General features: G+C 64.1%; 92 protein-coding genes and 4 pseudogenes (2 of these 96 only partly in view). 49 read left to right on the forward strand and 47 right to left on the reverse strand.

What is annotated here, in order from left to right; genetic code table 11:
• Positions 1-1,036 carry the 3' portion of a prolyl oligopeptidase family serine peptidase gene (locus IVA93_RS35455; protein ID WP_026233064.1) on the forward strand. Its footprint begins 1,031 nt before the window's first position, so the window shows 1,036 of its 2,067 coding nt (coding positions 1,032-2,067); its start codon lies beyond the left edge, outside the window; its stop codon occupies positions 1,034-1,036.
• A gap of 116 nt (positions 1,037-1,152) precedes the next feature.
• Here IVA93_RS35455 and IVA93_RS35460 read toward each other — a convergent pair whose 3' ends face one another.
• The gene (locus IVA93_RS35460; RefSeq protein WP_018455989.1) at positions 1,153-1,824 is read right to left on the reverse strand and encodes a DUF938 domain-containing protein; all 672 of its coding nucleotides are present in this window, start codon (positions 1,822-1,824) and stop codon (positions 1,153-1,155) included.
• A 258-nt stretch (positions 1,825-2,082) separates the two neighbouring features.
• On the opposite strand from IVA93_RS35460, the gene soxX reads away from it, so the two are divergent.
• From soxX to IVA93_RS35510, 10 genes are all read left to right on the forward strand, one after another.
• A complete protein-coding gene (gene soxX / locus IVA93_RS35465; RefSeq protein ID WP_018455988.1) occupies positions 2,083-2,436 on the forward strand; it encodes a sulfur oxidation c-type cytochrome SoxX in 354 nt (117 codons plus the stop codon).
• Positions 2,437-2,474: 38 nt separating this feature from the next.
• Entirely contained in the window at positions 2,475-2,966 is a 492-nt protein-coding gene (soxY, locus tag IVA93_RS35470; RefSeq protein ID WP_018455987.1) for a thiosulfate oxidation carrier protein SoxY, read from the forward strand.
• Positions 2,967-2,981: 15 nt separating this feature from the next.
• Entirely contained in the window at positions 2,982-3,293 is a 312-nt protein-coding gene (soxZ, locus tag IVA93_RS35475) for a thiosulfate oxidation carrier complex protein SoxZ (RefSeq protein ID WP_018455986.1), read from the forward strand.
• Complete coding sequence (gene soxA, locus IVA93_RS35480; protein WP_018455985.1) at positions 3,293-4,156, forward strand: sulfur oxidation c-type cytochrome SoxA; 864 nt, start codon at positions 3,293-3,295, stop codon at positions 4,154-4,156. The genes soxZ and soxA overlap by 1 nt, the downstream gene beginning before the upstream one ends.
• Positions 4,153-4,470, forward strand: a complete 318-nt coding sequence (locus IVA93_RS35485) for a hypothetical protein (protein WP_018455984.1) — start codon at positions 4,153-4,155, stop codon at positions 4,468-4,470. The genes soxA and IVA93_RS35485 overlap by 4 nt, the downstream gene beginning before the upstream one ends.
• Before the next feature lie 55 nt (positions 4,471-4,525).
• Positions 4,526-6,277 carry a thiosulfohydrolase SoxB gene (gene soxB, locus IVA93_RS35490; protein WP_018455983.1) on the forward strand — a complete coding sequence of 584 codons (1,752 nt, stop codon included), beginning with the start codon at positions 4,526-4,528 and terminating at the stop codon, positions 6,275-6,277.
• Entirely contained in the window at positions 6,274-6,732 is a 459-nt protein-coding gene (locus IVA93_RS35495; RefSeq protein WP_018455982.1) for a DsrE family protein, read from the forward strand. The genes soxB and IVA93_RS35495 overlap by 4 nt, the downstream gene beginning before the upstream one ends.
• 270 nt (positions 6,733-7,002) lie before the next feature.
• The gene (locus IVA93_RS35500; RefSeq protein ID WP_018455981.1) at positions 7,003-8,040 is read left to right on the forward strand and encodes an MBL fold metallo-hydrolase; all 1,038 of its coding nucleotides are present in this window, start codon (positions 7,003-7,005) and stop codon (positions 8,038-8,040) included.
• Positions 8,041-8,116: 76 nt separating this feature from the next.
• Positions 8,117-8,290, forward strand: coding sequence for a hypothetical protein (locus tag IVA93_RS35505; RefSeq protein ID WP_018455980.1), 174 nt, complete (start codon positions 8,117-8,119; stop codon positions 8,288-8,290).
• 131 nt (positions 8,291-8,421) lie between these two features.
• Positions 8,422-9,630: an MFS transporter gene (locus IVA93_RS35510; RefSeq protein ID WP_018455979.1), complete on the forward strand. Its 1,209-nt coding sequence runs from the start codon at positions 8,422-8,424 to the stop codon at positions 9,628-9,630.
• A 187-nt stretch (positions 9,631-9,817) separates the two neighbouring features.
• Here the strand turns inward: IVA93_RS35510 and IVA93_RS35515 are convergent, their stop codons facing one another.
• Positions 9,818-11,188, reverse strand: coding sequence for an MFS transporter (locus IVA93_RS35515; RefSeq protein ID WP_018455978.1), 1,371 nt, complete (start codon positions 11,186-11,188; stop codon positions 9,818-9,820).
• A 145-nt stretch (positions 11,189-11,333) separates the two neighbouring features.
• Here IVA93_RS35515 and IVA93_RS35520 point away from each other — a divergent pair, with 145 nt between their 5' ends.
• From IVA93_RS35520 to IVA93_RS35535, 4 genes are read left to right on the forward strand one after another with little or no spacing between them, the layout of a single operon-like run.
• Positions 11,334-11,987 (forward strand): ABC transporter ATP-binding protein, encoded by a 654-nt coding sequence (locus tag IVA93_RS35520; protein WP_018455977.1) that lies wholly within the window; start codon positions 11,334-11,336, stop codon positions 11,985-11,987.
• On the forward strand, positions 11,984-14,446 hold the full coding sequence (locus IVA93_RS35525) for an ABC transporter permease (protein ID WP_018455976.1): 2,463 nt from the start codon (positions 11,984-11,986) through the stop codon (positions 14,444-14,446). Before IVA93_RS35520 ends, IVA93_RS35525 begins: the two co-directional genes overlap by 4 nt.
• Positions 14,436-15,518, forward strand: coding sequence for a lipocalin-like domain-containing protein (locus IVA93_RS35530; RefSeq protein WP_018455975.1), 1,083 nt, complete (start codon positions 14,436-14,438; stop codon positions 15,516-15,518). The genes IVA93_RS35525 and IVA93_RS35530 overlap by 11 nt, the downstream gene beginning before the upstream one ends.
• 27 nt (positions 15,519-15,545) lie before the next feature.
• The gene (locus IVA93_RS35535) at positions 15,546-15,932 is read left to right on the forward strand and encodes an MAPEG family protein (protein WP_018455974.1); all 387 of its coding nucleotides are present in this window, start codon (positions 15,546-15,548) and stop codon (positions 15,930-15,932) included.
• A gap of 161 nt (positions 15,933-16,093) precedes the next feature.
• Here the strand turns inward: IVA93_RS35535 and IVA93_RS35540 are convergent, their stop codons facing one another.
• The 3 genes from IVA93_RS35540 to IVA93_RS35550 all read right to left on the reverse strand — a co-directional run bounded on the left by IVA93_RS35540 (position 16,094) and on the right by IVA93_RS35550 (position 21,960).
• Entirely contained in the window at positions 16,094-17,287 is a 1,194-nt protein-coding gene (locus tag IVA93_RS35540; protein ID WP_026233063.1) for an ABC transporter substrate-binding protein, read from the reverse strand.
• Positions 17,288-17,593: 306 nt separating this feature from the next.
• Positions 17,594-20,758, reverse strand: coding sequence for an efflux RND transporter permease subunit (locus IVA93_RS35545; RefSeq protein WP_018455972.1), 3,165 nt, complete (start codon positions 20,756-20,758; stop codon positions 17,594-17,596).
• Positions 20,755-21,960 carry an efflux RND transporter periplasmic adaptor subunit gene (locus tag IVA93_RS35550; RefSeq protein ID WP_018455971.1) on the reverse strand — a complete coding sequence of 402 codons (1,206 nt, stop codon included), beginning with the start codon at positions 21,958-21,960 and terminating at the stop codon, positions 20,755-20,757. The genes IVA93_RS35545 and IVA93_RS35550 overlap by 4 nt, the downstream gene beginning before the upstream one ends.
• Positions 21,961-22,239: 279 nt before the next feature.
• On the opposite strand from IVA93_RS35550, the gene IVA93_RS35555 reads away from it, so the two are divergent.
• From IVA93_RS35555 to IVA93_RS35585, 7 genes and pseudogenes are all read left to right on the forward strand, one after another.
• Positions 22,240-23,394, forward strand: coding sequence for an iron-containing alcohol dehydrogenase (locus IVA93_RS35555; protein WP_018455970.1), 1,155 nt, complete (start codon positions 22,240-22,242; stop codon positions 23,392-23,394).
• Between the two features lie 18 nt (positions 23,395-23,412).
• A pseudogene (locus IVA93_RS35560) lies at positions 23,413-24,964 on the forward strand (AMP-binding protein).
• Positions 24,965-25,135: 171 nt separating this feature from the next.
• The gene (locus IVA93_RS35565) at positions 25,136-26,734 is read left to right on the forward strand and encodes an ABC transporter substrate-binding protein (RefSeq protein WP_085361917.1); all 1,599 of its coding nucleotides are present in this window, start codon (positions 25,136-25,138) and stop codon (positions 26,732-26,734) included.
• Positions 26,735-26,769: 35 nt separating this feature from the next.
• Complete coding sequence (locus IVA93_RS35570) at positions 26,770-27,717, forward strand: ABC transporter permease (protein WP_018455967.1); 948 nt, start codon at positions 26,770-26,772, stop codon at positions 27,715-27,717.
• Positions 27,718-27,726: 9 nt separating this feature from the next.
• Positions 27,727-28,620, forward strand: a complete 894-nt coding sequence (locus IVA93_RS35575; protein ID WP_018455966.1) for an ABC transporter permease — start codon at positions 27,727-27,729, stop codon at positions 28,618-28,620.
• Positions 28,620-29,627 carry an ABC transporter ATP-binding protein gene (locus IVA93_RS35580; RefSeq protein WP_018455965.1) on the forward strand — a complete coding sequence of 336 codons (1,008 nt, stop codon included), beginning with the start codon at positions 28,620-28,622 and terminating at the stop codon, positions 29,625-29,627. The genes IVA93_RS35575 and IVA93_RS35580 overlap by 1 nt, the downstream gene beginning before the upstream one ends.
• Positions 29,624-30,610 (forward strand): ABC transporter ATP-binding protein, encoded by a 987-nt coding sequence (locus IVA93_RS35585; protein ID WP_018455964.1) that lies wholly within the window; start codon positions 29,624-29,626, stop codon positions 30,608-30,610. Before IVA93_RS35580 ends, IVA93_RS35585 begins: the two co-directional genes overlap by 4 nt.
• A 50-nt stretch (positions 30,611-30,660) precedes the next feature.
• Here the strand turns inward: IVA93_RS35585 and IVA93_RS35590 are convergent, their stop codons facing one another.
• The 7 genes from IVA93_RS35590 to IVA93_RS35620 all read right to left on the reverse strand — a co-directional run bounded on the left by IVA93_RS35590 (position 30,661) and on the right by IVA93_RS35620 (position 39,430).
• On the reverse strand, positions 30,661-32,634 hold the full coding sequence (locus IVA93_RS35590) for an acetyl-CoA carboxylase biotin carboxylase subunit (RefSeq protein ID WP_018455963.1): 1,974 nt from the start codon (positions 32,632-32,634) through the stop codon (positions 30,661-30,663).
• A complete protein-coding gene (locus IVA93_RS35595; RefSeq protein WP_247454541.1) occupies positions 32,631-34,247 on the reverse strand; it encodes an acyl-CoA carboxylase subunit beta in 1,617 nt (538 codons plus the stop codon). The genes IVA93_RS35590 and IVA93_RS35595 overlap by 4 nt, the downstream gene beginning before the upstream one ends.
• 113 nt (positions 34,248-34,360) lie before the next feature.
• Entirely contained in the window at positions 34,361-35,227 is an 867-nt protein-coding gene (locus tag IVA93_RS35600; RefSeq protein WP_018455961.1) for a beta-keto acid cleavage family enzyme, read from the reverse strand.
• Between the two features lie 199 nt (positions 35,228-35,426).
• A complete protein-coding gene (locus tag IVA93_RS35605) occupies positions 35,427-36,227 on the reverse strand; it encodes a helix-turn-helix domain-containing protein (RefSeq protein WP_018455960.1) in 801 nt (266 codons plus the stop codon).
• Positions 36,228-36,397: 170 nt separating this feature from the next.
• Positions 36,398-37,054 (reverse strand): glutathione S-transferase family protein, encoded by a 657-nt coding sequence (locus tag IVA93_RS35610; RefSeq protein WP_018455959.1) that lies wholly within the window; start codon positions 37,052-37,054, stop codon positions 36,398-36,400.
• Positions 37,054-38,217 carry an acyl-CoA dehydrogenase family protein gene (locus tag IVA93_RS35615; protein WP_247295935.1) on the reverse strand — a complete coding sequence of 388 codons (1,164 nt, stop codon included), beginning with the start codon at positions 38,215-38,217 and terminating at the stop codon, positions 37,054-37,056. Before IVA93_RS35615 ends, IVA93_RS35610 begins: the two co-directional genes overlap by 1 nt.
• A gap of 76 nt (positions 38,218-38,293) precedes the next feature.
• Positions 38,294-39,430, reverse strand: coding sequence for an acyl-CoA dehydrogenase family protein (locus tag IVA93_RS35620; protein ID WP_018455957.1), 1,137 nt, complete (start codon positions 39,428-39,430; stop codon positions 38,294-38,296).
• A 262-nt stretch (positions 39,431-39,692) separates the two neighbouring features.
• On the opposite strand from IVA93_RS35620, the gene IVA93_RS35625 reads away from it, so the two are divergent.
• Both IVA93_RS35625 and IVA93_RS35630 read left to right on the forward strand, forming a co-directional pair.
• Positions 39,693-41,243 (forward strand): acyl-CoA synthetase, encoded by a 1,551-nt coding sequence (locus IVA93_RS35625; protein WP_247789571.1) that lies wholly within the window; start codon positions 39,693-39,695, stop codon positions 41,241-41,243.
• Positions 41,244-41,316: 73 nt separating this feature from the next.
• Positions 41,317-42,538 (forward strand): annotated as a pseudogene (locus IVA93_RS35630) (ABC transporter substrate-binding protein).
• Positions 42,539-42,588: 50 nt separating this feature from the next.
• On the opposite strand, the gene IVA93_RS35635 reads toward IVA93_RS35630, so the two are convergent.
• Together IVA93_RS35635 and IVA93_RS35640 are read right to left on the reverse strand one after the other, a co-directional pair.
• Entirely contained in the window at positions 42,589-44,100 is a 1,512-nt protein-coding gene (locus IVA93_RS35635) for a glycosyltransferase family 2 protein (protein WP_018455954.1), read from the reverse strand.
• Positions 44,101-44,147: 47 nt separating this feature from the next.
• Positions 44,148-44,918 (reverse strand): helix-turn-helix domain-containing protein, encoded by a 771-nt coding sequence (locus IVA93_RS35640; RefSeq protein WP_018455953.1) that lies wholly within the window; start codon positions 44,916-44,918, stop codon positions 44,148-44,150.
• A gap of 183 nt (positions 44,919-45,101) precedes the next feature.
• Here IVA93_RS35640 and IVA93_RS35645 point away from each other — a divergent pair.
• The 5 genes and pseudogenes from IVA93_RS35645 (at position 45,102) to IVA93_RS35665 (ending at position 52,621) form a co-directional block, all read left to right on the forward strand.
• Positions 45,102-47,362 (forward strand): annotated as a pseudogene (locus tag IVA93_RS35645) (marine proteobacterial sortase target protein).
• A gap of 189 nt (positions 47,363-47,551) precedes the next feature.
• On the forward strand, positions 47,552-48,121 hold the full coding sequence (locus IVA93_RS35650; RefSeq protein ID WP_085361925.1) for a class GN sortase: 570 nt from the start codon (positions 47,552-47,554) through the stop codon (positions 48,119-48,121).
• 151 nt (positions 48,122-48,272) lie between these two features.
• A complete protein-coding gene (locus tag IVA93_RS35655; RefSeq protein ID WP_085361926.1) occupies positions 48,273-49,253 on the forward strand; it encodes a glycosyltransferase family 2 protein in 981 nt (326 codons plus the stop codon).
• Positions 49,254-49,412: 159 nt separating this feature from the next.
• Positions 49,413-51,632 carry an acetate--CoA ligase family protein gene (locus IVA93_RS35660; protein ID WP_247789573.1) on the forward strand — a complete coding sequence of 740 codons (2,220 nt, stop codon included), beginning with the start codon at positions 49,413-49,415 and terminating at the stop codon, positions 51,630-51,632.
• Positions 51,633-51,790: 158 nt separating this feature from the next.
• Entirely contained in the window at positions 51,791-52,621 is an 831-nt protein-coding gene (locus IVA93_RS35665) for an MlaD family protein (protein ID WP_018455949.1), read from the forward strand.
• A gap of 3 nt (positions 52,622-52,624) precedes the next feature.
• On the opposite strand, the gene IVA93_RS35670 is transcribed toward IVA93_RS35665, so the two are convergent.
• The 9 genes from IVA93_RS35670 to urtA all read right to left on the reverse strand — a co-directional run bounded on the left by IVA93_RS35670 (position 52,625) and on the right by urtA (position 63,917).
• A complete protein-coding gene (locus tag IVA93_RS35670; protein WP_247789575.1) occupies positions 52,625-55,678 on the reverse strand; it encodes an autotransporter outer membrane beta-barrel domain-containing protein in 3,054 nt (1,017 codons plus the stop codon).
• A 369-nt stretch (positions 55,679-56,047) separates the two neighbouring features.
• Positions 56,048-57,088, reverse strand: a complete 1,041-nt coding sequence (locus tag IVA93_RS35675) for an aliphatic amidase (RefSeq protein WP_247789577.1) — start codon at positions 57,086-57,088, stop codon at positions 56,048-56,050.
• Positions 57,089-57,128: 40 nt separating this feature from the next.
• Positions 57,129-57,503: an FmdB family zinc ribbon protein gene (locus IVA93_RS35680; protein WP_018455946.1), complete on the reverse strand. Its 375-nt coding sequence runs from the start codon at positions 57,501-57,503 to the stop codon at positions 57,129-57,131.
• 90 nt (positions 57,504-57,593) lie between these two features.
• Positions 57,594-58,823, reverse strand: coding sequence for a formamidase (gene fmdA / locus IVA93_RS35685; protein WP_007598072.1), 1,230 nt, complete (start codon positions 58,821-58,823; stop codon positions 57,594-57,596).
• A 27-nt stretch (positions 58,824-58,850) separates the two neighbouring features.
• On the reverse strand, positions 58,851-59,540 hold the full coding sequence (urtE, locus tag IVA93_RS35690; RefSeq protein ID WP_018455945.1) for an urea ABC transporter ATP-binding subunit UrtE: 690 nt from the start codon (positions 59,538-59,540) through the stop codon (positions 58,851-58,853).
• Positions 59,541-59,551: 11 nt separating this feature from the next.
• Positions 59,552-60,307, reverse strand: a complete 756-nt coding sequence (gene urtD / locus IVA93_RS35695) for an urea ABC transporter ATP-binding protein UrtD (protein WP_018455944.1) — start codon at positions 60,305-60,307, stop codon at positions 59,552-59,554.
• Positions 60,308-60,425: 118 nt separating this feature from the next.
• Positions 60,426-61,565, reverse strand: coding sequence for an urea ABC transporter permease subunit UrtC (gene urtC / locus IVA93_RS35700; protein WP_018455943.1), 1,140 nt, complete (start codon positions 61,563-61,565; stop codon positions 60,426-60,428).
• A gap of 17 nt (positions 61,566-61,582) precedes the next feature.
• A complete protein-coding gene (gene urtB, locus IVA93_RS35705; protein WP_018455942.1) occupies positions 61,583-62,509 on the reverse strand; it encodes an urea ABC transporter permease subunit UrtB in 927 nt (308 codons plus the stop codon).
• A gap of 148 nt (positions 62,510-62,657) precedes the next feature.
• Positions 62,658-63,917 (reverse strand): urea ABC transporter substrate-binding protein, encoded by a 1,260-nt coding sequence (gene urtA, locus IVA93_RS35710; protein WP_018455941.1) that lies wholly within the window; start codon positions 63,915-63,917, stop codon positions 62,658-62,660.
• A 175-nt stretch (positions 63,918-64,092) separates the two neighbouring features.
• Between urtA and IVA93_RS35715 the strand changes: the two genes are divergently transcribed.
• Together IVA93_RS35715 and IVA93_RS35720 are read left to right on the forward strand one after the other, a co-directional pair.
• Positions 64,093-67,464, forward strand: coding sequence for a hybrid sensor histidine kinase/response regulator (locus IVA93_RS35715; RefSeq protein WP_018455940.1), 3,372 nt, complete (start codon positions 64,093-64,095; stop codon positions 67,462-67,464).
• On the forward strand, positions 67,448-68,377 hold the full coding sequence (locus IVA93_RS35720; protein WP_007598081.1) for a response regulator: 930 nt from the start codon (positions 67,448-67,450) through the stop codon (positions 68,375-68,377). The genes IVA93_RS35715 and IVA93_RS35720 overlap by 17 nt, the downstream gene beginning before the upstream one ends.
• A 213-nt stretch (positions 68,378-68,590) precedes the next feature.
• Here IVA93_RS35720 and IVA93_RS35725 read toward each other — a convergent pair whose 3' ends face one another.
• Positions 68,591-70,093 (reverse strand): flavin-containing monooxygenase, encoded by a 1,503-nt coding sequence (locus tag IVA93_RS35725; protein ID WP_204513110.1) that lies wholly within the window; start codon positions 70,091-70,093, stop codon positions 68,591-68,593.
• Between the two features lie 125 nt (positions 70,094-70,218).
• A complete protein-coding gene (locus IVA93_RS35730) occupies positions 70,219-70,977 on the reverse strand; it encodes a S1 family peptidase (protein WP_018455937.1) in 759 nt (252 codons plus the stop codon).
• 111 nt (positions 70,978-71,088) lie between these two features.
• On the opposite strand from IVA93_RS35730, the gene IVA93_RS35735 reads away from it, so the two are divergent.
• Positions 71,089-71,724 carry an HAD-IA family hydrolase gene (locus IVA93_RS35735; RefSeq protein ID WP_018455936.1) on the forward strand — a complete coding sequence of 212 codons (636 nt, stop codon included), beginning with the start codon at positions 71,089-71,091 and terminating at the stop codon, positions 71,722-71,724.
• A gap of 41 nt (positions 71,725-71,765) precedes the next feature.
• Here the strand turns inward: IVA93_RS35735 and mtnA are convergent, their stop codons facing one another.
• From mtnA to IVA93_RS35750, 3 genes are all read right to left on the reverse strand, one after another.
• Positions 71,766-72,875, reverse strand: coding sequence for an S-methyl-5-thioribose-1-phosphate isomerase (mtnA, locus tag IVA93_RS35740; RefSeq protein WP_018455935.1), 1,110 nt, complete (start codon positions 72,873-72,875; stop codon positions 71,766-71,768).
• A gap of 18 nt (positions 72,876-72,893) precedes the next feature.
• On the reverse strand, positions 72,894-73,769 hold the full coding sequence (locus IVA93_RS35745) for an S-methyl-5'-thioadenosine phosphorylase (RefSeq protein ID WP_018455934.1): 876 nt from the start codon (positions 73,767-73,769) through the stop codon (positions 72,894-72,896).
• A 124-nt stretch (positions 73,770-73,893) separates the two neighbouring features.
• A complete protein-coding gene (locus IVA93_RS35750) occupies positions 73,894-74,166 on the reverse strand; it encodes a phosphopantetheine-binding protein (protein ID WP_018455933.1) in 273 nt (90 codons plus the stop codon).
• Positions 74,167-74,522: 356 nt separating this feature from the next.
• Here IVA93_RS35750 and IVA93_RS35755 point away from each other — a divergent pair, with 356 nt between their 5' ends.
• The 7 genes from IVA93_RS35755 to IVA93_RS35785 all read left to right on the forward strand — a co-directional run bounded on the left by IVA93_RS35755 (position 74,523) and on the right by IVA93_RS35785 (position 84,110).
• Complete coding sequence (locus IVA93_RS35755; protein ID WP_026233057.1) at positions 74,523-75,740, forward strand: acyl-CoA dehydrogenase family protein; 1,218 nt, start codon at positions 74,523-74,525, stop codon at positions 75,738-75,740.
• A gap of 64 nt (positions 75,741-75,804) precedes the next feature.
• Entirely contained in the window at positions 75,805-76,785 is a 981-nt protein-coding gene (locus tag IVA93_RS35760) for an amino acid--[acyl-carrier-protein] ligase (RefSeq protein ID WP_018455931.1), read from the forward strand.
• 37 nt (positions 76,786-76,822) lie between these two features.
• The gene (locus tag IVA93_RS35765) at positions 76,823-77,698 is read left to right on the forward strand and encodes a hypothetical protein (RefSeq protein WP_026233056.1); all 876 of its coding nucleotides are present in this window, start codon (positions 76,823-76,825) and stop codon (positions 77,696-77,698) included.
• A gap of 341 nt (positions 77,699-78,039) precedes the next feature.
• Entirely contained in the window at positions 78,040-80,787 is a 2,748-nt protein-coding gene (locus IVA93_RS35770) for a PAS-domain containing protein (RefSeq protein ID WP_247789578.1), read from the forward strand.
• 192 nt (positions 80,788-80,979) lie between these two features.
• Complete coding sequence (locus tag IVA93_RS35775) at positions 80,980-81,957, forward strand: tripartite tricarboxylate transporter substrate binding protein (protein WP_018455928.1); 978 nt, start codon at positions 80,980-80,982, stop codon at positions 81,955-81,957.
• 154 nt (positions 81,958-82,111) lie between these two features.
• The gene (locus IVA93_RS35780) at positions 82,112-82,597 is read left to right on the forward strand and encodes a tripartite tricarboxylate transporter TctB family protein (RefSeq protein WP_085349786.1); all 486 of its coding nucleotides are present in this window, start codon (positions 82,112-82,114) and stop codon (positions 82,595-82,597) included.
• Positions 82,598-82,601: 4 nt separating this feature from the next.
• A complete protein-coding gene (locus IVA93_RS35785) occupies positions 82,602-84,110 on the forward strand; it encodes a tripartite tricarboxylate transporter permease (protein WP_018455927.1) in 1,509 nt (502 codons plus the stop codon).
• Between the two features lie 16 nt (positions 84,111-84,126).
• Here the strand turns inward: IVA93_RS35785 and IVA93_RS35790 are convergent, their stop codons facing one another.
• A complete protein-coding gene (locus IVA93_RS35790) occupies positions 84,127-85,821 on the reverse strand; it encodes a bifunctional diguanylate cyclase/phosphodiesterase (RefSeq protein WP_026233055.1) in 1,695 nt (564 codons plus the stop codon).
• Positions 85,822-86,041: 220 nt separating this feature from the next.
• Here IVA93_RS35790 and IVA93_RS35795 point away from each other — a divergent pair, with 220 nt between their 5' ends.
• Complete coding sequence (locus IVA93_RS35795) at positions 86,042-86,302, forward strand: hypothetical protein (RefSeq protein WP_026233054.1); 261 nt, start codon at positions 86,042-86,044, stop codon at positions 86,300-86,302.
• Between the two features lies 1 nt (position 86,303).
• On the opposite strand, the gene IVA93_RS35800 is transcribed toward IVA93_RS35795, so the two are convergent.
• From IVA93_RS35800 to mtgA, 3 genes are all read right to left on the reverse strand, one after another.
• Positions 86,304-86,945 (reverse strand): hypothetical protein, encoded by a 642-nt coding sequence (locus IVA93_RS35800; protein ID WP_026233053.1) that lies wholly within the window; start codon positions 86,943-86,945, stop codon positions 86,304-86,306.
• A 143-nt stretch (positions 86,946-87,088) separates the two neighbouring features.
• Positions 87,089-87,271, reverse strand: coding sequence for a 50S ribosomal protein L32 (rpmF, locus tag IVA93_RS35805; protein ID WP_007598106.1), 183 nt, complete (start codon positions 87,269-87,271; stop codon positions 87,089-87,091).
• 168 nt (positions 87,272-87,439) lie between these two features.
• The gene (mtgA, locus tag IVA93_RS35810; RefSeq protein ID WP_018455922.1) at positions 87,440-88,114 is read right to left on the reverse strand and encodes a monofunctional biosynthetic peptidoglycan transglycosylase; all 675 of its coding nucleotides are present in this window, start codon (positions 88,112-88,114) and stop codon (positions 87,440-87,442) included.
• 160 nt (positions 88,115-88,274) lie between these two features.
• Here mtgA and IVA93_RS35815 point away from each other — a divergent pair, with 160 nt between their 5' ends.
• Positions 88,275-89,198: a polyprenyl synthetase family protein gene (locus IVA93_RS35815; protein ID WP_085361935.1), complete on the forward strand. Its 924-nt coding sequence runs from the start codon at positions 88,275-88,277 to the stop codon at positions 89,196-89,198.
• A 7-nt stretch (positions 89,199-89,205) separates the two neighbouring features.
• On the forward strand, positions 89,206-89,898 hold the full coding sequence (locus tag IVA93_RS35820) for a DUF1345 domain-containing protein (protein ID WP_018455920.1): 693 nt from the start codon (positions 89,206-89,208) through the stop codon (positions 89,896-89,898).
• A gap of 16 nt (positions 89,899-89,914) precedes the next feature.
• Here IVA93_RS35820 and IVA93_RS35825 read toward each other — a convergent pair whose 3' ends face one another.
• The gene (locus IVA93_RS35825) at positions 89,915-91,741 is read right to left on the reverse strand and encodes a caspase family protein (RefSeq protein WP_247295918.1); all 1,827 of its coding nucleotides are present in this window, start codon (positions 91,739-91,741) and stop codon (positions 89,915-89,917) included.
• 178 nt (positions 91,742-91,919) lie between these two features.
• Positions 91,920-92,348: a GFA family protein gene (locus IVA93_RS35830; RefSeq protein WP_018455918.1), complete on the reverse strand. Its 429-nt coding sequence runs from the start codon at positions 92,346-92,348 to the stop codon at positions 91,920-91,922.
• A 91-nt stretch (positions 92,349-92,439) separates the two neighbouring features.
• On the opposite strand from IVA93_RS35830, the gene IVA93_RS35835 reads away from it, so the two are divergent.
• The 3 genes from IVA93_RS35835 to IVA93_RS35845 all read left to right on the forward strand — a co-directional run bounded on the left by IVA93_RS35835 (position 92,440) and on the right by IVA93_RS35845 (position 95,532).
• Positions 92,440-92,814 (forward strand): nuclear transport factor 2 family protein, encoded by a 375-nt coding sequence (locus tag IVA93_RS35835; protein WP_007598116.1) that lies wholly within the window; start codon positions 92,440-92,442, stop codon positions 92,812-92,814.
• A 191-nt stretch (positions 92,815-93,005) separates the two neighbouring features.
• On the forward strand, positions 93,006-93,875 hold the full coding sequence (gene bla / locus IVA93_RS35840; protein ID WP_026233052.1) for a class A beta-lactamase: 870 nt from the start codon (positions 93,006-93,008) through the stop codon (positions 93,873-93,875).
• A 49-nt stretch (positions 93,876-93,924) separates the two neighbouring features.
• Positions 93,925-95,532, forward strand: coding sequence for a Na+/H+ antiporter (locus IVA93_RS35845; protein WP_018455916.1), 1,608 nt, complete (start codon positions 93,925-93,927; stop codon positions 95,530-95,532).
• Between the two features lie 26 nt (positions 95,533-95,558).
• Here the strand turns inward: IVA93_RS35845 and IVA93_RS35850 are convergent, their stop codons facing one another.
• The 6 genes from IVA93_RS35850 to IVA93_RS35875 all read right to left on the reverse strand — a co-directional run bounded on the left by IVA93_RS35850 (position 95,559) and on the right by IVA93_RS35875 (position 101,631).
• Entirely contained in the window at positions 95,559-96,380 is an 822-nt protein-coding gene (locus tag IVA93_RS35850; RefSeq protein WP_018455915.1) for an N-acetylmuramoyl-L-alanine amidase, read from the reverse strand.
• Between the two features lie 3 nt (positions 96,381-96,383).
• Positions 96,384-97,721 carry a Rieske 2Fe-2S domain-containing protein gene (locus IVA93_RS35855; RefSeq protein WP_018455914.1) on the reverse strand — a complete coding sequence of 446 codons (1,338 nt, stop codon included), beginning with the start codon at positions 97,719-97,721 and terminating at the stop codon, positions 96,384-96,386.
• Between the two features lie 86 nt (positions 97,722-97,807).
• Positions 97,808-98,704 carry a TauD/TfdA dioxygenase family protein gene (locus IVA93_RS35860; RefSeq protein ID WP_018455913.1) on the reverse strand — a complete coding sequence of 299 codons (897 nt, stop codon included), beginning with the start codon at positions 98,702-98,704 and terminating at the stop codon, positions 97,808-97,810.
• A 147-nt stretch (positions 98,705-98,851) separates the two neighbouring features.
• Positions 98,852-100,135 (reverse strand): flavodoxin-dependent (E)-4-hydroxy-3-methylbut-2-enyl-diphosphate synthase, encoded by a 1,284-nt coding sequence (ispG, locus tag IVA93_RS35865; protein ID WP_018455912.1) that lies wholly within the window; start codon positions 100,133-100,135, stop codon positions 98,852-98,854.
• Between the two features lie 12 nt (positions 100,136-100,147).
• Complete coding sequence (locus IVA93_RS35870) at positions 100,148-101,101, reverse strand: DMT family transporter (RefSeq protein WP_026233051.1); 954 nt, start codon at positions 101,099-101,101, stop codon at positions 100,148-100,150.
• Positions 101,102-101,136: 35 nt separating this feature from the next.
• Positions 101,137-101,631 (reverse strand): Fur family transcriptional regulator, encoded by a 495-nt coding sequence (locus IVA93_RS35875; RefSeq protein ID WP_018455910.1) that lies wholly within the window; start codon positions 101,629-101,631, stop codon positions 101,137-101,139.
• Between the two features lie 157 nt (positions 101,632-101,788).
• Between IVA93_RS35875 and IVA93_RS35880 the strand changes: the two genes are divergently transcribed.
• Genes IVA93_RS35880 through IVA93_RS35890 form a run of 3 tightly spaced genes read left to right on the forward strand, consistent with a single transcriptional unit; the run spans position 101,789 to position 105,000 of the window.
• Positions 101,789-102,271, forward strand: coding sequence for a MarR family winged helix-turn-helix transcriptional regulator (locus IVA93_RS35880; protein ID WP_026233050.1), 483 nt, complete (start codon positions 101,789-101,791; stop codon positions 102,269-102,271).
• Positions 102,264-103,439, forward strand: coding sequence for an HlyD family secretion protein (locus tag IVA93_RS35885; RefSeq protein ID WP_018455908.1), 1,176 nt, complete (start codon positions 102,264-102,266; stop codon positions 103,437-103,439). The genes IVA93_RS35880 and IVA93_RS35885 overlap by 8 nt, the downstream gene beginning before the upstream one ends.
• A 4-nt stretch (positions 103,440-103,443) precedes the next feature.
• Positions 103,444-105,000 carry an MDR family MFS transporter gene (locus IVA93_RS35890; protein ID WP_018455907.1) on the forward strand — a complete coding sequence of 519 codons (1,557 nt, stop codon included), beginning with the start codon at positions 103,444-103,446 and terminating at the stop codon, positions 104,998-105,000.
• Positions 105,001-105,038: 38 nt separating this feature from the next.
• Here the strand turns inward: IVA93_RS35890 and IVA93_RS35895 are convergent.
• The 6 genes and pseudogenes from IVA93_RS35895 to pcaF form a co-directional block, all read right to left on the reverse strand.
• Positions 105,039-106,132: pseudogene (locus IVA93_RS35895) on the reverse strand (phosphotransferase).
• A gap of 48 nt (positions 106,133-106,180) precedes the next feature.
• Complete coding sequence (locus IVA93_RS35900; protein ID WP_018455905.1) at positions 106,181-107,872, reverse strand: methyl-accepting chemotaxis protein; 1,692 nt, start codon at positions 107,870-107,872, stop codon at positions 106,181-106,183.
• Between the two features lie 208 nt (positions 107,873-108,080).
• A complete protein-coding gene (pcaG, locus tag IVA93_RS35905) occupies positions 108,081-108,671 on the reverse strand; it encodes a protocatechuate 3,4-dioxygenase subunit alpha (RefSeq protein ID WP_018455904.1) in 591 nt (196 codons plus the stop codon).
• Positions 108,672-109,373: a protocatechuate 3,4-dioxygenase subunit beta gene (gene pcaH, locus IVA93_RS35910; RefSeq protein WP_018455903.1), complete on the reverse strand. Its 702-nt coding sequence runs from the start codon at positions 109,371-109,373 to the stop codon at positions 108,672-108,674.
• A 91-nt stretch (positions 109,374-109,464) separates the two neighbouring features.
• Positions 109,465-110,358 carry a dioxygenase family protein gene (locus IVA93_RS35915; RefSeq protein ID WP_018455902.1) on the reverse strand — a complete coding sequence of 298 codons (894 nt, stop codon included), beginning with the start codon at positions 110,356-110,358 and terminating at the stop codon, positions 109,465-109,467.
• Positions 110,359-110,550: 192 nt separating this feature from the next.
• Positions 110,551-111,759: a 3-oxoadipyl-CoA thiolase gene (gene pcaF / locus IVA93_RS35920; protein WP_018455901.1), complete on the reverse strand. Its 1,209-nt coding sequence runs from the start codon at positions 111,757-111,759 to the stop codon at positions 110,551-110,553.
• A 216-nt stretch (positions 111,760-111,975) separates the two neighbouring features.
• On the opposite strand from pcaF, the gene mutS reads away from it, so the two are divergent.
• Positions 111,976-114,714 (forward strand): DNA mismatch repair protein MutS, encoded by a 2,739-nt coding sequence (mutS, locus tag IVA93_RS35925; RefSeq protein WP_247789580.1) that lies wholly within the window; start codon positions 111,976-111,978, stop codon positions 114,712-114,714.
• Positions 114,715-114,817: 103 nt separating this feature from the next.
• Here the strand turns inward: mutS and IVA93_RS35930 are convergent, their stop codons facing one another.
• Positions 114,818-115,343: the final stretch of a methyl-accepting chemotaxis protein gene (locus tag IVA93_RS35930; protein WP_204514044.1), read on the reverse strand. It continues 1,151 nt past the right edge of the window; only the last 526 of its 1,677 coding nucleotides appear in the window; its start codon lies off the right edge, out of view — the gene reads right to left on this strand; it ends in the stop codon at positions 114,818-114,820.

Consider the following 115,343-nt stretch of genomic DNA (forward strand, 5'->3'; position numbering starts at 1 on the left):
CCAGCCGCAATTCGAGATCTGCACGCCGTCGGCCACAGGCTGGAGCCGCGCGTCGCTCGGCGGCCTGCCGCAGATCGGCGTCGTCGACATCTGGCCGCTGGATCGCCATCCCTCCGAGAGCAATGGCGACCTGCTTGCCAATGTGCAGGATCCGCTGACGCCGCCGTCGTTGCTGCTGATCGAGCGCGGCGTCGCGAGCCCGACCGTGTTGAAGCAGGCGCCGAAAACATTCAACGCCGACGGCCTCGTGGTGACCCAGCACGAAGCGATCTCGACCGACGGCGAACGCATCCCCTATGTACAGACCGGCCCCGCCGGCGAGACCGGCGATGCACCGGTCTATATGAGCGCCTATGGCGGCTTCGCCCATTCGGTGAAGCCGTATTACAACCCGTCGCTCGGCAAGCTGTGGCTGGAGCGTGGCGGCACCACGGTGCAGGCGAATTTGCGCGGCGGCGGCGAATTCGGCACGCGCTGGCACGATGCCGGCCGGCTCGCCGGCAAGAAACTGTCGCACGACGATTTCGCCGCCGTTGCCGCCGATCTCGTCCGCCGCGGTGTGACGACGGCAAAGCGCATCGCCGCGCAGGGCGGATCGAACGGCGGCATCCTCATCACCAACATGCTGGTGCGATACCCCGAACGTTTCGGCGCGCTGTTCTGCACCATCCCGCTGATCGATATGCGCCGCTACACGAAGCTGCTCGCCGGCGCGAGCTGGATCGCGGAATATGGCGATCCCGACAAGCCCGAGGAGTGGGACTGGCTCAAGTCCTACTCCGCCTATCACAACGTCAAGGCCGGCCAGCCGTATCCGCCGATCCTGATCGCCACCACGCGACGCGACGACCGTGTCCATCCCGGGCATGCGCGCAAGATGGCGGCAAAGCTCCAGGCCATGGGCTACGAGGCCTGGTTCTACGAGCCTGAAGCCGGTGGCCACGGCTACGGCAAGGACAACAAGGAGCGCGCCGGGTTCGAGGTGATTGGCTTTCGGTTCTTAAAGGACAAGATCGGGTGGAAGGACGAGGGCTAGCGTTTGCGGCGCTGACATCTCCGCACGGTCATGGCCGGGCTTGACCGGGCCATCCACGCCTTAGCTGGTGCACGAAGAACGTGGATGCCCGGGACAAGCCCGGGCATGACGACCTCCTATCGCGCGAATACCAAGGTCAGATTGTTCGCGGGCATGTCCATCGTATCGACAAGGCGAAGACCAACGCCGCGGGCAAGCGCCTCGACATCGGCGATGTCACGCACGCCCCAGTCGGGATTGCCTTCACGCAGGGAGGTGTCGAACACCGCATTGCTGAGCGCGATGTGCTTGCCGCCGCGCTTGAACGGGCCGTAGAGGAACAGCTTGCCGTCGGCCCGCAAATAGCGGCCGGCGCCGGCGAACAGACCCTCGGCGACGCTCCATGGCGCGATGTGGATGACATTGGCGCAGAACAATGCGGCAAGACTCGACGGCCCCTGCCCGCTTTTCATCTCCGGGCACCAGTCCGGATCGGTGAGATCGATCCGCAGCGGCGAGCGGATGTTTTTGAGACCTGAATGAACGCGCCAGGCCTCGATGCTCTTGAGGTGGCGCTGGTTGAGATCGCTGGGCCACCAGATCAGGCCGGGCGTGTGACGGGCGAAGTAGACCACGTGCTGGCCGGTTCCGCTGCCGAGCTCGACCACGTTGCCGGTGCAGCCGGCGAGATGCCGTTCCAGTGCCGCCCAGAGCGGCTCGTGATTGCGATGAAATGCCGGCGCATCGAGCCGCCCATCCGACTCGACCCGACCGCCATCCCTGCCGAATTCGACGACATATTCAGCCAAGTGAGGTCCCCTTGAAAAAACGAGAACGCGATGAAAACAGGTTGAGCGCCCAAACGCTCAGGAAACAGCCGGCCCGCGCCACGGTCCCTAACTCTCGGACCAAGCCGGCTGAACAAATAATCTCTTTAGTTGCAATCGGGAAGATATTAACTCCATTTTGTCGCGTGGATAGTCTTGATTGTCAGGCGGCGCCCTTTGTGCTTTGGAACGCTTCTATTTCGTAATCGAGACCATCGCATAACGCCTCGGAATAACGCCTTGACCGCCTTTTCCCGGACGCCCGTTCTGTTCATCTTGCTGGCCATTGCAGCCGGCCTCGCCACCCCGGCGTGGGCGCAGTCCGCTGTGGCCGACGGCCAGAAACTCGCTTTCGACCGCGGCAAGGGCAATTGCCTGACCTGCCATGTCATCAGGGGTGGCGACCTGCCGGGAACGATCGGGCCGGAACTGAAGGACCTCAAGGCCAAGTACCCCGATCGCAACGAACTGACCGCGATCATCTTCGACGAGACCAAGCGCAATCCGCAGACCATGATGCCGCCGTTCGGCCGGAACCGGATTTTGACCGAACAGGAGATCAGCGCGATCGTTGATTTCCTGCAGACCCTGTGACTTCAGGCATGCCACGAGATTTGGTTGGGAGACCAGAGATGACCACACTCACCGGCCCAAGCGCGACGCGGCGCCTGATCCTTCAGGGCGCAGCCTCGGTCGCGTTGCTCGGCCTCGGCAATCTGCCGTTCGGCGCCGCGCCCGCGCGCGCCGCGGCCAACGACAAATATCCGGAAGAGGCGTTCAAGCAAAAGAGCGAGGCTGACGCCATCAAGGCGCTCTACGGCAAAACCGCCGAGCCGTCCGACAAGGTCAAGCTGGACGCCCCCGAGATCGCCGAGAACGGCGGTGTGGTGCCGATCTCGGTGACGACGACACTCGACAAGGTCACCTCGATTTCATTCTTCGTGGCCGAGAATCCCAGCGCGCTGGCCGCCAGCTACAGGATTCCCGAAGGCACGATCCCTGCTGTCGCCAACCGGCTGAAGATGGCCAAGACCACCAACGTGGTCGCGATCGTGGAGGCCGACGGCAAGCTCTACAGCGCGACCAAAGAGGTCAAGGTCACCGTCGGCGGCTGCGGCGGCTAAGCGAGGAAGATCGAGATGGCATCCAGCATTCGCGTCCGCGCCACCACCAACGGCGACATCACCGAGGTGCAGGCGCTGATCCAGCACCCGATGGATACCGGCTTCGTCAAGGACGCCAAAGGCGAACTGATCCCGGCGCATTACATCCAGCAGCTGAAATTCGAATGTAACGGCAAGGACGTCTTCGTTGCCGATTGGGGCACCGCGGTCTCGAAGGACCCCTACGTCAAGTTCAGCTTCAAGGGAGCCAAGAAGGGCGACGATCTCAAGGTCTCCTGGACCGATAACAAGGGTGCGTCGGACACGACCACTGCGAAGATCTCGTGATGAAGGCCCGCACCACCATCCTGCTTGGTTCGTTGAGCGCCGCGCTCGTCGCGTTGGCCCTCACCTCTCCACGCGTGGTGGCGGCCGACAAGGTCGATCCCATTGCCGATGCCAAGGCGTTCCAGAACTTCTTCTTCCAGAAATTCCCTGATGTGAAGCACGAGGATTTCGTCAACGGTCCTTATTCCATGAACGAGGACATGAAGCGGCAGTGGCAGGAGAAGGAGGAATTCCCGCCCTACGAGTTTGCGCTCGACGCCGGCAAGGAGATGTTCGCCACCCCGTTCAAGAACGGCAAGACCTATGCGGACTGCTTCCCGAACGGCGGCATCGGCATCCGCCAGAACTATCCTTATTTCGACGAGAAGGAAGGCAAGGTCGTCACGCTGGAGCTGGCGCTCAACCGCTGCCGCGAGGCCAATGGCGAGGCGCCCTATTCTTACGTCAAGGACGAGATGGCCTCGCTCACGGCGTACATGGCCTTCACCTCGCGCGGCAAGCCGATGGACATCAAGATCCCCGACGATCCTCGCGCGCTCGCGGCATTCGAGAACGGCAAGCGCTATTTCTACACCCGCCGCGGCCAATTGAATTTCTCCTGCGCGAGCTGCCATGTGCAGAGCCCGGGTGAGCGCATCCGCGCCGAGATCCTGGCGCCGGCGCTTGGCATTCTGAACGCGATGCCGATCTACCGCTCCGAATGGAGCGGCATGGGCACCACCAGCCGCCGCTTCGTCACCTGCAACAGCCAGACCCGCGCGGTTCCGCTGGAGCCGCAGGCGGATGAATATCGCGACGTCGAATATTTCCTGTCCTACGTCGCCAACGGCCTGCCGATATCGGGACCGGGAGCGCGGCCATGAAGCTGTCACTCCCTTTCGTCCGGCTGCTTGCCTTGCTGCTTACCCTCGGGCTCGCGCCGGCGGCGCGCGCGGCAGATGAGGCAGACTACAAGGCGGCCTTTGCCGCCGCCGAGGCCGCCTCCAAGGAGGCCGCCGGCATGCGCAACCAATGGACCGTGACCGTCTCGACGCTGGCCGCCGCAAAGAAGGCGGCCGATGGCGGCGATTTCGACCGCGCCGTGGCCGCAGCCAGGGAGGCCGAGGCGCTGGCGAAGGCGTCGATCTTCCAGGCGATTTCCGAAAAAGAAGCCTGGAAGGCGATGGAAATCCGTTAGACTGTTCGCTTGTGCAACAGCCTTGCGACCGTGAGAGGGCGCGGAGAATTTCTGGATGGCGATCCGCCGCCGCGATTTCCTGAAGAATGCAGGCCTTGCTGCCGCATCGCTGAGCCTGCCGCGGCTTGCGCTCGGTGCTGAGGCTGCGAGCATTTACGACCTCGAACGGTTCGGCAATGCGCGCATCCTTCACCTCACCGACACGCATGCGCAACTCAATCCAGTCTATTTTCGCGAGCCCAGCGTCAATATCGGGATCGGCGAGATGGCGGGACGGCCGCCGCATCTGGTCGGCCGCGCCTTTCTCGACCGTTTCGGCATCAGGCCCGACAGCGCGGATGCCTATGCCTTCAGCTGCTTCGAGTTCGAGAAGTCCGCAGGCCGCTTCGGCAAGCTCGGCGGCTTCGCCCATCTGAAGACGCTGATCGACCGCTTGCGTGGCGATGTCGGCGAAAAACGCTCCGTGCTCGTTGACGGCGGCGACCTCTGGCAAGGCTCGGGACTTGCCAACATCATGCAGGGCCGCGACATGGTCGAGGCCGCAAACCTGCTCGGTGTCGAGGCGATGACCGGGCATTGGGAATTCACCTATGGCGAGCAGGCGCTGCGCGACAATCTCGCGCGCTTCAGGGGCGAGTTTCTGGCGCAGAACGTTTTTCTCACCGAGGAAGCCGCATTCAATGATGCCCCGGCCTTCGACAAGGCGACGGGACGCGTGTTCAAGCCCTCCGTGATCAAGGAGCTCGGCGGCCATCGCGTCGCGATCGTCGGCCAAGCCTTCCCTTACGTGCCGATCGCGCATCCCAAACGGTTCACGCCGGACTGGTCCTTCGGCATCCGCGAGGAAGAGCTCCAGAAGCATGTCGACGGCCTGCGCGGCACCGACAAGGTCGATGCGGTCATCCTGCTGTCGCATAACGGCATGGACGTCGATCTCAAGCTCGCAAGCCGCGTCACCGGTATCGACGTCATCCTCGGCGGCCATACCCATGATGCGATCCCGCAGCCCATCGCCGTGAAGAATGCGAGCGGCACGACGCTCGTCACCAATGCCGGCTCCAACGGAAAATTTCTGGCCGTGCTCGATCTCGCGCTCGACAAGGGCAAGGTCGGCGACGTCAAATATCATCTGCTGCCGGTCTATTCCGAGCTGTTGAAACCCGATCCCGGGATGGCCGAACTGATCGGCCGGTTGCGGGCACCCTTCGTCACCGACTGGTTGGAGAAGATCGCGACGCCCGATCGCCTGCTGTATCGACGCGACAATTTCGCCGGCCCGGTCGACGAGCTGATCTGCAGCGCGCTGCGCACCGAGTTCGACGCCGAGATCGCGCTGTCGCCGGGCTTCCGCTGGGGCGTCACCGGACTGTCCGGCCAGGCACTGACGATGGAGGATTTGCTCGCGGAAACCGCGATCAGCTATCCCGAGACCTATGTGCAGGAGATGACCGGCGCGGAGATCAAGGACGTGCTGGAAGACGTCTGCGACAACCTCTTCAATACCGATCCCTATTACCAGCAGGGCGGCGACATGGTGCGCGCCGGTGGGCTCAGCTACACCTGCACGCCGACGGCGACGATCGGCAGCCGGATCTCGGAGCTGAAGCTCAATGGCGGCAAGGCGCTCAGTGCCAGCCACCGCTACAAGGTCGCGGGCTGGGCCTCGGTCAACGGCCAGCAAGGCGCGCCGGTGTGGGATGTGGTGGCAAAATATCTGCGCTCGGGCCGGATGTTTCAGGAGCGGCTCGGCTCCGGCGTCACGCTAAAGGGCGTCGAGGGTAATCCGGGCATCGCAGGACAGGGATGATGCGGTCGCAAACCCTATCCGCGATGCTGCTGGCGCTGTTCGCCTGGGCGGCGATGCCACCGGCTTTCGCGCAGCAGGTGCCGCTCCAGGACAAGCCGTTCGCCGAGCACAAGATCGTGCTGCAGCTCTCCGATGGCGATGCCAGGAAGCAAGCTCTGGTGCTCAGCGTCGCCAACAATTTGCTGAAGGCCTACGACCCCGACAAGGTCGCAATCGAGGTGGTGGCGTTCGGTCCCGGCATCGACCTCCTGTTCACCGGCAGCGAGCGCCGCAAGCAGGTCGAGAGCCTGATCGCGCAAGGCGTACGCTTCGACATCTGCCTCAACACTGTCGACACGATCGAGCGGGAGACCGGCAAGCGGCCGGAGTTCATCCCTGCCGCTACGCCGGTGCAGGTCGGGGTCGGGCAGATCCTGTTCCTCAGCGAGAACGGATACACGGTGGTGAGGCCCTGAGCCTTTTGTCGGGGCGAAGCGTCGCGGCATACTCGGTGTCATCGCCGGCGAAGGCGGGCGATCCAGTACTCCGAGACCGCGAGGGGTACGGGAGGGCGCGGCGTACTGGATTCCCCGCCTTCGCGGGAATGGCAGCCGTGGCTAGGTGACGCCCACCCGCCCGTCACAGGAATAAAAATCTTCCAAATTTTCTTGCTTACACAGTGAATTGCTTCTCTTGTAAGCCCGAAATGTAATAGAATCTCGGGGTAGTTCACGCCGGGTCTTGCCATGATCTTCCGCCAGCTCTTCGACAGTGTTTCGGGCACCTACAGCTATCTCCTGGCGAGCCGCGCCGGCGGCGAGGCGCTGATCCTCGATCCCGTGCTGGAGAAGGTCGACCGCTACTGCCAGCTCCTGCGCGAGCTCGATCTCAAGCTGGTCAAGGCCGTGGACACCCATCTGCACGCCGACCACGTCACCGGCCTCGGCGAGCTGCGCGACCGCACCCATTGCATGACCGTGATGGGCGACCAGACCAAGGCCGACGTGGTGGCGATGCGGGTTGCCGACGGCGACAAGGTGACGATCGAGGGCCTGTCGCTCGACGTGATGTACACGCCCGGCCACACCGACGACTCCTACTCCTACTTGATGGGCGACCGCGTCTTCACCGGCGACACGCTGCTGATCCGCGGCACCGGCCGCACCGATTTCCAGAACGGTTCGTCGCGCGCGCAGTACGATTCGATCTTCAACCGCCTGCTCAAGCTGCCCGACGAGACCATGGTGTTCCCGGCGCATGACTACAAGGGCGACACCGTCTCCACCATCGGCGAGGAGAAACGCTACAATCCGCGGCTCCAGGTGCGCTCGGTCGACGACTATATCGAGCTGATGGCCAATCTGAAGCTGCCCAATCCGAAGATGATGGACGTCGCGGTGCCCGCCAACATGCATGTCGGCCTGCACCAGGAGGAGCTGGAGAAAGAGGGCCGCGTGCTCCGCGCCGTCGAGGCGATCCGCAGCCTCGGCCGTCCCGATATCCTGCTGGTCGATTTGCGCGAGACCAATGAGCGGATGAAGCACGGCATGCTCGAAGGCGCGCTGCATACACCCTATCCGTCCGTTGAGGACAGCCTCAAGCCCGGCGGCATGCTGCGCGAGGTCGCGGCCGCCACCGGTCGCCGCGTCGTGTTCTTCTGCGCCTTCGGCGAACGCTCTGCGATGGCTGTCGCCGCCGCCAAGGAGGCCGGGCTCACCAACACCGCCCACATCGCCGGCGGCATCGATGCCTGGAAGAAGGCCGGCGGGCCGGTGGTGCACTGACCGCCTTGAGATAAGTCAGGAACTGCACATATCTTCCGGATAGGTTTGGGCGCAGCATCACTGTCCGGGACCAGCCATGGCCAAGATCGGCAAGCCGAGCGCGCCGCCCAAAATTGCGGACGACGCGCCAGCAAAAGACAAGGCGAAGAAGCCTCAGCCTCCGCGCGACACCGAAGACGATGATTACGAAGACGGCGACATCGCGACACCAAAGCGCGACCGCTACGGGCCGGACGACGAGCCGTTTTGAGGGGCTCGTCTCTTGCCACGCTCTCAACTGTCGTCCTGCCCCGCGCTACTGCCATGCGCCTGCGTTCATGGACAAATAACCGCTCTGCCCGATAGTTTGCGCGTCTCCAAAGGACGTGAAACGGAACTGCAATGGTCGACGTTCTCGCCGCACCGCAGCAAGGCAAGGCGGACAGCGCGCTACGCACGCTGACGGGAATTTCGATCGCGCATTGGGTCAGCCATTTTCATCTGCTGGTCCTGCCGATGCTGTTTCCCTTCCTCAAAAATCAACTCGGCGTCGGCTACGTCGAGCTCGGCTTCGCGCTGACCGTGTCGGCCGTGGTGTCGGGGCTGACGCAGGCGCCGACCGGCTATCTCGTCGACCATTTTGGCGCGCGAAAGATTTTGCTGGGCGGCCTCACCCTCGGCGGCCTCGCGCTGATCCTGCTTGGCCTGCATCTCAGCTACACCTCGCTGATCGCCTGCGCCGTGCTGCTCGGGCTCGCCAACAGCGTCTACCATCCCGCCGATTACGCCATCCTCGCCGAGCACATGGACGAAGCGCGGATGGGCCGCGCCTTCTCGATCCATACCTTTGCCGGCTATTTCGGCGGCGCGGTGGCGCCGGCGATCGTCGCCGCGATGGTCATCGTGTCAGGCGGTGTCGGTGCGCTGATCGCATCGGGCGTGATCGGCGTTCTGGTCGCGGTGTTGCTGGTGACCATGAACATTCCCGATGCCGGCGCGCACAAGACCAAGCCAGGCACCGAGAACGCACCCAAACAGGCCGTGATCACGCCGGCGCTGATCACGCTGACGGCACTGTTCATGCTGCTCAGCCTGTCGGTCGCCGGCATCAACAATTTCGGCGTGGTGGCGCTGATGAGTGGCTATGGCGTGACCTATTCCGCGGCCAATGTCGCGCTCACCGCCTTCCTCGGTGCAAGCGCCGCCGGCGTGCTCGCGGGCGGCTTTCTTGCCGACCACACCGAGCGCCACGGCTATGTCGCCGCCGCCTGCTTCGCCGCGAACGCGGCGATCGTGCTGCTGATCGCGCTGGTCACGCTGCCGGGCTGGGCGCTGACCGCCACGATGGCGGCCGCGGGATTCCTCTCCGGCGTGATCGCGCCTTCGCGCGACATGCTGGTGCGCAATGCAGCACCTCCCGGCGCGGCGGGGCGCGCCTTCGGCATCGTCTCCACCGGCTTCAATCTCGGCGGCATCGTCAGCCCGCTGTTGTTCGGCTGGATTATGGACCAGAGCGCGCCGCATTGGGTGTTCGGCGCATCCGTGATCTTCATGGTCGCGACGGTGGTGCTGTCGCCGTTCACGGAGCGGAAGCGGCAAATCGCGGCTTGAGCAACAAACTCAATTGTCGTCCCGGCCTAGTGCGCAATTGCGCATAGGGGCCGGGGGTCCATAACCACGAATCGGAGTTGTGGCGCAAAGCTGCCAACTCCAAGTCTTCGCCAAACTAAAAATCGTGGTTATGGATCCCGGCCTTCGCCGGGATGACAGTTGTGATTGGGTTGGCTGAAGTGGCCCCTTACGTCGGCGACACCGCGCTCTTCAGCGGCGCTGCCTGCGGAGCAGCTCCACCGGTCAGCCTGGCCTTTTCCGTGTTGGGCCAGAGCAGGAGCAGCCCGAGCGCACCGGAGCCGACCATGATCGCGGCGTTGATGGTGAAGCCGGTCATGTAGCCGTCGAGCATGCTGCCGGCGCGCTGGATTACGCTGCCCATCACGAGCGGCGCGATGATGCCGGAAAGCGTATAGAGCGCACCGTAGATCGCGAGAACCGCGCCGCGCTGCGACGTCGGCGTGAACTCGCCGAGCATGGGCGGGCAGACGACGTAGATCGCGCCGCACAGGCCGGAGCCGACCACGAGCAGGGCGATCTGGAGGCCGGCACCTTGGACGTGCGGCATCATCGCGAGGATCAGGCCGCCGACGATCAGCGGCACAGAGCCGAGCACGCCGCGGGAGATCCGCGACGTGTAGCCGCGTGCCAGCATCACCTGCGAGATCCAGCCCGTGAGAATGACGATGGTCGCCCCGAACACCCAGGGCAGGATCGAGACGAAGCCCGCCTGAGACTGCGAGAAGCCGAGGCCCTTGACGATGAAGGGCGTGAACCAGGTGAGCCCGAGCGACAGCGCCCAATAGGCGCCGAAGGTCGCGGTCACACAGCCGATGAAAGTGCGCGATGTCAGAAGCTGGAGATAGGGTATTTTCGGTTCGATCACGGCCGATGCGTGGGTGTCCAGCGGGCCTTCCTTGCCGAGTGCGAGCCAGGCGGCGACCCAGATCAGGCCGACGATTCCAAGCGCACCGAACGCATAGTGCCAGGAATGATTGACGATGATCCAGTTCAGCGCCGGGACCGCCAGGATCACGCCAAAGGCCGAACCTTGCGACAGGATTGCGGTCGGCATCGTGCGCTTCTCGTCGGGGAACCATTTGTAGACTGCGTGCATCGCCACCGAGGCCGCCGGGCCTTCGCCGGCGCCGAGCACGATGCGGCAGATCAGGAGTGTGGTGAAAGAGACGGTGCCGACCATCGGAAACTGCGTCAGCGCCCAGATCACCGCGAGCGTCAACAGCACCCAGCGGGTCGGTACCTTGTTGACGATGAAGCCCACCACGATCGCCGAGATCGAGAACAGGAAGAAGAACGACGAGCCGAGCAAACCGAACTGCTCGGGCTCGAGCTTCAGCTCGGTCATGATCGGAACGCCCGCGAGACCGACGACGATCTTGTCGGCGAAGTTCACCAGCATGAAAAGAAACAGGAGAAATGTAACGGTCCAGGCGCCCTTTGGCGTTTGCTTTTGCGTTTGCTTTTGCGTTTCCTTCGACGTTTCCTTGGACATCCCCGTCATCTTGCCCGCCGCGGGCTGCGTTGCCTGAGCGCTCATCGTTCTCCCCGTCGTCCCTTTTTGGCACTTTTTTGATGTGGTCCTCTTAGGAGCTAACAACGGCTTCAATACCAACGCAACCCGGCATTTCCGCAGCAAGTGTGCTACGCAGCAATTCCGCTAATTCCGTCCGGCGCCATTCATCGTGCTGAGCATCCGAAACCTCTCCAAGACGTTCTCTTCGGCCGGTGAGCCGGTCCATGTCCTGCGCGGCGTCGATCTCGATCTCAAGGCCGGCGAACGCGTCGCACTGACCGGCGAGTCCGGCAGCGGCAAGAGCACACTGCTGCACCTGATCGCAGGGCTCGATGCCGCCGATGGCGGCACGATCCGACTGGAAGACACGGAGGTCACCAAATTGTCCGATGCGGGACGCGCGGGCCTGCGGCGCGACCGGATCGGCCTGGTGTTTCAACAATACAATCTGATCCCGAGTCTGTCGGTCGGGGATAATCTGGTGTTTCAGGCACGGATCGCCGGCCGGTACGACGAGGCTTGGTACAAGGAGCTGATCGAGCGTCTCGGGCTTGGCGGCCTGCTCAAGCGTTATCCAGAACAATTGTCGGGCGGACAGCAGCAACGGGTCGCGATTGGCCGGGCCCTGGCGACGAAGCCGTCGTTGCTGCTGGCGGACGAGCCGACCGGCAATCTCGACGAGGCCACCGCCGAGGACGTGCTGGCCTTGACGCGCGACCTCGTCACGCGCACCGGCTGCGGCTTTCTGATGGTGACGCACAGCCTGCATCTGGCCGCCGCACTCGATCGCCACGTCAACCTGCATGCCGGGCGGATCGCATGAGGCGCGCGCTCTGGGTCCTCGCCGTGCTGCTCAGCCATTGGCGGCGCCACAAGATGCAGTTCGCGACGCTCCTGATCGGGCTGATCGCGGCGACTGCGCTGTGGAGCGGCGTGCAGGCGATCAACCAGCAGGCCCGCAGCGCCTATGACCGCGCCGCGGCAACCTTCGGCGGCGCGCGCACGCCGATGCTGGTCGCGCCTGATGCCGCGACTTTTCCGCAGGAGCTGTTCGTCAAGCTGCGCCGCGCCGGCTGGCCGGTCTCGCCGATGCTGGAGGGACGGGTCCAGGTCAACGGGCGCTCGGTCCGGCTGCTCGGCATCGAGCCGGTGACGCTACCGGTCGATGTCGGCAACGCACCGCGCCTCGGCGCCGCCGATCTGAGCAGCTTCGTGGCGCCGCCGGGCCAGACGCTGGTGGCAAAGGAAACGTTGACCGACTTGCAGGAGCGGGAAGGCGCAGCGCCGCCGATCAGCAACGGCGCAATACTGCCGCCGCTGCGCGTGCTGCCGCAGCTCGTGCCCGACGTGCTCGTGGTCGATATCGGCGTGGCGCAGCGGCTGCTGAACAAGCCGGACCAGATCTCGCGGCTTCTGATCGGCAAGCCCAAGGGCAAGCCCGCGCCCTTAGCGAGCGTCGTCGGCGACCGCTTACAGCGGGTTGAGCCGGATGCGGAGACCGAGCTGGAGCGTCTCACCGACAGCTTTCACCTCAACCTCACCGCGTTCGGCCTGCTGTCGTTCTTCGTCGGTCTTTTCATCGTCAATTCAGCCGTCGGCCTCGCCTTCGAGCAGCGGCTGCCGATGCTGCGCACGCTGCGGGCCTGCGGTGCCTCGGCACGACTGGTCAACACCGTGCTGGTGGTCGAGCTCGTGGCGCTGTCGCTGGTCGCAGGCCTGATCGGGCTCGCCTGCGGCTATTTCATTGCAGCCGCGCTCTTGCCCGACGTCGCAGCATCCCTGCGAGGGCTCTACGGCGCGCAAATCCCGGGGCAGCTCAGCTTGCGTCCCGAATGGTGGCTCGCCGGGATCGGCATCAGCATTGTGGGCGCGCTTGTTGCCGCGGCGACCAGCCTGATCAAGGCTGTCAGGATGCCGGTGCTGGCGACCGCGCAGCCGCGCGCCTGGCAACAGAGGCAGAGCCGTTGGCTGATCCTGCAGAGCGGGGCTGCCTGCGCCGTGTTCGCCGTCGCGCTGTTGCTGCTCCAGTACGGGCAATCGCTGATCGCGGGCTTTGGCGTGCTGGCAGCGCTGATGCTCGGCGCGGCGTTGATCTTGCCGGCCTTCCTCGACATCATCCTGCAAACCGGGCAGCGTTTCGCGCGAAAACCGCTCGCGCTGTGGTTCTGGGCGGACAGCCGGCAGCAGCTCTCGGGATTGTCGCTGGCGCTGATGGCGCTGCTGCTCGCGCTCGCCGTCAATGTCGGGGTGTCCACCATGGTGGAAACGTTCAGCCGCACCTTCATCGGCTGGCTCAACGGGCGGCTCGCAGCCGACGTCTACATCAGCGCCTCCGACAATGCGAAAGGCGTCGCGATCCGCAACTGGCTGAAGGAGCGCAGCGATGTCCAGGCGATCCTGTCGGGCGGACGTGCCGAGGCGCAGGTGCAGGGCCAGCCGGTGGAACTGCTCGGCCTGCCCGATCACGCGCTCTATCGCGAGCGCTGGCCGCTGCTCGAAGCCGCACCCGGTGCCTGGACACAACTCATACCCGGCAATGCCGCTTTCATCAGCGAGCAGCTGAGCCGCCGCCTCAACGTCCGCGTCGGTGACGTCGTTGACGTCCCGGCGCCGGGCGGGACCTGGGAGCTCGACATCGTCGGCATCTATGCCGACTACGGCAACCCCAAGGGACAGCTGGCGGTGAATGTCGCGGCGCTGATCCGGCATTTTCCGCAGACGCCGCAGACGCGCATCGGTCTCATCGTCGCGAAGGAGAATATCCCCGGTCTGATCGCGGCGCTGCAGAAGCAGTTTGCGCTGGACGACCGCAGCGTCGCCGACCAGGCGACGGTGAAGGCGGAATCGATCCGCATCTTCAACCGGACCTTTGCGGTGACCTCGGCGCTGAACGCCTTCACCCTCGGCGTCGCCGGGATCGCGCTTCTGACCAGCCTTCTCACACTGGCGAACTCGCGCCTGCCGCAGCTTGCGCCGCTCTGGGCGATCGGTATCACGCGGCCACGCCTTGCCGCGATCGAATTGACCAAGACGCTGTCGGTCGCGCTGTTCACGTCTCTGCTGGCGGTGCCGCTCGGGCTGCTGGTGGCGTGGTGCCTGATCGCGATCGTCAATGTGAAAGCGTTCGGCTGGCGGCTGCCGTTCCATGTATTTCCGTTGCAACTGGTCGAGCTGGTGGCAGTCGCGCTGTTCGCCTCGTTGCTTGCCACCCTGCCGCCGATGATCCGACTTGCCCGGATGCAGCCGGCGAGCCTCGTCAAGGTGTTTGCCAATGAGCGCTGATGGGATTTCGCGGCGCACCTTCGCCGGCGGCATCGCCGCGCTCGCGGCAGTCCGCCGCGCAGGCGCGCAAGGCTATGCCGGGCTCGGCGAGACAGCCGACGGCTTTGCCAAGGTCACGCCGGGGAAGACGTTCGCCTTTCCGGACGATCACGGGCCGCATCCGGAGTTTCGCATCGAATGGTGGTATCTCACGGCGAACCTCGTCGATGCCAGCGGCGCGGCTTGCAGCCTGCAATGGACGCTGTTCCGACAGGCGACGCAGCCGGGGCCGCAGGGCGAAGGCTGGGCCAATCAACAGGTGTGGATGGCGCATGCCGCGGTAACGCGCGCCGACACCCACCGCTTCAACGAGCTGTTTTCCCGCGGTGGTGTGGGACAGGCCGGAGTCACGGCGAAACCGTTCTCGGCCTGGATCGACGATTGGGAGATGAACGGATCCGAGCGCACCGAAGATCGCGCTTTAGCGCCGCTGACGCTGAAGGCCTCGGGCGCCGACTTCAGTTACGTGCTGACGCTCGAGGCCGATCGTCCGGTGATGTTGCAGGGCGCCGGCGGCTACAGCCGTAAATCGGAGCGCGGTCAGGCCTCCTATTATTACAGCCAGCCGTTCTATCGCGCCCGCGGCACGCTCACCATCGACGATAGGACGGTCGATGTTTCCGGCCAGGCCTGGATGGACCGCGAATGGAGCAGCCAGCCACTCGATGCCGACCAGACCGGCTGGGACTGGCTGTCGCTGCACCTGTCATCCGGTGACAAGCTGATGCTGTACCGGCTCCGGCAGAAGGACGGCAAAGATTATCCGTTCGGCAACTGGATCAGCGCGATGGGCGAGACGCAGATGATCGCGGGCGACGACATCCAGATGATGCCGAAAGCGACGGCTGAGGTCGCGGGACACAAGCTCCCGGTGGAATGGCAGATCGCGATCCCCTCGCGGTCGTTCTCGATCCAGTGCAAGCCGCTCAATCCACAGGCGTGGATGGGGACCGGTTTTTCCTATTGGGAAGGGCCGATCAGCTTTGCCGGTACGCATGACGGCGTTGGCTATCTCGAGCTGACCGGGTATTGAACCGGGACCTCTTCGAAGGGACTAGCGATGCATCACCTCACCGCCCTCGTCACGCTGCTGGCGATCCTGTTCTACTTCTTCACCTCCATCAACGTGTCGCGCTCGCGCACCAAAACCGGCGTCAAGGTGCCGGCAATGTCGGGCCATCCGGATTTCGAGCGCGCGTTCCGGATCCAGATGAACACGCTGGAATGGATGCCGATCTTCCTGCCGTCGCTCTGGCTTTTCGCGATTTACATCAGCGATTCCGGCGCAGCGGCGATCGGCGCGGTCTGGATCGTCGGCCGCATCGTTTACTTCATCGGCTATTCGAAGGCCGCCGCAAAACGCGGCCCGGGATTTTTTATTCAGGGTATCGCGGCCATTGCGCTGTGGGCGGGGGCGCTGGGGGCGGCGGTGCTGCGACTGGTGTGAGGCAGCCGACATACGGCCACTTGCCCCGCCGTCGTCCTGGCGGAGGCCTGGACCCATAACCACAGGACACGGTTATGGGCACGATGGCGGCGACAGCTTGTTTCAACAAGCGGCTGTCGGGGTAATGGGTCCTGGCTTTCGCCAGGACGACATAGAGATCCTCACTTCGTCAGCGGGCAGCCGCTCTCCTTGGCAGTGAAGAACGCCTTCTCGCCGGGAACGACCGCGAGCTGCTTGTAATAGTCCCAGGGCTTCTTCGATTCCGCGGGCTTCTTGACCTCGAACAGATACATGTCGTGGACCATGCGGCCGTTCTCGAGCACCTTGCCGCCTTGCGCGAAGTCGTCGTCGACCGGCAGCTCCTTCAGCTTCTTGGCGACCGCATCCGGATCCTTGGACCCGGCGGCCTTGACCGCCTTGAGATAGCTCAGCGTCGCCGAATAGGTGCCGGCCTGGATCATGTTCGGCATCCGGCCGGTGCGCTTGAGAAAGCGTTCGCCGAGATGGCGCGTGCGGTCGTTGATGTCCCAGTAATAGCCCTCGGTCAGCACCAGGCCTTGCGCGGCCTGCAAGCCGAGGCCGTTCACTTCGGCGAGCGTCATCAAGAGGCCCGCGAGCTTCTGGCCACCGGAGACGATGCCGAACTCGGACGCCTGCTTGATCGAATTGGTGGTGTCGAGGCCGGCATTGGCAAGGCCGACGATCTTCGCCTTCGAGCTCTGCGCCTGGAGCAGGAAGGAGGAGAAGTCCGAGGAGTTGAGCGGCACGCGCACCGAACCGAGCACCTTGCCGCCATTGGCGGTGACGATCTCGCTGGTGTCCTTCTCCAGCGCGTAGCCGAAGGCGTAGTCCGCGGTGAGGAAGAACCAGCTGTCGCCGCCGGCCTTGGTCAGCGAGCCGCCGGTGCCGACACCGAGCGCGCGGGTGTCATAAGCCCAGTGGAAGCCATAGGGCTGGCAGGCATCGCCGGTGAGGCGCGAGGTCGCAGCGCCGACGACGATGTCGATCTTCTTCTTTTCCTTGGAAAGCTCGTGGATCGCGAGCGCGACCGATGAGGTCGTCAGCTCCGTGATCATGTCGACGTTCTCGACATCGTACCAGCGGCGCGCGATCGAGGTCGCGAGATCCGGCTTGTTCTGGTGGTCGGCGGTGACGAGCTCCACCTTCTGGCCCAGCACCTCGCCGCCGAAATCCTCGATCGCCATCCGGGCGGCCTCGACCGACCATTTGCCGCCGTAATCGGCGTAGACGCCGGACTGGTCGTTGAGGATGCCGATCTTGACGCCTTGCGCAGAGGCCGGCGCGGCCAGCAGCAAAGCCGAAATTGCGACAGCGGCCAAAAGTGCTGATTTCATCTGTTAGCTCCCAGCAGTTTTCTGTTTTGAAATCGCGCGGATACTAGTGAAGAACCCCGGCGGTGCCCATCCATTGCATGTTGGTCGTTAGTATGAAGGGCGTGCCAAGCAAACGGCGTCGTCCCGGCCTAGTACGCAATTGCGCACGGGGGCCGGGACCCATACCGCGGAATCCCTCGGTTGCGGTCGGTAGGAGTACCGAACGACGAATCTTCACTAAACCACGTTCGAGGGTTATGGGTCCCGGCCTTCGCCGGGACGACAGCGTGAATATTGAAGGGTCGGTGGCGCGCCATTTGATACTTATCAGCCCACCGCCTTCGGCTTCCCCTCGTTCTTCCCCTCGGCCAGGTTCCGCACCACCACATAGAAGATCGGCGTGAACAGAAGCCCAAACAGGGTGACACCGATCATGCCGAAGAACACGGCGACGCCGACGGCTTGCCGCATCTCCGAGCCCGAGCCGGACGAGATCACCAGCGGCAAGACGCCGAGGATGAAGGCGAAGGACGTCATCAGGATCGGCCGCAGGCGCAGGCGGCAGGCGTCGATCACGGCCTCCAGCCGCGGCTTGCCTTCTTTCTCGATGTCGCGCGCGAACTCGACGATCAGGATCGCGTTCTTTGCCGCCAGCCCCACCAGCACGACGAAACCGATCTGGGTGAGGATGTTGACGTCCTGCCCCATGATGCGCACGCCGATGGTGGCCGCCAACAGGCACATCGGCACGATCAGGATCACCGCGAACGGCAGGGTCCAGCTGCCGTATTGCGCGGCAAGCACCAGATAGACGAACAGCACGCAGATCGGGAATACGTAGAGACCCGCATTGCCGCCCGTGATCTGCTGGTAGGACAGATCGGTCCACTCGAAGCTGAAGCCACTCGGGAGGGTGTCGTCGGCGAGCTTCTTGATCGCGTTGAGCGCGGTGGTCGAGCTGGTGCCCGGCGCCGGCTCGCCCTGCAGCTCGGAGGCCGCGTAGAGATTGTAGCGCGCGACGCGGTCAGGGCCGGAAACGTCCTTGAACTCGACCACGCTGCCGAGCATCACCATGTCGCCGGAGGCGTTGCGCGTGCGCAACCGCGAGAGATCGCTCGGCTCTTTCCGGAACGGGAAGTCGGCCTGCGCGGTGACGTGGTAGGTGCGGCCGAACAGGTTGAAGTCGTTGACATAAGTCGATCCGAAATAGGTCTGGATCGTGTCGTTGATGCCGGCGATGGGAACGCCGAGCTTCTGCGCCTTGGTGCGGTCGATGTCGACGAAGAGCTGCGGCGTATTGGCCGAGAACGGCGAGAACACGGAGGGAGCGAGCAGCGAGGGCGATTTGCGCGCCGCGGCGACAAGCTCGTCAGTAGCCGCGGCGAGCATCTCCGGCCCACGGCCCTGGCGGTCCTGGATGCGGATGGTGAAGCCGCCACCGGTGCCGATGCCGGGCACGGCCGGCGGCGGAATCACGATGATGAAGGCACCCTGAATCGCGGCCAAGCGTTTGCGCAGCTCGACCGTGATGGCGTTCGCAGACAATCCTTTCTTGATCCGCGCCTCGGGCTCGTCGAACACTGGGAAGAGCGCCGCCGCGTTGCCGGCCTGCGTCCGCGTCGCGCCGGAGAAGCCGGCGAAAGCGGCCACGCGGATGATACCCGGCGTATCCAGCGCGATCCGCTCGATCTCGCGCACGACCTCGGTGGTGCGCGCCAGCGAAGCGGCGCCCGGCAATTGCACGGAGATGATGACGTAGCCGCGGTCCTGCGCCGGAATAAAGCCTTGCGACGTGGTGGCGATCAGCCAGCCGGCGCTGCCGATCAGCACGACGTAGATCAGGATCATCACCGCCGAATGCCGGATCACGAAATTGGCGAGGCCGGCGTAGCCATGCGCGAGACGGTCGAACACGCGGTTAAACACGCCAGTGAAAGCGTTCCAGCCGCGTGCAACAAGATTCCAGCGCGCGGGCGGCCGTTTCTCCTCGTGGGGGACGAGGAGAAGCGAGGCCAGCGCCGGCGATAGCGTCAACGAGCAGAAGCAGGAGATTGCGGTCGCGACCGCAATGGTGACGGCGAATTGCTGGAAGAACTGACCCGAAATTCCGCCCAGAAATGCGGTCGGGACGAACACCGCGCACAGCACCAGCGCGATCGACACCAATGCGCCGCCGACCTCCTCCATGGTCTTCAGCGCGGCATCGCGCCGGCTCATGCCATGCTCGAGATGCCGCTCGACATTCTCGACCACCACGATGGCGTCGTCGACCACGATACCGACGGCGAGAACGAGCCCGAACAGCGTGAGATTGTTGATCGAGAAGCCGAGCGCCGCCATCACCGCGAAGGTGCCGACCAGCGAAACCGGAATCGCGATGATCGGAATGATCGCGGGACGCCATCCCTGCAGGAACACCAGCACGACGACGACCACGAGCAACATGGCCTCGTAGATGGTCTTGATCAGCTCGTGGACGGACTGCGCGATGAACTCGGTCGGGTTGTAGCCGATATTGAAGTCGAGGCCTTTCGGAAAGGTCTCCTTCAGCTTCGTCATGGTGTCCGAAATGTTCTTCGCGGTCGCGAGCGCGTTCGATCCCGGCCGCTGCGTCACCAGCATGGCGACCGCCGATTTGCGCAGCAGGAAGCTGTTGGTGGAGTAGGCGAGAGCACCAAGCTCGATACGGGCGACGTCGCGCAGGCGCACCGTGCGGCCGTCGGAGCCGGCCTTGATCAGGATGTCCTCGAACTGCTTCTGGTCTTTCAATCGCCCGGTGAAGGTGAGGTTCGGCTGGAAGGCGCGGTCGGCGATCGGCGGTTCGGCGATCTGGCCGCCCGCGATCTGCACGTTCTGCGCGCGGATCGCGGCGAGCACCTCGGTTGCGGTCAGGCCGAGATTGGCGATCCGGTCAGGATCGAGCCATAGCCGCATCGAATAATCGCGCGCGCCGAAGATCTGGATGTCGCCGACGCCGTCGATCCGCAGCAGCTGATCGCGGACCTGGAGCAGCGCATAGTTGGAGATGTAGAGCTGGTCGAACGTGTCGTCGGGCGACAGCATGAACACGACCATCAGGATGTCGGGCGAGTTCTTGCGCGTGGTGACGCCGTTGCGCTGAACCTCTTCAGGCAAACGCGGCTGCGCGATCGCAACGCGGTTCTGCACCAGCACCTGGGCTTTGTCGAGATCGGTGCCGAGCTTGAAAGTGACGGTGATGGTGAGCTGGCCGTTCGAGGTCGCCTGGCTGTAGAGATACAGCATGTCCTCGACGCCGTTGATCTCCTGCTCGATGGGTGCGGCAACCGTGTCGGACACGGTCTGCGCGGAGGCGCCGGGATATTGCGTGGTGACGACGACGGTCGGCGGCACCACTTGCGGATATTCGGAGACCGGCAGCGTGGTATAGGCCAGCGCGCCGACGATCAGCAGCACGATCGACAGCACCATCGCCAGGATGGGCTGGTTGATGGAGAGACGGCCAAGATTCATGATTTGCCACCGGCGGGCGCTGGTGCCGTCTGCGGTGCGACCTTGGCACCGACGCGGGCGCGCTGGATGCCGTTGACGATGACGCGGTCGTCCGCCTTCAATCCCTCGCGGATCACGCGCAGGCCCTCGTCGAGCGGTCCGAGCGTCACGGGACGCGCCTCGACGGTGTCGTCCGGCTTGACCACGAACACGATCTTGCGGGACTGGTCAGTTGCGACCGCAACGTCGGGGATCAGCAGCGCTTCATAGGGCGCGCTGCCGATCAGTCTGATACGCCCGAACTGACCGGGCAGGATCGAAAGATCGGTGTTCTTGACCACGGCGCGGCTGCGCAGCGTGCCGGTGGAGACATCGAGGCGGTTGTCGAGGAAATTGATGCTGCCTTCACGGGATGGTTTCGTCTCGCCGGCGAGCGTCACCTGCACCGGGTTCGCCGTATCGCGCGAACTCGGGCGGCGGCCTTCGAACCACAGCTTGCTGTATTTGATGAAGGTCGCCTCATCCATGTCGAAATAGATATAGATCGGGTCGAGCGTCACGATCGAGGTGAGCAGCGTCGACGTTCCGGTATCGCTGCCCTGCACGAGATTGCCAGGGCTGACAAGGTGGCGGCTGACGCGGCCGGTCAGCGGCGCCGTCACATGCGTGAATTCGATATTGAGCTTGGCGACTTTGAGCGCACCCTCGGCCTGTGTTTCGGCAGCGTGCGCAGCCTGCAAGGCCTGACGGCGCTGATCGACCACCTGCTCGGAGACGGCGCTGGTCTGCACCAGGCTCAAACCGCGATCGAGCTCCCGCTTTGCAAGCTCCACCTTGGCACGGGCATCGGAAAGCTGCCCCTCGGCCTGCGTGGCCACCGCCTCGAACGGACGTGGGTCGATGACGTAGAGCAGATCGCCCTGACGCACGATGGCGCCATCCTGGAATTCGACAGAGTTGACGAACCCGCCGACGCGCGGGCGGACCTGCACCTCCTCCATCGCCTCGAAGCGGCCGGTGAACTCGTCCCAATCGGTGACGGTGCGCTTGACCGGTTGGGCGACGGTTACCGGCGCCGGCGGGGGAGCGCTCGCTTGCGAGGCCGGCTGGCCGCAACCGGTGAGCACGAACGCCGCGGCGAGAAGGCCGACGATGGCGTAAGGCCGAGGCGAAACGAAATCGTGCGTTTTGACAAATTGCTCGCTTCCGTCCGGTCCAGTCATCCCAGGTCCTCGCATCAAAGCCGCGGAAAAAGCAGGGTACGCCTGTACCCGCGGGCGCCACAAGATGGGTGGCAATGATGAACTCTTCAAGACCAAAGCGCAGGCAATGCTCGGAGGAATGCCCTGGCCGGATGACGGGTTGACAGGGCTTGTTGGCCTCTCCCCGTAAGCCGGGAGAGCAAGCGGAGAGTGCGTTAGCGTCTTCGCACATGACGGGCGGAGCCGGCTCGGCTAGATTGCTCCTCATAAAACAAGACGAATTGTCCGGGGAGGACAGGCGTGCACCAGGGACGTGTCGTTTACGGCGCGATCGAGGAAGTCGTGTTCGGCCACCCCGCGGCCGAGGCCGTGGTCGCCCAGATGGACCGGCTGGGGACGCGCCGCGCCTTCCTGATGGTCTCGGGCACGCTCAACCGGCAGACCGACGAAATCGCCAAGATCAAACAAGCCCTGGGCACAAATTGCGCGGGCGTCTTCGATGCCATGCCGGCGCACACCCCGCGCGAGGCGGTGATCGCCGCCACCAATGCGGCGCGCGAAGCGGGCGCCGACCTGATCGTCACCGTGGGCGGCGGCTCGATCACCGACGGCGCCAAGGCGGTGCAGCTCTGCCTCGCCAACGGCATCGACGATGTCGACGGCATCGAGCGTATCCGCGTGCACAAGGGCGTCGCGCCCGAGATGACGGCGCCGACCGTGCGTCAGATCAGCGTGCCGACCACGATCGCCGGCGGCGAGTTCAGCTCGATCGCAGGCGTCACCGACCGCACCGCCCATGTGAAACAGATGCTACGGCATCCGCTCAGCGTTCCGCGCGCGACCATCCTCGATCCCGCCATCACCGTGCACACGCCGGAATGGCTATTCCTCTCGACCGGCATCCGCGCCATCGATCATTGCGTCGAGGCGATCTGCTCGCGCGAGACGCACCCCTATGCCGACGCGCAATCGGTGAAGGGCCTCGCCATGCTCGCCGACGCGCTGCCACGGGTGAAGGCTGACCCTGCTGACCTCGACGCGCGAATGGATGCGCAGATCGGCACCTGGCTGTCGATGGGCGCGCTCGCCGCTGGCGTGCCGATGGGCGCGAGCCACGGCATCGGTTACGTGCTGGGCGCAGCCTTCGACGTACCGCATGGCTACACCTCCTGCGTCATGCTGCCGGCCGTGATGCGCTGGAATGCGCGCGACAATGCCGAGCGCCAGATGATCGTCGCGGCCGCAATGGGTTTTCCCGGCCACGCGGCAGCCGATGTGCTCGATGCCTTCATCCGCTCGCTCGGCATGCCGCGCAGCCTCGCCGATGTGCGCGTCTCGCCGGAGCATTTCGACGCCATCGCGGACGCTGCGATGCGCACGAACTGGATCCCGCGCAACCCGCGCAAGATCGACAGCCCCGCTCAAGTGCGCGAAATCCTGCTTCTTGCCGCATGATCCAAAGCCGGAGGACTGATGTACCCAGGTCAGCATGCCCGCCTGCGCCCACTCCAGCCCGCCTTCATCATGGCGACGACCGGCGAGGCCGTCACCTATCGCGAGCTCGATGCGCGCAGCAATCGGCTGGCGCACCTGTTCCGCAAGTATGGCCTGAAGCGGCTCGACCACTACTCGATCTTCATGGAGAACAATTCCCGCTACCTCGAAGCCTGCGGCGCGGGCGAGCGCTCCGGCCTCTACTACACCTGCATCAACTCGTTCCTGACGCCGGGCGAGTTCGCCTATCTCCTGGTCAACAGCCAGTCGAAAATCCTGATCACGTCGGTTGCGAAGCTCGATATCGCCCGCGAGGCGATCAAGGTCTGCCCCGACATCAAGCTGTGCATCGTCGCCGACGGCCCGGGCGAGAGCGAGCGCATCGTCGGCCTCACTGAGGTAACCGCCGACCTGCCGAAGACGCCGATCCCGGATGAATGGCTCGGCACCGCCATGCTGTATTCATCGGGCACGACGGGACGGCCAAAAGGGATTCTGCGGCCGCTTCCGGAGGAGCCGCCGAAACACAATCTGCCGTTGTTCGATTTCCTGACAAAGCTTTGGCACTACCGCGAGGGCATGATCTACCTGTCGCCGGCGCCGCTCTATCATTCGGCGCCGCAGGCCGCCGTGAACCTCACGATCCGCATGGGCGGCACCGCGATCATCATGGAGAATTTCGATCCCGAGCGTTACCTCCAGCTCGTCGAGCGGTGGGGTATCACTCACACCCAGTTGGTGCCGACGATGTTCTCGCGCATGCTCAAGCTGCCGGAGGAGGTGCGCACGCGCTACGACCTGTCGTCGCTCGAGATCGCGATCCATGCCGCCGCGCCCTGCCCCGCCCTGGTCAAGGACGACATGATCAAATGGTGGGGACCGATCATCCACGAGTACTACGGCGCGACCGAAGGCCTTGGCTTCACCGCCTGCGACAGCGCGGAATGGCTCGCCCATCGCGGCACCGTCGGCAAGGTCCTGCTCGGCGATCTCCACATTCTCGACGAAAACATGAAGCCATGCCCGACCGGCACGCCGGGTCAGGTCTGGTTCAAGACGGCCTCGCCATTCGAATATTTCAACGACCCGGAGAAGACCAGGGAAGCGCGCTCGGCCGACGGCAGCATGAGCACGGTCGGCGACGTCGGCTATGTCGACGAGGATCGTTTCCTTTATCTAACGGACCGCGCGACCTTCATGATCATCTCCGGCGGCGTGAACATTTATCCGCAGGAGTGCGAGAATCTGTTGATCACCCATCCGAAGGTTGCGGACGCCGCGGTGTTCGGCGTGCCCAATTCCGATCTCGGCGAAGAGGTGAAGGCGGTGGTGCAGCCGATGCCCCGGGGCCGTGCCGGGCGAGGCGCTCGCCGAGGAGCTGATCGCGTTCTGCGGGGCGTCGCTGTCGCGGCAAAAGGTGCCGCGCTCGGTCGATTTCGAGAAGGAGTTGCCGCGGCTGCCGACGGGGAAGCTGTACAAGCGGCTGCTGCGGGACCGGTATTGGGGGAACAAGGCGTCAAGGATTGTGTGAAGGGCCGCTGTCGCCGGAGAAACTTCCCTCTCATCGTGAGAGACACCCCTGCGGCCTTCCGTCGTCCGAATTGCCGAGAGAGTAGCGGACCTTGACGGTTGCCTCACCGCGCACGCGCCGCTATCGTCGGGACAAACAGGCCGCAAAAGGCGATGTCCAGGGAGGACGAGGATGCGGAGCGTACGGGCGCTCGCCGCGACGGCGGCGCTATCTTTGCTTGCGTTTTCGAGCGTTGCACTCGCCAGCGAGCCCAAGCAGGGCGGCATTTTGCGGATGTACCACCGCGACAGTCCCGGCAATGCCTCGATCCACGAAGGCGCGACCTACTCGCTCAACGTTCCCTTCATGCCGGTGTTCAACAACCTCGTCATCTACAAGCAGGACGTGGCGCAGAACAGCATGGACACCATCGTGCCCGAGCTCGCCGAGAGCTGGGCCTGGGTCAACGACAACAAGACGCTGACCTTCAAGCTACGCCAGGGCGTGAAGTGGCACGACGGCAAGCCGTTCACCTCGGCGGACGTCAAATGCACCTTCGACATGCTGATGGGCAAGTCGCAGCAGAAGTTCCGGCAGAACCCGCGCAAGAGCTGGTACGAACAGGTCAACGACGTCTCCACCAACGGCGATCTCGAGGTCTCCTTCAATCTGAAGCGGCCACAGCCTTCGCTGCTGGCGCTGCTCGCCTCGGGCTACACGCCGGTCTATCCCTGCCACGTCTCGCCCGGCGACATGCGCACGCACCCGATCGGCACCGGGCCGTTCAAGTTCGTCGAGTTCAAGGCCAATGAATCGATCAAGCTGACCCGCAATCCCGACTATTGGCGCAAGGGCCGGCCCTATCTCGACGGCATCGAGTTCACCATCATCCCGAACCGCTCCACCGCGATCCTCGCGTTCGTCGCCGGCAAGTTCGACATGACCTTCCCGACCGAGGTGAGCATCCCGCTGCTCAAGGACGTCAAATCGCAGGCGCCGAACGCGGTCTGCGTGGTCGAGCCCAACAATGTCGCCACCAACATCATCGTCAATTCGTCCGCGCCGCCGTTCGACAATATCGACATCCGTCGCGCCATGGCGCTGTCGCTCGACCGAAAGGCCTTCATCTCGATCTTGTTCGAGGGCCAGGGTGACATCGGCGGCACCCTGCTGCCGCCGCCGAATGGGCTGTGGGGGATGCCGAAGGAGATGCTCGAGACCATTCCGGGCTACGGCCCCGACATCAACGCCAACCGTGAGGAAGCGAAAAAGCTGATGCAGAAGGCCGGCTATGGGCCGGATAAGCATCTCGCCGTCAAGGTCTCGACCCGCAACATTCCGGTCTACCGCGATCCTGCGGTGATTCTGATCGATCAGCTCAAGAGTATCTATATCGACGGCGAGCTCGACGTGGTCGAGACCGCAAACTGGTTCCCGAAGATCGCGCGGAAGGATTACATGCTCGGGCTCAATTTGACCGGCAATGCCGTCGACGACCCCGACCAGTCCTTCTACGAGAACTATTCCTGCGGCTCCGAGCGCAACTACACCAATTACTGCAACAAGGAGATCGAAAAGCTGTTCGACGTGCAGTCCCAGGAGACCGACATTAACAAGCGCAAGAAGCTGGTGTGGGACATCGACAAGAAGCTGCAGGAGGACGTCGCCCGCCCGATCATCTTCCACGCACGTACCGGCAGCTGCTGGCAACCTTACGTCAAGGGCGTGACGGTGATGTCGAACAGCTCCTACAATGGCTATCGCTACGAGGACGTCTGGATGGACAAGTAGCGCGGGCGGCTGACGGGTTCGACGGGAGGCGATGCATGTTTGCCTATCTGGTGCGGCGCCTGTTGCTGATGCTCCTGACCCTGTTCGGGATCTCGATCGTCATCTTCTTCCTGCTGCGCATCGTCCCCGGGAATATCGTCGACATCCTGTTCGCCGCCGCGGGCTATGTGGACCCCGCCGACAAGGCCAATCTGGAGAAGGAGCTCGGCATCGACCAGCCGCTGGTGGTGCAATATTGGCACTGGATCAGCGGCTTCCTGCGCGGCGATTTTGGCTACTCCTACGTCTCCGAGAAGCCGGCGCTCCAGGAGATCCTGCCACGGATCCCGATCACCGCACGGCTCGCGGGCCTGGCGCTGTTGTTCTCGACCTCGATCGGCATCCCCCTTGGCGTGATCAGCGCGGTGAAGCAGGGAACGAGGCTCGACTACGCATTGCGTGTGGTGAGCCTCAGCGGATTGTCGCTGCCTTCGTTCTGGCTTGGCCTGCTCATCCTCACCGCCTCGGTGGCGATGTTCAACCAGATGCCGATCTTCAACCCGAATCCAGCGACTTGGCTGGAAGCGTTTGCGACCTATGCCGTGCCCGCCGCAGCCGTCGGCTTCCGCAGCGCGGCACTGACCATGCGCATCACGCGATCCTCGATGCTGGAGGTGCTGCGGCAGGACTATATCCGCACCGCGCGTGCCAAGGGCGCATCGGACGCCGCTGTGAACTATCAGCATGCGCTGAAGAATGCGATTCTGCCCGTCATCACCGTGATTGGCATCGAAGCGGCGTTCCTGATCGGCGGCCTCATCGTGACGGAGACGGTGTTCAACATCCCCGGCGTCGCGCGCTTCCTGGTCGAGGCGATTCGCTGGCGCGATTATCCGATCGTGCAGAACCTGGTGATGCTGATTGCCATCGTCGTGGTGAGCGCGAATTTCATCGTGGACATGCTGTACGCGGTGTTCGACCCGCGTATCCGGTACACGGATTAGGAGAACCTGTTGGCTGCGATCGACTATGACGTTGAACTGAGGCGCGCCGGGGCGCACGCGACCGTCGGCTGGCGGCGCGTGCTGTTTTTGGCGCAGCGGCATGTGCTGGGCGCGGCCGGGCTCGTCATCATGACCCTGTTCGTGTTCACCGCGATCTTCGCCGACTTCATCGCGCGTTACGATCCGCTGACGATCGATGCCGCTCGGGCACTGGCGCGTCCAAGCCTGGCACACTGGATGGGCACGGATTCCTTCGGCCGCGATGTCTTCAGCCGCATCATTCATGGCGCGCGGATCTCGCTCGCGGTCGGCATCGGCTCGACGGCGCTCGGCGGCAGCATCGGCGTGATCGTCGGCCTCACCTCCGGCTATCTCTCCGGCTGGGTCGATCTCGTGTTCCAGCGCGTCTCCGATGTCCTCCAGGCGCTGCCGCTGCTGGTGCTGGCCCTGATCATGACCGCGGCGCTTGGGCCGTCCTTGCCGAACGTCATCATTGCGATCGCCATTCCGCTGATCCCGACCGTCTCGCGCGTCATCCGCGCCAACACGCTGGCGCTGCGCGAGCTGCCATTCATCGAGGCCGCCAAGTCGATCGGCATGAGCGAGGTACGCATTGCGCTCCGTCACGTGCTGCCGAATACGCTGGCGCCGCTGATCGTGCTTGCGACGGCCCAGCTCGGCTCGACTATCCTCACGGAAGCCTCGCTCTCCTTCCTCGGCCTCGGCATTCCCGAGCCGTACCCGTCGTGGGGGCGCATGCTCTCTGAATCCGCCGCCGAATATGTCCGCACGGCGCCATGGCTGGTGATCTTCCCGGGCATCGCCATCAGCCTCGCGGTGTTCGGCGCCAATCTGTTCGGTGACGCCTTGCGCGACATCCTCGATCCCCGGCAGCGCGGCTGATGGCTGAGAACTCCGATCTCGTGATCGAGGTGAAGAACCTGAAGACGGTGTTCTTCACCAACTCCGGTCTGTTCAAGGCCGTCGATGATGTTTCCTTCACGGTGAAGCGCGGCGAGACGCTGGCGATCGTCGGCGAATCCGGCTGCGGCAAGAGCGTCACTGCACTATCGCTGATGCGGCTGGTGCCGGATCCACCCGGCCGCATCGTCGGCGGCTCCGTCACGCTCGAAGGCACCGACCTTCTGACGCTGGACGAAGCAGAGATGCGTGCCGTCAGGGGCAACCGCATCTCGATGATCTTCCAGGAGCCGATGACCTCGCTCAATCCGGTGATGCGGATCGGCGACCAGATCGTCGAGACCGTGCGGCTGCACCGGAACATGTCGAGCAAAGAGGCCCGGGGCATCGCAATCGAGATGCTGCGCCTGGTGCGCATCCCCGAGCCGGCTCGGCGCGCGCGGGAATATCCGCATCAGCTGTCCGGCGGCATGCGCCAGCGCGCCATGATCGCGATGGCGCTGGCGTGCCGGCCGGTGCTGCTGATCGCGGACGAGCCCACGACCGCGCTCGACGTCACCATCCAGGCGCAGATTCTGGCGCTGATCCTAGACCTTCAGAAAGAGCTCGGCACCGGGCTCGTGCTGATCACGCATGATCTCGGCGTCGTCGCGCAGACCGCGCAACGCGTCATCGTGATGTATGCGGGACGCAAGGTCGAGGAAGCGAGCGTCGAGGCGCTGTTCGCCGCGCCAAAGCACCCCTACACGCGCGGATTGATGGCATCGATCCCGGCGGTGCCGGCGCCCGGCGTTGCCGCGCCGGCACGGTTGAACGAAATTCCCGGCACCGTGCCGTCGCTGGTGGGGCTGCCCAAAGGTTGCGCGTTCGCGCCACGCTGCAAGCTCGCGATCAAGCGCTGCGAGGCCGAATATCCGCCGCTCATCGATTGGGGCGGCGGCCATCTCGCGGCCTGCTGGCGCGCAGCCGAAGTGGCGGAGGTGGCATGACCGACGCACTGCTCGAAGTCACCGAACTCAAGAAGCACTATCCGGTGCGCGCCGGCGTGTTGCGCCGACAAATCGGCACAGTGCATGCGGTCGACGGCGTCTCGTTTTCGGTTGGGGTCGGGGAGACGCTGGGCCTTGTCGGCGAATCCGGCTGCGGCAAGTCGACGGTGGCGCGCAGCGTGCTGCGGCTGGTCGAGCCGACCTCGGGCCAGATTCGCCTCGAAGGCGAGGACATCACGCATCTCTCCAAGTCCGCGCTGCGGCCACACCGTCGTTCGATGCAGATCGTATTCCAGGATCCTTTCGCCTCGCTCAACCCGCGCATGACTGCCGGAGACATCGTGGGCGAGCCGCTGTTCGTGCACGGGCTCGCGACCGGCAAAGCGCTGGAGGCACGTACCGCACAGCTGTTCGAGCAGGTTGGCTTGCGGCCCGACCAGATGCGCAACTTCCCGCATCAATTCTCCGGCGGCCAGCGCCAGCGCATCTGCATCGCCCGCGCGCTGGCGCTCGGGCCCCGCCTGATCGTCTGCGACGAGCCGGTCTCCGCGCTCGATGTCTCGATCCAGGCGCAGGTGATCAATCTCCTGATCGATCTGCAACGGCAGCACGGCTTCTCCTACCTCTTCATCGCGCATGACCTCGCCGTGGTCGCCCATATCAGTCACCGCGTCGCCGTGATGTATCTCGGCCGCATCGTCGAGATCGCGGACAAGGACGAGCTGTTCCGCAATCCGCGCCATCCCTACACGCAGGCCCTGCTCGCCTCGGTACCGGTCGCCAACCCGCTCGCCAAAAAGCTCGTGCCGCTGGTCGACGGCGACGTGCCAAGCCCGGTCAATCCGCCGCCGGGCTGTGCGTTTCACACCCGCTGCCGGTATGCGATGGAGCGATGCAGGACGGAACGACCGGCGTTGGTGGACGCGGGGGACGGGCACCAGGTGGCGTGCTTGCTCAATGGCGGAACGGGGCGGAGCCAGTAGCTCCGCTGTCGTCCCGGCCTTCGCCGGGGCGACGAGTTGAGCTTGCCGCCCTACTCAGCCCCGATCTCCGCCACGATCCGGCCCGTTGTCACCTGCTCGCCCTCGGCGACGTCGATCGCGGCGACGACGCCGTCGATGCCGGCCTTGTGGACATGCTCCATCTTCATCGCTTCCAGCGTCATCACCGGCTGGCCGGCAGTGACGCGGTCGCCCGGCTTGACCAGGACGGCAACGACGCGGCCGTTCATGGCAGCGCGAACCTTGCCGTCTCCGTTGCTTGCGGCCGCCTTCGGCGCGGCGAGGGTGAGATCGGTCGCCGCGAGCGGGATGCCGCGGCGCTGGAGGTGGAGCCGGTCGCCGTCGCGCAGGAATTTGGCACTGTCCATCACGCCGTCATGGCGGAAGCGAATCACGTCGAGATCGAGTTGGTCGATCTCGAACTTGTCTTGCCGGCCGTCCCTGGCAACAATGTAGCTGCCATCGCGCTCGCGCCAGACTTCTAGCTCAAGCGCCTGGCCTGCGATCTCGATTTTCGCCGGCAGCGGGAACGTTGCCGCGAGGCTCCGTCCGCGGCGCCACGACGGTGCCTGGGGGTTCGTGACGTAGAGCAGCAGGCCGGCCAAGGCCATGTCGAATGCGGCGTCCGCGCGCGGCGCCAGCAGCTCGTCGCGATGGGCACCAATGAACGCCGTGGTCGCCTCGCCTTTGGCGAAGCCGGGATGACGCAGGCATGACATCAGGAAAGTCTGATTGGTAGTCACACCAAATCCGGTCAGTTGCTCCAGGCCGACGATCAGCCGCCCCCTCGCCTCCTCGCGGGTCGCGCCATGGCCGATCACCTTCGCGATCATGGAATCGTAGAACGGCGGAATCTCGGAGCCCGATTGCAGCGCATGTTCGACGCGGATGCCATCCGGCACCTGCCAGCGCGCCATGCGCCCGGACTGCGGCATGAAATCCTGCGCGGCGTCCTCCGAGCACAGCCGCACCTCGATGGCGTGGCCTGTGAAGCGAATGTCCTGCTGCTTGAGCGGCAGCGACTCGCCGCGCGCGACGCGCAGCTGCAATTCGACGAGATCGAGCCCGGTGATGGCCTCGGTGACGGGATGCTCGACCTGGAGACGCGTATTCATCTCCATGAAGTAGAATCCGCCGCTCGCATCGAGCAGAAATTCGAGCGTGCCGGCGCCCTCGTAACGCAACGCCTTCACCGCGGCGACCGCGACCTCGCCCATCTTCGCACGCAGGTCGGGCGTGACTGCGGTCGACGGCGCCTCCTCGATTAGTTTCTGGTGCCGCCGCTGCACCGAGCAGTCGCGCTCGCCAAGATGGATGGCGTTGCCATGGCTGTCGCCGAACACCTGAATTTCGATGTGACGGGGATTCTGGATGGCGCGTTCGAGGATCACCGTGGGATCGCCAAACGCCGCCTTCGCCTCGGACCGCGCGCTACGCAGTGCCTCGGGGAACGAATTGGCATCCGCAACGAGCCGCATCCCGCGTCCACCGCCGCCGGCGACCGCCTTGATCATCACGGGAAAGCCGATCTCTCTCGCCTCCGCGAGCATGACTTCATCGCCCTGATCGGCGCCCTGATAGCCGGGCACGACGGGCACGCCGGCCTTTTTCATGATCTCCTTGGCACCGGCCTTGTTGCCCATTGTCTCGATCGCCTGCGGCGACGGGCCGATGAAGACGAGGCCGGCATCCTTGCAGGCTTGCGCAAACTCCTCGTTCTCGGCGAGGAAGCCATAGCCGGGATGAACGGCATCCGCGCCGCTTGCCTTTGCGGCCGCTATGATCGCGGCGATGTTGAGATAGGACTGCGCCGGCAGCGCTTCGCCGACTCGCACGGCCTGGTCGGCCTGTTGCACATGAAGCGCATCCCTATCCGCATCCGAATAGACCGCGACGACGCCGAGGCCGAGCTTCCGCGCGCTGCGCATCACCCGCAGTGCGATCTCGCCGCGATTGGCGATCAGGACCTTGAAGAACGGCCGGTGCTGCACTGATCCGTTCCTCATGGGCGGGCCACCGAGAATTGCATGCGCTGTGGGCTCCGCGCGTCACCTTCACGACAGATCGCGAGCACTTCGGACAGCACCGCGCGGGTGTCGCGCGGATCGATCACGCCGTCGTCGAGCACGCGCGCGCTGGTCGAGAACACGTCCATCTGGCCGTCGAACACGCCGACGATCTGCGCCTTCATGCCATCGACCTTTTCTTTTTCGACCGGCTTGCCGCGACGCGCGGCTGCGGCTTCGGTGACGATCGCCATGGTCTCGGCGGCCTGCTCACCGCCCATCACGGCAGTCTTGGCGTTGGGCCAGGAGAAGCAGAAGCGCGGATGGAAGCCGCGCCCGCACATGCCGTAATTGCCGGCGCCGAACGAGGCGCCGCAATAGATGGTGATCTGCGGCACTGTCGCCGACGTCACCGCCTGGATCATCTTGGAGCCATGCTTGATCATGCCGGCTTCTTCGTAAGCTTTGCCGACCATGTAGCCGGTGGTGTTGTTCAGATAGAGCAGCGGCGTTCGGGTTTGGCAGCACGCCTGGATGAAATGCGTCGCCTTGTTGGCACCGGCCGGATCGAGCGGACCGTTGTTGGTGATGATGCCGATGGTCTGGCCCTCGATGCGGGCATGGCCGCAGACGGTGGCCGGGCCGTAGTTCGGCGCCATCTCGGTGAAGTCGGAATCATCGACGATACGTGCGATCACCTGCTTCATGTCCACGGAGCGCTTGTGGTCCATCGGCATAATGCCGAGCAGTTCGTCTTGATCGTAGCGCGGCGGCTTATATTCCGCGCTCGCCCTGCCCGGCCGTTCCCATTCCAGCGCCGCCATGATCTCGCGCGCGATGCGCAGGGCGTCGCGGTCATCCTCGGCGAGGTAGTCGCCAAGTCCCGACACCTGCGTGTGCATCTCGGCGCCGCCAAGCTCCTCTTCGGTCGCGATCTCGCCGGTGGCGGCCTTCAGCAGCGGCGGCCCGGCGAGGAAGGCGCGGGTGCGGCCACGGACCATGACGATGTAGTCGGACAGGCCGGTCTGATAGGCGCCGCCGGCGGTCGAGGAGCCATGGGTTACGGTCACGACGGGCAGGCCCGCTGCGGAGAGTCGCGCGAGATTGCGGAAGATGTTGCCGCCGCGGACAAAGTCTTCGACGCGGTAGCGCAGGAGATTGGCGCCGGCGCTTTCGACCAGCTGGACGTAAGGCAGCTTGTTCTCCAGCGCGAGCTCCTGCACGCGTATCGTCTTGTCGAGGCCGTAGGGCTGAAGCGCGCCGGCATCGATGCCGGAATCGTTGGCGCTGACCATGCAACGGATGCCCGAGACGAAACCGATGCCGGCGATGACGCCGCCGCCGGGGACGCTCTTGTCCGGATCAGATACGTCGAACATGTAGCCGGCGAGCGTGGACAGCTCGATGAAGGGCGCGCCGGGATCGAGCACCAGCGCGACGCGCTCGCGCGGCAACAGCTGGCCGCGCTTGTGGAAGCGGTCTTTCGCCGCGGCTGATGCCGCACGCGTGCGCTCTTCCAGCGCGCGCATGCGGTCGATCAGGCCAAGCATGCCGTCGCGGTTGGCGCGATAGGCGGCACTGCCGGGAGAAATCGTGTTTTCGAGAATGGACATAACTCAATCCTGCTCGTCATTGCGAGGAGCAAAGCGACGAAGCAATCCAGGCGCATCCATGGAAAGATTCTGGATTGCTTCGCTTCGCTCGCAATGACGGTTGAGGCGATAATTTACCTATTCGTCCCAAAAATCTTTCGCGCTTCCGCCGGGCTCGCGATCTCGCGGCCGGCACGGCGGGCGCAGGCGGCGATGGCGTCGATCAGCTGGCCGTTCGACGTTACCTTCTTGCCGTCGGCGAGATAGAAGGCATCTTCGAGACCGGTGCGCAGATGACCGCCGAGCTCCGCACAGCGCTGGTGCAGCGGCCAGATTTCTTCGCGGCCTATCGCGGTGACCTGAAATTGCGCCTCGGGACGCTTCAGCTTGATCAGGATCGGCAGCAGATCGGGATCCGACGGCATGCCGGAGGCGACGCCCATCACAAAGTTATACTCGAGCGGGCCCTTGTACATGCCGACCTGGCGGTACATGCCGACGCAGCGGACGATGCCGACGTCAAAACATTCGAATTCGGGGATGGTACCGACCGCGTTCATGACGTCGAGATAGTCCTTCACCTTCTCGACCGCATTGTCGAACATCATCGGCGGCCAGGCCCAGCTGTTGTCGGCCTTCACCTTCAGGTAATTTAGCGAGCCGGCATTGCAGGCCGCGATCTCCGGCCTGGTCTCGCGGATACAATCCAGCGCACCGTTGTAGTTCGGCCCGGAGACGCCGGAGGTGTGATTGATGATCACGCCAGGGCAGGCTTCGCGAATCGCCTGCTGGATCTCCTTGCTGACGCTGACCTCCCAGGACGGCAGATGCCCCTTGTCCGGCGCCTGCTGACGCAGATGGATGTGCATGATGGACGCGCCGGCATCGAACGCAGCCTTGGCCTCGCGCGCCATCTGCTCGGGCGTGACAGGCACGTTGTGCTGCTTCGGGTCGGTGAGCACGCCGTTCAGCGCGCAGGTGATGACGGCCTTGTCGCTCATGCCTTGAATGTCTCGCACGTTGATAATTCAACGTTTGCGATCATGTGATGGGCGGCAGGCGGCTTCTTGCGCGGAGAAGCTGGAAAAAGGCGATAAACCGTAGGGTGGGCAAAGGCGCTCTTGCGCCCTTCCCACCATCTCTCAATACCTCGCGAAGATGGTGGGCACGCTTTCGCTTTGCCCACCCTACGAGACGACGCTAGCTCGCCTCCGCCAGCCTCACGGTCTCGCTGCTGCGATAGATCGCGAGATCGCGCGAGCCGACGAAGATCGCGCGCGGCTTCAGGCCGTAGAAGCGGCGGATCGAGTGGCTGAAATGGGTGGAGTCGGGATAGCCGATGTCCTGCGCGAGATGGGCGAGGTTGAGGTCCTGGTTGGCGAAGTGCAGCAGGTGACGCGCCCGCTTCCAGGCGCGGAAGGAGCGGAACGAGATGCCGGTCTCTTCCTTGAACAGATGCAGGAAGCGCGAAGCGGAAAGTCCGGCCTCCGCCGCGCATGTGTCCGCCGTCACGGGTTCGCCCGTGAAGCGGCCGATACGGGCGACCGCACGCGTCACGCGGGGGTCGAGCACGCGGCGCGGCAGCGCCTCGCCAAAACACATCTGGTCGAATTCGGCGGTGGTGATGTCGCCGTAGCGACGCTGGCGCAGCAGCGTGTAGGCGGCGAGGATCTTGCGGGCATAGACGGCCCTGTCGGGTCCGGTGAGCCGCTCGGCCAGGACCTCGATCACGCCATCGGGCATGCTCTCCGGCTCCAGCGTCACGCTGATCGCGGTGCGGTAGTCGCTCGCAATGGAATGCCGCTGGTTCGGTAGGGTAACGAACAGCTCGCCGGTGGCGAGCGCATCATCGATCGTCAGATGCAGACTGCCCTTCACCGCGACATAGACATGGCAGCAGCCGGGCGTCCGCTTGCGGGGGCGGCCGAGCAGGCCGGCATAGAATACCCGCTCCGGCGTGATCAGCATCAAATGGTCGGATTCGCGACCGTTATCTTCCATTGGGATCCTCCTCGCGCGGCTCTTTGGCCGCTGCGGACGGAGGTCACCTTAGCGGAAATCTGGGCGCTGTCACGGCGGGATAGCGCTATCATGAAGCGCAAAACAGCGGCAGTCCCGACGACCCGGAACTCCCGGCAACATGGCCGTCCCGGCTTTCGCCAGAACGACAATCAGGCCCTCACCCTTGGCGCCACGTTCTGCTCGACGCCGGCCTGTTGCTCCGCAGCAACCGCGCGCTTGAAACCATCCCGTTGCTGCAAGCGTGCCCAATAGGCTGCGACATTTGGCCCAAAATCCTTGGCAAGCCCGATAGTATCGGCGAGGCGGAGCGCGTAACCGATCACGATGTCGGCGGCAGTGAAGCGGCCCGCGCACAAGGCCTCGGTATTTGCGGTGGCTGCCTCGACGGCGCGCAGGCGGCCCAAAAACCATTTGGCATAGTCGCCGGCGACCTGCGGATTGCGGCGCTCTTCCGGCTCGAGCTGGGTGTATCGGAGCACCAGCGTCTGCGGGAAGGTTAACGTGGCGTCGCTGAAATACATCCAGTTCACGAACGCGCCATAGGCGGGATCTTCGGGTCCGACCATCAGTGGCGTCGGTCCATGCTTGATGCCGAGATAGTGGCAGATGCCGGAGGACTCGGTCATTTTCGTCTCGCCGTCGACCATGAAGGGAATCGTGCCCAGCGGATTGAGCGCGAGATACTCCTTGGCGAAGACCCGCGGCGGGAACGGCAGCATCTTGAGCTCGTAGGGCAGCCCCATCTCCTCCAGCATCCAGAGCGGACGGAATGAGCGCGCGGCGTCGCAGTGATAGAGCGTGATCATCAGGAACTTCCTTTGCTGCCGGGCAGCGTCCCCATCATCTTGCACAGGACCATCAGCATGACCTCGTCGGCGCCGCCGCCGATCGATGTCAGACGGCTGTCGCGATAGGCACGGCTGACCGGCGTCTCGTTGGTAAAGCCCATTCCACCCCAATATTGCAAGCAGGCGTCGGTAAGCTCGCGGCCGAGTCGCCCGGCCTTCAGCTTGGCCATGGTCGCAAGTTTCGTGACATCCTCGCCCGCCACAAGCGCCTCTCCGGCACGGTAGATCAGCGCGCGCAACAGCTCGACCTCGGTCTGCATCTCCGCGAGCTTGAAATGAACGACCTGGTTGTCGAGGATCGACTTCCCAAAGGCCTTGCGATTGCGGGTGTATTCGATGGTCTCGTTGATAATGTATTCATGCGCCTTCAGGCAGGCGGCCGCACCCCAGAGCCGCTCCTCCTGGAACTGGATCATCTGGTAGGTAAAGCCCTTGCCCTCCTCGCCGATCCGGTTGCGCTTGGGCACGCGGACATTGTCGAAGAAGATCTGCGCGGTGTCGGAGGAACGCATGCCCATCTTGTCGAGCTTGCGCGCGACCGTGACGCCCTTGGTCTTCATGGGCACACAGATCAGCGATTTGTTGCGGTGAACGGACCCGTCGCCCGTATTGGCGAGCAGACAGATCCAGTCGGCCTGGGTGCCGTTGGTGATCCACATCTTGCCACCATCGATGACGTAATCGTCGCCGTCCCCGCGCGCATTGGTCTTGATCGAGGCCACGTCAGAACCCGCGCCGGGCTCCGAGACGCCAATGCAGGCCACATAGTCGCCAGAGATCGAGGGCGCCAGGAATTCGCGCCGCACTTCATCGGAGCCGAACCGCGCCAGCGCAGGAGTCGCCATGTCGGTCTGCACCCCGATCGCCATCGGCACGCCGCCGCAATTGATCGCGCCGAGTTCCTCCGCCATCATCAGCGCATAGGAATAGTCGAGGCCGGAGCCGCCGAATTCGACCGGCTTGTTCAGCCCGAGAAAGCCGAGCCTGCCCATCTTCCTGAACAGCTCGTGCGCCGGGAAGATGTCGGCCTTCTCCCATTCATCGACATGCGGATTGATCTCGTTGGCAATGAATTTTTGCAAGGAACGGCGGATCTCGTCGTGGTCGGCGGTGAACAGCATCTTGTTAGCCCAGTTCTTGGTATCTCTGAGGTGCTCGTCATGGCCGGGCTCGTCCCGGCCATGACGGAGAAAGAGGTCACAACCCCATCTGCCGCGACGCGAGATCCTTCATGATCTCCTCGGTGCCGCCGCCGATCGCGTTGACCTTGACCTCACGGTAGATGCGCTCGGCCTTGATGCCGCGCATGAAGCCGGCGCCGCCAAAAATCTGCACCGCTTCCGAGGCGCAGAACGCCATGGTCTGGGTCGCCTGGTTCTTCATCATGCAGATTTCGGCGACCGGGCTTTCGCCCTGCTCCAGCCGCCAGGCCAGCATCTCCAGCATCGCTTGCGATGCGGCGACCTTCTGCGCCATGTCGACGATCTTGTGGCGGATCACCTGGTGCTGCGCGAGCGGCTTGCCGAAGGTCTTGCGCTCCTTGGCGTAGGCAATGGCCTCGTCGAGGCAGACGCGCGCGAACGCGGTGCAGCCCGCCGCCATGCCCATGCGCTCGCTGTTGAAATTCCGCATGATGATCTTGAACCCCTGGCCTTCCTCGCCGATCAGGTTTTCCGCCGGTACGCGGCACTCGTCGAAATGCAGGGTCGCGGTGTCGGAGGCCCACCAGCCCATCTTCTTCAGCTTTGTCCGGGACAGGCCGGGCGTATCCCCCTCGATCAGGAGCAGGCTGACGCCGCCGGCGCCCTCGCCGCCGGTGCGCACCGCAACGGTCAGATAGTCGGCACGCATCCCGGATGTGATGAAGGTCTTCTCGCCGCTCACGACGTAGTGATCTCCGTCGCGCCGCGCCTTGGTGCGGAGGCCCGCGACATCAGAGCCGCCGCCCGGCTCGGTGATCGCGAGCGCGGAGATTTTCTCACCCGCGAGCACCTGAGGCAGCACGCGCGCCTTCACCTCGGGGCGCGCGGCCCGCGCGACCGGCGGCGAACCGATCGTATGGCTCATCAAGCTGGCGCTGACACCGCCGGCGCCAGCCCGCGCCAACTCCTGGCTGGCGACGATCCTCATGAACTGGTCGGCGGCGATCCCGCCATATTCCTCGGGGAAACCGAGTCCCAAGAGCCCGATCTCGGCCGCCTTGCGATAGAGCGCGCGGGGGAATTCACCGGCCTCATCCCACTCGTGGGCGAAGGGCGCAATCTCCTTGTCGACGAAGCGGCGCATCACCTCGCGAAAGGCGTCATGCTCGGCGGTATAGAACGGGCTCATCATCGCACTCTCGCCTTGCTGGCGGATTCGTCTCGTCCACCATGGCCGGAACCTTGGCGGCTCACTTGCGCGGAGTGGCTGGCCGAGCCCCGCTCCAAGCAAGCTCGCTCTAGCAACTCAACGCAAGACGATTTTCATCGCTCGCGCGCCAACTCCGGATCAAAAAAAGGATGGTGCACAAACTCCGGCTGGCCCTTGGGCCATGCCGGGCATGGTGCATGGCAATAGGGACGCGGGCGGCACAAGTCCGCCGAGGGAGGAATTCTTGGCCGTTCGTTACTACGACTGGATCGCCCACCATGGCCGCCGCACACCGAACAAGATTGCGGTGATAGACCTCGCGAGCGAGCGCCGCTTTACCTATGCGCAGCTCGACGCGCGCATCTCGCGTCTCGCGTCATTTCTGCGCCATGCGCTGAAAGTCTCGCGCGGCGAGCGGGTCGCGGTGCTGGCGCTGAACACGACCGATACGCTGGAGGTGCAATTCGCCTGCGGGCGGTTAGGTGCGATCTTCGTGCCGCTGAACACCCGCCTCACCGTTCCCGAACTCCAGTTCATCACCGCAGATTGCGCGCCGAAGGTGATGATCCACGACACCGATCTCGCCGAAACGGCGCTGGCCGTGGCAAGGCTCTGCGGCATTGCGACGAGCCTGCTGCTTGGCCCCAGCGGGACTTATGAGGCCGGCATCGCCGCCGCAAAGCCACTCGAGAAAATCGAGGAGGTGACCCTCGATGACGTCTCGACCATCATGTACACCTCGGGCACAACGGGTCATCCCAAGGGCGCCACCATCACCCATGGCATGACCTTCTGGAATTGCGTCAATCTCGGCGGCCCCGCCTGCATCGGGCCGTCCTCGGTGCTGCTCACCGTGCTGCCGCTGTTCCACACCGGCGGCCTGAATTGCTACACCAATCCGGTGCTGCACGCCGGCGGCACCGTGATGATCATGCGCGCCTTCGATCCCGGCACGGCGCTCGGCCTGATCAACGATCCCGCACAGGGCATCAACGTGTTCTTCGGCGTGCCCGCGATCTACCAGTTCATGGCCCAGCATCCGGCGTTCGCGACCACCGACCTCGGCCGGTTGATCGTGGGAGGTGTCGGCGGCGCACCAATGCCGGTGCCGCTGCTCAAGGTGTGGGAGGCGCGTGGCGTCGCACTCCAGCAGGGCTACGGCATGACCGAGACCTCGCCGGCCGTGCTGGTGCTCGACCGCGAGGATGCGGCACGGAAAGCCGGCTCCGCCGGCAAGCCGGTGCTGCACACGGAAGTGCGCATCGTGCGTCCTGACGGCGGCGACGCCGATGTCGACGAACTCGGCGAGCTCTGGGTCAAGGGACCGAACATTACGCCCGGCTACTGGAACAGGCCGGAGGCGAACAAGACGTCGTTCACCGATGGCTGGCTGCACACGGGCGACGCGACACGCGTCGATGAGGAAGGTTTTTATTACATCGTCGACCGCTGGAAGGACATGTACATTTCCGGTGGCGAGAACGTCTATCCGGCCGAGGTCGAGAACGTCCTGCACCAACTCGACGCTATCGCGGAAGCCGCCGTGATCGGCATTCCCGATCCGCAATGGGGCGAGGTTGGCCTCGCCATCGTCGCGGCCAAGCCCGGCCAGCGGTTGACCGAGACAGATGTCTTCGCGCACTGCGCGGCGAATCTCGCGCGCTTCAAATGTCCACGCCAGGTCCGCTTCGTCGATGCGTTACCCCGCAACGCCACCGGCAAGATCCACAAGCCGACCTTGCGCAAGGAATTCTCAGGCGCCTCGGAAGTCGACAAGAAAGCCGCCAACGCCTGATCAAAGCGCCCCTCTCGCGGGCACTTTTCTTTTTGACGTGCGTGTTCCAACCCAGAAAAGCCAAGGAATTTTCATGAACAAGAAACTCTCCCTGCTCGCCGCAGCAACGGCGCTGATGCTGCTGACAGCCCAAACCGCGTATGCGCAAAAGGCGTACGACACCGGCGTCACCGACACCGAGATCAAGATCGGCAATGTCGAGGCCTATTCCGGCCCGGCTTCCGCCTACGGCGTCATCGGCAAGACCGAGGAAGCCTATTTCAAGATGATCAACGATCAGGGCGGCATCAACGGCCGAAAGATCAATTGGATCTCCTACGACGACGGCTACTCGCCGCCTAAGACCGTTGAGCAGATCCGCAAGCTGATCGAGAGCGACGAGGTCTTCCTGGTGTTCAACGCGCTGGGCACGCCGACCCAGACCGCCGTGCAGAAGTATCACAATTCCAAGAAGGTGCCGCAGCTGTTCCTCGCCACAGGCGCCAGCAAGTGGAATGACCCGAAGAACTTTCCCTGGACGATGGGCTTCCAGCCCAGCTACCGCGTCGAGGCACAGATCTTCGCGAAGTATATTCTGAAGGAGAAGCCGGACGCGAAGGTCGCGATTTTTTATGCCAACGACGATTTCGGCAAGGACTACCTCGCCGGCATCAAGGACGTGTTCGGTGACAAGGCATCGAAACTGATCGTGGCCGAAGAGAGCTACGAGACGTCGGAACCCTCGATCGATGCTCATATCGTCAAGCTCAAGGGCACCGGCGCCGATGTCTTCGTGAACATCGCCACGCCGAAATTCGCGGCGCAGGCGATCAAGAAGATCGCGGAGCTGGAGTGGAAGCCGATGCATCTCATGACCGATGTCTCGGTGTCCATCGGCGCGGTGATGAAGCCTGCCGGCCTCGAGGCATCCGAAGGGGTGCTGTCGGCTGGTTATCTGAAGCGATGCGTCGGATCCGCAGTGGAAGGATGATGAGGGCATGAAGAAGTTCATGGTCTTCGTCGACAAATACATACCCGGTGCAAATATTTCGGACGCCAATCTGGTTTACGCCTATGCCGCAGCCCAGACCATGGTGCAGGTGCTGAAGCAGGCGGGCGACAATCTGACCCGTGAGAATGTGATGAAGCAGGCAGCGAGCCTCAAGGACTTCGTGCCCGACACACTGATCCCGGGCATCAAGATCAACACCTCCGCCACGGACTTCGCGCCGATCGAGCAGCTCAAGATGTGGCGGTTCAAGAAGGGCCAGTGGGAACTGTTCGGCGATATCATCAGCGCCGAAACGGGCGGCTAGTTCGACTGAGAGCAACAGCCTGAATCGACCGAATAGCGGCCGAAGGGCCGCTATTCTTTTCCAGCAAGCGACGGCGCTGTTCCCGCGCTTTCAACCTCGATCATGTCGTCGCCGACGTCGATGCCCGCGATCGGCAGGCCGAGACGACGCGAATCGCCGACGCCCCTGAACATGGGGCATGCCCAGGCGAGGGTGGCGATGCCTGACGGCGGCAGATCGAGGCTCAGCCTGTAGCTGTCACAACCGGTCACGACCGCTTCGGGGCGGATGGCCGTGCCATCGACATAGAATCGCGTGTCTATCGTATCTAGCGGTGCGCGAAGTGCGGGGCTTCGAACGCGGACAATGGTGCGGCCCGGCTTCCCCTTGATGCGCACGGCTGCCTCTGGTTCGCTCCAGCGGAAAGTGTGACCGGCAGAGAACTCTTCGGCATGGAATCCGATCTGCGCGACAACGCGCTCACCAAGGAGCCCGTCAACAGGTCCCGCATCTCGTCCGAGACGGTGAATGCAATCGAGCCTCTGATGCCGGATCAGCGCGGCGATGTATCGCCGCATCCATCGCGCGATCGCATCGCTCGATCCGGCGGCCGTCACAGCGACCAGCACGGCCCGCGCGTGCCATGCCGCCAGCCGCGCGAAACCGCGCGCGCCGAGACCGCCGAGCAGCGCCGGCACGGCCCAACGCCATACCGCCAGCCATTTCTCGCCAGGCCCTCCCCCGCCGTCACCGAGGCTGGAGCGCAGGAGCGCGTTCAGTGCATTGCGGGCGAGCGACGCGCCGGCCTCGCTCCGCGAGCTCCACTCGACCGGAATGTCGAGCAGCTCGCTGCCGGCATCGTTGCGGGCCTCGCTCAGATAGCGAATCTCGCCTTGCACGAAGTCGAGCGTGAATTGCTTCAGCTCGCCGATCTCACCGACATAGTAGTGATGGAAGCGCGCCTCCTCGAGATAGCCGATGGAATGACCTCTCGCGTGATAGGCGGCGGCGAGCACCCATTCGGCGAAATGACCGAGCTCCTCGCGCAGGCCGCCGCATTCCCGGTAGACGTCGTGCCGCGTCACGAAACACTGATCCAGGACCTTGCGCCAGGGATGCTGCTTCATACCGAACTCGATGTCGGCCTGGTACATGGCGGCCTCTGCCACGGATAACCGGTTATGGCAGATCGGGATCGAACGGCAGGAAAAGCCGGCCCAATCGGGATGAGCATCGATCGCGCGAATGCAGAGTTCGATCACGTCGGGTTCGGGCCGGCAGTGCGATTCCGTGAAGAACAGATAGCTGCCGCGCGCCTTCGTCGCGCCGAATGCGCAGAGCCCGATGTCGTGTTCGGAATCGGTGAATTCGAGGCGAGCCCTGTTGCCGGCCAGCGCCTTCAACTGCTCGCGTGCCGTGAAATCCGGAGGCACGACCAGAATGATCTCGTAGAGCGATGTGTCGGCAGTTTGCGACGTCCAGCCGAGCCAGGACATCTCCCACTGCCCGCGGTGAGATTCGAGCGGGATAATGATTGAGAACAGCGGAGATTCGCCGTCGTAGAGTGCGGACGCGTCCTGCATGTCCCCTTATAGACGCATGCTCGTCATTCCGGATAATTTCTTGCGGGCTATACCGACAGAAACAGCGCGAACGATTCTTCCACCGTTCGGCGCAGAAGCTTTTGGTACAATTCGTGGTTAGCATCGCCGGGCGCGACCCGACCCAGCGAGGGCTTCGCGAAGTTTCGGAGCGGCACATAAGCGATCGGCGCTGCGATCGGCGTCAGCTGCGAGCCGGGACCGGCGCGGAGCGTCGAGATGATCCCGTACATCTCGCCGGCGACCGTCGGCCGCGACACAGTGATCACGCGATGCTGGCCGTGCTTGATGATGACGAGATAGATGAAGCCGGACTGATGCGGCACGGCGACCTCGCCGGTGTGTTCATAGGCGGCATCGGTCCGCTCGCCCTCGCGGAACACCAGTGAAGAGACCTTCGGCTCCCAGACGATCTCGGTGCGGTAGGCGAAGATCGCGTCCTTGTCGCCGAACGACGGTCGCAGCGTGATGTAGACGTCCTCGAGCCACGTCACCGCGCGATGGGCACAGGAGCCGAGGCTGTCGGGCGCGACATCGTTTGCGGCCGGAGGCGTCACTACGGCGGCGCTTCTGCGCAGGGAGACGCCCAGCGCCTGCTCCAGCCGCACCGTGGTCGCCAGCGTGAACGGCCGTCGGCCGCCGAGCACCTTCTCCAGCGTCGACAGGCTGAGCTTGGCCTGCTCGGCCAGCGCCTGCCGGGAGATCCGGCGCCTGGCGAGCTCCTCGCGAATGGTCTCCGCGATCTCGCGGCTCTGCTCGTCCGACAGCTGCTTGTCGGTGAATTTGTCCTGCGTCTGCATCGTGGCCCTGCTCCAGGACGACATCCTAGCAGGACGGACAAACCAGCACAAAACCGCACTTCGCCATCTCGGAGGCGGCCGGCCGGGCCGGCCGTGGCGGAACATTGCCGATCATTCTGCTCGCGAAATCGGGCCGTCCCGGCGGATGCTCGGGGCCAGCAAACATGCTCGGGAGCAGGCCAAATGGATACTTTTGACACGACGGACAGCAACGAACACCCTTGGCTGGGCAGACTGATCGTGGTCGGACTGTTCCTTCTGGCGCAGGGCATCGCGGTGATGCTGGTCGCCTTCGTGGCCCTGCTGGTGAGCTTCGAGCCGGGCTGGTCGGCGACGACGGAGCAGGCCAGCCTGCTCCAGCCCGGCGATGCCAAATCCGGTTCTCTCCTCCTCAAGGAGGATGGCGCCTACACGGAAGCGATCCGCCTCGGCATCGACGTCGACATCACGGTGTCGGGCCCGACACTGCGAGCACGAGTCACCCAAATCTTTCGCAACCCGACGAAGGACTGGGTCGAGGCGACCTATGTCTATCCGCTCCCCGCGGACGGCGCCGTCGATTCGCTGAAGATGGTGGTCGGCAACCGCGTCATCGTCGGGGACATCAAGGAGCGGCAACAGGCGCGCATGATCTACGAAGAGGCGCGCCGCGCCGGCCAGAAGGCCGCGCTCACCGAGCAGGAGCGGCCGAACATCTTCACCAACTCGGTCGCCAATATCGGCCCTGGCGAAACCGTGCTGGTGCAGATCGAATATCAGGAGCCGGTGCATCAATCCGGCAACGAATATTCGCTGCGCCTGCCGCTGGTGGTCGGGCCGCGCTACAATCCGGCGCCGATCGTCCAGAGCGTCGATTTCCGCAACGATGGCTCCGGCTGGGGCGCGACCAACTCGGACCCGGTGCCGGACCGCGACCGCATCTCGCCGCCCGTGCTGGATCCCGCCAGGAATGCACCGGTCAATCCGACCAGCATCACGGTGCGTCTGAACGCCGGCTTTGCGCTCGGCGAGTCACGAGCCCCCATCATAACGTCAAGGTCGCGAGCCCGGACAATACGATGCGAATCGTCTCGCTTGCCGACGGTGCCGTGGCTGCCGACCGCGATTTCGAACTGACCTGGAAGCCAGCGGCCGTGAAGGCGCCGTCGGTCGGCTTATTTCGCGAGCGCGTCGGCGACGCCGATTATTTGCTTGCCTTTGTCACCCCGCCCGCCGCCGAGCAGGCGACGCAGAAGCCGCGGCCGCGCGAGGTGATATTCGTGATCGACAATTCCGGCTCGATGGGCGGCACGTCGATCGTTCAGGCCAAGGCGAGCCTCACCTACGCGCTCTCCCGTCTCCAGCCGACCGACCGTTTCAACGTCATCCGTTTCGACGATACCATGGACGTGCTGTTTCCGGTCTCCGTCGCGGCGGATGCCGAGCGTGTCGGTGAAGCCACCTCGTTCGTCAGCGCGCTGCAGGCGCGTGGCGGCACCGAGATGGTGCCGGCGATGCGGGCCGCGCTGACCGACAAGCTTGGCGACGCCGGCATGGTTCGCCAGGTCGTATTCCTGACCGACGGTGCGATCGGCAACGAGCAGCAATTGTTCGAAACGATCACGGCGATGCGCGGCCGCTCGCGCGTGTTCATGGTCGGCATCGGGTCGGCGCCCAACACCTATCTGATGACGCGCGCCGCCGAGCTCGGCCGCGGTGCCTTCACCCATATCGGCTCCGTCGAGCAGGTCGAGGAGCGCATGCGCGGCCTGTTTGCCAAGCTCGAGAACCCGGCCGTGACCGGGCTGAGCGTAAAGTTCTCCGAAGCGAAGGCCGACGTCACACCGACGATCATTCCCGACGTCTATCGCGACGAGCCGCTGGTGCTGGCGGCAAAGCTCGACACGCTTGCGGGCTCGGTCGAAATCAAGGGCCGCGTCGGTGACCGCCCATGGTCGGTGACGCTGCCGCTGCAAAATACGGCCGAAGGCAACGGCCTGTCGAAGCTTTGGGCCAAGCGCAAGATCGCCGATGCCGAAGTGGCGCGCACCCTGCGCGAAATGACGCCCGAAGACTCGGACAAGGCAATCCTGGCACTGGCGCTCGACCATCAGATCGTCACGCGGCTCACCAGCCTCGTCGCGGTCGACAAGACGCCGAGCCGTCCCGAAGGCGAGCCGCTCAAGCCCAGCGAATTGCCGATCAACCTGCCGGCCGGTTGGGATTTCGCGAAGGTCTTTGGCGAACGACAGCAGGTCCCAGCGCAGCTCCGCGAGCGTCACGCCGATGCACGCAACCAGCCGGCCACGAGGCGACCGACGCCCGCTGCACCGGATGCGATCCGCCTGCCCAAGACCGCGACCTCGGCCGAGCTGAAAATGACCGCAGGCCTGATCTTGGTCGTGCTCGCCCTGATCCTGTTCGTGTTCAAGCGGCGTCAGTCCTTGCTCACTGACGCCGCTTGAGAGAGGAGCCCCCCGAACTCCTCTGTTAGCGCGCGCGGCTGCCCGTCCCACACACCAACGGCCGCGCGCGCCTTTTTGAACTCGCCCTCTCACCTTCGTCATTGCAAGCGAAGCATCCAGAAACTCATCCACGGAGACAGTCTGGATTGCTTCGTCGCTTCGCTCCCCGCAATGACGGGAATTAGTACAATGCCGCGCATCATCTCTCCCCTCGCTCTCGCCCTGATCGGCATCATCCTGTTCGGCGACGGCGCCTACATCCATGCCAAAGCATGGCTCGCGCAGGTGCTGCTGGAGCGCGCATTCGACCAGAGCGTTGCGACCGGCGAGGTGGTCAGGCCATGGTCATGGGCCGATACTTGGCCGGTTGCGCGAATCGAGGTGAGGCGGATCGGCGCCCGCGCGATCGTACTGGAAGGCGCGAGCGGCCAGGCGCTCGCTTTCGGGCCCGGCCATATCCGCCAAACGGCTGACGCGGGCGAGCGGGGCGTTGCCGTATATGCAGCGCACCGCGACACTCATTTCCGTTTCCTGCGGAATGTCGCCATTGGTGACCTGATCGACGTCACACGCAGTGATGGCAAGCACTTTCGTTTTCGCGCGGATTCCTCCGCTGTGGTTCGCTTCGATGCCTCGGGGATCGATCCTGCGGCACGGGCAGCCGAACTCGTGCTCGCGACCTGCTGGCCGTTCAACGCCGTCGCGTCCGGCCCCGAGCGCTACATCCTGCATGCTACCCTGATCGGCACTGATGAATAGCGGTTCGCAATCGATCCGCACCCCCCTCTTGAATCCGCCCGACCTGTAGGGACAATGCCGCTCGATGGAACCCCTGAACCGGCGCCGTCGACCGCAGACCCATCAGAATGGCCTATTGAGCATTTCCGCTGTAATTTGCGAGAAGACGGTGATGGATGAGGAGTTCAGGCAGCGTCTCGAACAGCTGGAAAGCCGCGTCGCGCTCCTGGAGAGGAACCAGGATCTTATCGCCGCCGGGCAAAGACGCTCCTCGCTTCGGAGCCTCTGGCGCCGCCCGCCGATGTGGACCTTCGAGCAATATCCGCCGCGCCTGCTCAACCTGACGGCTTTCCCGCGAGCTCCTGCGATCCATCCGGGCGCGCCCAGAATCGCGATGGTCACTCCGAGCTACAACCATGCGCAATATCTCGGCGCCACGATCGACAGCATCGTCAGCCAGAACTATCCGGACCTGTATTATCACGTGCAGGACGGCGCCTCGATCGACGGCACGCTCGATCTCCTGAAGAGGCGCGGCGATAGCCTGAGCTGGAGCAGCGAACCGGACAAGGGGCAATCCAGCGCCATCAATCTCGGCTTCGTCGGCGCCGAGAGCGAGATCATGGCCTATCTCAACAGCGACGACGTGCTGCTGCCCGGGACACTTGCGTATGTCGCAAATTACTTCATCGCACATCCGCGTGTCGACGTCGTCTACGGCCATCGCGTCTTCATCGATCGCGAGGGACTCGAGGTCGGCCGCGCCGTGCTGCCGCCTCATGACGGCAAGGCGTTGCGATATGCCGACTACATTCCGCAAGAGACGATGTTCTGGCGCAAGCGCGTATGGGACAGGATCGGGCCGATCGACGAGAGCTTACACTACGCGATGGACTGGGACTTCATCCTGCGGGCGCAAGCCGCAGGATTCAAATTTGCACGCTTGCCGCGATTTCTCGCCTGCTTCCGAATCCATGACGCACAAAAGACGGCATCGACCTATGCGGTCGGCGTCAGGGAGATGGGCATCCTGCGGCGACGCATTCTCGGCTTCGAACCGACACAGATGCAGATCCGGCGCGCCATCGCTCCTTATCTGGCGAAGCAGCTGGCCTATCACTACGCCTACAAGCTCGGCATCCTGCGATACTGAACCACGGCGCGAGCAGTGATCCCAAAATGTCGATCACCAGGGCTTGGCGCGCGCTCATTCCACCGCACGGCATACCCGCCCACGTGGTTGCCAGTCCGAAGAACTCGCCATAGAACAGAGTGACGCACCGCCAACAAGAACAACAGGTGAGGTCACACCATGGAAGCTCGCGTATCTGCCGCCTCAGCTTCATCGCGCCCATGGTCTCCGCCGCCCGATGCCAGCGACATCGTCAAGGGCATCCACGCCATGCTGCATCCGCGCAACATCGTGCTGGTGGGCGCGACCGACAAGCCCGGCAACTATGCCGAGCGCATCTGGAACAATTTGGTCAAATACGGCTACGAGGGCGGGCTCTATCCCGTCAATTCCAAGCGCGACACCATCTGGGGTGTCCCCTGCTACAAGGACTTTGCAAGCCTCCCGGAGAAGCCCGACCACGTGCTGGTGCTGGTGCCGGCGCGCTTTGCCGTGCAGGTGATCCGCGATGCCGCCGCGGCCGGCGCGCGCTCGGCCACCATCGTCACCTCGGGCTTCAGCGAGTTGCAGGACGAGGAAAGCCAGAAGCTCGCCGCCGAACTGCAAGCGGCCGTGCGCGAGACGGGATTGGCGGTCACCGGCCCGAACTGCCTCGGCAATTTGAGCGCGGGCGAAAAGCTCTTCACCAATATCGACGACCGTATGGTCACCATGGAACAGGGCGCGGTGGCGATTGCCGGGCAATCCGGCGCCATCGTCATGGCGATCCGCCAGGCCCTGGAAGATCGCGGCGTCGGGGTCGGCTACATGGTGACGACCGGCAACGAGGCAGGGCTCGAGACGCCGGACCTGATGCGCTATTTCGCCGAGGATCCTAGCATCAAGGTGATCGTGGTCTACCTCGAAGGCGTGCGCAACACCAAGGCATTCCGGGACGCCTGCAAGGCGGCGCGCGCCGCGAGCAAACCGGTGATCGCGCTCAAGCTCGGAGCGTCCGAGGGCGGCCGCGCGGCGGCGATGGCACATACCGGCGCGCTCGCGGGCTCGATCGAGACCTTCGACGCCATTGCAACGCGCGAAGGGGTCATCAGGGTCGGCGGGCTCGACGAGCTGATCGAGACCACCGAATGTTTCGTCCACGCCGCAGTGCCCAGGGGCGACCGGCTCGCCGCAGTGACGCTATCCGGCGGCAAGCGCGGCATGCTGATCGACGCCTTCGATGCAGAAGGCCTGAATTTTGCACCACTCAGCTCGCATGTCGGCTCGGAGCTGGCAAAGATGCTCGGGCCGGGCTCGATCGTCGGCAACCCGCTCGACGCCGGCTTTGCCGCGGTGGTCGATCCCTCCGTCTACATGAAATCGATCGGGCTGATGATCGACGACCCCGATATCGACATCGTCATCATCGATGCCGAGCTGCCGAAAGCGCCGCACGAGCTGCGCGAGCGCAATCTGCGCATCGTCGACGAGATGGCGAGCCGGGCCGGCAAGCCGGTGATCTATATCAGCGCGATGTCGATCGGCTTCACGGAGTTCACCAAGACCTTGCGCAAGTCGCTGCCGCATCTCGCGGTCATGCAGGGCATGGATCGCGCGGTGACTGCGATCAAGTCGCTGCTCGACTACGCCAAGCTGCGCAAGGAAGTGCCTGATATCGTCTCCAGCTCGAAGCCTGCAGCGCGCGCCGTGCTTGAGAAGGCGCTGAAATCGGCAATTGGCGCCGCGCTCGACGAGGTCGCCTCCAAGAAGCTGCTGAAGGCCTATGGCATCCCGATCTCGAAGGAGGCAATCGCACAGACGGCAGCCGAGGCCGTGAAGATCGCCAAGCAGATCGGCTTCCCCGTCGTGGCCAAAGTCGTCAGCGCCGAGATCCTGCACAAATCAGATATCGGCGGCGTGGTGCTGAATCTCAACAACCCGGCCGCGGTGAAGAAGGCGTTCGCCGACATCACCGCGCGGCTGAGCAAGCTGAAGGGCAAGCCGAAGCTCGACGGCATCCTGATCGCGCAACAGGTGAAGGCAGATCTGGAACTGGTGGTCGGCGCCTCCCTCGATGCCGAGATGGGCCCGGTCGTGCTGTTCGGCACTGGCGGCATCGACATCGAGCTGATGAAGGACGTCGCGCTCGCCAGCGCGCCGCTGGACGAGGCTGAGGCTCGACTCCTGATCGGCCGCACCAAGGCCGGTATCAAGATGCGCGGCTATCGGGGCAAACCGGCCTTGCACGAGGCCTCCGCGGTGAAGGCGCTGGTCGGCCTGTCCAACCTGATCGCGGATGCTGGCGACCGGATCGCCTCGATCGACGTCAATCCGTTCCTGATCAATGCCAAAACAGGCGTCGCCGTCGATGCCCTGATCGTGCTGAACAATGCTGCGGCCAAGAACACCGCCGGGCATTGATGTCGCTGAGGGCGGTTTAGCGCAGCGTAATCCGCCAATCCTTGCGACAAAACGCGAGAGGAAGTGGCGGGTTACGCTTCCCTAACTCGCCCATCCTATTATTGCGGCCACGCCATCATCCTTCCAACTTCCCCGCTTTGGCCGTAAAATCATCCCGCATGGCACGCGCGAGCAATCTGGTGATCGGAACGGCGACGCTGGCGGTGATCGCCGTGGCGTTCGGCGGCGTGCTCGGCGTGCAGAAATGGCGCACCCTCCAGAGCCGCAGCCAGTTGCGCGTGGTATTCGAGGGGGGCTCCGCCAGCGGATTGCGCCGCGGCGGACCGGTCAATTTCGATGGCGTCCCCGCCGGCCAAATCCTGTCGATCAAGCTGGACAATCCGCGCAAGGTCGTGGCCCTGGTGATGCTCGACAATACCGCGCCGATACGCAAGGACACCGTCGCGGGCATCGAGTTCCAGGGCCTCACCGGCGTCGCCGCGGTCTCGCTGATCGGCGGCGCGCCCTCGGCGCCGCCAGTGCCGCTGGACTCGGACGGCGTCCCCGTGCTGACCGCCGATCTCAGCGATGCCGAATCGATCGTCGACACCCTGCATAGCGTCGACCGTACGATCGTCAGCAACGCCCCGGCGATCAAGGAAGGCCTGCGCACGTTCGAGAACTACACCGCCGATCTCCGGAGCAAGGGCGGCGAAATCGATTCCGTCATGGCCAGGGTCGACAGCGCCTTCGCGGGCTTCGACAAGGCGGTCACAAAGATCGAAGGCGTGGTGCCCGGCTTTGCCGACGGCAAGGCGGATGAGCTGTTCGAAAAGATCCAGGGATTGCACGAACTCGCCGACACCATGAAAAAGAAATCGGCGAACTTCCTCGATGACATCCGTCGCTCGCTGCTCGACGTCAGCGAAGCCGCCAACAAGATGAGCGGGACACCCACGCCGGCCGCCGCTCCGCGACCGCCCCGGAAGCCGGCGCAGCAGAAACGGTAGCGCCTACCACGCGTAGCGGACGACGCCCTTGCCGGCGTAAGAGCGGGTGACGTTCGAGAACTCGCCCTCGAAAGTCGCCGACGCAGACCAGCCGTTCATCCAGCTCATCTGCACCGCCGCTGTGGTCAGCGCGGAATCGTGTGCTTGGGCGGCGCCGTTCACCACGAACGCCGATCCCGGCAACGTTTGGAAGACCGCACCGATGGTGCGATCCGGATTGTAGTCATGCGCCCAGGCGACGCGGCCGCGCAAGGTTATCAGGCCGCCGGCTGCGGCAAAGGACTTGTCCGCGCGCAGGCCGAGTTCGGTGCGGGTGCTGGTCACGTCCTTGGCGGCATAATTCAGCGCGAAGACGTTGCTGCCGACCACAGCGAACTCCGAATAGCTCGGAAGGCTGAACACGGTGGCCTGGAGCGCCGCATAGGGGGTGAGGCCGATCCACTGCCAGGCATAGCGATAGCCGCCCTCGACACGGCCCGAGAGCGCGTTGGCGTTGAACTGCGCACGCAATTGATCCACGCCGGCGGCGGTGACGATGCGATTGGTCGTGACGTCCTGCCAGCCATAGGCCAGCGCGGCCGTGACATAGGCCGGTCCTGCGTTGTGACGCACGAAGGCGCCGGCCTGGAACAAATCCGAGCGGCCCCAGCCGAGCCCGGTGACATTGAAGCCGGTGCCGCCGCCGGCGAGCGCAAAACCTACGATCGTCGACGGCGAGAAGCGATAATCCAGACCAACCGCCGTGCCGTACACGCTGCTGGTGGCGTTGTTCGAGCCAAGCGCCGCATTGCCGTCAGTGGCCTGCGAGCCGCCATAGCCGGCGGCCCAGACGTCCCAGCGCTGCTCGAATGTCAGCGGCGGTGCCTTGCGGTAGATCGAAGCAAGGGCTTCGTTCGCGTTCTTGCGGGTCGCGGCATAGGCAGTCGCGTTCGTCTCGTCGGCATAGGGCGTCGCGCCCGGTGCGCCGCCGCGTCCCGCGCTGAAGACGTCGGTCAACAAGCCGATAAATTGGTTCATCGCATTGAACGTCGTCTGCTGCGATCCCGTCCCTGATTCGCCGGAGGCTTGCGTCAGTCCCGTCGGCGAGAGATTCGCCAGCACCACGGGAAGGCTGCCGGTGTTGTCGAAGTAGTGCGTCAGAATGTTGGCGACATTCTGCTGGTTGATATTGAGGCCGCCGCCATAGCCCAGCGCGAGATCCAGGAAGACGTTGTTGGGGTCGTAGCTCAGGGTCGCATGCAGGTTCGATGACAAACCCGCGACGACCGGATTGAAGCTGTCGGGCAGCGTGCCCGCGTTCAGGATCGTGTAGTGCTTCGCGATCGAGCCGGTCGGTACGACGACGACCGTGGCGCCGGCGAGCGTCGCCGTTCCCGTGACGACCGCGACGCCGTTGCTGGTGCCCGAGACCTGCACCATGTAGTGCGACGCCGACGTAAACGAGAGATCACCGGACACGTTGAGCGTCCCGGTGGGACTGCCCGGTGCTAGCGTACCGCCGTTGACGGAGATGGAGCTTCCGACCGTGCCGACGCCACCGAACGTGCCGCCGGCCGCGACACTCACATTGCCATTGATGGTGCCGGCCAGCGTGAGCGTGCCGCCCAGCACGTTCCAGTCCTGATTACCCGTGCCGGTCACCGTCCAGGTCGAATTGTCGACCTTGTTGAAGGTCGAGAAGCCGTCATACTGAAGAAGGGGACCGATCAGGTCGAGGTTGAACGTATCCTTGCCGATGCCTCCGAGCTGGAACGTGTCGACGCCAGTGCCGAGCACCAGGCCGTTGATGATGCTGCCGGGTCCTAGCGTCAGCGTGTTGGGGCCGCAGACACAAAACTCGATTGCAGCGATTCCGGCCGCAGCGTTGATGGTCCCGGAGTTGAAGACGTTGGCCCCGCCGCTCACGCTGATGCCGACGCCGCCAGCACCGACGGTGATGGTTCCGGTATTGACAACGTGGTTTGTCGTTGTGAACGAGCTCACGTCGATGCCGAAGCCGGAATCGCCGACCGTGATCGTACCTCTGTTGATGATGGTGTTGGAATCACCGAGAGCTACGATGCCCTCGGCGAAATCGGCCCCTGTGATCCGTCCATTGTTGCTGATCGTGGAGGACAGGCCCGTAAACGCGATGCCCGCACCGCCCAGACCCACGCTGATCGTCCCGTTTTGGTTGATCGCGACCCGATTGCCCTGCACCGCAATGCCGGCGGACGTGCCATCGCCCGACTTGATCGAGCCACTATTGGTGACCTTGGCGTCATCACCGAACAAGGCGATGCCGGCACCAAAGTCGCCGGCCGTGATTGCGCCGAAATTGCTGACGATTTGAAAACTACCCTGCATAAAGATGCCAGCGGCACCCTGCCCGACCGAAATCGTGCCGGTGGCGGTGTTGGTGACCGTGTTGTTATCCATGGTCGCAACGATGCCGCCGGAGAAGCCGGAGGAATCGCCGACCTTGATCGCGCCTGCATTGGTCACGGTCGTGCCACCGAACGAAGCGAAAATCCCGATTGAATCATCGAGTCCGGTGATCGTGCCCGTCGCGGCGTTGGTGATCGTGTTGCTCTGGACCGCGAAGATGCCCGCGCCCGACGCGCCGATGGACAGCGCACCGCTGTTGCTAACGCTATTGTTGTTTCCTACCGAGATCGCGCTGCCGTGGTCGCCGGTGGTGACGGTCCCGGCATTGATGATGATGTTGTGATCGAGCGCGGAGATACCGAGGCCGTTATCAAACACCGTGATGGCGCCGTTGTTGGTCACGGTGTTCGAATTGCCGCCATTGATGCCGGTGAGGCCCGAGCCCGCCGCCACCGTGCCGTTGTTAGTGATGACGTTGGTGTCATTGACGTTGATCGCCGCCGTGCCGTTATCGTTGACGCTGGCGCCAGTCAGCACATTTACGGTCAGATTGGTGACGCCGCCGCTTGCCGCAAAGCCGTCGGCATCGGTGCCGCTACAGGTGACGGTCTGCCCGCTTGCCGCCGGGTCGGGCGCGCAGTCCGCCTGCGCAGGTGTCGCCGATAGGCCGAGGCTGAGAACGACCGCCACGACAGACGAAGCGACCGCGGCAAGGCGCAGCCCAATCCGACCAGCCTTCGGCGGCCCAAATTCCACTTTGATGCCCTCAGTCCAGCGCTCCCCAGCGGCGCCGCCGGCAAACTAGGCCGCCGGGCCCCTCCGTGGAACTACGGAATCGGCGGAATCGCTGGGGGACAGCAAAACCGGACTGATTCAGCGGACCATGTTGCACCAGAGGCACGCTTTTCCGGCGCAGCCTGGTCGATCCACGACGTTTGCGTGTGCGGTTCGGTCGCAGTATTGACCGTCGTTCACATCAATGACTGATCATCTGGGGCGGCGCCGCGTCCCAACGGGAGCGAGCGGCACGCCTTCACACACACTGATTTGGGCAACGGCTTAGTAATTGGTGGGCGCCGCTTCATTCGGGATGCCGTCGATCGGGCATTCGGCGGTACCGGGCGTCGCGCGCGTCATCGCCTCGACCATGTCCCGGGTGCCTTCGGGATCGGCGATCCAGTTCTTGTAGAAATCATAGGGGCAGACGGCGAGGCCGCGCGGGCTTTCGCCGGAATTGATCATGCCGGTGTAGCCGCGGTGGACCAGCTTGTAGAGATGGTTCTGCGACTGGCCGTTGCGGCGCGCATCGCGGATCAGATGCTTCGACAGCTGGGCATATTGGATGCCGTAGTCCTCCTCGCCGCACTCGCCGAGGGTGCGGCCGTCGAAACCGATGATCGCGGAGTGACCGAAGTAAGAATAGACGCCGTCGAAGCCGGCAGCGTTGGCGACCGCGACATAGACATTGTTGGCCCATGCCATCGCTTTTGAAATCAGGATCTGCTGCTCCTTGGCCGGATACATGTAGCCCTGGCAGCGCACGATCAGCTCGGCCCCCTTCATGGCGCAGTCGCGCCAGATCTCCGGGAAGTTGCCGTCGTCGCAGATGATCAGGCTGACCTTCATCCCTTTCGGGCCGTCGGAGACATAGGTGCAATTGCCGGGATACCAGCCCTCGATCGGCACCCACGGCATGATCTTGCGGTACTTCTGCACGATGTCACCCTTGTCGTTCATCAGGATCACGGTGTTGTAGGGCGCCTTGTGCGGATGCTCCTCGTGGCGCTCGCCGGTGAGCGAGAACACGCCCCACACCTTGGCCTTGCGGCAGGCCTCCGCAAAAATCGCGGTCTCTTCACCGGGCACCGCGCAAGCGGTCTCATACATCTCCTTGGAGTCGTACATGATGCCCTGGGTGGAGTATTCCGGGAAAATCACCAGGTCCATGCCGGGAAGGCCGGTCTTCATGCCCACCACCATGTCGGCGATCTTGCGGGCGCTGTCGAGCACCTCGGCCTTGGTGTGCAGGCGCGGCATCTTATAGTTGACCACCGCGACGCCGACGGTGTCGTTGCTGCTGGAGATGTCACCGTGAAGCATTTGAATTGCTCCTCTACTCTGTTTGAGATTGCCGCGTGAATCAGTGACTGATCATCCAGGGCCGCGCGGTGGGAAAACCCTTGGCACCGCTCCTGGTCTTGGTCACCAGCCGCGCCGGCTTGTTCTTATCCGGCGCGTTCTTTGACGAATTCTTGCCCGTGGAGCAGCAGCCGCAACCGGGGCCATGCGAGGCCTTGTATTGCGCCAGCGTCTGCGGCGCGTGCGTGCTGCGCTCGTTGGCGGCGTGAGCCTTGCGCGTCTCCGACGGCATGCAGAAGAAGTTCGGGGCGGTCAGAATCACGCGGGGCGCCATGATTTCACATTGCGGACAGGCTTGCGGATCGTCGCATTCGGCCATCGGGCGCATATCCTTGAACGGACCGCAATCGTCACAGAGATATTCATAGACCGGCATCGCATCATCCCTACGCTGTTGTCTGTGAGAGAACTGTCGCGGCGGATGCGGGGCGGCAGATACGCCGTCTCGCATCCGGTCGCGCAGGGATTACTTGTCCGGCGATATCGGCATCTGGATATCGCCCTTGATGTGCTTGATCGGACCTGCCGAGGACGGCATCACGTCGAAGTCGAAGATTTCCGTCGGCAGCCATAATGTGGCACAGGCATTGGGCACGTCGACGACGCCGGAGATGTGCCCCTGAACCGGTGCCGTACCAAGGATCGAATAGGCCTGGGCGCCGGAGTAGCCGAACTTCTTCAGATATTCGATCGCATTCAGGCAGGCCTGGCGGTAGGCGATGGTGACGTCGAGATAGTGCTGCTTGCCGGCCTCGTCGACCGAGATGCCTTCGAAGATCAGATAGTCCTTGTAGTTCGGTGTGATCGGCGACGGCTTGAAGATCGGATTCTTGACGCCGTACTTCGCCATGCCGTCCTTGATCACCTCGACCTTCAGATGCAGCCAGCCGGCCATCTCGATCGCACCGCAGAAGGTGATCTCGCCGTCGCCCTGACTGAAGTGGAGATCGCCCATCGAGAGACCGGCGCCGGGCACGTAGACCGGGAAGTAGATCTTCGAGCCGCGCGAAAGGTCCTTGATGTCGCAATTGCCGCCATGCTCCCGCGGCGGCACGGTGCGCGCGCCTTCGGCTCCGATCTTGTCCTTGACCTCGCCCTTGGCGCGGCCGCCATGAGCGGTCGGCGCGAACGGCGGATTGGCGAGGCCGGGCACACGGGTCGGATTGGTTGCGATCAGCTCGGCCTCGCGCTTGTTCCAGGTGTCCAGCATCTTCGGATCGGGGAGACAGCCGATCAGGCCGGGATGGATCAGGCCGGCGAAGTTGACGCCCGGAATATGCCGCGACGAGGTGTAGAGACCCTTGATGTCCCAGATCGACTTCTGCGCCAGCGGGAAATGATCCGTAAGAAATCCGCCGCCGTTCTGCTTGGAGAAGAAGCCGTTGAAGCCCCACATGCTCTCCTTCATCGGGCCAACGTCGAGCAGGTCGACGACGAGGAGGTCACCGGGCTCGGCGCCCTTGACGCCGATCGGGCCGGAGAGGAAGTGCACGATCGACAGATCGATGTCGCGCACGTCGTCGGCGGAATCGTTGTTCTTGATGAAACCGCCGGTCCAGTCATAAGTCTCGATGATGAAGTCGTCGCCGGGATTGACCCAGGCCACGATCGGAATGTCGGGGTGCCAGCGGTTATGCACCATGTCATTTTCATAGGCCGACTTGGTGAGATCGACCTTGATCAGTGTCTCTGGCATCGAGAGGCTCCCCTTTTACACGGTTGGTTAGACGGACAGATATTTCGAGACCTGTGCGGCATCGACGGCGCCGCGCGGATCATCACGGACGATCTCGCCGTTCTCGATCACCAGCACACGGTCGGCGATATCGAGCGCGAAGCTCAGGACCTGCTCGGACACGACGATTGAAAGCCCCTTCTCGTCGCGGATGTGCTTGAGCGTGCGCGCCATCTCCTTGATGATCGACGGCTGGATACCTTCGGTCGGCTCGTCGAGCAGCAGCACTTTTGGCTTGGTCGCCAGCGCACGAGCGATCGCGAGTTGTTGCTGCTGGCCGCCGGAGAGATTGCCGCCACGGCGGTCCTTCATCTCCAGCAGCACCGGAAACAGTTCGTAGATGTCACCGGGCACTTCGGTTCCGCCGGAGACCACGAGGCCGGTCTCGATGTTCTCCTTCACCGTCATGGTAGAAAAGATCATGCGGCCTTGCGGCACATAGGCGAGCCCCTTGGCCACCCGCTCGTAGCTCGGCAGGCTGCCGAGCTCGGCGCCGTCCATGGTCACCGAGCCACTCTTGGCCGGCAGGATCCCCATCAGCGATTTCATCAGCGTGGTCTTGCCCATGCCGTTGCGACCCATGATCGCCACGATCTCGTTGGGCGCGACTTTGACGTTGAGCCCGTGCAGCACCTCGCTCTGGCCGTAGGCGACGTGAAGATCAGAAATAGCCAGCATCGTCGCGCTCCTTAGTGACCGAGATAAACTTCGACGACCTTGGGATCGTTCTTCACCTTTTCCATGGTGCCTTCCGAGAGGATCTGGCCCTGGTGAAGCACGGTGACCTTGTGCGCGATGTCCTCGACGAACTTCATGTCGTGCTCGATCACGAGCACCGAGCGGTTTTTGATGATGCGGTTGAGCAGCTCGGCGGTCTTGGTGCGTTCGGACACGCTCATGCCGGCGACGGGCTCGTCCAGCATGAGCAGGTCAGGATCCTGAATCAGCAGCATGCCGATCTCGAGCCATTGCTTCTGGCCATGACTGAGCTCGGAGGCATAGGTGTTGAGCTTGTCCTTGAGGAAGATCATCTCGGCAACCTCTCCGACGCGTGACCTCACCAGCTGGTCACGCTGGAACGTGAGTGAGCCGAATACGGTGCGGCCGCGCGGAAACGAGATCTCGAGATTCTCGAACACGGTGAGGTCTTCGAACACCGACGGCGTCTGGAACTTGCGGCCGACGCCGGCCTTGACGATCTCGTTCTCCTTCAGCTTGGTCAGCTCGGTCCCGCGAAACTGGATCGAGCCTTCGGTCGCCTTGGTCTTGCCGCAGATCAGGTCAAGCACCGTGGTCTTGCCGGCCCCATTGGGGCCGATGATGACGCGGATCTCGTTCTCCTCGACGTAAAACGAGAGATCGTTGACGGCCTTGAAGCCGTCGAAGGAAACCGTCAGCCCGGAGACCGCGAGCAGGAATTCCTTGGGCTGATGACCGACGAGCATGATCTATCTCCTCACTGCCAGCGTGGCATCGGCATCGCGATGACCGACGAGCATGACCTATCTCCTCACTGCCAGCATGGCATCGGCATCGTGATGACCGACGAGCATGATGGTCTCCTCACTCTGCTGGTGCGCCGTCGGCAACCGAATTGTCGCTCCAGCCCGGCTTCTTGCGCGAGGCGAAAAGGCGGTCGACGCGCGGCTGCACATAGTCGGCCCAGAGCCCCGACAGGCCGTTCGGGAAAGCGAGCACGACCGCGATGAACAGCGCGCCGAGACCAAACAGCCAGAGTTGCGGAAAGGATTCCGACAGGCTGGTCTTGGCGAAGTTCACCAGAATGGCCCCCCATATCGCGCCAAAGATCGACATCCGTCCGCCGACCGCGGTGTAGATCACCATCTCGATCGACGGCACGATGCCGACAAAGGACGGCGACATGAAACCGACATTGAGCGCGAACATGGCCCCGCCGATCGCGGCGAAAACCGCGGCCATACAGAACGCAAAGATCTTGAAGTTGGCGACGCTGTAGCCGGAGAAGCGGACGCGGTCCTCCTGTTCGCGCATAGCCACCAGGATGCGGCCGAGCTTGGTCAGGCGGATGAACTGCGCGATGCCGATGCAGGCGAACAGCAGCACCACTTCGACGAAGTACAAGATGACCTTGGCGTGGTCGGGCCGGATGTCCCATCCCTTGAGGGTGCGCAGGTCGGTCATGCCGTTGATGCCGCCGGTGTAGCCCTGCTGGCCCACGATCAGGATGGTGAGGATGGCCGCCACCGCCTGGGTGATGATGGCAAAGTAGGTGCCGCCCACGCGCCGCTTGAACATCGCAGTGCCGATGATCAGCGCGAAGATGCCGGGGACCAAGATGATGGCGAGGATGGTGAAGGCGAGACTGTGAAACGGCTGCCAGAACAGTGGCAGTGACGTGATCTGATTCCAGTCCATGAAGTCCGGGATGCCTGGCGTCGACTGGATTTTGGTATTTTCGACGCTGGAGGCCTCCAGCTTGAGGAACATCGCCATGCAATAGCCGCCGAGGCCGAAGAACACGCCCTGCCCCAGACTGAGAATGCCGCCGTAGCCCCAGCACAGCACGAGACCGAGCGCGACGAAGGCGTAGGTCAGATACTTCGCGACGAGGTTGAGACGGAACACATCCAGCGAGAGCGGCAGGATCACGAACAGCACGGCGGCCAGCACGAGGAAGCCCATGAGCTCGGATCGATTGAAGAAGCGTGAGTTGATGACCATGACTTGCCTGCTTCTTGTTATTTGCGGACCTTGAGGGCGAAGAGACCCTGCGGCCGCAGCATCAGGATTCCGACAACGGCAAGCAGCGTCAGCACCTTAGCCATCGAGCCCGACAGGAAGAACTCGAGGGTGGATTGGGTCTGCGAGATTGAGAAGGCCGATGCGATGGTGCCGAGCAGGCTTGCCGCGCCGCCGAACACGACCACCAGGAACGTATCGACGATGTAGAGCTGTCCGGAGGTCGGCCCGGTCGAGCCGATCATGGTGAAGGCGCTCCCAGCGACACCGGCAATGCCGCAGCCGAGGCCGAAAGTGTAGCGATCCACCTTTTCGGTGTTGATGCCGACGGCACCGGCCATGATGCGGTTCTGCACGACGGCGCGCACCTGTCGACCCCAGCGCGATTTGTACATCACGTAGGCGACGCCGACAGTGATCAGGACGGTGAGGCACATCACGAAGACGCCGTTGATCGGCACTTCGATGCTGTCGGTCACGTGCAGCGAGCCGAGCATCCATTGCGGCAGCTCGACGCCGACCTCGCGCGCGCCGAACACGGAGCGATAGGCCTGTTGCAGGATCAGGCTGAGGCCCCAAGTCGCGAGCAGCGTGTCGAGCGGGCGCTTGTAGAGATGCCGTATCAGCACCCATTCCACCAGCATCCCCAACGCACCGGATGCGACAAAGGCCAGGATCATCGCGAGGAAGAAATAGCCGCTGAACAGGCTCGGCAAATAGGATTGGAAGAAGCTCGAGGTCATCCAGGTGACGTAGGCCCCAAGGATCATGAACTCGCCATGGGCCATGTTGATGACGCCCATCTGGCCGAAGATGATCGCAAGACCCAGCGCCATCAGGACGTAGACGGAGAACAGGATCAGTCCTGCAAAGCCCTGCATGACGAAGATGGAGCCAAGGTCACCAAGCGAGTAGTCGCCGAACATCGATGTCCTCCGTCGGGAAAGGGTCCCGCGTCGCGAGCAGGTTCGCGACGCGGGGGTCTTGGGCGTGGATTTGCGGTCCACGCCAGGGAGAGGTTTTGCCTGAGAGGGAAACGGCGACGAACGCCGTGACTAACTGATAGATCTCGTCTTACTGGTAGCCCTTGGGGAACGGATCCGGCTCGACCAGATCGGCGGTCTCGTAGATCAGTTCGAACTGGCCATCGAGCTTGGCGCGTCCCACCCGGGTCTTCGACCAGAGGTGATGATTTTCGTGGATGCGCACATAGCCTTCCGGAGCGCCCTTGAACTCGATGCCCGGCGACGCCGCGGCGATCTTGTCGATGTCGAAGGAGCCCGCCTTCTCCACCGTCAACTTCCACAACCACGGTCCGAGATAGGCAGCCTGGGTGACGTCTCCGATCACGGTCTTCTCGCCCCACATCTTCTTGAACGCAGGAACGAAGGTCTTGTTGTTCGGATTGTCGAGCGACTGGAAGTACTTCATGCAGGCATAGGCGCCCGCGATGTTCTCGCCGCCAATGCCGTCGATCTCGTCTTCGGTCACCGAGATCGTGAGCAGCGCCTGCTTGGAGAGGTCGATGCCGGCCGCCTTGAGCTGCTTGTAGAACGCGACGTTCGAGCCGCCGACGACGTCGGTGAAGATCACGTCGGGCTTGGTCAGCTTGATCTTGTTGATGACCGAATTGAACTGCGTATTGCCGAGCGGATAATACTCTTCGCCGACCACCTTGCCCTTCAGCACGTTCTCGACATGCTTGCGCGCAATCTTGTTCGAGGTGCGCGGCCAGATGTAGTCGGAGCCGATGAAGAAGAACGACTTGGCGCCCTTCTCCTTGGCGATCCAGTTCAGGCCGGCGAGGATCTGCTGAGTGGCTTCCTGACCTGTGTAGATCACGTTCTTGGACTGCTCGAGACCTTCGTAGAAGGTCGGGTAATAGAGCATGCCGTTGTACTGCTCCATGACGGGCAGCACGGCCTTGCGGGACGCCGAGGTCCAGCAGCCCATGATCGCCGCGACCTTGTCGTTGACCAGCAGCTTCTTGGCCTTCTCGGCAAAGGTCGGCCAGTCGCTGGCGCCGTCTTCCTGGATGAACTTGATCTTGCGACCGAGCACGCCGCCCATGGCATTGATCTGCTCGATGGCAAGCTTTTCGGCTTCGATCGAGCCGGTCTCGGAGATGGCCATGGTGCCGGTCGCCGAATGCAGGATGCCGACCGTCACCTCGGTGTCGGTGACCGCGAGACCCGTGGTGTTGACTGCCGAGGTCGCTGGGGCCTGCGCAAAAGATGCTCGCGGTAGCATGGTGATGGCCGGCACGGCCGCCATTCCCATCAATAATTTGCGCCGGAGCGGCGATAACAGGCCCTTGTTCGCTTCGTCTGACATGAGCACCCCACTGTTGTTCGAGGACACGCGATTGGTGCCGTGAGGATGGCTCGAATTTGTGCACTGCAAGCATACGCAAGATCGCGTATACTGCACCGCAAAATGACGACGTAGGCTTTTGGTACGGATTTTGCGAGGGGGTCCGGCGCGTTCGGGAGTAGGAGTGGGGGCTGAAGTGGCAGGGCGGCAGCGAATAGATCGCGTCAGGCGCCAGTACAACCAATGGGTCGCCAACCAGACGCTGGAAGACTACGCGCTGCGCTTCACCGCCAAGAGCGCGCGCCGGTGGTCCGCTGCCCGCGTCGCCAACACTGCCCTGGGCGCCATCTCCTTTCTCGCGCTTGAGGCGATCGGCGGCACCATCACCCTGAATTACGGGGTTACCAACGCCACCGCCGCGATCCTCGTCGTCTCCATCATCATCTTCTGCTGCGGCGTCCCGATTGCCTATTATGCCGCCAAATGCGGCATCGACATTGACCTGCTCACCCGCGGCGCCGGCTTCGGTTATATCGGCTCGACCGTCACGTCGCTGATCTACGCCTCCTTCACCTTCATCTTCTTCGCGATCGAAGCGGTGATCCTGGCCACGGCGCTCGAGATGTGCTTCGGCATTCCGCGCCCGATCGGCTATCTCATCAGCGCGGTCGCGATCATCCCGCTTGTCACCTACGGCATCACGCTGATCAGCCGCTTCCAGCTCTGGACGCAGCCGATCTGGATCATCCTGCACATCCTGCCCTTCGCGGCGATCGCCTGGGCCAACCCTTACTCGTTCACGGAATGGCGCAAATTCGCCGGCGAGCACGGCGACCCCAGCGGACATTTCGATCTACTGCTGTTCGGCGTAGCATCCTCCGTGGTGTTTTCGCTGGTGGCTCAGATCGGCGAGCAGGTCGACTTCCTCAGGTTTCTGCCGCGCGACCGCCGCACCTCGCGAACGTCGTGGTGGGCCGCCCTGCTGATCGCGGGGCCCGGCTGGATCATCTTCGGCGCGCTGAAATTGCTGCTGGGCTCGTTTCTCGCCTTCTTCGCGCTGAGCCACGGCCTCTCCAGCGAGCTGGCGGCCGAGCCTGCGCACATGTATCTCGAGGCGTTTCGCTACGTGTTGTCGCAGCCGGACATGGCTCTGGCACTCACCGGCGCGTTCGTGATCCTGTCGCAGCTCAAGATCAACGTCACCAACGCCTATGCAGGCTCGATCGCCTGGTCGAACTTCTTCTCGCGTCTCACTCATAGCCATCCGGGCCGGGTCGTCTGGCTGGTGTTCAACGTGATGGTGGCCTTGCTGCTGATGGAGATCGGCGTCTACAAGGCGCTGGAGCAGACGCTCGCGCTCTACTCCAATGTCGCGATCGCCTGGGTCGGTGCGCTGGTCTCTGATCTCGTGGTCAACAAGCCCCTCGGCCTGCGCCCGCCGCAGATGGAGTTCAAGCGCGCCCATCTCTACGACATCAACCCGGTCGGCGTCGGCGCGATGACGATCGCGACCATCGTCTCGATCGCGGCATTCTACGGCCTGTTCGGCTCGACCATGAAAGCGCTCGCGGCCTTCGTCGCGCTGACGGTCGCCTTCGTCACCGCGCCCGTCATCGCCTGGCTCACCGACGGAAAATATTACATCGCGCGCAAGCCGAAGAGGAGTTGGGCCAACATCGAATCGATCCAGTGCTGCATCTGCGAGCACCATTTCGAGCCGGAGGACATGACCTCCTGTCCTGCCTATGCCGGCCCGATCTGCTCGCTATGCTGCTCGCTCGATGCGCGCTGCCACGATTTGTGCAAACCGCATGCGCGCGCGCAGGTGCAGTTCGCCGACGCACTCGCCAGGATCTTGCCGCAGGCGATCTATCAGCGGATCAACTCGCAGTTCGGCCACTACATCGGTGTGTTCGTGGTCTCCGCGGGCCTCGTCGCGCTGGTGCTGGGGCTGATTTACCTCCAGAGCTCGGTCAGCGTGCCTGGCGAGAACATGCTCGTCTCCAACGTGCTCTGGAAGGTGTTCTTCTCGCTCAGCATCATCATCGGCGTGGTGGCCTGGCTGTTCGTGCTGGCGCAGCAGAGCCGACGGGCCGCCGAGGCCGAGACCCGACGCCAGACCACGCTGCTGATTCAGGAGATCGACGCCCACAAGCGCACCGATGCCGAGCTCCAGCGCGCCAAGGAAATCGCAGAATCCGCCAACCTCGCCAAGAGCCGCTACGTGGTGGGCCTGAGCCACGAGCTGCGCTCGCCGCTGAATGCGATCAGCGGCTATGCCCAACTCCTGGAGCAGGACACCACGCTCAACACCAAGCCGCGCGACCAGGTCCGCGTCGTCCGCCGCAGCGCCGATCACCTCTCCGGCCTGATCGACGGCATTCTGGACATCTCCAAGATCGAGGCGGGGCGGCTGTACCTGTCGCGCGACGAGGTGCGCCTGACCGAATTCCTCGACCAGCTCGTCGGCATGTTCCGCCTTCAGGCCGCGGCCAAGAGCATCGACTTCGTGTTCAGGCGGCCGGCGCATTTGCCGGTCGTGGTCTATGCCGACGAGAAGCGGCTGCGCCAGGTGCTGATCAATCTGCTGTCCAACGCGATCAAATTCACCCAGGTCGGCAGTGTGCAGTTCGTGGTGCACTATCGCAGCCCGGTCGCGGAGTTCGAGGTGATCGACACCGGCCCCGGCATCCAGGGCGACGATCTCGAACGCATCTTCGCACCTTTCGAACGTGGCGCGCTCGGTGTCTCGCAGCCGCAGACCGGCACGGGGCTGGGCCTCACCATCAGCCGGTTGCTCGCCGGCGTCATGGGCGGCGACATCAAGGTCTTGAGCACGGTCGGCAGCGGCAGCACGTTCAAGGTCAAGATGCTGCTATCCGAAGTCACCAATCCGCAGCGCATTGCGCCGGTGGAGGCCCCGATCTCGGGCTATCACGGCGCGCGCAAGACCATCCTCATCACCGACGACGATCCCGTGCATCGCGACCTCCTGCGCGAGGTGTTGACCCCACTCGGCTTCATCCTGCTCAGCGCGCCCGACGGGCCTGGCTGCCTGGCGCTAGCCCAGCACTGCCGGCCTGATCTGTTCCTGCTCGATATCTCCATGCCTGGCATGGACGGCTGGACGGTGGCGGAGACGCTGCGCGCCAGCGGCCACCATCAGGCGCGCATCCTGATGGTGTCTGCCAGCGCGCTCGAGGCGCACGGCACACCGCTGGCACAGCCTTTCCACGACGGCTACCTGATGAAGCCGATCGATATTCCCAGGCTTTTGGAAAGTATCCGCCAGCTTCTCAAGGTCGAATGGCAATACGGCTCGGAGGAGATCGCGGTGCCGCTGTGGCGGCCGGAGAGCGGCTCGCGGCCGCCTGTACGACACATCGAGGCTCTGATCGGGCTCGGTCAGATCGGCTACGTCAAGGCTATCCAGTTGAAGCTGGACGAGATCGGCAGTGAGCACCCTGAACATGCCGACTTCGTCGCGGAAATGCGGTCGCTGATCGACCGCTTCGATCTCGGCCAGTACATGGCCACATTGAAGACGTTGCATGCGTATGAGCACTGAGTCGAAAAAGCGCGACGTCGCGCTCGTTGTTGACGACTCCCCGGAGACGCTGCGGCTGCTCACCGACGCGCTCGACAGCGCCGGGATGACGGTGATGGTGGCGCTCGATGGCGCGGCCGCGATGCGTATCGTCGACCAAATCACGCCTGACATCGTGCTGCTCGACGCTGTGATGCCGGGCATGGACGGGTTCGAGACCTGCCGCCGCCTCAAGCGCGATGCGGGCCTTGCCAATGTCCCGGTGATATTCATGACGGGGCTCGCCGAGACCGAGCACATCGTGCGCGGGCTGGAGGCCGGCGGCGTCGACTACGTGACCAAGCCGATCGTGATCGAGGAGATGCTGGCGCGGATCCGCGTTCATCTCGGCAATGCGCGGCTGACGCAAAGCGCACGCGCCGCGCTCGATGTCTCCGGCCGATTCCTGTTCGCGGTCAACCGCCAGGGCAAATTGTTGTGGGCGACCCCGCAGGCGCAGAAGCTGCTGGCGGACCACCACGGCGCGCAGGCCGACGACGATTTCGTCCTGCCGGTATCATTGCTGCAATGGCTGGAGCAGGCGAAGGGCAAGGGCAGCTCGAAGTCTCAGGCGGCTTCCTTGCCCGACAATCCTCAGCTCCGGCTGTACTACATGGGCGAGACCGCACCGAACGAGTTCCTGCTGCGGCTCTCCAGGGAATCCGGCACCGCGCCGCCACCCGAGTTCACCAGCGAGCTCGGCCTCACTACCCGCGAAGGCGAGGTGCTGGCCTGGCTCAGCAAGGGCAAAACCAACCGCGACATCGCGCAGATTTTGGGCTTGAGCCCGCGCACGGTCGACAAGCATCTCGAGCAGATCTACTCCAAGCTTGGAGTCGAGAACCGGACCGCGGCTGCGGCGATTGCAACGAATGCGACAAGAAGGAATTCGTAGTCTTGCTCCGAGTGAGTTGGGATGTGACTCAGCACACCGTGTCGTCCCGGCGAAGGCCGGGACCCATAACCCCAGGGAGTGATTTGGCGAAGACTAGTCGTTCGGACTAGCACCGTCCGCAATCGATAGGCCTCGCTGTATGGGTCCCGGCCCCCGTGCGCAATTGCGCACTAGGCCGGGACGACGTTGCAATGCTTGGTTAGCGCCTAGTCCTCACCCGTACACAAACTCCCCGCCATCCAGATTCGTCTTCGGGATCTCGTCCTTTTCGGTCCAGTAATCCTGGCTGTGCTGCCATTCCGGCTTGTCGCCGCGCTTGGGCAGCAGGTCCATGTTGCGCATCATGTAGCCGGGATTGAAGTTTTCCGGATCGATCCAGGGCAGGATCGGCATGTTGTGGTCTTCGGCGCGTAACTTGACCTCGACCTTCTTCTTGCCTTTGGCCTTCATGTGACCGAGCAGGCGGCAGACGAAGTCAGCGACGAGATCGACGCGCAGCGTCCAGCTGGCGCGGAAATAGCCGAAGACCCAGACCATGTTCGGCACGCCCGTGAACATCATGCCGCGATAGGTGACGGTGTCGCCGAAAGCGAGCGGCTTGCCGTCGACCTCGAAGGCGATGTCGCCGAGCGCCGCGAGATTGAAGCCGGTTGCGGTGACGATGACGTCGGCCTCAAGCAGCTTGCCGGATTTGAGCTGGATGCCGTTCTCAACGAAGAACTCGATCTCGTCGGTGACGACGGACGCCTTGCCGCTGGCGATGCCCTTGAACAGATCGGCATCGGGCACGAAGGCGATGCGCTGCCGCCACGGCCGGTAGCTCGGCGTGAAATGCGTGTCGACATCGTACTCCGGACCGAGCACTGCGCTGATCTGCCCGATCAGCTCCTTTTTCACCTGCTCGGGTTTTGACAAGCAAAGCTTGGTGAACGCGTCCTGCTCGAACAGGATCTTGCGGCGAACGATCTCGTGGATCCAGGCCTCGTCGACCTGCAGCCGGCGCAGCTCCTCCGCGATCTCGATGGCGTTGCGGCCGAGACGGAAATAGGTCGGCGAACGCTGCAGCATCGTGACATGCGCGCATTTGTCGGCAATGTTCGGCACCAGCGTCGCCGCCGTCGCGCCGGAGCCGATCACGACGACTTTCTTGTTCGCGAGGTCGATATCATCAGGCCAGGTCTGCGGATGAACGATGCGGCCCTTGAAGCGATCGGTACCTTTCCATTCCGGCGTATAGCCTTCCGAATGGCGGTAATAGCCCTGGCACATCCAGAGGAAGTTCGCAGTGAATGTTTTCGCTTCGCCGGTGTCGGTCGTCACCGCCTCGATAGTCCAGAGGTTTTGCTCGCTCGACCAGCTCGCCGAATTGATCTTGTGCTTGTAGCGGATATGCCGCGCGATATCGTTTTCGTCGATCACCTCGTTCATGTAGGCGAGGATTTCCTCGGCGGTCGCGATCGGCGGCCCGACCCAGGGCTTGAAGCTATAACCGAAGGTGTGGAGATCGCTGTCGGAGCGGATGCCGGGATAGCGATGCGTGGTCCACGTGCCGCCGAACGTCGCCTGCGTTTCCAGGATGACGAAGCTCGCACCCGGAAGCTGCTTGGTCATGTGATAGGCGCTGCCGATGCCCGAGATGCCGGCGCCGACGATCAGCACGTCGAAATGTTCAGAAGCCTGTTTGGCCGTGGCGTGACTGCGAACAGCGACATTCATTGTTGCTTCTATGCCTTGCTTGTTTTTGTGGCCGCCCTTGGTTGGGCGGCGCGTTTCCTCCGCGACGGACATGGTCGCCCATCGCGCTTCCGCTTCAAGATGACATAGATCGGGTCGCGGTCAAATCACAGCGCCGCACCCCAGCTCCGCGCGGTCTGCAAGATCCAGTCGCGATAGAGCGTGAGCGGCGTAACACCGGTCAGCCCGCCGCAGCCGGCGGCTCCGTTCGGCCCCGTGGACCAGCTGATGACGCCGACGAGCACGGATCCGGTCGGCTTGTCCTCGAACACGGGACCGCCGGAATCGCCGGTGCAGGCGCCAATTCCGTCGCGAACACCGTTGGTTACGGGGTCGACCAGCCGGATCTGGAGCGTGCCGGGCTGACCCGTCGCGACGAGGCCGGCAACACGCGTCGCGCCGCCACTCTTGCCCTCGCCACGCACGGTGACGCCGATACCGGCGACGACGAAGCGGCTGCCGACTTGGATCGGAATATTCGGCGCGCCGACGGGCACCGTCGATTTTCCCTTGAGTGGAATTTCCAGCTGCAGCAGCGCCACGTCGGCGGTAGCGCGATGCGCTTGCATTGCCTGCATGTTGAAATTCGGATGGATCGCGACGGTGCGGACATTCAGCAGTTGCGGCTGCCCGTCGGTGCCGCGATCGACGATCTTGTAGTCCGCGCCGGGTTGCACGCAGTGGGCGACGGTAAGCACCAGCTTTGGCGCAACGAGGGTGCCGGTACAGAAATTGCCGCGCGAGCCGACGATCGTGACGACGGCGCGCGCGACGCCATCGGCCTGGGGCGTGCCGCCACCAACGATGGCATAAGCGGGCGTGGCGAGCGGCAGCGCGATCGCAATGAGGGTTACGAGCTTCTTCATGGGAACACGCTTTGGTGTTGGCGTCGGTGACAGCATTAGGATGGCTTCGGACTGGCCCTTGCCGATAGCGCATGCTAGCGCTCTTGGAAAGGAATTGACGAGGGCGGGATCTTGACGATCGAGGCTGTGATCTTTGATTTTGGTGGCGTGCTGACGAGTTCGCCGTTTGAAGCGTTCACGCGGTTCGAGACAGAGCGTGGCCTGCCCATCGACATCATCCGGCGCACCAATGCCGCCAATCATCTGGAAAATGCCTGGGCCAAGTTCGAGCGCGCCGAGGTCGATATCGACACGTTCGACAGACTGTTCGCGACGGAATCGCTGGCGCTCGGCGCGGAGGTGCGCGGCCGCGACGTGCTGCCGCTGCTTCAGGGCGATCTGCGCCCCGAGATGGTCGAAGCGTTGAAGCGCATCAAGGCGCAATTCAAGACCGGCTGCATTACCAACAATCTGCCGGCCAATGCGATCGGCAGCATGACCGGGCGCTCACTCTATGTCGCCGAGGTGATGGTGCTGTTCGACCATGTCATCGAGTCCGCCAAAATCGGCCTGCGCAAGCCCGACCCGCGCATCTATCAGCTGATGGTCGAAACGCTGAAGGTCGATCCGAAGAATTGCGTCTATCTCGACGATCTCGGCGTCAATCTGAAGCCGGCACGCGAGATGGGCATGACGACGATCAAGGTCACCAGCGGCGCCCAGGCGATCGCCGGGCTCGAGGCCGCGACGGGATTGAAGCTGAGCTAGAGCGTCATTCTCCGTCATTGCGAGCTATCGCCGAGCCAGAACTACTCCGCCGCAGCTGCGATCCGCTCCGGAAACGCCGCGGCAAGTGAGGCGCGATCGGGCTTCAGCACGCCGCGCTCGGTGATGAGGCCGGTGATGAGCCGTGCCGGGGTCACGTCGAAGGCATAGTTCGCGACCGGCGAGCCCTCCGGCACGATGCGCACGGTCTCAAGCCTTCCGTCCGCGGTGCGGCCGGTCATGTCGGTGACTTCCGTGCCGCTGCGCTGCTCGATCGGGATGTCGCGGATGCCGTCATCAACGGCGAAATCGATCGTCGGCGACGGCAGCGCGACATAGAACGGCACATTATTGTCGTGAGCGGCGAGCGCCTTCAAATATGTGCCGATCTTGTTGCAGACATCGCCATTGGCGGCAACGCGATCGGTGCCGACGATGGCGAGATCGACCATGCCGTGCTGCATCAGATGCCCGCCGGTGTTGTCCGGAATCACCGTATGCGCCACGCCGTGATGGCCAAGCTCCCAGGCCGTGAGCGAGGCGCCCTGGTTGCGCGGCCGCGTCTCGTCGACCCAGACGTGGATCTTGATGCCGCGCTCGTGCGCCAGATAGATCGGCGCCGTCGCCGTGCCCCAGTCGACGGTCGCAAGCCAGCCGGCATTGCAATGGGTCAGCACATTGACGGTCTCGCCCGGCTTCTTCCTTGCGACGATCGCCTCGATGAGTTTCAGGCCGTTGCCGGCGATGCCGCGGTTGATCTCGACGTCCTGCTCGACGATCTCGTCGGCGCGCGCATAGGCGGCCTCCGCGCGCTCCAGTGCATCGATCGGCGCGAGGCTCGCGCGCATCTCGTCCAGGGCCCATTTCAGATTGATCGCGGTCGGCCGCGCCACCACGAGCGTGTCGTAGGCGCGCTTCAGGCCGGCGTCGGAAGCGTCCTCGCGCATCGCCAGCGCCATGCCGTAAGCTGCGGTCGCGCCGATCAGTGGCGCACCGCGCACCAGCATGTCGCGGATGGCGAGGGCCGCGTCCTCGCATGAGGTCAGCTTCGCAACGATGAACTCATGCGGCAGCCGGCGCTGGTCGATCGCTCCGACCGACCAGCCGTCGCGCTCACGCCAGATGCTGCGGAAATGCTTGCCGTCGACCTTCATGGGATTCTGCCTTTCGTATCACGTTCGCAGGATGCGCCCGGCCACCGCGTCGAGCTTCTTCAAGAGCTCGGGATCGCGCGCCTCGGGCGCGGTGATCAGCGCGGTATCGAGCGCGCGGTCCGAGCCGATCGGGCACGGCTCATGCTCGCGCGGGAAGTCTTTCGCCAGCCGCGCCACCAGCGCTTTTGCCTTGTCGGCGTTCGAGCTCAGAACGCGGATGATGTCCTGCACGGTGACGGCGTCGTGATCAGGATGCCAGCAATCGAAATCCGTCACCATCGCGACGGTGGCGTAGCAAAGCTCCGCCTCACGCGCGAGTTTCGCCTCGGGCATGTTGGTCATGCCGATTACGGAATAGCCAAGCGTCTTGTAGGTCATGCTTTCCGCATAGGTCGAGAATTGCGGTCCCTCCATGCAGACATAGGTGCCGCCGCGCGCAAACGCGATGCCCTCGGCTTCGGCCGCCGTGGCAAGGTGGATGCGCAGCCGCGGCGAGACCGGGTGCGCCATCGACACATGCGCGACGCATCCCCTCCCGAAGAACGAGCTCTCGCGTTTGTGGGTACGATCGACGAACTGGTCGACGAGAACGAAGGTTCCCGGCGGCAGTTCCTCCCTGAACGAGCCGCAGGCCGACAGCGAGATCAGGTCTGTGACCCCTGCGCGCTTGAGGACGTCGATATTGGCGCGATAATTGATGTCGGAGGGCGACAGCCGGTGGCCCTTGTCGTGGCGCGGCAGGAACACGATCGGCAGGCCGGCAATCGAGCCGCGCCGCAGGGGTGCCGACGGTTCACCCCAGGGACTCCTGATCACCTCTTCGCGAGCGTCCTCCAGCCCCGGCAGATCGTAGATGCCGGAGCCGCCGATGATGCCCAATACCGCCTGCGTCATGCCTGCTCCACCCCGTTCGCGCCATCGCGATTCCGTGGAGAAGCTATGCCAGTTTTACGTCGGTTTTGGAACGGGTGATGGGGTCAAGAGGTGCCGTCAGGAGAACGCGCGCCAGCACTCCCGGCTATGCCGCGGCCGCCGACCGCAGCTGGGTCGCGACCATGCGCTCCAGCGTCTCGACGGACTGGAAGTTCTCCGGTGTGATCTCGACCTGGGGAATCGTGAAGTCGAATTCGGCTTCGACGCCGAGCATCAGATTGACCATGTCCATCGAGGTCAGGCCGACGTCGACGAGCTTGGCCTGCGGCGTGACCTCAGCGGAGAGCGAGTTCTGCGCGAGGATGCCCTTCACCAGCTTGATGATGCGATTGCGCAACTCGGTATCGAAAGCCTGCATCGGTAAATTCCCATCTGTCGACAAAGGTCGGACCGGTTGCCGGCTACGATGGGCACGGCGGGCCGATCCCGCAATGGACGCCACCATTACTTCGCGTTTCTTAGTAAACGATGACTCAGATTGTTGGATTTCCGGCTTCTTACAGATCCCTAACGCGATCGCGGAAATCCGGACGAGGCAAACAACCCGAACTTAACTGTTCGTTCGGAATTGGGCTTTGTTTACCCTCTATTTCATCGACGAATTTGAATTAAATCCGTAGCCTCATCTCATAAGCAAAGATGGTCGAAGGAATCGCTCAAGCGGCATCGCGAATGATGCCGGCGATCCTGAACGGCAAACCGGAGGCGGACGATATGAACGTGCGTGAAGCAGTCCTCACTGTCGACGAGACGCAGACGAGCTTTCTCGAGCATGGTCCCTCTCTCATTGAGCGCGCCGCCCGCACCGCCACCGTGGCGGCTGCCGACGCAGACGGGGTCGATCGCGATGCCCGCTTCCCCCACAAGGCTTTCGAGGTTGCGCGTGAGCAGAAGCTGCTCGGCGTCATGATCCCGGCCGAGTTCGGCGGCTTCGGTGCCTCGATCCACGACGCCACCGACGTCTGCTACACGCTCGGACGCGCCTGCGCCTCCACGGCGATGATCTACGCCATGCACACCACGAAGGTCGCCTGCGTCGTCAGGCACGGCCACGGCATCCCCTGGATGGAAACCATGATGCGCCGGGTCGCACGCGACCAGTGGCTGCTCGCCTCCTCCACCACCGAAGGTCAGAACGGCGGCAACATCCGCGCTAGCGCCGCCGCCGTCGACGTCGCCGGCGACACTGTCTCGCTGCTGCGCGACGCCACCGTGATCTCCTACGGTGCCGAGGCCGACGGCCTCGTGACCATCGCCCGCCGCGCCACAGACGCTTCTGCGTCCGACCAGGTGCTGTTGGCGCTCGCCAGGGACGATTATTCGCTGAAGCGGACGCTGGGCTGGGAAACGCTCGGCATGCGCGGCACCTGCTCGACCGGTTTCGAGCTGAAGGTCGACTGCCCCACCGACCGCGTCTTCCCGGAATCCTACGACAAGATCCACGCCCAGACCATGACGCCGTTCGCGCATCTGTGCTGGTCCTCGGCCTGGGCTGGTATCGCTGCAGCCGCCGTTACCCGTGCGCAGGCCTTCGTCCGCAAGGCGGCCCGCACCTCGGGCGGACAGATGCCTCCGGCAGCCGCACATTTCACCGCCGCCAAGATGTCGCTGGCCAAGCTGCGGGCGCTGATATCGGCCAATATCGACGCCTTTGCTCTCGCCGAGCACGATGAACGCGCGCTCGGCTCGCTCGACTTCCAGTCTTCGATCACGCTTCTGAAGGTGCAGGCCTCGGAGCTCGCGGTCGAGACCGTGATGCATGCGATGCGCACCGCAGGCCTTTCCGGCTACCGCAATGACGGCGAGTTCACGATGGGCCGCCACCTGCGCGACGTGCTGTCGTCGCCGATCATGATCAACAACGACCGCATTCTGGCCAATGCCGCAACATCGACCCTGATGAGCGGCGTGCCGACAAGCCTTCGGGACTGACGAGCTTTCGAGACCGACGTGCCTTCGTTCAATAAGAATAATTTCAGATAGCAGGAAGCCGACAATGAACATTGCTGTTCTCCCCAACTCGCCTGAGACCGCGCCGCAGATCGCGGATCCGCTCGATCATCTCGCCGATAAGCTCTTTCATCCGATGGGCTCGGACGGCGTCTACGCCCGCACCGCGCTTTATGAGGGCATCGTCGAGCGGCTCGCCGCGCTGATCACGAGCCATCGCGAGGCCGGCACTGAGGTGATGCGCTTCCCGCCGGTGATGAGCCGATCTCAGCTTGAGAAGTCCGGCTACCTGAAGAGCTTTCCGAACCTGCTCGGCTGCGTCTGCAGCCTGCACGGCACCGAGCGCGAGATCAACGCCGCGGTAAGCCGCTTCGACGCCGGCGGTGACTGGACCAGCTCGCTCTCGCCGGCAGACCTCGTGCTGTCGCCGGCGGCTTGCTATCCCGTCTATCCGATCGCGGCGAGCCGCGGCCAGTTGCCGAAGGGTGGCCTGCGCTTCGACGTCGCCGCCGACTGCTTCCGCCGTGAACCGTCAAAACATCTCGACCGGCTGCAATCGTTCCGGATGCGGGAATATGTCTGCATCGGAAGCCCCGATGACGTGGCCGATTTCCGCGAGCGCTGGATGGTGCGCGCGCAGGCGATTGCGACCGATCTCGGTCTCACCTTCCGCGTCGACTATGCCAGCGATCCGTTCTTCGGCCGCGTCGGTCAGATGAAGGCCGTGAGCCAGAAGCAGCAGCAGCTCAAGTTCGAACTGCTGATCCCGCTGCGCTCGGAAGAGCAGCCGACCGCCTGCATGAGCTTCAATTATCACCGCGAGCATTTCGGCACGACGTGGGACATCAAGGACGCCAATGGCGAGCCGGCCCACACCGGCTGCGTCGCTTTCGGCATGGACCGGCTGGCGGTCGCCATGTTCCACACCCACGGCACCGACCCTTCCGCCTGGCCCGCCAAGGTGCGGGAGATCATGGGCCTGCAGCCGCAGATCGCGGCCGATGCCCACGGCGAAGGCTGGCGCTAACGGAACGAGGCCGGTCATTTCCACGGGAAAGACGAGCGTGATCCACACCAAGGTCCGATGCCGCGAGATCACCGAGTCCGACGTCGATGCGGTCGCGGACTTGCTGACGCGCGGCTTCGTCGGGCGCTCGCGCGGCTATTGGATCCAAGGCCTGCGCCGGCAAGCCTTCCGACCGGTACCGGATGGCTACCCGCGCTTCGGCTACATGCTCGACAATGACGGCACGCCGGTCGGCGTGCTGCTGCTGATCTACACGGCGCGGAGGGACGGCGATGAGACCGCCATCCAGTGCAATTTGTCGAGCTGGTACGTCGATCCGGCCTACCGCAACTACGCCCCGCTCCTGACCAAGATCGCGCAGCGGCACAAGGACGTCACCTATCTCAACATCAGCCCGGCGCCGTGGACCTGGCCGATTATCGAGACGCAGGGCTTTCGCGCCTATTGCAGGGGTATATTCTTCTCCGTGCCTGCGCTGGCGCGCGTCCCACGCTGGAGCAAGATCGAGGTCATCTCGCAGCACGCCAAAACGATCGACGGGCTTTCCGATGCCGAGACCGAGCTCTTGACGCGGCATGCGCGCTACAATTGCCTCAGCCTCGTCTGCCGCACGCCGAAGGGAGCGTTCCCCTTCATCCTGCAACCGGTGCGCATCCGCCGTGGCATCATTGCGCCGCCCGCGATGAAGCTGATCTACTGCCGCAACGCGGCCGAGTACACCGAATGCGCGGGCCGCATCGGCCGGCTGCTGCTGCGGCTCGGCAAGATCGCGGTCGCCGTCGATTCCAACGGCTCCGTTCCCGGCCTCGTCGGCATCTACACCGAGCGTCGCGGCCGCAAATATTTCAAGGGCCCGCACCGGCCGCAGCTCGCCGATCTCACGGATACGGAACTCGTGCTGTACGGGCCGTAGGCCCGTTTGGACCAGACATTCGATGTCCATCCGGGCCTAAGGCGCAATTGCGCAGGCCGACCGGCGCGACGCTACCTTGCACCCCCCTCCACATTGGCAGCATCTCTGCATCACGGTCACCCTCCGTAAACTACGGCGCTTAAGGGAATTTTCCCGCCTGTTCGCTAGCCTCGGCGGCTGAATTGCCCTGCGTTAAGTCTATTGCCCGCCGAGACCCCGCCGCCCCATGACGTCGATCCGCGACAACGAGCTTGATGCACGCCGCGAGCAGGGCCCGAAGGCCCTGGTCGGGCTGAGCCAGCTTGCACTCGACCACATGGAACAGGGTGTCTGCGTCTACGATGCCGGCAACCGGATCGTGCTGGTCAATCAGCGCTATCTCAGCCTGTTCAACATGTCGGCCGAAATCGTGCGGGTCGAGCTACCGCGACGTGCTCGCCCACAGTGTGGCCCTCGGCAACATCCCCGCGGGGGAAGTCGACGCACTCTATGCCGCGCGCCTGGCGCGGATCGCAGCCGGCCAGCCGTTCCGGACTCAACAGACACTCGCGAGCGGCCTCGTCATGGCGCTCGAGCTGAAGCCGCTTCCCGGCGGCGGCTGGATGACGATCTGCGACGACGTCAGCCGCCTCGCCCGGCTCGAGGCGGAGCTGCGCGTGCAGACCGAGCGCAGCCAGCACGCGCTCGCCAACATGGCGCACGGCTTGATCATGTACGATGCCGACAGCCGCGTCGTCGTCTGCAACGAACGTTTCCTGAATCTCTATAACCTCGACCCGGAAATCGTGAAGCCGGGCGTCTCGCATTGTACGGTCATCGAGCATTGGATGTCGCGCGGCAACCTGCCGGGCATGCCGGGCGAGGAATTCCACGACACCAGGCTGGAGGACGTGCGCACCAGGAAGGAGAAAACCCTGCTGGTGATGCGCTATGACGGAAGGATGGTGCAGGTGGTTTCCCGTTTTCTGCCCGACGGCGGCTGGGTGACGGTGCACGAAGACGTCACCGAGCGGCTGCAATACGAGGAGATGCTGAGGCACCAGAACTTCATGCTCGATGCGGCGTTGGAGAACATGGCGCACGGACTCGCCTTCTACGACAGCGAGATGCGCCTGCGCGTCTGCAACACCACCTACCGGAAGATCTATCGGCTCTCGCCGGAGGAAGCCAAGCCGGGCACGCATCTCGGCGAACTGATCGAACGCTCGATGGCAAACGGCGCGTTCTCTTCCGAGTATAGCCCGCGACACCTCCTGGAGGCCGCCAGCGCAAGGATCGCCGACCGCAACTCCTCGCCGATACGCCGACGGATGTCGAACGGCACCACGATCTCGGTGCGCTATTGCGCCCTGGCCGAGGGTGGTTTTGTGGCCACCTACGAGGACATCACCGAGCGCGAGCACGCAGTCGAGCAGTTGAGCGAGCAGTATCGGCGGTTCGACGCGGCCCTGAACAACATGAGCCAGGGCCTGTGCATGCTCGATTCGAGCTTGCGCGTCATCGTCTGCAATCGGCGCTACATCGAGATGTACGGACTGTCGCCCGAATTGGTGAAGCCGGGTGTGTCGATGCGCGAGATCATGGAGCACAGCTGCGAGCTCGGCATCCATCCAAACACCACCGCCGCGCGGCTCTATGCCGACTATGTCGAGAGGCTGCGCGAGGGCGAGCACACACTGCACCGCTATTTGGGCGACGGCCGCATCATCAAGCTCAATCACAAGCGAATGGAGCATGGCGGCTGGGTCGTCACCTATGAGGACGTTACCGAGCGCCACAAGGCCCAGGCCCGCGTTGCGCATATGGCGCGGCACGATTCGCTCACCGACCTGCCCAACCGCACGCTGTTCCGCGAGAAGATGGGCGAGGGGCTGAACCAGGTCGCAATCGCAGGTGGCGCGATGGCCGTGCTGTGCTTCGACCTCGATAATTTCAAGACCGTCAACGACCGCCTCGGACACGCGGCCGGCGACCGGCTGTTGCGCTGGGTCGCGGCGCGGCTGCAGGAGAATGTCGGCGAGCACGACACCGTCGCGCGGCTCGGTGGCGACGAGTTCGCGGTTCTCCAGCGCGGACCGCAGCCGCAATCGGCGGAAAGGCTCGCACGCCGCCTGGTGGAGATCATCGGTCACCCGCCGCCGCTGGAGAACCAGTCGATCCATGTCGGCGTCTCCGTCGGCATCGCAATCGCTCCCGATCACGGGCTCGATGCCGACGAGCTGATGAAATGCGCCGACCTCGCGCTGTACCAGGCCAAGGCCAAGGGGCGCGGCGCCTATCAGCTGTTCGAGCCCAAAATGGAGGAAGAGGCGCGCAGCCGGCACGCGCTCGAGCACGATCTGCGCGGCGCGCTGGAGGCCCGTGAATTCCACCTGGCGTTCCAACCGCAGGTGCGGCTCGACACCACCGAACTTACCGGCTTCGAGGCGCTGCTGCGCTGGAAACATCCCTCGCGCGGCCTCGTCCCGCCGGCCGAATTCATTCCGATTGCGGAAGAGAACGGGCTGATCGTTCCGATCGGAGAGTGGGTGCTGCGCACAGCCTGCGCGACCGCCGCGACCTGGCCCGATCTCACGGTCGCGGTGAACCTGTCCCCGGTGCAATTCCGCTCGCGCGGGCTGGTGACGATGGTGACGAGCGCGCTTGCGGAGGCCGGCTTGCCGCCGCATCGGCTCGAGCTCGAGGTCACCGAGACGGCTCTGCTCGACGACAGCGAGGCCACGATCGAGATCCTGCACCAGCTCCGCGCGTTGGGAGTGCGCGTCAGCCTCGACGATTTCGGCGTCGGTTATTCTTCGCTGAGCTATTTGCGCAAGTTTCCGTTCGACCGCATCAAGATCGACCGCTCCTTTGTCGGCACGCTCGGCGAAAGTCCGGAGAGTGTGGCGATCGTCCGCACCATCGCCAGCCTCGGCTCGGTGCTCGGCGTCGAGACCACGGCGGAAGGCGTGGAGACGATTGAACAACTCGACTTCGTTCGCGAATGCGGCTGCACCGCCGTTCAGGGATATTATTTCGGCAAGCCCTGCCCGGCCGCGGAAGTCGGACGCATGATCGAGACGCTGAGCGCAGTCCGCCGCGTGGCGTAAGGGCTCAGCCGAAGCCAATTCCGTATCTCGGTACGCCTCCAAACGACCAATTGTCGCACGTGCGCTTTTCGGCGAGATCACCGTATCGCGCCCGCGCAATGCGCTTTTCTTCTCCCATGATTTCGGGGACAATCCCGTCATAACAATGAGAAACGGCGGCCCGAACGAGGCCACCGCGAGGGAGGAGTTTCGATGTCTCGATACGGGCTGAAGACCTTTGCCATTGCCGCCATGCATGCCGTCGTGAGCGCGCTGCTCGCAACCGCCGCGGGTGCACAGGATTATCCCATCAAACCGGTAACGCTGATCGTTCCATGGCCGGCCGGCGGATCGACCGACATCTCGATGCGCGCGATCGCCGACAGCGCGTCCAAGGTCCTGGGGCAGCCCATCGTGATCGACAACAAAGCCGGTGGCGGCGGCACGGTTGGACCAGCCACCATGGCCGCGGCTGCGAAGCCGGACGGCTACACCATCTCACAGCTTCCGATCACCGTCTTCCGCCTGCCCCTGATGCAGGAGGTCTCGTGGGATCCGGCAAAGGATTTTACCTACATCATACATCTCACCGGCTACACCTTTGGCGTAACCACCAGCGCGGAGTCGCAATTCAAGTCCTGGAAAGACGTGGTCGAGTTCGCGAAGGCAAATCCGGGCAAGGTGACCTACGCGACGCCCGGCACCGGCACCTCGCTTCATATCGGCATGGAGCAGATCGCCGCGATGTCCGGCATCAAGCTCACGCAGGTGCCGTTCAAGGGCGGGGCAGAGACCAACGCCGCGGTACTCGGCCAGCACACCATGCTGCAGGCCGACTCCACAGGTTGGCGACCCTTGGTCGACGCCGGAAAGCTGAAGCTTCTCATGGTGTGGACCGGCGCGCGATCACCGAACTATCCTGACGTGCCGACGCTGAAGGAACTCGGCTATCCCATGGTCTATGATTCCCCGTTCGGCATCGCCGGCCCCAAGGGCATGGATCCCAAGATCGTCGCCAAGCTGCACGACGCCTTCAAGAAGGCAGTCGAGGATCCCGCAGTGATTGCCACGCTCGCCAAATACGACATGGTGCCGAGCTACAAGAATACCGAGGACTACAAGAAGTTCGTCGTCGAGGTTACGGAATCGGAGCGCAAGGTGATCGATACGCTCGGGCTTGCGAAGAAGTAGTATTGAGCCACTTTCGTGTTCCGGGCGTGGTGCAGCGCTTCTCCAGCGCTGCACCACAGAGCCGGGATCTACCTTTGCCACGCATCTATCGATCCCGGATCTGCAGCGCACCGCTTCGCGCCGCATAGCGTCCCGGCACGGCCGAGAGGTATTGATGAACGACCAAACCACCGTCAAACTCCGCCTCAACAACTCCGAACTCTGGGGTGGGTTGATCGGGCTCGCACTCGGCGGCTTCGTGATCTGGCAAGGCTTAAAGCTCAAGCTCGGCACCATCAACGACCCTGGCTCCGGCTACGTGCTTTTCTACACGGGCATCCTGATGTGCGTGTTCGCGGCCAGCATTATCATCTCGGCCATCACCGAGGGCGGACCAACGCTGGCTTCGCGCTGGCAGAACGTGAGCTGGAGCAAGCCGTTACTCGTCATCGTCTGCCTTACCGCGTTTTCCTTTGCCCTTGAGCCGCTGGGATTCCTGCTGTCATCGATCCCGCTCATGCTGCTTTTGTTGCGCTTGATCGATCCCTTGCGGTGGACATTGGCGATGCCGATCGCCGCTCTAGCACCGCTCGGCATGTGGTGGATGCTCAAGCGACTGCTGCTGATCCAGTTACCCTCCGGCCTATTCGGGATCGGCTGATCGCATGGATACGCTTCTCAACGTCGCGCATGGGTTTGGCGTCGCTCTCCTGCCGATCAACCTGCTCTACTGCTTCATCGGCGTCTTCATCGGCACGCTGGTCGGCGTGCTGCCGGGCATCGGGCCGATCTCGGCGATGTCTCTGTTGCTTCCGGTGACACTGTCAGGAACGCCGGAATCCGGCATCATCATGATGGCGGGAATCTATTACGGCTCGATGTATGGCGGCTCGACGACCTCAATCCTGGTCAACATTCCCGGCGAGGCGGCTTCCGTCGTGACCTGTATTGACGGCCACCAGATGGCGAAGCAGGGTCGTGCCGGCCCCGCGCTGGGCATCTCAGCCTTCGGCTCGTTCATCGCCGGCACATTTTCACTCGTTGCACTGATGCTGGTGGCGCCTCGGCTCGCCAACATCGCCATCGCGTTCGGCCCTGCCGAATATTTCAGCCTGATGGTGCTCGGCCTCGTCGTGCTCACCTTCCTCACGCAGGGATCGATGCCGAAAGCGCTTCTGATGGCATGTATCGGCGTCGTGCTCGGACTGATCGGGCTCGACAGCATCACCGCGCAGCCGCGGCTGACATTCGGCCGCATGGAGCTGATCGACGGCATAGGACTGGTCCCCGTCGTGATGGGCCTGTTCGGCGTCGCCGAGGTGCTGCTCAATACCGAGCAGGTGATCAAACGCGACATCATCAACGCCAAAATCACGCAGCTGCTGCCCAACAAGGCCGATTGGCAGGCGAGCGCCGGCCCGGTGGCGCGCGGCACGTTACTTGGCTTGCTGCTCGGCATTCTCCCGGGCGGCGGCGCGGTGGTGGCCTCGTTCGCGTCCTATGCGCTGGAGAAGCGGCTGTCGAAGACGCCGGAGCGCTTCGGCCATGGCGCAATCGAGGGCGTAGCGGGTCCCGAATCCGCCAACAACGCGGCGGCCGGCGGCGCGTTCATTCCGCTGATGACCTTGGGCATCCCGCCGAATGTGGTGATGGCACTGCTGCTCGGCGCCTTCGTCATCCACGGCCTGCAACCGGGGCCGCTACTGATCACGCAAAACCCCGGCCTGTTCTGGGGCATCGTCGCCAGCATGTATATCGGCAACGTCATGCTGCTGATCCTCAATCTGCCGCTGATCGGCATGTGGGTGCAGCTGCTCAAGTTGCCCTACAACATCCTGTTCCCGCTGATTATCCTGTTCACGATCCTGGGCGTTTACTGCTCGAGCAACAATGTGTTCGACGTCTACGTGATGATCGCGTTCGGGATCATCGGCTATTTCATGCGCAAGCTCGGCTTCGAGCCCGCGCCGCTGGTGCTGGCGTTCGTGCTGGGACCGATGATGGAGAACAATCTGCGCAAGTCGCTGATCCTGTCGCAGGGCGACCTCTGGACCTTCGTGCAGCGGCCGATCTCGGCAGCGTGTCTTGCGCTCGCGCTGGTGCTGCTGATGGCGCCGCTATTACCCGCGCTGCGTAAGAAGCGCGAGCTCGTGGCGCTGGATGAGGGCGCGTGAGGGATTGGCAGGTGTCTCAGCCTGCCGCGGGCAGCACGTTATCCGGCGGCGCGCCCCAGGGGCGGTCGGCTGAGGCGAGCCCGATCAGGCGGCCCTGGATGTAGTCGCAGCCCCAGTCGCGCAGCATGTTCGCAGCTTCTTCGTCCTGCACCCATTCGGCCACCGTCTTGATGTCGAGGCGGCGGGCGAGGTCGATCAGGGTCTGCACGAAGGCGCGGTCGTCGGCGGAACGGGTGATGTTCTGCACGAAGGCACCGTCGATCTTCACGATGTCCACGCCCAGCTTGCGCAGATTGCGGAACGAGGTGTAGCCGGCGCCGAAATCGTCGATGGCGATGCGGCTGCCGAAATTCTTCAGCCGGGTGACGAAGCCGCGCACATCGTCGATGTCCTGGATCGCGACGGTTTCGGTGATCTCGACGATCAGCCGCTCGGCAACGCCGGGATGGGCACGCATCAGCGATTCGATTCCCGCCCACCAATCCGGATCCATGGTGGTGTCGGGCGAGATGTTGAGGCTGAGGCAGATGTCCGGCGCGGCCGCGAGCTCGGCGACCACGAGCTCGAGCACCCGGTGATCGACCAGGCGGATCAGGCCGAGGCGTTCCGCAACCGGCACGATGTCGGGCGCGAGCAGCACCTGGCCGTCGCCCTGGTCCATCCGCACCAGGCATTCGTGAAAGGCGCAGTCGCGCGAAAGGGCGGCAACTACCGGCTCATAGGCAAGCTTGATGCGGCGCTCATTCAGTGCGGTGACGATCTCGTCGGTGACGCGGATGTTGACGCGGCGCTGGGCGTCGCGCGCGGCATCCGGGCGCCAGGCTGCGAACGAGCCGACGCGGCGTTGTTTCGCGGTGTCCAGGGTCTCGTGGGCGCGATTGACGGCTTCATCGGCGTTGCGGGCATAGCGCGGCACGCTGACCGCGCCGATCGAGGCGGTGACCGACACCGGTCCGGATTTGGTCGGCACCACCTCGTCGCGAATGCCGGCGAGGAAACGTTCGGCAGCCACGTTCATGTCATCGACGGTGCAGTTCTTCAGGATCAGGCCGAACTTGTTGCCGGAGAAGCGGCCGAGCACGTCGCCGCCGCGCAAGCGCGCGCGAATGCGCGTGGCGACGTCGAGGATCACGGCGTCGGCAACGTCGAAGCCGAAGGCCTCGTTGACACGCGCGAGATGATCGATGCCGACCAGCATGAAGGCCGCGGTCGAGCGGAAACGGGTCGTCTCCTCGATGGCCTCGGCCAGCGCGGCGATCAGATGCGAGCGATTGAGCTCGCCGGTCAGCGGATCGAGCCGGGCCAGCTTCGTCAGTTCCTCGTCGCGGGCATGGCGTTCATTGTTGATGCGGACGGAGCCGATCGCACGCACCGGGCGACCGTCGGGGCCGGCGAACCAGCGGCCGGTCTCCTCGATCCAGACCATGGGATCGGCGGCGCTCATGCGCACGCCGTACTCGACCCGGTAGGGCGTGCCGTCGGCGCCATGCACGGCTGAGGTCTGCGCCAGCGCGGCGGTCCGCATTGATTGCGCGGGCTCGATCAGCCTGGCGAATTCGGCGCCGGTGGCCAGCCGTTCGGCGGGAATTCCGGGAAAGATGGCGCTGACCTGCTCACCCCAGACGATGGCATCGCTGGCGATGTCCCAGGCGAACACGGCCTGGCCGAGGGCAGCCAGGATGTCGGAGGCTTGCGGCAATGCGGGGGTCAAAATCGCCTCGTTTCGGGACAGCGGGGAGTCCTGAGCCGGCACAGGATAAAGCCAGATTCGCCATTGACCCTAGGCAAAGTTGATAAACAATTTGGAAACCACGTTTCCTCGCTCGCAGGAACCGAAGCGGCTCACCCGGCATAGGCCTTGCGAGTACATGACACGCACCGGCGCCAGCGTCTCGAAACGCGACAATCTAGGCCGGTCAACGGTGATTGCGATGTTGAGTACTGGTCAACTGGACGTGGCGGACAACGGCACAGGCTCGGCCCTGGTGCCGCTGATGCCAGTTTTGCAGTGGGTCCACAAGGCCCCGCTGCCACGCCCCGATCCCAGCTTCGTCGCCCAGCTCATCGCCAATGCCGAGCATCTGCCCCAGGCGAGCCGGCTCCGCCGCGCTTCTTCCGAGGATGCGCAGGTCGCCTATGGCAGCAAGCGCCCGCTTCCGAGCGTTAGCGCGCGCACGCGGCAGGTGGCTTGAATCAGCGCGGCGCGTCGGGAGACGGCTGGGTGCCGTTGCCCGGCTGCAAATGAGGCGAGGGAATTTCCGGCGAGGGCGCACTCACAGGCTTCGGCGCCGGGTGATCCATCAGCACGGATTCGGCGACCGATTGTGCCGTGGGCGCGGGCGGCTCCGCCGGAGCTGGTCGCGGAGCGGACACTGGCTCGAACTTGGGCTCGAACTCATCCGCCGGCGTCTCGGCCTGGCGCTTGGTCTTGCGGGGCGCCGGCACCGTCGTTTCGGCGACATAAGCGACGCGGCGGCGGGTGCGCTGGGCGATGCCGCCGAGGAAATCGGCCATCGCGAGCAGCACCAGAAGGAAATAGGTGGAGTTGCCGAATTTCGGCCACATCACGAATTCGGCCGCAGCCGCGCCGAACACGATCAGCGACAGCAGATGATCCATCAGGAATTTCGAGCCGGGCCGCGCGCCCTTGACCACTTCGAGCAGCAGCAGCACGATACCTAGCGCGAGCATCACGTCGGCGAGCGTGACCGGCCAGGCCTCGCCCGTGATCATCGGCACTTTGAACAGCACGTCCGCAAAGGACACGCTCGGCATCAGGAATGCGATGATGTTGTAGACCGCGAGCGGGATCAGGAGCAGCGGGAAACCGACCATCGGCGAAATGCCTTCTCGATCAAGATATCCAGACAGGACAATGCGGCGGCGATGCATTCGCTCCGCCGCCGTCACTGTCATATCTCATGGGTGGGCCGAAATCAGGCAGGCCCGATCGTCCTGCCCACAGAAAGGTCCCGAACTCAGGACTCTTTCTTCTTCAGGACCTGACGGCCCTTGTACATGCCGGTCTTGAGGTCGAGATGGTGCGGACGACGCAGTTCGCCGGAATCCTTGTCTTCCACATAGGTCGGCTTCTTGATGGCGTCTGCCGAGCGGCGCATGCCACGACGGGACGGCGAGGTTTTTCTTCTCGGAACGGCCATTTCAATATCCTCTAGGGATTGGTGTTTTGGGGCATCGTCCGCGAGGGGACGGCTCAGCACCCGCAAACCGAGGCGAGCTGAATGCCGGTCAAGGCCGGGCTTATAGAGGAAGGCCTGCCTTAAATCTAGGGCTCTGGGCCGGAAAATGCGCCCGAAAAGGACCGGAAATCAGCGATTCTCCCGCCAGCAGGTCGAAAGTGAACTCGCCTGCGCTCGCGCCACATAGGTCCCGGCCAGCCGCCGGACACCCGGTCCCGGCGTCCTGGCGCTGCGTTTGACCGGATTCGGCAGGATAGAGGCTAGAAGCGCGGCCTCCCGGGGGGAGAGGTTCGCCGCCGACTTGCCGAAGGCATAGGCGCTGGCGGCCTCGGCCCCAAACTGGCTCTGCGGGCCGAGCTCGGCGATGTTGAGGTAAATCTCCAGGATCCGTGCCTTGGGCAGGACGAGATCGATCCACAGCGCCAACGGGAATTCCAGCGCCTTCCGGACGAAGTCCCGCCCCTGCCAGAGGAACAGGTTTTTCGCCACCTGCTGGGTGATGGTGGAAGCGCCCCGGAACGGGGTGCCGTCCTCCTTCGCATCGTCGATCGCCTCACGCAGCGCACCCCAGTCGATGCCGTGATGCTTGCAAAAATGGGCGTCCTCGGCCGCCACCACCGAGCGTGGCAGCGAGGGCGACATCGCCGCCAGATCGATCCATTCCCGCTGCATCGGCGCACCCCGCAGCGAGCGCCAGATCATCAGCGTCGAAACGGGATGGCCGGCACGGTAGAACGGCGCGACGACATAGGGCGCGAGAGCCGCGACCGCGAGCACCAGGAGAAGGGTTTTGACGACGCGCAAATCAACCTTTCCGGCGCAGAACGAAACGGGGCCACGGGCCCGGCATTAAGTCTGTGATAATTCGGGCCTTTTCCAGCACTTTTTAGGCCTTCCAAACGATTGACTGAGGCGGGCGCATAAAGGATTGTCCCGCCGAATTTTAGTTCTGGAGCCCTTCTTGATGACCGGCACGTCCCCGTCCGATTTCGCCAAACGTCTGGACAAGACCGCTGATGACACCGAGGCCCTGCTCGGGCGCCTGCTGTCGGACGACATCCTGCCCGATGAGATCGCCCGGCCCAAGCGACTGATGGACGCAATGCGCTATTCGAGCCTCAACGGCGGCAAGCGCCTCCGGCCCTTCCTGGTGGTCGAGAGCGCGGCCGTGTTCGGCGTGTCCCGCGAAGCCGCGCTGCTCGTCGGTGCGGCGCTCGAATGCATCCACTGCTATTCGCTGATCCATGACGATCTGCCGGCGATGGACAATTCGGACCTGCGCCGCGGCCGCCCGACCCTGCACAAGAAGACCGACGACGCGACCGCGATCCTCGCCGGCGACGGCCTCCTGACACTCGCCTTCGACATCATCACCCGCGACGAGATTCATCGCGACGCCAATGTGAGGCTTTTGCTGACCCGCGCACTCGCGCGCTGCGCCGGCATCGGCGGCATGGTCGGCGGCCAGATCCTCGACCTCGCCGGCGAAGGCCGCTTTGGCGGCAACGAGCCGATCGACGTCGCCCGCATTCAGCAGATGAAGACCGGCGCGCTGCTGCGCTACGGCTGCATCGCCGGCGCGATCCTCGGCCAGGCCTCGCAAAAGGAATATCAGGCGCTCGACGATTACGGCCGCGCGCTCGGCGAAGCCTTCCAGATCGCCGACGACCTGCTCGACGTCGAAGGCGATGCCGCCGCGCTCGGCAAGCCTGCCGGCGCTGATGCAGCGCTCGGCAAGACCACCTTCGTCACCCAGCTCGGCATCGAAGGCGCCAAGCAGCGCGTGCGCGATCTGCTCGCGCGCGCCGACAGCGCCGTGTCGATCTTCGGCGAACGGGCCGCCGTGCTGCAAGCGGCTGCGCGGTTCGTGGCCGAACGGAAGAGCTGATAGCGCGATGGCGGGCGGCAGCAAGGAAGACCCCGCCCTCGCCCGCTTTCGCAAGATGTCGCGGCCGATGCGGCTGATTTATGCGCGTCCGCGGACGTTCATGTCGCTTGCCGTTGGTATTCTCGTCTGCCTGCTCATCCCGGGTTCGCACCGGCTGGTCACGCGGCTTGTGTTCGGCTGGGATGCGTTGATCGCCGTTTATCTGGTGCTGGTCTACGCGATGATGCTGTGCAACGACCACCAGCACATCCGCCGCGCCGCAGCGATGCAGGACGACGGTCGCTTCGTGATCCTGCTGGTGACGGCGATCGGCGCCTTCGCCAGCATCGCCGCGATCGTCTCCGAGCTTGGAACGCCGCATCGCGGCGGCCTGGAGCTGAGCATCGCAATCACCACCATCGTATTGTCATGGGCCGCCGTGCACACAATCTTCGCTCTGCATTACGCGCATGATTATTACCGGCACGCCACGCCGGGCGGCCTTCAGTTTCCCAGCGGCGACAAGGAAGACCACGCAGATTACTGGGACTTCGTCTATTTCTCGTTCGTGATCGGCATGACCGCGCAGGTCTCCGATGTCGGCATCTCCGACAAGACCATCCGCCGCACCGCCACCGCGCACGGCATCGTCTCATTCATCTACAACACGGCCTTGCTGGCGCTGACGGTCAACATCGCGGCGAGCGCGATCTCGACCTGAACTCATTTCCGCAATCCTAGTTACAGACCTCGGCATTGCCATCGTTGCCCGGGCCGCCGCCGCCGCGATATTCGAGATGGCAGCCGCGGTTGACCGCACGACAGCCACTGTTGTTGCAGAATAGCTGTCCGCCACTCGAGCGGCGGCTGGCGCCAGCGGCAGCAGCGATGCCCGCAGCGCCACCAAAGCCGCCGGCCGCTCCGGCAGCCTCACCGCCGGCCTGACGACGCTGCCGTGCGGGACGCTCGTCGCCGTCGTCCCGCTTGGCGGTCGCAGGCTTGGCGGTCGCAGGCTTGGCGGCACGCTGCTTCTCGCACTCGTTGTCGTCGTTGAGCGCATAGCCATCACGGCAGACGATCTTGGTGCATTTGTCGCCGTCGGTCTTGAAGCCGTGCTCGCAAACCAGCGGACAGACGCGCGACTGTTTCGACTTGACCGTGTCGAGTGCATCGGTGCTCGCCACCTTCACGTCGAGCTTGGTGCCGGCATAACGGTTGAACTGCGATAACGACCGCTGCGCGGATGTCGTCCAGTTGCCGTCGGCGGCGCCGGAGAAGCAGCCGACGCGGCCGAGCTCGGTCTGTACCGAGCGGCTGAGATCGGCCGGCGCGATGGCCGGCGTCAGCGAGGCGACGTTGGTGCCGGCAGGGCCCGCCGTGCTGGCGGGCGCTGCACTCGGCGCCGCGGCGGCGAGATTGACGCGCTGCTGCTCGGCAGCGGCCGCCTGCTGCTGCGCCTGCTCCTTGGCCTTTTGCGCCGCAAGCTGTATCTGCTCGGCGGCCTCCGCATCGGCGGCTGCCTTGGCCTGCGTATCCTTCTGCGCGCCAAGTGCGGCAAGACGATCGCGCTCGGCCTCGGCCTGTTTCGCCTTCTCGGTGGCCGCCGCATGAGCCTGCTCGGCGCCGATTTTCTCGAGTTGCAGCTTGGCAAGGCTCGCATAGAAGCCGTCGGGATGCTGGGCGAGAAAGGCCTCCCACGCCGGCCGGTTGCCGACCTGGAGCGCGAGCTCGTAATCGCGGCGGATGTCGGCCTGAGGGTTGGGCGCAGCGGCAGCCGCAGCGGTCACCTTGACCGGCACCAGCGGCACGTCCTCGCCGCCGAGCGAGCCATAGACGAACGGCTCCTGCTTATTACCTGTCGACTTGAGCACGTCGTCGCGCACGAAGCCGAAGGCACGGCGGACGTCTAGGCCGGGCCTCGTCAGATGCTTCGACAGCGCCACCGTAAAGGGGCTGTTCGCACCGTCGCCATCCTGCGCCGTGAAACCGGCCTTGGCCGAATAGGCGATCAGCGTGTTCGAGCTGGTCGGCTCGACCTGGGCGAGGCCGCGGCCGACGCCGCGCGAGGCGATCGTGCGCTTCATGGTCTTGCCGAACGGATTGTCACGGCAGGCATCCAGGATCACCAGGCGAAGCTGCTTAGCCGGTTCGACCGCGACCAGGACGCGGTCGAGGGAGAGCGCCTCGTCAAAGACGTCGGTGTCACGCTCCAGCTTGGCGTCGACAGGGATCAGATAGTTCGAGCCTTCGACCTCGAGGCCGTGGCCGGCATAATAGACCACGGCGATATCGGCATCGCGGGTCCGGTCGGCGAATTCGCGCAGCACACGCCGGGTTTCCTGCGCCGTCAGGTCGTGCCGGGAATCGACGATGTCGAACCCGGCCTCCTTCAGCGTCCGGGCCATCACCGAACCGTCATTGACGGGGTTCGTCAGCGACGGCGCATGCTGATAGGCGGAGTTGGCGATCACGAGCGCGACGCGCTTTCCGGCGAAAGCAGGCCCGGCGCCGAATAGCAGCGCGACGGCGAGGAGGACTGGGCAAAGTCTGAGCAATTTGCGCATGACACGACTTCCGATTTCGGGGCGATTCGCGCCCTTTGGGACGGCTTTAGCAGGGTCCGTCACGGACGCTTGTAACGGAGGTCACGAAGATGGCGCCGGCGGCAAGCCGAAAGGTCCCCTTGTTCGTCGCGCCAGTCCGGCCGCGGTTCGCCGCCAAACAGGTGCGCAGCAGGTTCCCTCAGACATCCCCGATGTGGCCCCGATATTGCGGCAGATTATCCGTAATCTCGTGCCAGGGCGCCTTCGACCCCACGAAAATGTGGGCGCTCGGTCGGATCGAGGGGGCATCGACCAGGGTTCCCATGGCGACGTGGACCCATTTTCCGTCGCGCACCCGGGAATAAAGCAACGAGCCGCAGCGGGCGCAGTGGGCGTCGTGGGTGGTTTCGTCACCGTAGATGGTGAGCTGGTTCTCGCCTCTGACGATGCGGAGCTTGCCCTGCTCGATGCCGGCGAACGGCTTGAAGGCAGCGCCGGTGGTGCGGCGGCAATTCGAGCAATGGCAGTTCATCGCATAGGAGAACGCGTCCGCTACCTCGTAGCGCACGGCGCGGCAGCAGCATTCGCCGATCAGGAAGGGAGCGTTCGAATTCTCTGATCCGGTCATCACAGCGTCCCAGCAAATGGTACGGACACCATAGCGCATTTTGACGTGTACGACTAAGTTCGCCCTGAGCCATCATTCAAAGGGATGACCCATGAGCCAGAACCGTTCGAGCGTCGAAGCCGTCGTGCAATCTTACTTCGACGGACTTTACGAGGGTGATGCCGAAAAGCTCGGCGCCATCTTCCATCCCTCCGCCGATTTGCGCTGGGTCGAGAAGGGCGAGCTGCAGGTGCTGACCGTGCCGGACTGGCTCGACCGCGTGCGCAAGCGCCCCTCCGGCAAGGCCGAAGGCAAGCCGCGCGAGGATTTCATCGTCACGATTGACCGTTCGGACGACAAGACCGCCTTCATCAAGGTCCGATGCCAACTGCCGCCGCGTTTTTTCACGGACTATCTGGTGGCTATGAAGCTCGCCGATGGCTGGCAGATCGTATCGAAGTCTTACCGGTATGATCTGCGAGAGTGAGGGGCCTAATCTTCCGCTGCCCGAAATCGGGCACACTCCTCCCACATCCTCCGTCATTGCGAGCGCAGCGAAGCTAGCCAGAGTCTTTCCGCGGAGGAAGACCGGATTGCTTCGCTGCGCTCGCAATGACGATGCGGATGGAGTGCATGCCGCATCTCTCCTCCGCCCCCGTCTCGCTCAAAAGGTCCACCATGCTTCTCGACCGCCGTTCGCTGCTCGCCTCGCTGTACTGGATCGCCGCCTCCCCCGCGCTCGCCGCAGACGCGCAGCCTGAGCTCGAAACCTATGAGCGCGAGAGTGGCGGCCGGATCGGGGTCTATGCCGAGAACCTCGCGACCGGCGCAAGGCTCGCCTGGCGCGCCGACGAACGGTTCGTCATGTGCTCGACATTCAAGGCTTCGCTGGCGGCATGCGTCCTGGCGCGGGTCGATCGTGGCGAGGATCAGCTTGCGGCCATGATCCCGTACGGCAAGGCCGACCTGCTGGAGTACGCACCGGTCGCCAAGCAGAACATTGCCGCCGGCGCAATGTCGGTCACCGAGATGTGCAAGGCGATCGTCGAGCTCAGCGACAACACCTGCGCCAATTTATTGCTGGCGCGGATCGGCGGTCCCGCCGCACTCACCGCGTTCTGGCGGTCGCTCGGCGACACCGCCTCGCGGCTCGACCACAACGAGCCCGAGCTCAACCGCTCACCGCCCGGCGATCCCCGCGACACCACGACGCCGGCGGCGATGGCAGGCAATCTGCGCCGGCTGCTCACGGGCGAGGCGCTGTCGGCCACCTCGCGCGCGCAGCTCACGGAGTGGCTAGTGGGCTGCAAGACCGGTGCGAACCGGCTGCGTGGCGGGCTCCCCGCAAGCTGGAAGATCGGCGACAAGACCGGCAACAACGGCAAGGACGCATCCGGCGACATCGCGGTGGCCTGGCCCAAGCCCGATACGAAGCCCGATGCACCGATCCTGATCGCGGCCTATACCCAGGGCGGCACGCCGAGCGCGGCGCAGATCGAAACCGTGTTCGCACGCATCGGCCGCATGGTGGCCGAACGGCTGGCGTAAAGCCGCACGCATTGACGTTGCGACCGCTTCCGGGTGAAGACAGACCATCATGGAAGCGAAATTTCAGACCTTTCTCATCCTGCTCGCCGTGCTGGCGGGCACCGCGCTTGTCGCGCGCCGCTTCAACATCGCGCCCGCCATTCTGCTGATGCTCTCAGGTGTCGGCCTTGCCTTCGTGCCGGGCATGCCAGCGGTCGAACTGCCGCCGGAACTGGTGCTGCTGATGGTGCTGCCGCCGCTGATCTACTCGGCGAGCGTCGCGATGAGCTGGCGCGAGTTCAAAAAGAATCTTCGCCCGATCGTGCTGCTGGCGGTCGGTGCGGTGATCTTCACCGCGGCGTTGGTCGCAACCGCCACGCATTATTTCATCGGCCTGCCCTGGACGATCGGCTTCCTGCTCGGCGCCATCGTCGCGCCGCCCGACGTGGTGGCGCCGCTCGCGATCGCGCGCCGGCTGCATCTGCCGCGCAGGCTGATGGTCATCCTCGAAGGCGAAGGGCTCGCGAATGATGCCACCGCTCTGATCCTCTACCGCTTCGCGCTCGCCGCAATCATGGTCGGGCAATTCTCGCTGCCTCTGGCAGGCGGCGAGTTCTTGCTCATCGTCGCCGGCGAGATCGCCTTCGGCATCGGCGTCGGTTGGCTCTCCCTGCGGTTCCGCAAATGGTCGGGAGACCCGCAGGTCGAGCTGACACTGTCGCTGATCACGCCCTACGTGTCCTACTGGCTGCCCGAGCATCTCGGCGGCTCCGGCGTGATCGCCACCGTCGCCTGTGGCCTCTATGTGAGCTGGAATGGCCCGCTGCTGATCTCGGCATCGACGCGCCTGCAAGGCATCTTCTTCTGGGACCTCGTGATCTATCTGATCGAGGGCTTGCTGTTCCTGCTCACCGGATTCCAGATGCGCGCACTCTACGAGAAATCGAAGGCGTTCCCGCTCGACGACATCATGATTGCGACTGCCGTGGTGCTGGCGGTGGTCGTGATCGCGCGCTTCGCCTGGCTCTATCCCGCGACCTATCTGCCACGAATGCTCAGCAAGTCGCTGCGTGCGCGCGATCCGTCACCACCATGGCAATGGCCGTTCGTGCTTGCGCTCACCGGCGTGCGCGGCGCGGTGTCGCTGGCGGCAGCACTGGCGCTGCCGTTCACGCTGCCGGGCGGCGAGGCCTTCCCGTTTCGCGACCTGATCCTGTTCGTCGCGTTCGGCGTCATCTTCATCACACTGATCGGCGTCGGCCTCACGCTGCCCCCCGTGGTTCGTTGGCTCGGTGTCGCGGAAGCCGGTCGCAACGAGCATGCCGCCGAGCACGAGGCCGAGATCGCGGCACGGCGCCAGGCCCTCGACGCGGCGCTAAAGTCGCTCGACGCGCTGACCGAGGAAAAGGACGTGTCCGACGAGGTGATGCGGCTCCTGCGCGCCCGCCACGAGATCCGGGTCAACCAGCTGCCGGACTCGCTCGATCCCACCCACCACGACGTCTCCGCCGCCGGCACCGCCCTGACCCGCCGTCTGATCGCCACCGAGCGCAAGTTCATCCACGAGCTGCTGCGCGAGGGCCAGATCACCGACGAGACGCGGCGGCGGATCGAGCGCGATCTGGACCTGGAGGAGGCAAGCTTGGCAAACCGGGAGTACCGGGGAGGGCCGCTATAGATTCCCGTCATTGCTAGGGGCGCGAACTACCGCCTCTCGCAAAATTCCCTCATCGCCACCGCCACGGCGCCCGCAATGATCTCCTGCCGCTCCGGGGAGTTCATCGCCATCTCCTCGTCGCGGTTGATGATGGAGCCCGCTTCGAGCAGCACTGCGGCGCTGCGGGTCTGCGAGAGCACAACGAGCCCGTCATAGCGGTAGACGCCGACATCCTTGTCGAGCAATTGGCGCCGGTAGCGCCCCATCACCGGCAGGGTGTACTGGCTGGCATAGTGCAGGTCCTGCTGCTTCAGCTGCCTGCCGATCATCCGGGCCAGCATCAGGCTGGCGGCGAAGTGCGGATTCCGCTGCGACACGAACAGAGAGTGGCCCGAAAAGCGGTCGCTGAAATAGCTGTTCGCGCCGTCGAACTCCCAGCTCCCGAGCAGCTTGTCCGGCACCGAATCGTGATGGATCGACAGGAAGAGATCGGCCCGGGCGTCATTCGCGGTGCTGACGCGCTTGAACAGGCTCGGCCGCGCCTTGCCGTCCGTGACGAGCAACCGGGTCGCGGCAAAGCCTTCGGCCTTGAGCCTCGCCGTAATCAGACTTGCAAGCCGGAAGTTGAAGCCGAACTCCGTGTCGTTGCGCGCGCTCAACGCGCCGTAGGAGTCCGGGGTGTGCCCGACATCCACGAGGATCCGGAATTTCGACAGCTCACACTTGACCGGCGCGTGCGGCGGCTTGGGTTTCGCGATTTTCCGCGCGATAGCAGCATGACCAGAGTCTGCAGGCGCCAGCGACCATAGCAAGATCGACGCGACCAGCGTCGAGACGAGACTTGCGATGATGCTGCGCGGCTGTCCCAAGTACTACTCCGCTGCCGCTGTTCGCGGCCGGCCGACAAAGCCTGTGACGTCACCGAAACGCTCCAGCATCACCGCGGAAAGGTCCTTGGCCTTGCTGGTGACGCAGGCGCCCGAGCGCACGGCATGGCGATCCTGATGCGCGGCCTGCGGCGGCGGCTCGCCCTGCTGAAGCGCCCGCGCCAGCTCCATCACGACTTTCCGGAAATGCATGATACCGAGATCGGTCGGACCGAGATGCTCGCGGGTGCGGTCGGCGATCGGGCCCTGGCTGTCCTGCACGGCCGCATCCTGTTCGGAGACGCCCTTGATGCCGGTGTAGCTCCTGGTCTTCTGCATCTTGCGGTCGATCAGATAGTCGTTGCCCTTGTGGCGCAGCGGCACGTAATTGTCGCCAACCTCCGCGATCACGCCGTTGCCGCGGTCAAAGACGTCGCGCTCGGCTTGCGTCAGCGGCCGTTCCGGATTCCAGGCATAGGTGTAGATCCAGCAATTGGTGTCGGTGACGGGCACGAAAGTCTGCCCAAAGATGTTCTCACCCGGCATCGCGCTCGGGGCATAGGCGTGGAACGGCATCAGAAATTGCGCAATGCGCCAGTAGATGTTGTCGCCGCCGGTGAGCCGCCCGCCGGCGATGGTGAGGCCCGCTGCGTGCGCGGCGATCTTGATCACAGGGCGCGGATCCTCCGCGATCCAGCGCATGTGATCGCTCGACATCCGCGCGATCGGATTCACGAAATGCTTCTTGATGTCCAGGATCTCGTTCTCCTCCTTGTCGAAGGAGAGATGGGCGAAGGTGAAATGCGCGGTGTCGATCGAGCCTTCCAGCGCCTGCACCCAGTTGCAGTCCTGCCATTTCTTGCTGACATAGCGGTGCGAGGCCGGCAGCAGTGCCATTTCGAGATCGGGCAGCTCGGGCATCGCATCCGCGGGACCCATATAGGCCCAGATCATCTCGCCCCATTCGCGCGCCGGATAGGATTTGATGCGGATGAGATCCTTGGCGTTGAGGTCGGGATAGGAGGTCGGCATGTCGACGCAGCGGCCGTCGGTGTCGAACTTCCAGCCGTGATAGACACAGCGGATGCCGCATTCCTCGTTGCGCCCGAGCCAGAGATTGGCGCCGCGATGCGGGCAGTATTGATCGATGATTCCGACAACGCCGCGCGTATCGCGGAAGGCGAGCAGCTCCTCGCCGAGAACGATGATCTTCTTCGGCTCGCCGTCGGGTTCAGGGAGTTCTTCGGACAGCAGCACAGGAATCCAGAACCGGCGCAACAATTCGCCCATGCCCGTACCAGAGCCCGACTCGGTCAGGAATTTGTTGTCCTCGGCGCGGAGCATGGAAAATCCTCCCGACGGTCGTTGTTGCCGGCAAGATTGGCGCGGACGCGGGAAGACGTCAACGCGGAACGCGGCGCGCAGGCCGGTTAAACCGGCCGCTCCCCCTTCACCGTCACGCGCGTGCCGGAGCGCGTGTGCGGCCAATAATCCCACATCGCGCGGTGCTGGGTGCAGCGGTTGTCCCAGAAGGCGATGGCATTCTCTGTCCAGCGAAAGCGGCACTGGAACAGCGGATTCTCGGCGTGCTGGTAGAGATAGGCAAGCATCGCCTCGCTCTCGTCGCGCGGGATGCCGTTGATGTGGCGGGTGAAGCCGCGGTTGACGTAGAGCGCCTTCTTGCCGGTGACCGGATGCGTGCGCACCACGGGATGCTCGGCACTCGGATAGGACGGGCGGTCGGCGACGCCGTAATTGGCGTAGAGCCCGCGATAGATCGGCTCGCCGTCATGCAACGCAGTCAGCCCGTCGAGATGGGCCTTCATCCGGTCCGACAGCGCCTCGTAGGCCGCATACATGTTGGCGAACAGCGTGTCGCCGCCGCGCGGCGGGCACTGCTTGATGTAGAGGATCGAGCCCATCGGCGGCTCGTGATCGCAGGACACGTCGGAATGCCAGCCCTCGCCATTGGCCCGCGGCGAATTCGCATCCGCATAGATCTTCATCAGGGCCGGGTCTTCATCCTCATGCGGCGCGGCGGGATGGAAATGCAGCTCACCGAACTTGCGGCCGAAGGCGAGATGCTGTTGTGGCGTGATGTGCTGGTCGCGGAAGAAGATGACGAGGTTTTCGGCAAGCGCGCGGTGGACCTCGTCCATCTGCCGGTTGGAGCGCGCATCGTCGGAGACGAGCTTGCCGATGTCGACGCCCGAGATTTCCGCGCCGATGATCGGGGTCAGCTTTTCGACCGCGATGGTCTCGTAAGGCGCGCCGTCGTCCGTCGCGTGGCGATAGCGCGGGCCCTGCTTGCCGGCGAGTGAGCTCATGGCGTGTCTCCCGATGCATTCTTGCTTGGGAGCATCGTAGCAATGTAGGGCGGCTTAGCGAAGCGTAACCCGCCACTTCGCGCCTGCAAAAATAAGGCGGGTTACGCTTTCGCTAACCCGCCCTACGATTCCTGATCTGGAGCAGAACTATTCCGCCGCGGTCACCGGCACCTTGGCGCCCTGGCCGTAGCGCTGCTCGATGTAGTCGATCACGAGTGCTTTGAAGTCGGCGGAGATGGTCGGGCCGCGCAGGGTGCGGAACTTCTTGCCGTCGACGAACACCGGGGCAGCCGGCGCCTCGCCCGTGCCCGGCAGCGAGATGCCGATATTGGCGTGCTTGGATTCGCCGGGGCCGTTGACGATGCAGCCCATCACCGCGACGTTGAGCTCTTCCACGCCGGGATATTTCGTCTTCCAGGTCGGCATCTCGTCGCGGATGAAACCTTGGATCGAGCTGGCCAGTTCCTGGAATGTGGTCGAGGTGGTGCGGCCACAGCCGGGGCACGCCGCAACCAGCGGCACGAATGTGCGGAAACCCATGGTCTGCAAGAGCTCCTGGCCGACCTGCACCTCGCGGGTGCGGTCGCCGCCGGGCTCCGGCGTCAGCGAGATGCGGATGGTGTCGCCGATGCCCTGCTGCAACAGGATGCCGAGCGCGGCCGAGGACGCCACGATGCCCTTGGTGCCCATGCCGGCCTCGGTCAGGCCGAGATGGATCGCGTAGTCGGAACGGCTGGCGAGATCCTGATAGACCGCGATCAGATCCTGCACGGCCGAGACTTTGGCCGAGAGGATGATGCGATTCTTCGGCATGCCGAGTTCCTCGGCGCGCGCGGCCGAGAGCAGCGCGGATTGCACCATGGCCTCGCGCGTCACCGCGCGCACGTCGCGCGGATCGGGGGAGGCGGCGTTCTCGTCCATCAGCTTGGTCAAGAGCTCCTGGTCGAGCGAGCCCCAATTGGCGCCGATGCGCACCGGCTTGTTGTTCTTGTTGGCGATCTCGATGATGTCGGCGAACTGGGTGTCGCGCTTGTCCTTGAAGCCGACATTGCCGGGATTGATGCGATATTTGGCGAGCGCCTCGGCGCAGGCCGGATAGGCGGCGAGCAGCTTGTGGCCGATATAGTGAAAGTCGCCGATCAGCGGCGTGGTGATGCCGCGCTTGAGCAGGCCGTCGCGGATGTGCGGGACGGCAGCGGCGGCCTCCTCGCGGTCCACGGTGATGCGGACCATTTCGGAGCCCGCGCGGGCGAGCGCTGCGACCTGGGCAATGGTGCCGTCGATATCGGCGGTGTCGGTGTTGGTCATTGACTGCACGACGATCGGGGCACCGCCGCCGACGGCAACGTCGCCGACCTTGACCTGGGTGGTCTTGTGCCGGGGCGCGGGGCCCGCGACGTCGGAATCGATGGTTTTTTCGAGCTTGTTCATGGCGTCCAAATATCAGGTTTTGGTGACGTTCAGCAATGCATCGCGCGGCGCCGCAGCGGATTGACTGGGACGGTTAACCAGAAAAAGCCCAGCAATGACAAGGAGGGCGGCAGCCCCGAATGTCAGGTTCAGCGTGTCGTGCATGATGAAATAGCTACCCACCACGCCAAACAAAGGGGTGATGAAGGTAAAAGCCGACAATTTGCTGGCCGAATAGGTCTTCACCAGCGCGAACCAAAGCGTGAACGTGGTTCCCACGACCCAGATCGCCTGGAAGGCCATCAGGCCCAGCGACAGCGGCGACGGCGTGTGGGGGATGGTCTCCCCGAACAGCCAGGCGGCCAGCCCCAGGATCGGGATCGAGGTCGCGACCTGATAGCCCAGAGCCTTCTCGGGCGCCGCGAAGCGCAGCCGCGTGCCCTTGGCAACTAGCGTGGTCGCCGCCCACAGCGCGGCGCCGCCGACGATCATGAGATCGCCGAGCAGGACATGCGAATCGACGTTGGGCTGCGGCACGCCGATCGCGAGCGCGACACCGGCAAAGCTGATGGCGAGCCCCAGCCATTGCGTCCCGCCAAGTCGCTCGCCGAGCACCTGGTAGGAGCCGAGCGCGACGAAGAACGGCGCGGTGTAGAGGAACACGACCGCCCGCGATGCTGGTGTGAACCGCAGGCCCTGGAAGATCAGCACGAACTCGATGCCGAACATCAGTCCGGCGATGACGCCGGGCTTCCAGGTGCCGTCGCGCTCGAAGAATTTAACGCCGCGCAAGCTGCCGATGATGAACAGCACCGGCAGCGCGCCCATCGAGCGGAACGTGGCCTGAAGCATCGGCGGAATGTCCGGCAGCACCAGCTTCACGGCGATCTGGTTGAACCCCCAGGTCAGGCACAGCATGAGCATCAGGGCGATGGCGCCGGCACTGAGGGGACGACCGGCGGACGGTATGGCTTGAGGTGAGGACATTTCTTCCTAAAAACCGGCTTTGCGCCGTTGTTGCTCTATGCGGCTTTCTGACAATGCGCACAAACGCCCGTGATTTCCACCACCGACAATTTGGGAGCGAAGCCTGAGCTGCGCGCGGCGGCGTTGAGGTCCTTGGCGAAGGATGCCGACGGAATCTCACCGACCAGGCCGCAGCGCTCGCAGATCAGGAACGTCACCGCCGAGATCGCGTCGTGGTCGTGAGCGGCGCAGGCGAGATAGGCGTTGCGGCTTTCGATCCGGTGCACGAGGCCGTTGGCCATCAGGAAATCGAGAGCACGATAGACCGTGATCGGCGCCGGCCGCGACATCGACTTCGCCAGTTCGTCGATGACCTCATAGGCGCCGAGCGGCCGGTGGCTCGAGAGCAGCGCCCCCAATACATGGCGGCGTATAGGCGTGAATTTCTGCGCGCGCTCTCCGCAAACGGCCTCGGCATGCGCCAGCGCATCCGCGGTGCAGCGGCCGTGATCGTGATCGGGCGCGGGAAATGCCGGTTTTGCGAGGGTCATGCGACCGGCGTTCTAGCATTTCGAAAGGGGAACCCAAAGCAGGACCGGCGATGCGGCCAGCAGCCATGCTCGGCCTGCGGGACAGCGTCCCGCAAACCCGCCATGAAATAATCATGAGCTTGCTTATTATATTGCAAGCTTATTGGAGACCAAGCTCATGAGCCCAGGGCCCGTGGACCAGAACTTCCTGTTTACGCTCGCCGAGCTCTATCGCCTGCTCCGGGTCTATGCCGACAAGGAAGCCTCGCGCTTCGGCATCACCCGCGCGCAATGGGCGGTGCTGGCCAAGGTCGAGCGCAGCGAAGGCATGAAGCAGTCGGAACTCGCCGAGCTTCTCGAGGTGCAGCCGATCACGCTGACGCGCCTGATCGACAAACTCTGTGACAGCGACTGGATCGAGCGACGCAACGATCCTTCGGATCGCCGCGTCAAGCGGCTGTACCTGAAGAAGGCCGGGCGGCAGTTGCTCGGGCGGATGAGCGGGCTGAAGTCCGAGCTCACGGCCAACGCGCTCGACGGCATCACTCCGGCGGACGCCCATCGCCTCCTCACCCAACTCGAAACAATCAAGGAAAACGTGCGGTCCGCGATCCAGAGCAGCGGAGCGGAACAAGCGCGTAAGGAGCAACGCTATGGCTGATCAGGTTCTCAAGTTCCAGCCCGAGCAGAAAATCGACGGCGGCAAGCCCACCAAGAAAGCCGGCACCGATCCGCGCCGCCGCCTGGTGGCGGGCCTGCGCCGCTATCGCCGCGTGCTGCTCCTGGTTGTGCTGCCGCTCGTCGTCGCGGTTGCCGGCTTCACCTTCTATCTCAATGGCGGCCGTTACGTCGGCACTGATGACGCCTATGTCGGCGCGCAGAAAGTGCTGGTGACCCCTGATATCTCCGGCAAAATCCAGAAGGTCGTCGTCAAGGAAGGTCAGGTCGTCAAGCACGGCGACGAGTTGTTCGAGATCGACCCCGCTCCGTTCCGTCATGCGTTGGAAGAAGCCAAAGCGCAACTCGCCCAAGCCCGCATCACCTATGACAATCTTGTTGCCAACATCAAGATCTACGGTGACATGCTCAATCTTGCCCAGCAGGGCATGGACCTGAAGCAGCGCGACGTCGAACGCAAGCAGTCGCTGGTGAAGAACAATTACGGCTCGCAGCTCGATCTCGACAACGCGTCCAATGCACTGGTTACCGCCGGCGCGCAGGCGCAATACATCAAGCAGCAACTCTCCAATGCCAAGACCCAATTGCTGGGGAATCCCGAGTTGCCGCTGGAGCAATTCCCCGCCTACGCGCAAGCGAAAGCCAAGCTGGACGATGCCCAGCGCAACCTCGACCACACCGTGCTGCGCGCGCCGATGGATGGCGTGGCAACACAGGTCGAACAGATCCAGCTCGGCCGCTACGTCGCCGCCGGCACGCCGGTGTTCTCCATCATCGACGTGGCCCATCCCTGGGTCGACGCCAATCCGAAGGAGAGCGACCTCACCTACGTCACCGAAGGACAGCCGGTCACGCTCGAGGTCGACGCGTTCCCGAACCATACCTTCAAGGGCAAGATCGGCTCGCTCTCGCCCGGCACCGGCGCGCAATTCGCGATCCTGCCGCCGCAGAACGCCAGCGGCAATTTCGTCAAGGTGGTGCAGCGCGTGCCGATCCGCATCTATTTCGACGAGACCGACAAATACGTACGCAAGCTGAAGGCCGGCATGAGCGTTTACGCCACCATCGACACCGGCCACCAGCGCTCGCTCGCCGGTCTGCTCGGCCTGTCGGCGACCGCGAGCCAAGACAAAGATCAGGACAAGGACTAATCCTATGGCGGAGTCCAATCCCGCCCTTATGGTCCCCGGCCTGCGCCGGAACATGGTGACGATCTGCGCCATGACGGCAACCATCATGCAGGCGCTGGACACCACCATCGCCAACGTCGCCCTGCCCTACATGCAGGGCACGCTGTCGGCTTCGCAGGACCAGATCAACTGGGTGCTGACCTCCTACATCGTCGCCGCCGCGATCATGACGGCACCGGTGGGCTGGATCGCCAACCGCTTCGGCCGCAAGCGCATCTTCATCATCTGCTCGGCCGGCTTCACCATGGCATCGGTGCTGTGCGGGCTTGCGCAGGACATCAACCAGATGGTGATTTTCCGCCTGCTGCAGGGCGTGTTCGGCGCGGCCCTGGTGCCGTTGTCGCAATCGGTGATGCTCGACTATTACACGCTCCAGGAACGCGCCAAGGCGATGTCGATCTGGGGCATGGGCGTAATGATGGGGCCGATCATGGGTCCCTCGCTCGGCGCCTGGCTGACCGAGACTTATTCCTGGCACTGGGTGTTCTTCGTCAATTTGCCGTTCGGCGCCATCACCGTGATCGGGCTGATCATCTTCATGGACGAGACCCGGAAGGATCTCAGTCTCAAGTTCGACTGGTTCGGCTTCGCGGCGCTGGCGGTCGCGATCGGGTCGCTTCAGCTCGCGCTCGACCGCGGCGAGCAATTGGGCTGGCTCGAATCGGGTGAGATCCTTGCGGAGTTCATCGTCTCGGCCGTCGCCTTCTACTTCTTCATCGCGCATTCCTTCACGACCTCGACACCGTTCATCCGCTTCGGGCTCTTCAAGGACCGCAATTTCGTCACCGGCTGCGTGTTCATGGTCGTGATGGGCCTCGTGCTGTTCTCGACCATGGCGCTGGCCTCCCCCTATATGCAGAACGTGATCGGCTATCCCATCATCACCGCGGGCCTGCTGCTGGCGAGCCGCGGCTTCGGCACCTTCTTCGCCATGATGCTGGTCGGCCGCATGATGCGTTACATCGAAGCCCGCACACTGATCATCACCGGCCTGACGCTGACCGCGGGCTCGCTGTTCCAGATGACCGGCTGGACCGATTTGACCCAGGTGCCGGAGATCGTGACCGTCAGCGTGATCCAGGGCTTCGGCTTCGGCCTCGTCTTCGTGCCGCTTTCGACGGTGGCATTCCTGACCTTGTCGAATGAGCTGCGCACCGACGGCACCGCGATGTTGACCCTGATGCGCAACGTCGCGAGCTCGGTGGGCATTTCCGTCGTCATCGCCCAGCTGACACAAGGCACGCGGCGGACCTACGCGATCCTGTCCGAACACATCAACCCGTTCAACCATGCGCTCCAGATGCCCAGCGTCAGCGGCATGATCAATCTCTCCACCGACGCCGGTCGCGCCATGGCCGATCGCATGGTCAGCGTGCAGGCGCAGATCATCGCCTTCGCGCACGACTACGAGCTGGTGATGTTCTTCATCCTCTGCACCATCCCGCTCGCCCTGCTGATCGGCTCGACCAAGGCCACCCTGCGCAAGCAGGCGGCGGGGCCGGAACATGCGGTGATGGAGTGATGCCTTCGCCGGGACGACACCGATGATGTTGCGCGCCTCTACCCCAAAATCTCCTCGCAGCCCAGATCCTCGACCGCCATCATCACCCGCTCCAGATTATTCCACCAGATCACCGGTGGGATGTTGATGCTCCACTGCCAGACTGGCTTGGTGATGTGCCACAGCACCGACCGCCGATAGTCCTGGTCGAGCGCGCCGCGCGTATAGCCGCTGACACCGTGCGCCATCAGCATCTCGTGATAGCGATTGAGCAGCGGGCGTTCGAGCGCCTGCCGGCGCTCTGGATACCATTGCGTCGCCATCATATAGGCAAGGTCGTGGGTAGGAACGTTGATGCGCCAATGATCGAAATCGAAAATGCGCACAGCGTCAGCGATGCCCGCGCGTGGCAGCAGGAAATTCCAGGTATGGGCATCGCCGTGAGCGATGGTCACATGGCGATGCGAATGGTAGCGTTGCAACAGTTGCTCGGCCTTGTCGATGAAGCGCCGATACAGGGTCCGCCGCTCCTCACTGAGGCGATCACCAAGCAAATCGGCGAAGCGGTCGTAATGGCCGGCGAATGTCTCTATCAGACTCGCCGTATCATCAAGGCTCATCCAGGTGCCGATGGTGTCGCCGAGACCCGCATGGTCCCACCAAGATGCATGCCAGCGGGCGAGCGCCGTTACGATCGCCATCGCCTGATCGCGTGAGGGCGGCAATGGCCAGTCAGCTGCAACGTCATGGCTGTCGGTGAGATCTTCGAGCAGCAGATGCCAGTCCTGGCTCTCCTCGTCGAAATGCCCATCGTAGCAGCGCGGCACGATGTGCGACGGCATATTTGGCGCAAGGCGGGTGTAGAAGGCCACTTCCTGCCGACCAGAATTTGCCAGCGACTTGGCGTAGGCCGGATTCGGGATCTTCAGGATGACAGAGTGCGGGGACCCGGCTGCTTCCCCGACATAGCGCAGCCCAAGTCGGATACGTGCGACACCATGGCGGGGTATTGGTGCAGCACCTTCACCTCGCGCACGGCGCCCGCATCCAGCACGCCGCCCCTGCGTAGCGCAGCGGTCAGTCGAGCCCGCTCAACGACCGCCGGCAGTTGTGGAAGTGTCATGGACGCCACGATGCCCTCGTCCCGGACCATACTGCACAATCACACCCCCCGGCACCAGCAATAGGCATCGCGCCGGGCTCAGGCCGCCGCTGTGGAGTCGCGCACCGTCCGGACCACGACCGACCGAAGCTGCTCGAGATTGGCCGCCATGCCGGCGATCGCCTGCCTGACCTCCGCGGCGCGCTCGTTCACGGAGGCGGCGTCGCGGCTGACATCACCGATCTTGGCCGAGACCTCCTTCGCCGCGGAAGTCGATTCGGAAATCGACCGCGTGATCTCGCGGGTCGCGGCGTCCTGCTCTTCCATCGCGGCGGCAACCGAGGTGGCGACGCCGTCGATCTCGACGATGTGGCCTCCCATGGTTTCGACGGCGTCGACGGCGGCTTGCGTCGAGGCCTGGATCTCGGCGATCAGCCGCGCGATCTCCTCGGTGGATTTGGCGGTCTGGTCGGAGAGGGATTTCACTTCGGCGGCGACCACCGCGAAGCCACGGCCGGCCTCCCCGGCGCGCGCCGCCTCGATCGTGGCGTTGAGTGCCAGCAAATTGGTCTGGCCGGCGATGCCGCCGATGAGGTCGGAGACCTCGGCGATCTTCTTCACCGATCCAGCCAGCGTCTGGATGGTCGAGCGCGCCTGTTCCCGACCGGCGACCGCCGATTTTGTAACCGTGCTGGTCCGCGCGACCTGGGTTGCGATCTCGCGGATCGAAGCACTGAGTTCTTCAGCTGCGGCCGAGACGGTCTGCGAGCTGCCGAGGGCCTGGGTGGAGGCGGCTGCGACCGCCTGCGATTGTGTCGAGAGCGACCTTGCGATCTCGGACAGACTGGAGGCGGCACGCTCCACGCCTTGCGTCGCCGCGCTCGCGGTGTCGACCGAGCGGCCGGTCTCGCGCTCGACGGTTTCGGCCATCTGATGCAGGGCCTCACGCTTGGCGAGCGCCGCCTCCTGCTCCTTCTGCAACTGCTCCTCGCGCAGGCGGAAATTCTCGACCGCGGACTGCTTGAACACCAAGAGCGCACCCGCCATCGAGCCGACCTCGTCCTGCCGGTGCGCGAAAGGAATGTCGGCGGCGAGATCGCCGGTCGCGAGCTTTTGCATCGCGCTGGTCATGCGCACGATCGGGCGCATCACGCCGAAGGCGACGCCGAGCAGGCCCGCCGCAATGAAGGCGAGGACGGCGGCGGAGACGCCGAGGAGGATGTAAAGCATCGAGCTGTCGCGGTCCGCGGCCAGCTTCTCCATGTCGGCATTCTGCTTGTTGGCGCTCTCGACGATGCTGTCGATGACGGCGCGATGCGCGGTATAGGCCTCCTTGAGCTGCGCGTAGGCCCGCTCGGAGACGGCCGTATCCTTGGCCTTGAGGGCGGGGAGGAGCTGGTCGGACAACAGCTTCCAGAACTTCTGCACCTCGGCGTCGGATTTCGACACCAGGGTCGTCTTCAGGTCGGCCGAGAGGCTGGAGGTGACCCAGAATGCCTTGCGCTCGTCGTAATCCTTGCGGAGCTGGGCCAGGCGTTCGGCATGGGCCGCCAGCTGGTCGGGCTCGCGCATGGCGAGCGTGGCCTCGAGGTAGGCCTCGATCACATATTCCGGCGGCGGCAGGATGTCGGCGATGAGATCGTTTCCGAGCTTGATATCAGAATAGAGCGGACCGCCGACCTTGAGCTCTTTCAAGGCGTAGAGGCTGGTCGAGACCACGGCGGTAAAGCCGATGGCCAGAACGATGCCGAAAGCAATGATTGCGGAAGAAAGCGAAAGACGAATTTTCATGGAAAAATCCAATGGGCCGCGCTGAATCCCACGGACCCTAAAGGATTACGGTAAACACGGGATTGCATCGCGCGGAAATTGCATCGCGCGAACTCCGGAAAAATACGGGAAATGGCGTCAGGTCAACAGTTTCGGGCAGCGAAGCTTGGGCCCGTCCTCCGCTGTCGTCCCGGATCGGCGCTCCGCCTGTCCGGGACGGCGCTGGGGGTCACACGTCGAAAAATACCGTTTCGTTGTCGCCCTGGAGCCGCAGGTCGAGCCGGTACACCGGCTTGCCGGCCTCGCGCACGGCCGTCAGCGTGGCGCGACGGTCGGCAGGCACCACCGCCAGCACGGGATCGGCGGCATTGCCGGCCTCGTCACTGAAATAGATGCGGGTATAGAGATGCCGCAGCATGCCGCGACCAAACACCGCAAGCAGGACATGCGGTGCCTGCGGCTTGCCGTCGGGATCGGGCACCACGCCCGGCTTGATGGTTTCAAAGGAATAATTGCCGTCCTTGTCGGTGCCGCAACGGGCAAAGCCGCGGAAGCTCGCATTCGGCAGCGCGCGCTTGTCCTGCGGATCCGCGAAGCGCCCCTGCGCGTCGGCCTGCCAGATCTCCAGCATGGCATCGGGCACAACGACTCCGTCGCCGTCGAACACGCGGCCCTCGATCCGGACGCGATCGCCGGTGACGTCGGGCGTCAGCGTCGAGTTGGTGAACGCATCATTCCAGGCATACTCGCCGGTCGGCGTCAGGCCGTATTTGAAGAACGGGCCGACGGTCTGCGACGGCGTGATCCCATTGTCCTGCACTTAATGGTTCTCCATAGGGGTGGCGTTCTTGCCGCGCAGCACGATGTCAAAGCGGTAACACAGCGCCCATTCGGGCTGGGTGTTCTCGAGATCAAATGACGACACCATCCGCGCCCGCGCCTTCTCGTCCGGCACCGAATTGAAGATCGGATCGAACGGGAACAGCGGATCGGCCGGGAAGTACATCTGCGTCACGAGACGCGTGACGAAGGAATGGCCGAACACAGAGAGATGGATGTGTGCGGGACGCCAGGCGTTATGATGGTTGCCCCAGGGATAGGCGCCAGGCTTGATGGTGACAAAGCGGTAGTAACCGGAGACGTCGCTCACGGTGCGGCCGGCGCCCGTAAAGTTCGGATCGAGCGGAGCCGGATGCTGGTCGCGGACGTGAACGTAACGGCCGCAGGAATTGGCCTGCCAGATCTCGACCAGCGAGTTCGGCACGCCGCGGCCGTCCTCGTCGCGCACATGGCCGTGCACAATAATGCGTTCCCCGAGCGGCTCGCCGGTGTGTTGGGTGGTGAGATCATTGTCGCCCTCGCGAACGGTCTCGTGGCCGTAGACCGGGCCGGTCAGCTCCGACAGCGTATGGCGCATCGGGATCAAGGGTTTGTTCGGCGCACGCTTGACCGAGCTTTTGTACTCGGGCGACAGCGGCAGCGGATGCGCCGTGTTGCTGTCGACGGGATAGATGAATGTCATTGGCGAACTCCTCCCCGGCCCTTTTCCGACCGGTCAACGCTTCCGCCAATCATTATAGGATATAACTAATTGGGGGAAGCGGCTTTGAGCCCTATTTGATCGGCGGACGCGGCAGGACGGCCTCGCCGGCTTCGAGCCGATAGACATGGTCCAGCGAATACCAGGGCGTCGCGACGTCGCGCTCGGTCGGATGTGGCGTGTCATGGCGCAGGAACTTGCCCATCAGCGCTTTGGTCACGCCGAACTGCACGTCACTATCGATATGCGGGTCGGCGGGGTCGTAGACCTGCGAGATCAGCACCTTGAATCCGGGCTTGAAGACCAACGCGTGCAGGTGCGCGGGACGATAGGGATGCCGCTTCTGCGCCTCCAGGAGGCGGCCGACCACGCCGTCGGTCGGAATGGGATAGCCGACCATCATCACGGAGCGGAACGAGAAGGCTCCGTCCTGGTCGGTCGTAAACTTGCCGCGCAGGTTCATGTCGGCCTGCTCGGGGTCCTGGTTTTCATAGAGACCAACCGGCGACGCGTGCCAGACGTCGACCTCGGCGCCGGCGACGGGACGGCCGTCCTTGTCCACGACGCGGCCGTTGACGAACAGCGGCGCGCCTGGGGTCTCGGAGCGGACGATCGATCCGCCATTTTCCACCCGCGGCGAGTTCAGCCGCCAGAATGGTCCGAGCAGCGACTGGTCGGTCTCCGTGTTGCCCTCATCGCCATTATTCAGCAGGCACACCAGCGGCGAGACGCCGAGCGAGCCTGCCATCAGCACGACCTCATTATGCGTGTCGGTCGAGAGCTTGCCGAGTTCGGCGATAACAGCCGTGGCGTCGCGGAATTCCTTCTCGGTCAGGCGAACGTCGCGAACAAAACCGTGCAGATGCTTGACCAGGGAGACCATGATCTGGCGTAGCCGTGGATCGGATGTCTGCTCCATCACCGCCAAGGCCGCGGCCGTGACGTCCTGCTCGCGCGCGATGATCATGGGATGCTCCCTCACCTTGCGTCATGGCCGGGCTTGTCCCGGCCATCCACGACCTTCTTCTCGCGGCACCAAGAACGTGGATGCCCGGGCCTTCGCCTCGCCGAAGAGGCTTCGGCCTCGCAGGCGGGACAAGCCCGGGCATGACGAGTCTGGGGCACCCGGCTCCGGGATGACGGCACGCTGCGCGTCCCGTCAGTTCAGCTTCTCGATGGCGACCGCAACGCCCTGGCCAACGCCGACGCACATGGTGGCGAGCGCGAGCTTGCCGCCGCGCTTCTCCATGCCGTGCACCGCGGTGAGCGCGAGGCGCGCGCCACTCATGCCGAGGGGATGACCGAGCGCAATCGCGCCGCCATGCGGATTGACGAAATCGGCATCGTCGGCAACGCCGAGCTGGCGCATGCAGGCGATACCCTGCGAGGCAAAGGCTTCGTTGAGCTCGATCAGGTCGAAATCGCCGATTTTCTTGCCGAGACGTTCCATCAGCTTGCGGGTGGCCGGCACCGGGCCGATGCCCATGATGCGCGGCGGCACGCCGGCGGAGGCGAGGCCGAGGATGCGCGCGCGCGGCGTCAGGCCGTGCTTCTTCACCGCAGCCTCGGACGCCAGGATCATCGCGGCGGCGCCGTCATTGACGCCGGAGGCGTTGCCCGCGGTCACCGTGCCGGGATTGCGCACGATCGGCCTGAGCTTCGTCAGGGCTTCCAGCGTGGTCTCGGGACGCGGATGCTCGTCCTTGTCGACGGTGACAGGGCCGGCCTTGCCGCCGGGAATGGTGATCGGGGTGATTTCTTCGGCGAAATAGCCGGCCGCAATCGCGGCGCCCGCGCGCTGCTGCGAGCGGATCGCGAAGGCGTCCTGATCCGCGCGCGAGACCTGGAATTCCTCGGCGACGTTCTCGCCGGTCTCGGGCATCGCGTCGACGCCATACTGCGCCTTCAGCAGCGGATTGATGAAGCGCCAGCCGATCGTGGTGTCGAAGATCTCAGCCGAGCGCGAGAACGCTTCCTGCGCCTTGCCCATCACGAAGGGCGCGCGCGTCATGGATTCGACGCCGCCGGCAATCGCAAGCTCGATCTCGCCGGAACGGATAGCGCGGCCGGCCGCACCGACCGCATCGAGACCGGAGGCACAGAGCCGGTTCAGGGTCTGGCCTGGAACGGAATCCGGCAGGCCCGCAAGCAGGAGCGCCATGCGTGCCACGTTGCGGTTGTCCTCGCCGGCCTGGTTGGCACAGCCGAAGAAGACCTCGTCAACCTGTGCCCAATCGAGATTGGGGTGCTTGGCCATCAGCGCCTTGATCGGGGCCGCCGCCAGGTCGTCGGCACGCACCTTGGCGAGCGACCCGCCAAAACGGCCGATCGGGGTCCGCACGGCATCGCAGATAAAGACGTCACGCATGGTTGTTCTCCCTGAATGCCGCGATCCGGCCTAAATTCTTCAATGTCGACGGAGTTTTAGGAGGGCGCCCGCGGCAGGTCAATTGACCGATACGCGCGTGTTCCGACGGGTGTGCACGCGAGTTGCGCATGCCGCGGTGCGGACAACGTGGAAAACCTCCCCTCTCCGCCCAAAGCGATAGGAGCGCGGGGCGAAATTTTGTAGGTTGCGCCGCCCATGACAATGCAACAACCGATCCCTGCACCGCCTCCCGACGATACGCCCGCGCCGCAGGCGGAAGCTGCCGCGCGCGTCACGCCGATGATGGAACAGTACCTTGAAATCAAGGCGGCACATCAGGGCCTTCTGCTGTTCTACCGGATGGGCGACTTTTACGAGCTGTTCTTTGAGGACGCCGAGATCGCCTCCAGGACACTCGGCATCGTCCTGACCAAGCGCGGCAAGCATCAAGGCGCCGATATCCCGATGTGCGGCGTGCCAGTCGAGCGCTCCGAGGACTATTTGCACCGGCTGATCACCGCCGGGCACCGGGTCGCGGTGTGCGAGCAGACCGAGGATCCCGCGGCGGCGAAAGCACGCGGCAACAAGAGCGTCGTGCGCCGCGGCGTGGTGCGCCTGGTCACGCCGGGCACGCTGACCGAGGACACGCTGCTCGACGCGCGCGCCAACAATTACCTGCTGGCGCTCGCGCGCGCGCGCTCATCGGCGGGCGGTGACCGCTTTGGCCTCGCCTGGATCGACATCTCGACCGCCGAATTCACGGTGATGGAATGTTCGGGCGGCGAACTCGCCGCCACGCTGGCGCGGATCAATCCGAACGAGGTGATCGTCACCGACGCGCTCTATAACGACAGCGAGCTCGGACAGACCCTGCGCGAGCTGCCGGCGGTGACGCCGCTGACCCGCGACGTCTTCGACGGCGCCACTGCCGAGAAGCGGCTGTGCGACTATTTTGCCGTCGCGACCATGGACGGACTGTCCCAGCTCACGCGGCTGGAAGCCACTGCCGCCGCCGCCGCCGTCACCTATGTTGACCGCACCCAGGTCGGCAAACATCCGCCGCTGTCGCCGCCCGCGCGCGAAGCCTCGGGCGCGACCATGGCGATCGATCCCGCCACCCGCGCCAATCTCGAACTGACGCGGACACTCGCCGGCGAACGCCGCGGCTCGCTGCTCGACGCGATCGACTGCACGGTGACCTCGGCCGGCTCGCGCCTGCTGGCGCAGCGGCTTGCCGCGCCGCTGACCGATGCGGCGGCGATTGCGCGGCGGCTCGATGCCGTCGGCAGCTTCGTTGCCGACTCGGCCGCGCGCGAGGACATCCGCAGCATCCTGCGCGGCGCCCCGGACATGTCGCGGGCGCTGGCCCGTATATCCGTCGGCCGCGGCGGTCCGCGTGACCTCGCCGGCCTGCGCGATGGCATCATCGCCGCCGACCAGGTGCTGACGCGGCTTGACGAACTCGACCAGCCGCCGCAGGAGATCGCCGTCGTGATGGCGGCGCTGCAAAAGCCATCGCGCGAGCTCGCGGCGGAATTCGCCAGGGCGCTCGACGATCAACTGCCGCTGATCAAGCGCGACGGCGGGTTCGTTCGCCAGGGCTATGAGCCTGCGCTGGACGAAACGCGAAATCTGCGCGACGCCTCGCGCCTGGTGGTGGCCTCGATGCAGGCGCGCTACGCCGACAACACGGGTGTGAAGGGGCTCAAGATCCGGCACAACAACGTGCTCGGCTATTTCGTCGAGGTCACCGCGCAGCACGGCGACAAGCTGATGTCGGCGCCGCTAAACGCAACCTTCATCCACCGCCAGACGCTGGCCGGCCAGGTCCGCTTCACCACCTCCGAGCTCGGGGAGATCGAAGCCAAGATCGCCAATGCCGGCGACCGCGCACTCGGGCTCGAGCTCGAGATTTTCGAGCGGCTCTGCGCCAAGGCTTTGGCCATCAGCGAGGAACTGCGCGCCGCCGCTCACGCCTTTGCGCTGCTCGACGTCGCGACGTCGCTTGCCAAGCTGGCGATCGACCAGAACTATGTGCGGCCCGAGGTGGACTCGTCTCTCGGCTTTGCGATCGAGGCGGGCCGCCATCCCGTGGTCGAGCAGGCCTTGAAGCGCAATGGCCAGCCGTTCATCGCCAATGCCTGCGATCTCTCGCCGGGCCCTGCGCAAAAATCCGGCCAGCTCTGGTTGCTGACCGGTCCGAACATGGCGGGTAAGTCGACCTTCCTGCGCCAGAACGCGCTGATTGCGTTGCTCGCCCAGATCGGAAGTTTCGTGCCGGCGACACGCGCGCGGATCGGCATCATCGACCGCCTGTTCTCGCGTGTCGGCGCCGCCGACGATCTCGCCCGCGGCCGTTCCACCTTCATGGTCGAGATGGTCGAGACCGCTGCCATCCTCAACCAGGCCGGCGAGCGCGCGCTCGTGATCCTTGATGAAATCGGCCGCGGCACCGCGACCTTCGACGGCCTCTCGATCGCCTGGGCCGCAATCGAGCACCTGCACGAGAGCAACCGCTGCCGCACGCTGTTCGCGACGCATTACCACGAGCTGACGGCGCTCTCCGCCAAGCTGCCGCGGATGTTCAACGCGACCGTGCGGGTGAAGGAATGGCAGGGCAATGTCGTGTTCCTGCACGAGGTGTTGCCGGGTTCGGCCGATCGCTCTTACGGAATCCAGGTCGCCAAGCTCGCGGGCCTGCCGCCGGCCGTGATCACGCGCGCCAAATCGGTACTGGCGAAGCTGGAAGCCCAGGACCGCGGCCAGACCGCGCGCGCGCTTGCTGACGATCTGCCGCTGTTCGCAGTGCCCTCGCGCGCCGCCGCAGAAGTCACACCGCCGAGCGAGGCCGAACTGCTGATGGACGCGGTGAAGGCGCTGCATCCGGACGAGATGTCGCCACGCGAAGCGCTCGATGCGCTGTATGCGTTGAAGGCCAAGCTGCCGAAGCAGTGACGGTGCCGCAGGGTGGGTGAGCCGAAGGCGTAACCCACCACCTTTGTCAGCGCGCGAGAAGTGGTGGGTTACGCTTCGCTAACCCACCCTATGCTTCTGAACGCTACGCCCTCGCCGCGATCGCCGCCACTTCCGCTGCGGCGCGCTGCATGCTGGTCGACATCTCGTTGGTCACCGTGCTCTGCTCTTCGATTGCCGCGGCCGTCGACGTCACATATTCGCTGACGTTGCTGATGGCCGTCTTGATCGAAGCCAGGGCGGTGACGACGTCTCCAGAGATGCCGTTGAGGCTACCGATCTCAGCGCCGATCTTGTCAGTGGCCTGCTTGGCTTGGTTGGCGAGGCTCTTGACCTCCGAGGCCACCACCGCAAAACCCCGACCGGCTTCACCGGCGCGGGCGGATTCGATGGTGGCGTTGAGTGCCAGGAGGTTGATCTGCCCGGTGATGTTGTTGATGAGCTCGACGATCCCGCTCATCGCCAGCGCCGCTTCAGTGAGGCGCTGGGCCTGGGCATCAGCGGACGCGACCTGCTCCACCGCGCTCATCGCCGTCTCGCGCGATTTGGTCATGGCCTCGGAAATCTCCCGCACCGAGGCGTTCAGCTCTTCCGATCCGGCGGCGACCGAT

This window comes from Bradyrhizobium sp. 155 (assembly GCF_023101105.1).
Taxonomy (GTDB): domain Bacteria; phylum Pseudomonadota; class Alphaproteobacteria; order Rhizobiales; family Xanthobacteraceae; genus Bradyrhizobium; species Bradyrhizobium canariense_D.

Coding starts and splice junctions, on each gene's coding strand:
- IVA93_RS35650 (WP_085361925.1), top strand. CDS start 47,552: ATGCCGCGCATCATCTCTCCCCTCGCTCTCGCCCTGATCGGCATCATC.
- urtE (WP_018455945.1), bottom strand. CDS start 59,540: ATGCTGGCTATTTCTGATCTTCACGTCGCCTACGGCCAGAGCGAGGTG.
- IVA93_RS35870 (WP_026233051.1), bottom strand. CDS start 101,101: ATGTCCTCACCTCAAGCCATACCGTCCGCCGGTCGTCCCCTCAGTGCC.
- IVA93_RS35620 (WP_018455957.1), bottom strand. CDS start 39,430: ATGATGAGCCCGTTCTATACCGCCGAGCATGACGCCTTTCGCGAGGTG.
- IVA93_RS35545 (WP_018455972.1), bottom strand. CDS start 20,758: ATGAATCTTGGCCGTCTCTCCATCAACCAGCCCATCCTGGCGATGGTG.
- IVA93_RS35835 (WP_007598116.1), top strand. CDS start 92,440: ATGAGCCAGAACCGTTCGAGCGTCGAAGCCGTCGTGCAATCTTACTTC.
- IVA93_RS35900 (WP_018455905.1), bottom strand. CDS start 107,872: ATGAAAATTCGTCTTTCGCTTTCTTCCGCAATCATTGCTTTCGGCATC.
- IVA93_RS35815 (WP_085361935.1), top strand. CDS start 88,275: ATGACCGGCACGTCCCCGTCCGATTTCGCCAAACGTCTGGACAAGACC.
- soxA (WP_018455985.1), top strand. CDS start 3,293: ATGAAGGCCCGCACCACCATCCTGCTTGGTTCGTTGAGCGCCGCGCTC.
- pcaF (WP_018455901.1), bottom strand. CDS start 111,759: ATGCGTGACGTCTTTATCTGCGATGCCGTGCGGACCCCGATCGGCCGT.
- IVA93_RS35595 (WP_247454541.1), bottom strand. CDS start 34,247: ATGTCCATTCTCGAAAACACGATTTCTCCCGGCAGTGCCGCCTATCGC.
- bla (WP_026233052.1), top strand. CDS start 93,006: ATGCTTCTCGACCGCCGTTCGCTGCTCGCCTCGCTGTACTGGATCGCC.
- IVA93_RS35915 (WP_018455902.1), bottom strand. CDS start 110,358: ATGATCATCGCGCGCGAGCAGGACGTCACGGCCGCGGCCTTGGCGGTG.
- mtnA (WP_018455935.1), bottom strand. CDS start 72,875: ATGAAGGTCGACGGCAAGCATTTCCGCAGCATCTGGCGTGAGCGCGAC.
- IVA93_RS35770 (WP_247789578.1), top strand. CDS start 78,040: ATGCCGGCAACCGGATCGTGCTGGTCAATCAGCGCTATCTCAGCCTGT.
- soxY (WP_018455987.1), top strand. CDS start 2,475: ATGACCACACTCACCGGCCCAAGCGCGACGCGGCGCCTGATCCTTCAG.
- IVA93_RS35875 (WP_018455910.1), bottom strand. CDS start 101,631: ATGACCCTCGCAAAACCGGCATTTCCCGCGCCCGATCACGATCACGGC.
- IVA93_RS35885 (WP_018455908.1), top strand. CDS start 102,264: ATGGCTGATCAGGTTCTCAAGTTCCAGCCCGAGCAGAAAATCGACGGC.
- urtB (WP_018455942.1), bottom strand. CDS start 62,509: ATGTTCGGCGACTACTCGCTTGGTGACCTTGGCTCCATCTTCGTCATG.
- urtD (WP_018455944.1), bottom strand. CDS start 60,307: ATGCTCGTCGGTCATCAGCCCAAGGAATTCCTGCTCGCGGTCTCCGGG.
- IVA93_RS35855 (WP_018455914.1), bottom strand. CDS start 97,721: ATGCTCCGCGCCGAGGACAACAAATTCCTGACCGAGTCGGGCTCTGGT.
- IVA93_RS35505 (WP_018455980.1), top strand. CDS start 8,117: ATGGCCAAGATCGGCAAGCCGAGCGCGCCGCCCAAAATTGCGGACGAC.
- IVA93_RS35525 (WP_018455976.1), top strand. CDS start 11,984: ATGAGGCGCGCGCTCTGGGTCCTCGCCGTGCTGCTCAGCCATTGGCGG.
- IVA93_RS35825 (WP_247295918.1), bottom strand. CDS start 91,741: ATGCGCAAATTGCTCAGACTTTGCCCAGTCCTCCTCGCCGTCGCGCTG.
- IVA93_RS35725 (WP_204513110.1), bottom strand. CDS start 70,093: ATGAATGTCGCTGTTCGCAGTCACGCCACGGCCAAACAGGCTTCTGAA.
- IVA93_RS35860 (WP_018455913.1), bottom strand. CDS start 98,704: ATGAGCTCACTCGCCGGCAAGCAGGGCCCGCGCTATCGCCACGCGACG.
- IVA93_RS35800 (WP_026233053.1), bottom strand. CDS start 86,945: ATGGTCGGTTTCCCGCTGCTCCTGATCCCGCTCGCGGTCTACAACATC.
- IVA93_RS35785 (WP_018455927.1), top strand. CDS start 82,602: ATGGATACGCTTCTCAACGTCGCGCATGGGTTTGGCGTCGCTCTCCTG.
- soxB (WP_018455983.1), top strand. CDS start 4,526: ATGGCGATCCGCCGCCGCGATTTCCTGAAGAATGCAGGCCTTGCTGCC.
- IVA93_RS35730 (WP_018455937.1), bottom strand. CDS start 70,977: ATGAAGAAGCTCGTAACCCTCATTGCGATCGCGCTGCCGCTCGCCACG.
- IVA93_RS35515 (WP_018455978.1), bottom strand. CDS start 11,188: ATGAGCGCTCAGGCAACGCAGCCCGCGGCGGGCAAGATGACGGGGATG.
- IVA93_RS35665 (WP_018455949.1), top strand. CDS start 51,791: ATGGCACGCGCGAGCAATCTGGTGATCGGAACGGCGACGCTGGCGGTG.
- IVA93_RS35580 (WP_018455965.1), top strand. CDS start 28,620: ATGGCTGAGAACTCCGATCTCGTGATCGAGGTGAAGAACCTGAAGACG.
- IVA93_RS35550 (WP_018455971.1), bottom strand. CDS start 21,960: ATGACTGGACCGGACGGAAGCGAGCAATTTGTCAAAACGCACGATTTC.
- IVA93_RS35830 (WP_018455918.1), bottom strand. CDS start 92,348: ATGACCGGATCAGAGAATTCGAACGCTCCCTTCCTGATCGGCGAATGC.
- IVA93_RS35590 (WP_018455963.1), bottom strand. CDS start 32,634: ATGAGGAACGGATCAGTGCAGCACCGGCCGTTCTTCAAGGTCCTGATC.
- IVA93_RS35610 (WP_018455959.1), bottom strand. CDS start 37,054: ATGATCACGCTCTATCACTGCGACGCCGCGCGCTCATTCCGTCCGCTC.
- IVA93_RS35600 (WP_018455961.1), bottom strand. CDS start 35,227: ATGAGCGACAAGGCCGTCATCACCTGCGCGCTGAACGGCGTGCTCACC.
- IVA93_RS35655 (WP_085361926.1), top strand. CDS start 48,273: ATGGATGAGGAGTTCAGGCAGCGTCTCGAACAGCTGGAAAGCCGCGTC.
- rpmF (WP_007598106.1), bottom strand. CDS start 87,271: ATGGCCGTTCCGAGAAGAAAAACCTCGCCGTCCCGTCGTGGCATGCGC.
- urtC (WP_018455943.1), bottom strand. CDS start 61,565: ATGGTCATCAACTCACGCTTCTTCAATCGATCCGAGCTCATGGGCTTC.
- urtA (WP_018455941.1), bottom strand. CDS start 63,917: ATGTCAGACGAAGCGAACAAGGGCCTGTTATCGCCGCTCCGGCGCAAA.
- IVA93_RS35820 (WP_018455920.1), top strand. CDS start 89,206: ATGGCGGGCGGCAGCAAGGAAGACCCCGCCCTCGCCCGCTTTCGCAAG.
- IVA93_RS35570 (WP_018455967.1), top strand. CDS start 26,770: ATGTTTGCCTATCTGGTGCGGCGCCTGTTGCTGATGCTCCTGACCCTG.
- IVA93_RS35845 (WP_018455916.1), top strand. CDS start 93,925: ATGGAAGCGAAATTTCAGACCTTTCTCATCCTGCTCGCCGTGCTGGCG.
- IVA93_RS35755 (WP_026233057.1), top strand. CDS start 74,523: ATGAACGTGCGTGAAGCAGTCCTCACTGTCGACGAGACGCAGACGAGC.
- IVA93_RS35605 (WP_018455960.1), bottom strand. CDS start 36,227: ATGGAAGATAACGGTCGCGAATCCGACCATTTGATGCTGATCACGCCG.
- IVA93_RS35495 (WP_018455982.1), top strand. CDS start 6,274: ATGATGCGGTCGCAAACCCTATCCGCGATGCTGCTGGCGCTGTTCGCC.
- IVA93_RS35615 (WP_247295935.1), bottom strand. CDS start 38,217: ATGCTGTTCACCGCCGACCACGACGAGATCCGCCGTTCCTTGCAAAAA.
- IVA93_RS35890 (WP_018455907.1), top strand. CDS start 103,444: ATGGCGGAGTCCAATCCCGCCCTTATGGTCCCCGGCCTGCGCCGGAAC.
- mutS (WP_247789580.1), top strand. CDS start 111,976: ATGACAATGCAACAACCGATCCCTGCACCGCCTCCCGACGATACGCCC.
- IVA93_RS35585 (WP_018455964.1), top strand. CDS start 29,624: ATGACCGACGCACTGCTCGAAGTCACCGAACTCAAGAAGCACTATCCG.
- IVA93_RS35780 (WP_085349786.1), top strand. CDS start 82,112: ATGAACGACCAAACCACCGTCAAACTCCGCCTCAACAACTCCGAACTC.
- ispG (WP_018455912.1), bottom strand. CDS start 100,135: ATGAACAAGCTCGAAAAAACCATCGATTCCGACGTCGCGGGCCCCGCG.
- IVA93_RS35510 (WP_018455979.1), top strand. CDS start 8,422: ATGGTCGACGTTCTCGCCGCACCGCAGCAAGGCAAGGCGGACAGCGCG.
- IVA93_RS35565 (WP_085361917.1), top strand. CDS start 25,136: ATGCGGAGCGTACGGGCGCTCGCCGCGACGGCGGCGCTATCTTTGCTT.
- IVA93_RS35485 (WP_018455984.1), top strand. CDS start 4,153: ATGAAGCTGTCACTCCCTTTCGTCCGGCTGCTTGCCTTGCTGCTTACC.
- IVA93_RS35640 (WP_018455953.1), bottom strand. CDS start 44,918: ATGCAGACGCAGGACAAATTCACCGACAAGCAGCTGTCGGACGAGCAG.
- IVA93_RS35745 (WP_018455934.1), bottom strand. CDS start 73,769: ATGACGCAGGCGGTATTGGGCATCATCGGCGGCTCCGGCATCTACGAT.
- IVA93_RS35680 (WP_018455946.1), bottom strand. CDS start 57,503: ATGCCGGTCTATGAATATCTCTGTGACGATTGCGGTCCGTTCAAGGAT.
- IVA93_RS35660 (WP_247789573.1), top strand. CDS start 49,413: ATGGAAGCTCGCGTATCTGCCGCCTCAGCTTCATCGCGCCCATGGTCT.
- IVA93_RS35795 (WP_026233054.1), top strand. CDS start 86,042: ATGTTGAGTACTGGTCAACTGGACGTGGCGGACAACGGCACAGGCTCG.
- IVA93_RS35750 (WP_018455933.1), bottom strand. CDS start 74,166: ATGCAGGCTTTCGATACCGAGTTGCGCAATCGCATCATCAAGCTGGTG.
- IVA93_RS35675 (WP_247789577.1), bottom strand. CDS start 57,088: ATGCTTCACGGTGACATCTCCAGCAGCAACGACACCGTCGGCGTCGCG.
- IVA93_RS35535 (WP_018455974.1), top strand. CDS start 15,546: ATGCATCACCTCACCGCCCTCGTCACGCTGCTGGCGATCCTGTTCTAC.
- IVA93_RS35635 (WP_018455954.1), bottom strand. CDS start 44,100: ATGCAGGACGCGTCCGCACTCTACGACGGCGAATCTCCGCTGTTCTCA.
- pcaH (WP_018455903.1), bottom strand. CDS start 109,373: ATGACATTCATCTATCCCGTCGACAGCAACACGGCGCATCCGCTGCCG.
- fmdA (WP_007598072.1), bottom strand. CDS start 58,823: ATGCCAGAGACACTGATCAAGGTCGATCTCACCAAGTCGGCCTATGAA.
- IVA93_RS35775 (WP_018455928.1), top strand. CDS start 80,980: ATGTCTCGATACGGGCTGAAGACCTTTGCCATTGCCGCCATGCATGCC.
- IVA93_RS35720 (WP_007598081.1), top strand. CDS start 67,448: ATGCGTATGAGCACTGAGTCGAAAAAGCGCGACGTCGCGCTCGTTGTT.
- soxZ (WP_018455986.1), top strand. CDS start 2,982: ATGGCATCCAGCATTCGCGTCCGCGCCACCACCAACGGCGACATCACC.
- IVA93_RS35530 (WP_018455975.1), top strand. CDS start 14,436: ATGAGCGCTGATGGGATTTCGCGGCGCACCTTCGCCGGCGGCATCGCC.
- IVA93_RS35760 (WP_018455931.1), top strand. CDS start 75,805: ATGAACATTGCTGTTCTCCCCAACTCGCCTGAGACCGCGCCGCAGATC.
- IVA93_RS35880 (WP_026233050.1), top strand. CDS start 101,789: ATGAGCCCAGGGCCCGTGGACCAGAACTTCCTGTTTACGCTCGCCGAG.
- IVA93_RS35500 (WP_018455981.1), top strand. CDS start 7,003: ATGATCTTCCGCCAGCTCTTCGACAGTGTTTCGGGCACCTACAGCTAT.
- IVA93_RS35540 (WP_026233063.1), bottom strand. CDS start 17,287: ATGAAATCAGCACTTTTGGCCGCTGTCGCAATTTCGGCTTTGCTGCTG.